Below are 113,141 nucleotides of genomic sequence, written 5' to 3' on the forward strand. Positions count from 1 at the left end.
GTTAACGCCTTGATCGGGCTTGCTTTGCCTTGCCACCGCCATATCGATAGGGTATCGCCGCCGCGACGTGGGGACGGGGTTTGGACGCGCGCGATCTGGCGCGCGCTCCCGGCCGGGCATGGGATTAGCTTAAGTGTCTGAATTATTTGACGAAGTCGACGAGGAAGTACGTCGCGAGCAGCTCAAAAAGCTGTGGGACAAATATTCGCTCTACTTCATCGCCCTGATGGTGCTGATCGTGGCGGCCGTCGGCGGCTGGCGCGGCTACCAGTACCTGGAGGCCAAGAAGGCCGCCGAGGCCGGCGCGGTCTTCGACAAGGCCGTCGAGCTGTCGGAGCAGGGCAAGCATGCGGAGGCCGAGACCGCCTTCGCCGATCTCGCCGCCAAGGCGCCGTCCGGCTATCGCACGCTGGCACGACTTCGCGCCGCGGCCGAAAGCGCGGCTCGCGATCCCAAGGCTGCGGCCAAGATGTATGACGACATCGCTGCCGACCGCAGCATCGGCAGCGAGTGGCAGGACCTGGCGAAGGTTCGCGCGGCCGGCCTGCTGGTGGACAGCGCCTCCTATGCCGACATGCAGCAGCGGCTGGAATCCTCCGCCGATCCCAAATCGACCTTCCGCCACACCGCCCGCGAATTGCTGGCGCTGTCGGCTTGGCGCAACAACGACATGACCGCGGCCCGCAAATGGCTCGACGCGATTGCCGAGGACGGCGAGACGCCGCCCGGCCTGCGCTCGCGCGCCGAGGCGCTTCAGGCCCTGCTGCCGCCCGTCGCCAAGAGCTGACGACGGCCCTCTGACTAAACGAGATCCAAGATGCGCCGCACGCCACGTTTGATCGCAGCTGCCGTCCTGATCGCCTTCACGGGCGTTCTGAGCGGTTGCTCCAGCTTCGATCCGAGTGATCTGCTCGACTTCCTCGACACCAAGAAGAAGCTGCCCGGCGAGCGCAAGCCTGTTTTCCCCGAGGGCGTGCCGGGTCTGGAGCAGGGTGTTCCCAAAGAGATGTACAAGGGCGCGCAGCAGCAGGACCCGAACGCGCCCGCCGTCGCTGCGCTTCCTGCCGAGCCACCGCCGGCCGAACCCGCGAAGCCGACCAAGTCCGCCAAGGGGAAGAAGACCAGGCAGACGACGCCCACCGCTGCCGCACCGGCTGAAGCGCCGGCCGGTGAGGTCGACGGCGAGGCCCAGCCCGAGGCGGCACCGGCGCCGGCCGCCCCGCCGCCGAAGCACAAGATCGTCCGCAAGCGCACCACCGCGCCGCCGCCGGACCAGCAACCCGCACAGCAGCCGGCGCAGTCGGCCCAGACCACCCAGCCACAGCCGGCGCAGCAGCCCCAGGGCGCTTTCCCCGCGCCGCTGCCGAGCGGCAGCTTCTCGCGCTAGTTTTCTCATTGCATTGACAGGCGCGGCCCCGGCAGCGCACGAATGACCGATGTCCTTTTCGATCGCCATCATCGGCCGACCCAATGTCGGCAAGTCGACGCTGTTCAACCGCCTGGTCGGACAGAAGCTCGCGCTCGTCGATGACCTGCCTGGCGTCACCCGCGACCGCCGCGAGGGCGAAGTTAGACTGGGCGACCTCGAGTTCACCATCATCGATACCGCCGGTCTCGACGAGGGCGCCAAGGGCTCGCTGACCGCACGCATGCAGGAACAGACCGAGGCCGCGATCGCGCAGGCCGATGCGCTGTTCTTCGTCATTGATGCCCGCATCGGTCTCACGCCGACCGATCGCGCCTTCGCCGATTTCGCGCGCAAGGCCAACAAGCCGGTGCTGCTGGTCGCCAACAAGAGCGAAGGCAAGCACGGCGACGCCGGCGCGATGGAGTCCTTTGCGCTTGGTCTCGGCGATCCCATCCAGATCTCGGCCGAGCATGGTGAGGGCATGGGCGAGCTTTACGACGCGCTCGCCAAGCTGATGCCGCCGCCTGTCGAGGAGGATGATGCAGAGGACGACGAGCCGCTCTCCGAGGAAGAGGCCGCGACGCGTCCGATCCGGGTCGCCATCGTCGGCCGGCCCAACGCCGGCAAGTCGACGCTGATCAACCATTTGCTCGGCGAGGAACGGCTGCTGACGAGCCCTGAGGCCGGCACCACGCGCGATTCCATCGCGGTCGAGATCAACTGGAAGGGCCGCGATTTCCGCGTGTTCGATACCGCCGGTCTTCGCCGCCGCTCGCGTATCGAGGAGAAGCTGGAGAAGCTCTCGGTTGCGGATGCGCTGCGCGCGGTGCGCTTTGCCGAAGTGGTCGTGCTGATGATGGACACGCAGAACCGCTTCGAGGAGCAGGATCTGCGTATCGCCGACCTGATCGAGCGCGAGGGCCGCGCGGTCGTGCTCGCCGTCAACAAATGGGACCTGATGGAGACCAAGGGCGGCGGCGCGATTTCCACTCTGCGTCGCGATGCCGACCATTGGCTGCCGCAGCTCAAGGGCGTGCCGATCGTCGCCGTCTCCGGCCTGATGGGCGAAGGCATCGATCGCCTCATGCAGGCGATCCAGGATGCCTACGCGATCTGGAACAGGCGCGTGCCGACATCCGCGCTCAATCGCTGGTTCGAGCAGGCGGTCCAGGCCAATCCGCCGCCCGCGGTATCCGGCCGCCGGCTGAAGCTGAATTACATCACGCAGACCAAGGCGCGTCCGCCGAGCTTCGTGCTGTTCTGCTCGCGCGCCGATGCCGTGCCGCAGTCCTACTTGCGCTACCTCGTCAACTCGATGCGCGAGACCTTCGAGCTGCCGGGCACGCCGGTGCGCATCACCTTGCGCGAGAAGGCCAACCCGTTCGCGCACAAGCGCAAGCGGCCGTCGTGAGCGGACGGGTCGGCTGCCTGAACGACTGAGGCGCGATTTTTCGCGTCGGCCATCTTCGCGTAAGTGCTCTTTGAGCAACAGTTCGAGAATCTTGGCGAGACCCGCTGGACTGCCGGCGTCGGCGAGCGCAACCTTAAATTTTCATATCGTGATTACGCAGCCGCGCTGATGTGCGCGGCTGAGCGGAGGCTATTGTGATAAAACGGAGCTTTTTCGCTGCCGTCGCAATCCTGTCTCTCCTGTCTACAGGTTGCGCGATCCATCCACTGCCGGAGAACGTGACGGGCGTATCGACCTATCATATCGTTCGCCAAATCCGATGCGAGAGCCGCGATACGCTTCGCCGGTTTGTCATCAAGTGGCTCCACCGGATCGGTCCGCAACTTCCAATGGCTGAAGATCTTGCTCTGCAGTACGAGCAAGAGCCGGCGTCCATAAGGAATTTCCACTACAACCTATTCAAGGGAGCTGCGCTTGTTCGTGTGCGCTCCGCTGCAAAGCTGTTTTACGACGCTGGGCTTGCCTACAGTTTCGATCTCACCATGACGGAGGACAATAATTTGTCCACCGACGTCAACTTTCTCAAGCCTCTTACCAACTCGCAATACACGCTCGGTCTGCACGGTTCAGCCAACAGGGCGCGGGTCAATCAGCGCACATTCACCGCGACGGATACTTTCAGCGGCCTGCTGACAAAGGTACCCGAAGGGTATTGTGAAGGAAAAGTCGTCGGGCCCAACTACATCTATCCGATCGCTGGGCGAATTGGCATCGATGCTGTGATCGAGGACTTTATCAATCTGACGCTGTTTGCCAACCTGGCAGGTGACGATGCCAAGCCGGGAGTTGGCGGCAGTCCTCCTACGATGGCCGACAAGCTCACCTTTACCACGACCGTGTCGGCCTCTGTGGTGCCAGGGGTGACATTTACTCCCGTGACGGATGCATTCCAATTGTCGAGTGCGACCGGAAACGGACTTGCCGATCGGACCGACGTGCATCAGGTGACAGTGGGAGTTGCGATTGCGCCCACGCGGATCGCCGAGTTGGATCCACTTCGCTCCTACCTTTTTTCCTCATCTCGCGGGGGAGTTGCGAGCGATCCGGCTGATCAGATTACGCGGAGTCCTCTTATTGTCGGTCGGCGCGTGATCGGAGGCGGCAGCCCGTCCGAACGGCTCGCGGTGCTGGCCGCGGACCAGGCCAAGAGTCCCGAAGTTGAAATCAGGCGGTTGCGATAACTAAGGAGGGTATTATGGCGAAAAAGGCTAAGAAGGCTAGCAAGGCTGCGAAAAAGTCGTCTTCGACAACGAAGATGCTCAGAGTTCCGCTGCACTCCGTCGTGCATTTTGTTCGAATGCTCCAGGACGAAAAGCATGCCGCCAACTTCGTGAAGGCAGCCCGGGATTCAAATGCGGTCGTGGCTCTCCATCCCGCAACGGTCGACTTCGTCAGGAATTTCGTTGCGGACAAGCAACTCCACCACGCAATGGTGACCAAGGTGGTTGATCCATGTCCGGGCGATCCTTTCGAGTGCCATTTTAGAGACTAGTTCGGCACGGCCTCCAAGAACGTGGATGCCCGGGACAAGCCCGGGCATGATGTCGTGGAGGCGTGCGCGACCGCTACGCGGTCACTTCTTCACCAGCGGGCACTCGCTGTCCTTGAGCGGCCTTGCCGCATCTTCCGCCGGGATATTCGCAACCAGCTTGTAATAGTCCCACGGTCCCTTCGATTCCTCCGGCTTCTTCACCTCGAACAGGTAGGCCGGGATGATGCGGCGACCGTCCTCGCGCAGCGGGCCCTTGCCGAACAGCGGATCGTCCGTCGGGATTTCCTTCATCTTGGCGACGACCTTGGCGCCGTCATGCGGATTGCCGCCGAGCGCCTCGAGCGCCTTGAGGTAATGGATCACGCCGGCATAGTTGCCGGCCTGGGTCATCGAGGGCATCGCGTGGTTGGCCACCTTCTCCTGGAAGCGCTTGGACCAGGCGCGGGTGTTGTCGTTCAGATCCCAATAGAAGGATTCGGTGAAGGTCAGGCCGTGCGCGGTCTTGAGGCCGAGCGAGTGGACGTCGTTGATGAAGAGCAGCAGCGCGGCGAGCTTCTGGCCGCCTTCGACGATGCCGAACTCGGCCGCCTGCTTGATCGAATTGGTGGTGTCGCCGCCGGCATTGGCAAGCCCGATGATCTTCGCCTTCGAGTTCTGCGCCTGGAGCAGGAACGACGAGAAGTCGGACGTGTTGAGCGGATGCTTGACGCCGCCGAGCACCTTGCCGCCGTTCGCGGTGACAACGGCACTCGTGTCGCGCTCGAGCGCGGCGCCGAAGGCGTAGTCGGCGGTCAGGAAGAACCAGCTATCGCCGCCGGCCTTGGTCAGCGCCTTGCCGGTGCCGTTGGCGAGCATGTAGGTGTCGTAGGTGTAGGAGATGGTGTTGGCGTTGCAGGCCTTGCCGGTGAGATCGGCGCTGGCGCCGCCATTGTTGAGCAGGACGACGTTCTTTTCCTTGGCGACGTTGCTGACCGCCAGGGCCACGCCGGAGTTCGGCGTGTCGGTGATCATGTCGACCTTCTGGGTGTCGATCCACTGCCGCGCGATGTTGACGCCGACATCAGGCTTGTTCTGGTGGTCGCCGCTGACCACTTCGATTTTCCAGCCCTTGGCAAGCAGGCCGGAATCCTCGACTGCCATCTTGACCGCCGCCACGGAGCCGGGGCCGCCGATATCCGCGTAGAGGCTGGACATGTCGTTGAGCACGCCGATCGTGACGGTCTTGTCCTGAGCGTAGGCGGATGATGCAAAACCGAAGGCAGCGCAGGCGAGAAGGGCCGCAGAGCGGCGCGCGAACGTCGTCGTCATAAAGGATTTCCTCCATTGTCAAATATGCGGACAGCTCTCTTGCGGAGCCTTGTTCCGGCTGTTGGCTCTACCGTGTCCCGCGGGCCCCGGCAATGCGCCTAAAGCCGGACGACGCTGCGCCGTCGCGTCATCCGTCGGTTAACTCTGGGGCAAAGATGCGTTGAGACGCTATTTCAGCGCGTCCGAGGCAGCTCGAGCGTCTGCATTATTGAGCCGATGGTCACGCCGGCGCGCGGAAGCTCATCAGGCTGCGCGTCTTGTAGTCGTAGAACTTGCCGGTCTCGGTCCAGTCGGGCGCGCACAGCGGCACGATGAGTTCGGCGACCTGCTCGGGCGTGTCGAGCGTCGCCGGGTCCTCGCCCGGCATCAGCGTGGCGCGCATGCGGGTGCGGACCGGGCCCGGATTGAACAGGTTGACGCGGATCTTCGTGTTCGCGGTCTCGTGCGCCCAGGCGCGGGCCAGCGTCTCCAGCGCGGCCTTGGAGGCGGCGTAGGGGCTGACATAGGCGGTCGCCTTGTTGGCGGCGCCCGAGGTGATGAACACGGCGCGGCCAGCGTCTGACTGCTTGAGCAGCGGCTCCATGCAGCGGATCAGCTGGAAGTTGGCGGAGACGTTGACGGCTATGACGTCGTTGAACGTCTTCAGCTCGATATGGCCGATCGGCGAGGAGGGACCGAGCACGCCGGCATTGCCGACGAGGATGTCGAGCTTGCCATAGCGCTCGTGCAAGCCTGCGCCGAGCCGCGCGATGCCGTCGGTATCCGTGAGGTTGAGTGGTACCAGCGTGGCGCTGCCGCCCACTTTGCGGATCTCGTCGTCCAGCTCCTCGAGCCCTCCTTGCGTGCGCGCGGTGGCGACGATATGCGCGCCGGCCTTCGCCAGCGCGAGCGCCGTGGCAAAGCCGATGCCGCGCGAGGCGCCGGTGACGAGAGCGATGCGGTTGGCGAGGGGTTTGGTCATATCCGTGTATCCACGTCTTCGCGACGGGTTTTACAGACATGGGTCACCGGGACAAGCCCGGTCTGACGCAATTATTGCCTTCACGCTCTAGCGGTCGCGGGTCAATTGCTTATTATCGTCGTTCGAGCCGCTTTCCGAGCTTTTGGGCGTGACCTTCATGCCCTGGACGAAGGCGAAGACGATGAAGCCGACCAAAAGCACCCCGCAAAGGATGGCGACGATCGTCTGCATCGGCGCCGCTGCGCCCTCAGCTCGCCTCGGCCAGCAGCGAGAGCTGCCGCGGCTGCGGCTCGGTCTGGGTCTGGTCGGTGAGGTGGGTCGGATAGGCGCCGGTGAAGCAGTGGTCCGCGAACTTCGGATTGGCGGGGTCGCGGCCGGGCTCGCCCATCGCGCGGTACATACCGTCGATCGACAGGAAGGCGAGCGAGTCGGCGCCGATGAGCTCGCGCATCTCCTCCAGCGAATGCGTCGCGGCCAGCAGGCCGCCGCGATCGGGCAGGTCGATGCCGTAATAATCGGGGTAGAGGATCGGCGGCGAGGCGAGGCGGAAATGCACTTCCTTGGCGCCGGCATCGCGCATCATGCGCACGATCTTCTTCGAGGTGGTGCCGCGCACCAGCGAGTCGTCGATCAGGATGATGCGCTTGCCTTCGATCGCGGCGCGGTTGGCCGAGTGCTTCATGCGCACGCCGGATTCGCGGATCGCCTGGGTCGGCTGGATGAAGGTGCGGCCGACATAGTGGTTGCGGATGATGCCGAGCTCGAAGGGCACGCCCGAATGCTGGCTGTAGCCGACCGCGGCGGGCACGCCGGAATCCGGCACCGGCACCACGACATCGACGGGCACATGGCTCTCGCGTGCGAGCTGCGCGCCGAATGCCTTGCGCACCTCGTAGACCGAGCGGCCGTGGACGATGGAATCCGGACGCGCGAAATAGATGTACTCGAAGATGCAGGGGCGCGGCGCCATCGGCGGGAACGGCTTGTGGATGTCCTGGCCGTTCTCGTCGAACACGATGACTTCGCCGGGTTCGATGTCGCGCACGAAGCGCGCGCCGATGATGTCGAGCGCACAGGTCTCCGACGTCAGGATCGGGCAACCGTCGAGCTCGCCGAGCACCAGCGGGCGGATGCCGCGCGGATCGCGCGAGCCGACCAGCTTCTTGTTGGTGAGCGAAACCAGGGCATAGGCGCCTTCGATCTCGCGCAGCGCGTCGATGTAGCGCTCGATGAAGCGGCTGCGTCTGGAGCGCGCCACCAGGTGCAGGATCACCTCGGTGTCGGACGTCGACTGCATCATCGCGCCGCTCTTGACGAGCTCGCGACGCAGCGTCAGGCCGTTGGAAAGGTTGCCGTTGTGAGCGACCGCGAGGCCGCCCGCGTTGAGCTCGGCGAACAGCGGCTGCACATTGCGCAGGATGGTGGCGCCGGTCGTGGCGTAGCGGACGTGGCCGACGGCCATGGTGCCGGGCAGGCGGTCGATCACCTCACGGCGGGAGAAGGTATCGCCGACGAGGCCGAGGCGGCGTTCACTGTGGAAGCGGCTGCCGTCGTAGGAGACGATGCCGGCGGCTTCCTGGCCGCGATGCTGGAGGGCGTGAAGGCCGAGCGCCGTGATGGCGGCGGCATCAGGGTGTCCGTAGATGCCGAATACACCGCACTCCTCGCGGACCGTATCTCCCTCCAGGTCGTCCTGAAGCTCTAGCGCGGCGGAGCCGGGATCGAGATCAGTATGGGCGTCCTGGTCAGGGTGTCGCATCTCGTCCGCGCCTCTCTCTAGGGCTCAATCAACGCGCCGCAGGTTTCTCGATCAGCTTCTTCAGGCTGTCACGAGCAGGCTTGCTGTACCCGTCGCCACTGCCCGAAGGCTGCTGCTCGGTATCAGCTTGATCATCGTCTGGTTTGTTTTTCTTGAATCTCTTCAAGATGGTGTTCTCGGGGTCGTCAGGCAAGAGGGACATCAGCCAATCCCCGGTTCCCTGGAGCACCACGCGGGATTTGGCCCCGGTGACCCAGTCCGGGCGCTGCTTGTCCGGCACCAGCCAGGTGAAGAACAGGAAGGCGACCACGACGATCAAAAGCCCGCGAGCGAGGCCAAACAGGAACCCGAGGGTGCGGTCCAGCGCGCCGATGCGCGAATCCAGGATCATGTCGGAGATTCGGACCGTGATCACGGAGACGACGATCAGGGTGCCCACGAACACGCCGGCGACCACGACCACGCTCGCGACCGTGTCGTTGTTGAAATAGGTCTTGGCGGTCGGCAGCAGCTTGGAGAAGGAGTACAGCGTCACGATCGCCGCGGTACCCCAGGCCGCGATCGAGAGGATTTCGCGCATGAAGCCGCGAACCATGGCAAGCAGGCCCGAGATCAGCATCACACCGAGCAGGATCAGGTCGAGGAGTGTTACTGGCATCGGCTGGTCTGGTCCGCTCGTACTCTCAAAAGGTGCTCAGCGAATCGGTGTTTGGCCGCCAGCCTAAAAGAAGGCCTGACGACGCTTCCGGCAAGGCCGCAACCACGCAATCCCATGCTGCTTTTGTGACGGCTGTATAGCGGCGGGGGCGCTTGACGTCACCTCCAGCTAACCCTCTCCACGGCGGAATCTTGCCGGTGTGGCATTTTTCTCCGCTGGAGCGCTCGACTCGCCCCGGCGCGAGCCACGGGCGGCGATTTCAGCGACCAGGGCCGTGAGGCTGTTGATCGCGTTCAGGGACAATCCGGCATCGCCACTCGCCTCACCACCCCGGGCCGATTCGGGCAGTACGGCGCGCTTGAAGCCGAGTTTTGCCGCTTCCTTGAGCCGCGCCGGGGTCTGCGCCACCGGGCGGATCACGCCGGAGAGCGAAATCTCGCCAAAATAGACCGCATCGGTGGGTAACTGCGCGTTAACCAGGGATGACACCAGTGCCGCCGCGGCGGCCATGTCGGCGGCCGGCTCGTGGATGCGCAGGCCGCCCGCGACGTTCAGATAGACGTCGTGGCCGGACAGCTTGACCCCGCAATGGGCCTCCAGCACCGCCAGCACCATCGAGAGCCGGCTCTGATCCCAGCCGACCACGGCCCGTCGCGGGGTGCCGAGCGAGGTCGGCGCCACCAGCGCCTGCAACTCGACCAGAACGGGCCGCGTGCCCTCGATCCCTGCGAACACAGCAGTGCCGGGCGTGCCGAGATCGCGCTCGGACAGGAACAGCTCGGAGGGGTTGGTGACCTCGCGCAGGCCGAGCCCGGTCATCTCGAACACGCCGATCTCGTCGGTCGGGCCGAAGCGGTTCTTGACCGCGCGAAGGATGCGGAATTGCTGCGAGCCTTCGCCCTCGAACGACATCACGGCATCGACCATGTGTTCGACGACGCGGGGTCCGGCGATCTGGCCGTCCTTGGTGACATGGCCGACCAGGATGATGGCCGCGCCGGTCTTCTTGGCGAAACGAATGAGCGCCTGTGCCGAAGCGCGCACCTGCGTCACCGTGCCGGGGGCCGACTCCACCGTGTCGGTCCACATGGTCTGGATCGAATCGATCACGATCAGCCGTGGCACCGTGCCTTCCGACAGCGTCGAGACGATATCCTCGACCGAGGTCTCGGCCGCCAGCTGCACCGGCGCATCCGACAGCCCGAGCCGCTCGGCGCGCAGCCTCACCTGGGCGATGGCCTCTTCGCCCGAGATGTAGACGATGCGGTGGCCGGCCCGAGCCATCATGCTGGTCGCCTGCGTCAACAGCGTCGACTTGCCGATTCCGGGGTCGCCGCCGACCAGCAGCACCGAGCCGCGGACGAAGCCGCCGCCGGTAACGCGATCGAGTTCGGTCAGCCCCGACGACATGCGCGGCGCATCCGGGCTCTTGCCGGCAAGGCTCTCCAGCGCGAACGTCCGCCCCTTGCGCTTGGAGCGGATCGAGACCGGCACGCTGCCGCTGGTGTCTTCCTCGGCGAGCGTATTCCACTCGCCGCAGGATTCGCACTTGCCCTGCCAGCGGTTATAGGCCGCGCCGCAGTTCTGGCAGACGAAGGAGAGCGTGTTCTTGGCCATCGGTATGGTGAGTCGGAGGTTTCAAAATGCGCTGATAGCACGGAACGGTGGGCTGCGCGGCTAGCCATCCGTGCTCCAGTTAAGGCAATTCCGTGCGGCCATACACTCTTTGTTAGCGCTATGCCGTCCCTCCGTGCCGGACTTTGCCAAATGTTAGCGGACGCAGGTCCAGTTTCGGAACCAGGATGGGGTGGCGAAACGGATGACGGTCCTCTTACGGATATTGCTCGCGGCGAGCATGGCCTTTGGCGTTCTCGTGCCGGCTGGCCGTGTCGTTGCCGCCGATGCAAAGCCGCTCAACATCGTCTTCGTGAACCCCGGCAAGACCGGCGAGGTCTACTGGGACATGGTCTCGCAGACCATGCAGGCTGCCGGCCGCAAGCTCGACGCCCATGTCGAGGTGCTGACCAGCGAGCGCAATTACCGCACCATGCAGGAGCTTGGCCTCGGCGTGGTCGCCCGTGCCGACAAGCCGGACTTCCTCATTCTCTCCAACGAGGAGTCCGCCGCCGTACCGATCCTCGAGGCGGCTGAGAAGGCGGGCATCAAGACGCTGCTGCTGTCGAACACGTTGATCGGCGAGGACGCTGTGCGGCTCGGGCCGCCGCGAGCCAAGCTCAAGAACTGGCTCGGCGACATCACGACCGATCTGACGACCGCAGGCGCGCGGATGGCGAATGCGCTGATCGGCGCAGCGCGCAACGAGAAATGGCAAAGCCCTGACGGCAAGATCCATCTGCTCGGGATCGGCGGTGACGAGATCACGCCGGCCTCGATTGCCCGCAATGCCGGTCTCCAGCTCGCGGTCGCGGCGGCGCCCGACGTGGTCGTGGACCGGATGCTGTTCGCGAACTGGACGCAGTCGGAAGCGGAGCAGGTGGCGGCCAATTACCTGGGCTGGGCGCAACGCAAGGGCATCCGCCCCGCCGGGATCTGGGCCGGTAACGATCCGATGGCGCTGGGGGCGCTCAAGGCCGTCGCGGCGGCCGGCATCACACCGGGACAGGATATCCAGATTGTCGGCCTCAACTGGTCGGAGGACGCGCTGCGTGAAATCAAGGCCGGTCGTTTGCTGCTGAGCGACGGCGGCCATTTCCTGCTCGGCGGCTGGTCGGTCGTGCTGTTGCGCGACTATGCCGACGGCTGCGACTTCGCAGCCAGCTCGCCGCATATCGAGGTCAAGACGTCGGCGATCACGCGCGACAATCTCGCCTCCGTCGCCACGCTGATCAAATCCCGGGCTTACGACCGGATCGACTTTGCGCGATTCAGGGCAAAGCAGGGACGTTGCGGCCAATACGACTTCTCCGTTGATATGCTGATTTCCTCGCTGTCACCCCCAAGCAGCGCTGGTGAATGATGCCGGACGCTGACGGGATGAACGGTCCAGCGAATCCTGCGCCATCGCGCTCGGTCGTCCGCGCGATGATTTGGGCCACCGTGCCCGTGCTGTTGCTGGTGCAATTGCTTGCGTCTGCCGGCGTCGAGGTGTCGAGCTTCTGGTCGCAGATCAGGCAGCTCGATGCCCGCATTGCCCGCGTTGCCGAGAGCCGCGCTGAACTGATCGCCGAGCCGCTCTGGAAGATGCGCTACGACCAGGTCACGGGTGTGCTCAACGAGATCATGCACGACGAGACCATCGCGGCCGCGGCCGTCTACGACGACACCGGCGTCGTGATCGCCCGGGTGGTGGCGCGGCCCACGGTCCAGGCTCTCACCGAGATCTCGCGTCCGATCGGCTACCGCAACGGCAACATCGCCGTTCAGGCCGGCCGCATCGTGATCGCCTATTCCTATGCGACGCTCTATGCGGACGCCGGCAGCAGGCTGGGGCTGCTACTCATCGTCGGCCTGCTCGGGACGCTTGCGACCATGATCGCAATGCGGATCTCCGCCAACATCTTCATCGGCAAGCCGCTGGCGGCGATGATGTCCGCGATCCAGCGCAGCAAGCAGGATGGCCGCGCCTATCCGGCGGATGTCAAATCGTCCAACGAATTCGGCCAGCTCGCGAGCGCCTTCAACGCGATGCAGCACACGACATCAGGCGCGCTTGACCGGCTCGGTCACATGGCATCGCACGATCCGCTCACGGGGCTGCCCAACCGCCGCTCGCTGTCCGAGCGTCTGGTGACCTTGAGCGGCGATGCCGGTTCGCCGGACGCGCTGATCGCGTTCTGCTTCATCGATCTCGACGATTTCAAGGGCATCAACGACACCTTCGGTCACGATGCCGGCGACAAGTTTCTGGTCCAGATCTCGGAGCGGCTTCGCGGCACGGTCGAGCCGGAAGATTGGGTCGCGCGGCTCGGCGGCGACGAGTTCGTGGTCATTCGCCCTGAGGTCGGCAATGAAGCGGCCGCAGAAGCCTTCGCGCGACAATTGCTGGAGGCGATCTCCGCGCCGATCCTGCTGCATGACAAGCAGGTCGTGCCGCGCGCCAGCATCGGCCTTGCCGTGCGCCGTGCCGGCGACCCCGAGCTGGCGCATTTGCCGGCGCTCGCCGACATTGCGCTCTACCACGCCAAGAGCAAGGCGCCCGGCACCGTGGCGGTGCTGGACGAAGCGCTGCAGCGTCACTACCGTCGCCGTCGGGATCTGGAGCTCGCGATTCCCGCAGGCTTTGCCGAGCAGCAATTCGAAGTCTGGTATCAGAGCCAGGTCGACATGATGACCGAGGAAGTCATCGGCCTGGAAGCACTCATTCGTTGGCGTCATTCCGAATATGGCGTGATCGGCCCCGGCGAATTCCTGCCGCTGATCGAACGCAGCGGAAATAACGCGCGGCTGACGCGCTACGTGCTGACCGACGCCTGCCGCGCGTTGCAGCAGCTGGCCGCTGCCGGCAAGTCGTCCATCCGGATCGCGATCAATCTGCCTCCCTCCGAATTGGCCGATCATTCGTTCGCGGCCGAATTGCGCGAGACCTGCGAGCGGTTCGGCGTCGCAGCTTCGTCGCTCGAGCTCGAGATCACGGAGGGATCGCTGATCAACAATATCGCCAGCGCGTCCGATACGCTGCGCCGGCTGCGGCGCCTGGGCGCGACCATCGCGCTCGACGATTTCGGCACGGGTTACAGCTCGCTCGCCCATCTCAGGCGCTTTCCGCTCGACAAGGTCAAGATCGACAAGGCGTTCATCCGCGAGATCCCCGAGAGCGCCGAAGACAAGGCGATCGTCGGCGTCATCGCCTCGCTCGCGGGCACGCTCGGGCTCACCCTGGTCGCCGAAGGCATCGAACGCGCCGAGCAGGCGCAGGCCATGCGCGAGATGGGCGTGAGGCTCGGCCAGGGCTTTCTGTACCACAAGCCGCAACCCCTCGATGCGGTGCTGCGCGGGCTTGCGGTGGCCGGGCGCGGTGAGGATCGCGTGCTCGCAGACAGCCCCTCGATCGCGCCGAATTCGCCGACTGAGCGCTACGGCCGTGTCGCGTTCCAGAGCATCGAGAGCCCGGCCGCGAGCATGATCGCATCCATCACCAGGCGGAACATCTCCGGTTTCAGGTGCAGTACGAATCGCTTGGCGACGAAGGCGCCCGACATCAGCGAGGAGCCCGCGATCAAGCCCTTGATGAAGACCTCGGGCGTCAGCGCGCCGAAGCGTTCGAACGTGACAGATTTCGCGAAGTAGAGGCCAAGGGAGGCGGCCGCCTCGGTCGCGAGGAAGGCGCCCTTGCTAAGACCGTAGAACAGGAACAGCGGCACGCTGAGCGGACCGGTCGAGACCACGATGCCGGTGAGATAGCCGATGATCGCGCCGCCGATCGCCAGATGCCAGAGATTGGCCCTGAGGTCGTGCCGTGCCAGCCAATGCCGTAGCGGCACCATGGCGATCAGGAAGACGCCGATGGCGAGATCGACGGCGTGCGAGGGCAGGGCGAGCAGCGTCCGCGCGCCGAGCGCCGCGGCCGGAATGCCCGTGACCGAATAGGCCGCGCAGGCCCGCCAGTCGACCTCGCGCCACCACGCGAGGATCCGCGAAAGATTCGCCATCACCGAGGCGACTGCCATGATCGGCACGGCCTCCTTCGGCCCATTGGCATAGACCAGCACCGGCATCAGCATGATCGACGAGCCCGTGCCGACGATGCCGGAGATGGTGCCCGCGACGAGGCCGACGGTGAGGACGAAGAGGAACGCCAACGACAGGGCTCCGGGAGATCGGGGAAATTGAGGATCCCCGCCTGGCTCTGCTCGCAGCGGACGGAGTTCGTTCATGGTGACATCCTGCCACTGCTGTGCATGGGGTTGTTTTCAGGATCTTGCTTGGGCGTCAGCGCTGCTGACAGCATGTTGGCAGCAGCGTCCGGCTACGACCATCTCCTGACAAGCGGGGAACGGATCATGCCGATCGAGGCAAGCTGCCATTGCGGTGAGACGGTGTTCGAGGTGACCGAGGCGCCTGCGAGCGTGACGCGCTGCACGTGCTCGCTCTGCGCCAAGCGTGGCGCGTTGCGGGCCTATTACACGCCCGCGCAATTTCGCCTGCTGTCACCTGTCGACAACGTTGCGACCTATCTCTGGGGCAGCCGCACCGTCAAACATCATTTCTGTGCGAGCTGCGGCTGCGGGACCTTCTCGGAATCGCCCGACTGGTCGACGGGAAAGCCTGACTTCGACAATCCCAGGGTCGGCGTCAACGCGCGTCTATTCGACGATTTCGATCTCGACGCGGTGCCGGTGAACGTGATCGACGGCAAGAATTTGTGGTGAGGACGCAGCGCCCCGCATATCTGCCCGCAGCGGCGTCCTCTTGAGGTGCTCTCGAAAAGCTGATTTGTTTCCGGCCCGAGAAAAACGGGAGGAAGCCATGATGCGTCTTTTTACGCGAGTGATGCTCGCGGCGATTGTGCTCGCTGCGGCCGGCTTCGATGCAGCGCAGGCGCAGACCAAGCCCAAGGTCACGACGCTGGGTCCGGACTTCCCCAAGGCCGCGCTGTTCGTCGGCAACAGCTTCTTCTACTACAACAACGGCATGCCGGGCCATCTGACGTTGATGGAGCGGGCAGCCGACGCTGCGAACAAGGCGACCTATCGCAACACCATGGTGACGATCGGCGGCTCCGGGCTCGACTGGCACGACATGGACAATCTGCTGCGGCCGGGCGGGCTCGGCGCTTATTCCTTCGACGAGCAGAACGTCGTGAAGTTCAACAAGCCAGGCCGGCAGTACGACGCGGTCGTGATGATGGACTGCAGCCAGTGCCCGATCCATCCGCAATTGAAAGACGCGTTCACGAGCTTTGCGAAGAAAGACAGCGAGATCGTTCGCGCCCACGGCATGCGTCCGGTGCTGTTCATGTCCTGGGCCTATGCCGACAAGCCGGAAATGACGGAAGAGCTCGCCGAGGCCTACACGCTCGCCGGCAACACCAATGACGCGCTCGTCATTCCCGCGGGCCTCGCCTTCGCGCGCGTCCGCAAGCTGCAGCCTGAGCTCAATCTCTATGCGCCGGACAAGCGCCATCCGAGTCCGGCAGGTACGTATCTGGCGGCCTGCGTGACGCTCGCTGCGCTGAGCGGCCGCTCGCCCATCGGCAATTCCTACATGACCGGGGTCGATCCGGAGACGGCGCAATTGCTACAGAAGGCGGCATGGGAGACGGTGCAGGACTATTACGGGCGCTGACCCGCGGCAGCGGCACTACTGCTTCAGCACCACCCACGCCGGCGCGTGGTCGCTGGCGCCGTCCTCGCCGCGAACCTTCCTGTCGACACCGGCCCTAGCGAGGCGCGAGGTGAGGGCAGGGCTCAACAGCAGATGGTCAAGCCGCAAGCCCGCATCGCGCGGCCAGCGGTTTCGCTTGTAGTCCCAGAACGTGTAAATGCGCTGGTCCGGGTGCAGCTCGCGGATCGCATCGCACCAGCCTTGTGCGACGAGCGAGGCAAACGCCGCGCGGCTCTTCGGCTGGATCAGCGCATCCTTGTCCCATGAACGCGTCGGATAGATGTCGATCTCATCGGGCGCGACGTTGTAGTCGCCGGCGAGCACCACGGGCAGGTCCTGCTTGATGAACGTCTTGGCGTGACGTTTCAGCCGTGCAAACCAGTCGAGCTTGTAATCGAATTTCGGCCCCGGCTGCGGATTGCCGTTGGGGAGGTAGATGCTCGTGACGATGATCCCGCGCACGGCGGCCTCGATGTAACGGGCTTCGAGATCCCCAGGCTTTCCCGGCAACCGGTCGCGCGTGAGGATAGGCTCCGTGCCACGGGCGAGGATGGCGACGCCGTTCCAGGTCTTTTGGCCACGCCAGACTGCGCCGTAACCGGCCTTTTCGATCGCTTCTGCCGGAAATTCGCCATCACTTGCCTTCAATTCCTGAAGCGCGACGACATCGGGCTTCGCCGCGCGCATCCATGCGAGCAGATTGGGCAGGCGACGGTTGATGTTGTTGATGTTGAATGTCGCAATCTTCATGTAGAGCTACCGGCTCCTGCCTTTCCTTACCGGAGATACAATGTCCAAATTGAGCTTTGCCGTTCTTGCGTTCGTCGTCGCGTTCTCCGGGACCGCTTCGGCACAATCGTCCGATACGCGCGGCGCGTGCAAGGCGGACTACGACAAATTCTGCGCCGGCATCGCTCCCGGCGGCGGCAAGATCATCGCCTGCCTGAACGCCAAGCGTGACCAGCTCAGCGCGACCTGCAAGGCGGCGCTGGACAGCCGGAAGAAGTAAGCGGCGAGGCGCTCAGCCCGGCAGCGGCGGCGGCGGCCCCGGCTGCTCGATCGGCGGCGGGGAGGGCGATTGTTCGGCCGTCTGCGCGGGCTCCGGCTTCGTCAGCGGTTCGACCACGTTGCCGCCCTTGTAGACGCGCGCGTAGCGGTGGCCGAGGCTGGTCAGCACCTCATAGCCGATCGTGCCAAAATGGTGCGCGAGTTCGTCAACGGTGATGCCTTCGCCGAGCAGGGTGACCATATGGCCGCGCCGTGCCGCATTCGGCGGCAGATCGGTGATGTCGATCGCGATCAGGTCCATGGAGATACGGCCTGCCACGGGACAGCGCTTGCCCGCGACGATGACCTCGGCGCCGCGTGTGCCGTCGTTGGAGCTGGCGGCGCGGAAATAACCGTCGGCATAGCCGACCGCGATGATCGCGAGCTTGGTCGGCCGCCGTGCGGTCCAGGTGCCGCCATAGCCGACGGTCTCGCCGCGCTCGACATTGCGGGTCTGCACGATGCGTGCCTTCAGGTCGATGACCTGCTGCATCGGATTGTCGGCCTCCGGCGTCGGATTGACGCCGTAGAGCGCGGCGCCCGGCCGCACCAGATCGAACTGGAACGGCGCACCGAGGAAAATGCCTGAGGAATTCGCAAGCGCCGCCGGTACGCCGGAGAATTCGCTGGCGATGCCGCGGAAGGCTGCAAGCTGCTTGGCGTTGACGGGGCTGTTGAGCTGCTCGGCCGAGACCAAATGGCTCATCACCAGCGTGATGCCGTGATCGCCGGCATTGATGCGGGGGATGATGGCCTGCGCCTCGGCAAGAGTCAGGCCGAGCCGGTTCATACCGGTGTCGATGTGGATCGCGGCGCCGCCCGACCAGCCGGTGCGGCGGCAGAACACGTCCCACTCGGCGAGCTCGTTGAGGTCGCCGATCACCGGACGGCAATTGATCTTCGCGTAGTGCTCGCCGCTGTTCTGGAAATAGCCGCCGAGCACGTAGATCACCGCGTCCGGTATCGCAGCGCGAGCGGTGCGCGCCTCCTCGATGGTGGCGACGAAGAAGGTCCTGCAGCCGGCCTTGTTCAGGGCCTGCGCGACCTGCGCGGCTCCGCATCCATAGGCGTCGGCCTTGATCACCGCCGAGCACTCGGCTGGCACTGCCGTCTTCTCGAGCTTGCGCCAGTTGGCGATGATGGCATCGAGATCGACGGTCAGCACGCCGCCGTAGGCAGCGAGTGCGGCAGCCTGATTGGCCTCCGCTGAGAGGAGGCCGGATTGCGGGATCATGTTCGGGTCGGACGCCATTGTCATGGCGTCGTTTTACGCAAGAGGCAGGCCGGGTTCAAGAAACTCAGTAGTCGTTGCCGCTGCGGGCCGGAAGCTGACTGTCCGGCGCGAGGTCGCCGAACCGGGTGACCGAGGCTTCGAACGCCAAATCGACGGTGCCTGTCGGGCCGTGGCGCTGCTTGCCGATGATGACCTCGGCCTTTCCGTGCGCAAGACTCATGTCAAGCTGCCACTTCTCGTGTTCGGGCGTGCCCGGGCGTGGCTCCTTCATGGCGAGGTAGTATTCCTCGCGATAGACGAACAGCACGACGTCGGCGTCCTGCTCGATCGATCCGGATTCACGCAAGTCGGAGAGCTGCGGCCGCTTGTCGTCGCGGGATTCAACCTGGCGTGAGAGCTGCGACAGCGCGATCACGGGGACGTTGAGCTCCTTCGCCAGCGCCTTCAGGCTGGTGGTGATTTCGGTGATTTCCTGCACGCGGCTGTCGCTGGCGCGCTTGCCCGAGCCGGAGAGCAGCTGGATGTAATCGATCACGAGCAGATCGAGGCCCTTCTGCCGTTTCAGCCGGCGGGCGCGGGCCATCAGCTGCGCGATCGACAGGCCGCCGGTTGCGTCGACATAGAACGGCAGCGATTGCAGCTCGATCGAGACCTCCCGGATCTTGTCGAAATCGGCTTCTGAGATGCCGCCGCGGCGGATGTGGGAGGAGGGGATTCCGGTCCGCTCGGCCACGATACGCGTGGCGAGCTGGTCGGCCGACATTTCGCAGGAGAAGAAGCCGATCACGCCGCCATTGGCGGCCTTCATGGTGCCGTCGGCCTGGATCTCGCCGACATAGGCCTTGGCGACGTTGTAGGCGATGTTGGTCGCCAGCGACGTCTTGCCCATGCCCGGGCGTCCCGCAACGATGATGAGATCGGAGTGCTGCAAGCCGCCCATCTTCGTGTCGAGGTCGCGCATACCGGTCGAGATGCCCGACAGTTTGCCGTCGCGCTGGAACGCCTTGGCCGCGAGATCGACCGCGACCGCCAGCGCCTGCGAGAATTTCTGGAAGCCGCCGTCGTAGCGGCCGGACTCGGCAAGCTCGTACAGCTTGCGCTCGGCATCCTCGATCTGCGCCCGTGGCTGGAAGTCGACGGGAGCGTCATAGGCGACATTGACCATGTCTTCGCCGATGCCGATCAGGTCGCGCCTGAGCGACAGGTCGTAGATGGTGCGGCCATAATCCTGGGCGTTGATGATAGTCGTCGCCTCGGCGGCGAGGCGCGCAAGATATTGCCCGATCGTCATGCCGCCGACATCGGTATCGGCGGGCAGGAAGGTCTTCAGCGTGACGGGCGTTGCGATCTTGCCCATCCGGATCAGGCTGCCGGCGGTTTCGAAAATGGTCTGGTGCAACGGCTCGAAGAAATGCTTCGCCTCCAGGAAGTCGGAGACGCGGTAAAAAGCATCGTTGTTGACCAGGATCGCGCCCAGAAGGCTCTGTTCCGCCTCGATATTGTGCGGCGCGCTCCGGTAGGCGGGAGTTCCGGCATCGGGCGCGAGTTTGAGAACGTTCGAATCAGTTAGGGCCATGGTCGGACGTGCTTAGCAATTTTCTTGGGCGGATGCGGGGCCGGGATAAAGCGCCGCCGCAGGCGAAAGCGGAAGCAAAAGCTGGTCGCTATCAACCGATCTTAAAAGCGGTGGATGATTAGCAGCCGCAGCATGCCCCGCGCTTGACGGATTTTCGCGGAACTTGGGTCGGACCGGAAGTCGCCGCGATCACGTCACGGAAAAATCCGGATACCGTGAACCTAATGATGGAGATGCAGACCTATTTAAGCGCGCGTTAGCGCGTCCTGTGCAGGTTCAGACCAACAGGAGGTAGACCAGCGCAACCAGGGCCGCGCCGACGCCGGTGGCGATCAGGGCGTAGTCGGTGCGGAGATCGTCCTGCACGTCGAATGAGGTTTGGGTCTCTTTGCTCATTGCCACGGTCTAAGGCAGCGCCGTCGAGAGGAATGTGAACCAGATCACATCTCCCCGGATTCTTTCGGGGATAGGAGAGGGAACAGGCGAGCGGGCCGGGGATTGTCTCCCGTAGACCCGCCATGGGAACGAGGCAGGAGATGCGGCCAGAACGGCAGCACCAGATTTGGCGAAACGAGACGGCCAGCCGGCTTTGGCTCTCGGGCCTGATCGCCGCCATGCAACACGCCGAGCGGCCCGAAATCCGGCGTCAGCCGGTCGCCCCCGAGGTTATCGTGGAACTGAGGGCGCAGTTGGCCTTAACGGCGCCTTACCGCGCCTCTCCGATCTCCACCCTTCGTCATTAGGACTCATTCACCGGCGAGCTTCAGCTTCGGTTTGGCGCCGCCCTCGAGAGCGCGCAGCCGGGCTTCTTCACGCGCGACATAGTCACGCGTCATGGGGACCACGCCCTGGCGTTTGGTGAGCTGGACCTGGAAATTCATCATCCCTTGCTTGCGGAACGTCATCTCGCAGGCCGCCAGATAAAATTCCCACATCAGCGCGAAGCGCTCGTCGTAAAGCTGTACGGCTTCCTCGCGTCGCGCCATGAAGCGCTCCCGCCAAGCCTTCAGCGTCTCGGCATAGTGCAGGCGCAGGATCTCGATGTCGCAGACCAGAAGGCCGGCGTCTTCGATCGCGGGCAGCACTTCCGACAGCGAGGGAATGTAGCCGCCCGGGAAGATGTATTTGGCGATCCAGGGATTGGTCGAATCCGGTCCCTGCGAGCGGCCGATCGAGTGCAGCAGCATGATGCCGTCGTCGCTCAGCAACTCAGCGCAGCGCCGGAAATAGGTGCTGTAGAACCTGGCTCCGACGTGCTCGAACATGCCGACCGAGACGATGCGATCGAATTGCCCGTCGATGTCGCGATAGTCCTGGAGCAGGAAGCGCGCGTGCTGCGTCAGCCCCTTTTCGGCGGCTCGCGCCTTCGCGATCTGCAACTGCTCCGTCGATAGCGTCACGCCGGTGACGTCGGCCCCCACGATCTCGGCGAGATAGAGTCCGAGCCCGCCCCAGCCCGAGCCGATGTCGAGCACGCGCTGACCGCGGTTGACCAACAGTTTTGCGGTGACGTGCCGCTTCTTGGCGAGCTGCGCATCGTCGAGCGTAGCGTCCGGAGTCTCGAAATAGGCGCAGCTATATTGCTTGTCGGCGTCAAGGAAAAGTGAATAGAGCCTCGCATCGAGATCGTAGTGATGCGCGACATTGCTGCGCGAACGCGTTCGCGGATTGAATTGTCTGAGGTGTCTGACCAGATAGCGCAGGTGCCACCAGGGTTTTGCCCAATGCGGCAACAGGTCAGGTTGATCGAGCAGGATCGCCAGGGCATCAGCTATGCTGCCGCGCTCGACGACGAACTCGCCGTTCATATAGGCCTCGCCAAGCCCCAGTTCGGGATTGATGAGGATCTTTCGTTGAGCATCGGCCGTGACGAAGCGCACTTCGACCGGCGTACCGGAGCCGTCACCGACGCTGAATTTCAATCCGCCCGCCGTGGTCACCGTCATCGACCCGCGGCGGATGAATTGAGTCAAAAACTTACGCAACAAGCGGTCCATCGACACCAACCTCTCGAGCGAACCCGAAAAGATGCCACTACCCGGCCGTCACATCGACGCTTGGAAAATCCGTTGGTTCCCATGCGTTCGCATGTAAATCTAAGCAGCCGATTACCGCCCCGCTATTGCATTGTGTTCAAAGCCGATATTCGAAAACTGCGTGCTCACATGTTCGATGAGTGCGCTTCCATTCGCGGCGCAATCGGCTAAAAGGTGACCGCTGCCGCGCCGGATACCGGCCTTATCTATCGGATTTCAATGGAGATGATGGGAATGTCGAGCCGAGCGCTCAGCCTCGCCACGGTGCTGTTTCTGGTCGGCTTCGGTGCTACCGATGCCGCTTTGGCGCAGGCGACGAACCTCGAGGCCGGCAAGGCCCCGTCCCAACTCTTCGCGCAGACCTGCAACGCCTGCCACAAGAGCCCGCGGGGGCTTTTGAAGACGGTCTCGCCGAGCTCGTTGCCGGGCTTCCTGCGCCAGCACTACACCACCAGCCCGGACATGGCCGGCGTGCTGGCCTCCTATCTGGTCTCCAATGGCGCCGCAGACGTCCGTTACCAGGCCAAGGACGGCAAGGAAGGCAGGGACAAGAAGGACGGCGCCAGGGAGAAGGACGCCAACACGAATCCTGGGCAGTCGCCAGAACATCAGGGGCGCCGCCAGCGTCCGCAAGAGGCCACCAAGGCGGAGGGCGAGGGTGCCGCACCGGCGCCTGAGGGGCGCCAGAAGCGCGCGGCGCGACCGAGCGAGGAAGGTGCCAAGGAAGGCGTGAAGCCCGAGGCCACGACCGAACAGCCGCCGGCGGGCCGTAAGGGCAAGCGCATGAGCAAGCGTGGCAAGCCGGAGAGCGAGGACGCTGTTGCGCCGAAGGTCGAACCCAAGATCGAACCGAAGAACGAGAGCACAAAGGTCGACTCCGGCCGTGAAGGGGCCAAGCCTGACAGCGCCAAACCGGCCGAGAAGCCCGCCGATGTAAAGCCGGAGAGCGCCAAGGTCGAGCCGAGCGGCAACGAGGCGCCGGCTCTGCGCCCCGACCCGGTCCCGCAGGTCACGCCGGCTCCGCCGACTGATGCCGCCAAGCCGACTGAGCCGTCGGCTCCCAAGCCTGCCGAAGCTGCCGCGTCCAAACCGACCGAGCCCAGCTCCGAGTCCGCAGCCAAGCCGGCAGAGCCGGCCCCGTCTGCGCCCGCCGCGGCTCCGTCGCCTGCGCCGTCGGAATCCTCCGGTCCGCCGGCTCCCCCGATCTCGCGATAGCCGATAATCCCGTCAACCTGCGAAGGCTGCGCTCAGCGCGGCCTTCGCGCCGTCTTGACGGCTATTAGAGCAATGCTCTAGAGCAATACTCTAGGAGGCGCCGATGTCATTCGGTATGCGCGAAAATCTCTTGGCGGCTGGGCTCGCGGTGTTCGACCGGTCGGGTTTCGAAGGCGCGACGGTGGCGGCGATCCGCGCCAAGGCCCGGGCTTCCAACGGCAGCTTCTTTCATGTCTTCGGCTCCAAACAGGAGCTCGCCGGCGCATTGCTGCTCGAGGTGCTGCGGCACTATCATGCCGCGGTGCTCGCCGCGCTTGATCCATCGCCCGATGCGAAGCAGGGCATCGATCGCTTGATCCGCGCCCATCTCGACTGGGTCGTGCTGAGCCGGCGAGAGGCGCGATACCTCTTCGAGATATCGCGCAACGAATGGAGCGAGGACGTTCGCGATGCCCAGCGTGCTCAGAATGCGCGGCTCGCTGAGGGCATCGATCGCTGGCGTGCGCCGCTCGTCAAAAGCGGCGAGCTTCTGCCTATGACTCCGGTGATGTTTGTCAGTCAGCTCATCGGGCCCGCACAGATCTTTTGCCGCGCTTTTCTCTCGGGGCGAGATCGCGCTGACCCGCGCACCGAGGCCGGCGCACTGATCGCCTGCGCGATCCGGGCGCTGGTACCGCCGGAGCACATCGACAGGGATGAGAGGCGTTATGCAAACGCAAGCTGATGCAGACTTCGCAGCCGTAGCCGCGCGTATTCACGCCAATGTGGGCCGGCAGGGCTTTATGAACCTGGTGGGTGCCGAACTTTCCGAGTTGTCGCGCGGCGCGTGCACGATTGCGGTGGAACGTCGGCCTGAGCTGTTGCAGCAGCACGGCTTTTTTCATGGCGGTGTTACTGCCTTTTTGGTCGACAATGCCACGACCATTGCGGCAGCGACTTCGCGGGGCCAGGCGGCATTGACGGCGGAATACAAGCTTAATCTGCTGTCGCCGGCGGTGGGCGAAAAACTGATCTGCCGGGCGAGGGTGATCAAGCCGGGTCGTCAGGTCTCCGTTGTCGCGGCGGACGTGTTCTGCGTGAACGACGGCGTGGAGAAGCACACCGCAACGGCGCTCGCCTCGATCGCGATGCTGAGCGAGGACATTGCCGTCGAAATGAAAAGCCCGGCCGCCTGAGGCGACCGGGCTTCGGTTCGCGTATGAACGCGAGGCTTACTTCTCTTCTGCAGCGGGGGCCGGCTCGACCTCGTCGTGCTGGGCTTCCGGATCGAAGAACTCGCCGGCCGCGGCGATCGCCTCGGCGGCTGCGTCGCGGTCCTCGTTGCGGGTCGAGATGTCCTCGCCGCGATTGATGCGCTCGGCCTCGTCCTGGCTGCGCGCGACCGTGACGGTGACTTCGACCTCGACCTCGGGATGAACGGCGACCGTGATCGAGTGCTTGCCGATGGTCTTGATCGGCGCATCGAGCTGAACCTGCGGACGGGCGAGCGTGACGCCGTCAGCCTCGAAGGCGAGAACCACGTCGCGCACGGTGACCGAGCCGAACAGCTGACCCGCTTCCGAAGCCTGGCGGATCACGATGATGTTCTTGCCCTCGATCTTCTCGGCGACCTTGGCTGCCTCGCCCTTCGAGGCAAGGTTGCGAGCTTCGAGTTCGGCCTTCATGCCGTCGTACTTGGCGCGGTTGTCGGCGGTGGCGCGCAGCGCCTTGCCGCGCTTGAGCAGGAAATTGCGGGCATAGCCGTCGCGAACCTTCACGACTTCGCCCATTTGACCGAGCTTGCTCACGCGTTCCAGCAAAATGACTTCCATATTCGTTCTCCTTTGAAGTGCTCTGGTTTCAGTTTTCGGGGTGGACTTAAGATGTCGGCAATGGCGGCGGTTGCCGGTTGCGCAGGAAGCGCTCCCGGAAGCCGAACACGGCATCCGCGAGCCCAAGGATGGTCAGCAGGACAAGGCTCACGCTGAACATGAAGATGATGACGTAGGCGGCGGCGAGCCAGAATGCGCGGCTGGCGAGGCCATGCGTAATGGTATGCAGAACAGCAAGGCCGACCAGCGCATAGGCCACCATCAAGACGGTCGTGACGACGATGGCGAGAATGCCGGTCATTCCGCCGAAGAAGCTGAAGGCCAGCGCAACGCAGAGTGCCACGAGGGTCATCGGCGGCAAGTTCGTGCGGCTAAGGTCCGGCCAGGGCCGATGCAGCCGTCCCGAAACAGCCGCGACCTTGGCGGCGAGCCAGAGGTTCAAAGTCAGCGTTGCCATCTGGGATGCTGCCACCAGAACCGGCGTGACCGCGACCATCAGGCCGACACGGGGATCATTCTCCGTGACGTTGGTCTCGCCCATCAGCGTGAGCACCCTGGCGAAGCCGCGGCGCATGGCGTCGCTGATCGTCGACGCATCGCTTCCCAGGGAAAACAATGATCCCGCAGTCAGAAGCGCGGCGAGCGCCGCAATCCAGAGCAGGACACGACCGAGCGGATACCACTCGACCTGCAGCGAAGCCGGATCCGGGTCCACGCTACCATCAGCCAACGGCCGTCCCAGCATGGCGAGATGGCCAAGCCACCAGGCCGGCAATGCGATCGCAAGACCGTAACCGAGGGCGAGGGGCGTGCTGAGTGCGACGCCGATGACGAGCGTTGCGGCAAGACCGCCAAGCGCGCCGCAAAGCGGGCCCCAGGCGATCGCGACAAGCATCAAAGGGAGAGGAGCAAGGCAGACCAGGACGAGCGAGATCAGCGCGCCCGAGACGATCGAAGCGAACATCAGGGCCGACGCAGCGCCGGCGATTAGGGCTATCAGTCCAAATGCCATCATCAGCTGTCCCGCTCCCTTCGAGCGGTTAGAGGCGCTTTGCCCCAACCATCGGCGACCGGACGACCCGGAAGCCTTATGAGTTCAGAAAGTCACGACCGGCGACGGCAATCGTCGCCGGTCGAAAGTGGTCGTGTCAGCGAATGACGTAGGGCAGCAGGCCCAGGAACCGTGCGCGCTTGATGGCGCGGGCGAGTTCACGCTGCTTCTTCGCGGACACCGCGGTGATGCGGCTCGGCACGATCTTGCCGCGCTCGGAGACGTAACGCATCAGGAGCTTGGAGTCCTTGTAGTCGATCTTCGGCGCATTGGCTCCCGTGAACGGGCAGCTCTTGCGGCGACGGAAAAACGGGCGGCGTGCACCAGCTTCAGCCATTGTTCTTACTCCCCATCCGTTTCAGCTTCGTCGCGCGGACGGCGCGGGCCACGATCACCGCGGAAGCCGCCGTCGCGATCGCCACGGAAGCCGCCTTCACGCTCGCCGCGGAAGCCACCGCCACGGTCGTCACGCTCGCGATCACGGTCGGCCTTGCGCATCATCGCGGACGGACCTTCCTCGAGCTCCTCGACGCGGACGCTGAGATAGCGGATCACGTCTTCGCTGATGCGCTCCTGGCGCTCGATCTCGGCAATCGCCGCGGACGGCGCGTCGATGTTGAGCAGCACGAAGTGCGCCTTGCGGTTCTTGTTCATGCGGTAGGTGAGGGAGCGAACGCCCCAATTCTCGGTCTTGGTGACCTTGCCGCCGAGACCCTCGACGATGCCGGTCATCTGCGCAGTCAGCTCTTCGACCTGCTGCGTGCTCGCGTCCTGGCGCGCGAGAAAAACATGCTCATAGAGAGCCATTGTCGTCCTTTCCTCGTGTTGGCGCATTGCCCGGCGTCAAGCCCTTAAGAGACCTTCGGAAAGGACTCTGGGATTAAGCTCAGAAGGCGGAAACACGGGACGACGGGCCGACTGGCCCTGCCACACCAAAATCACTGAGGATTTGCTGAGACCGTCCGTTCAGCTCCCGGCCGGGGTCTGCGGATGCGCGCGTTATACGGATTTTGGCCGGCTTGGCAAGGTTGAGCGCTTTGCTTTCGACCCGGATCGTCCCGGTGCGGGCGGACAAACGGTTCTTAAATACCATATCCAGCTTGATTTATTTGTTTGTATGTCATACAAATAATGCCGCGCGAGGATGAGATGGTGGAAAAGTCGGCCCAGGAGTCGTTGGAAGCGGTTGGCGACCCCAAACATGCCGCGCGGGCGACGCGCTCGGCTGGCCGCAAGATGCGGTCTCTGCTCTTGGATGCCGCGAGCCCCTTGTTTCGCGAGCGGGGCCTGTCGGGCACCGCGATCACCGACATCGCAGCCGCCGCGGACGCGTTCCCGAGCCAGATCACCTATTATTTCCGAACCAAGGAAGCGCTCTTCGTCGAATGCGCCTGCCGCGATCTGCTGTATTTGGCCCGCGCGACCGAGCAGGCGGCGCTGAAGGCGCGCACGCCGGGCGAATACACCCGCGCGTTGGCCGAGACCGTGACGGCGAGCGATTCGATTGCCTTCTTCGCCGAGGCGCTGACACTGACGCGCCGGCGCCAGGATTTGGCACCGCTGGTCGAGCGCACCATCGAGCGCCTGCATTCTGAAGGCGCGCGCGCCTATGCGGGCCAAGTGGCGCGCCATGGCTGGCGGTCGCTGCGCGCTCCCGACGATAGCTCGCGGCGGTTCTGGGCTGTCGCCATCGGAATCATTCTCGAAGGCTGTGCCATGGGCCGCTCGCCGGAGGCGCTGTGCGCCGAGATGCTGTGTGTGCTCGGCGAGCAGGCGAAATCCAGCAGCGACACTGGGCGGCTGCGTCTCGTCGACGAGCACAATGCGTCAAGCCATCAGAACGAGGGGGAAGGTCATGACAGCGCTTCGCATGCGGGCCCGTGATTTCTTGACCGACGATCAACTGGCCGACGTGCGACAGCGCGTGACCTGGAAGGGCGTTGCGATGATCGCGCACGCCTGGGCGCTGATATCAGGTGCGATCGCCCTGGTCGCATGGTGGCCCAATCCGATCACCTATATTCTCGCCGTCGCGATCATCGGCTCGCGCCAGCTGGGCCTGGCGATCCTCATGCATGACGGCGCCCATGGCTGTCTGTCTGCCGAAGAGAAGACCAATCTGGCATTGAGCCAATGGCTCTGCGCCTATCCGCTCTTTGCGGAGACACGCAGTTACCGGCGCTACCACCTTCAACACCACGCCCGCACCCAACAGGAGGACGATCCTGATCTGGTGCTGTCGGCGCCGTTTCCGATCACCAAGCTCAGCTATCGCCGCAAGTTCATTCGCGACATCACCGGGCAGACCGGCTACCAGCAGCGCAAGGCGCAACTGCTCAATGCGCTCGGACCGAGGGACTGGCCGTGGCGCCAGCGCGCCGCGCATTTCTGGGACAAGCTCGGCCCGCAATGCCTCGTCAACGCCGCGATGTTCGCTGGCCTTGCGGCGGCCGGCGTGTGGTGGGCCTATCCGCTTTTGTGGTTGGTGCCGCTGCTCACCTGGATGATGGTCATCACCCGCATCCGCAACATCGCCGAGCATGCTGTCGTGCCTGACAGCAGCGATCCCCTGCGCAACACCCGCACCACCCACGCCAATTTTTTCGAGCGGCTTTTCATCGCGCCGTACTACGTGAACTACCACCTCGAGCATCATCTTCTGTTCTACGTGCCCTGCTACAACCTGCCGAAGGTGCATCGTCTGCTGAGCGAGAGCCGGCATGGCGGCCGGATGGAGGTGCAGCCGAGCTACGCTGCGGTGCTCCGGCTTGCGACCGCCAAGCCCGATCGGGATGACCGTCCCGGCCAGCTCGTCAACAGCGCGCGCCGTGCGCAGGCAGGGGCGGTGGTTGATGCCAACCAGGCCAATGGCGGGTTCTAGGCGTCGCATCCCCAGGTGAATGCTGGCCGAAGTCCCTATCTTGGCTTGACATTCCAGCCCCGGACAGTGTCTACGGCCCCCTTTGGAGCATGATCCGGAACCATGGCCTAAGGCCGTGCGTCATCGGCTGCCGGTTCTCGAGAGGGATCACGCCCGACAAGCAGGGAGCGCCGATGACGGCAGCATTCACATTTCCTGGACAAGGTTCCCAGGCAGTCGGCATGGGCAAGGCCCTGGCCGACACCTTTCCGGTGGCGCGCGCCGTGTTCGACGAGGTCGATGCCGCGCTCGGGGAGAAGCTGACGGCGACTATCTGGGATGGCCCGGCTGAAACCCTTCAGCTCACCGAAAACGCCCAGCCGGCCCTGATGGCGATGTCCATGGCCACTCTGCGGGTGCTCGAGGCTGAGGCCGCATTTTCCGTCGGGCGGGATGCGGCCTTCGTGGCCGGCCACTCGCTCGGTGAATATTCGGCGCTGGCTGCGGCCGGGAGCCTGACCATCTCGGACACCGCGCGGCTGCTTCGTATTCGTGGTCTCGCAATGCAAAAAGCCGTGCCTGTTGGCGCCGGCGCCATGGCCGCGCTGCTCGGCCTCGATTATGACGCGGCCATGGAGGTCGCCAAGGAGGCGGCGCAGGGCCAGGTTTGCCAGGCCGCCAATGACAATGGTGGTGGGCAGGTGGTCGTCTCCGGCGACAAGGCGGCGGTCGATCGCGCGGTCGAGATTGCCAAGACCAAAGGCGCCAAGCGCGCGATGCTGCTGCCGGTGTCCGCGCCGTTCCATTGCAAACTGATGCAGCCCGCGGCCGACGCCATGGCGGAAGCGCTGTCCAAGGTGACGATCAAGGCGCCGGCTGCGCCGCTGGTGTCGAATGTGCTGGCCCGCGCCATCACCGATCCCGACGAAATCCGCCGCCGCCTGGTAGAGCAGGTCACCGGCACGGTGCGCTGGCGCGAGTCGGTTGCCTATATGGCTGGGCAGGGCGTCACCCGTTTCTTCGAGATCGGCGCGGGCAAGGTGCTGACGGGACTCGTGAAGCGCATTGCCGACGGCGCCGTCGGTGTTGCGGTCGGCGGTCCCAATGATATTGCCGCCGCCAAGGATGCATTGGCCGCTGCGAAGCAGGGCTAGAGGAGTTTTTCCATGTTCGATCTGACTGGCAAAAAGGCGCTCGTCACCGGCGCGACCGGCGGCATCGGCGGTGCGATCGCACAGGCGCTGCACGCGCAGGGCGCCACCGTCGCGATATCAGGAACGCGCAAGGAGGTGCTGGACGAGCTTGCAGCCAAGCTTGGCGAGCGCACCCATGTGCTGCCCTGCAATCTCTCCAAGGCCGACGAGGTCGAGGCGCTGGTGCCGGCTGCGGAAGCGGCGATGGGCCAGGTCGACATCCTCATCGCAAATGCCGGCATCACGCGCGACAATCTGTTCGTTCAGCTCCGTGACGAGGATTGGGACGAGGTCATCAACGTCAATCTGACGGCGACCTTCCGCCTGGCGCGCGCCGCCACCAAATTGATGATGCGCAAGCGCTTCGGCCGCATCGTCGCCATCACCTCGGTGGTCGGCGTCACCGGCAATCCCGGGCAGGGGAATTACACTGCCTCGAAGGCCGGCTTGATCGGTATGATCAAGACTCTTGGCGCCGAATACGCCAAACGCGGCGTCACCGCGAACTGCATCGCACCCGGCTTCATCAAGACGCCGATGACGGATGCGCTCAACGACAAGCAGCGCGAGATGATTCTGACCAAGGTTCCAGCCGCCCGTCTGGGCACGCCCGAGGACATCGCGGCAGCCGCTGTCTATCTCAGCTCAAACGAAGCAGCCTACGTCACCGGCCAAACCATCCACGTCAACGGCGGCATGGCCATGATCTGACGTTTCGCACTGCCCACATGGGCGGGGCGGGATGCGGCAAACGGCCGTTTCCGGAGCGAATTGAGGCGTGTAGTCAAGGCACTTGAAGTATGTTAACCGGACGCTCAACGGATGGGCAAAGAACGCCATTGCAGGTTTTTGAAACCCTGTATATTGGCGATGCGGAGCCTTGGCCGTCGTTCGCCGGGCCGCATCGGTTAAGATGGGGCCAAATCAAAGTTCGTAAGCGAAGGCAGTCAACGACCACGACGGCTCGTATCGTCCCGGGGGGTCGGGTCTACAGGGAACAACACGAGGTTATGCAATGAGTGACATTGGCGAGCGGGTTAAGAAGATCGTGGTCGAACACCTTGGTGTTGAACCCGAGAAGGTTGTCGACGCTGCGAGCTTCATCGACGACCTCGGCGCCGACAGTCTGGACACCGTCGAGCTGGTGATGGCGTTCGAAGAAGAATTCGGGTGCGAAATTCCGGACGACGCCGCGGAGACCATTCTCACCGTCGGCGACGCCACCAAGTTTCTCGAGAAGAACGCGAAGAGCTAAGGCTCTTCATTTTCGCGGGGACAACATTGAAACCGGACGGGCCGCTTCGCAGCGGTCAGCCGGTTTCTTGTTATTGGCCGTGAATCTTTCGATGCGGAGTTTTCGGATATGAGGCGGGTTGTCGTCACTGGTCTCGGCATGGTGTCGCCACTCGGCTGCGGCGTCGAGCCGACCTGGAAGCGCATTCTCAACGGCGAGAGCGGTGCGCGCAGGATCGAGAGCTTCGATGTCTCCGATCTGCAGACGAAGATCGCCTGTACGGTCGTGCGCGGCGACGGCAGCAATGGCAGCTTCAATCCGGACAAGTGGATGGAGCCGAAGGACCAGCGCAAGGTCGACGACTTCATCATCTTCGGCATGGCCGCGGCCGGCCAGGCGCTCGACGACGCCAATTGGCATCCCCAGACCGAAGAGGACAAATGCGCGACCGGCACCATGATCGGGTCCGGCATCGGCGGCCTCAACGGCATTGCTGACACTGCGATCCTCTTGAAGGAGCGAGGCCCGCGCCGGGTCTCGCCATTCTTCATTCCGGGCCGCCTGATCAATCTCGCTTCCGGTTATGTCTCGATCGCCCACGGCCTGAAGGGCCCGAACCACTCGGTGGTCACGGCCTGCTCGACTGGCGCGCATGCTGTCGGAGACGCCGCCCGCCTGATTGCGCTCGGCGATGCCGACGTCATGGTCGCCGGCGGCGCGGAGTCGCCGATCAGCCGGATCGGCATTGCCGGCTTCAACGCCGCGCGCGCGCTGTCGACCGGCTTCAACGAGACCCCCGAGAAGGCCTCACGCCCCTATGACAAGGACCGCGATGGCTTCGTGATGGGCGAGGGCGCCGGCGTCCTCGTCCTCGAAGAGCTCGGGCACGCCCAGCGCCGCGGCGCCAGGATTTATGCCGAGGTGATCGGCTACGGTCTGTCGGGTGACGCCTATCACATTACGTCGCCGTCACCCGATGGCGATGGCGGTTTCCGCAGCATGTCGGCCGCGCTCAAGCGCGCCGGCCTGACGGCGTCTGATCTCGATTACATTAACGCGCACGGCACCTCGACGCCGCTCGGCGACGAGATCGAACTTGGCGCAGTCGAGCGCCTGCTCGGCAATGCTGCTTCCAAGGTTGCGATGTCCTCGACCAAGTCCTCGACGGGCCATCTCCTCGGTGCGGCCGGCGCAATCGAGGCGATCTTCGCCATTCTGGCGATTCGCGATAATATCGTGCCGCCGACCATCAATCTGGATCATCCGTCGGTGGAGACCGCGATCGATCTCGTGCCGCACAAGGCGAAGCAGCGAGAGGTCAACGTCGCGTTGTCGAATTCTTTTGGTTTCGGCGGTACCAATGCGTCGGTGATCGTCCGGCGTCTGGCCCAATAGTTTGTGTTTGCGACGAATCCACCGTTTTGCCGTATTCGGCGATAGTCATATCTGTGGGCGCGTGCATTTGGCTCGGCAAGCGATTGTCAGGCTGCGATTGAACCGGCAGGATTCAGGTTGCTTCGATGAGTGAAAGGCCGCCCATTTCGCCCCGGAGTCCGCGGGCAGCGCTCGAGCCCGAGCAAGTCCCGCCGCCGCCGAGGCGTTCGGAGCGGGCGCGCAATCCGTTCGTTGTAGTCGGTAACGCCATCATCACCCTGCTTTTGATCGGTATGATTGGAGCGGGAGCTGCCTACTATTACGGCCGGCAGGTGCTCGAATCGCCCGGGCCTCTGAAGGAAGACAAGGTCGTCAACATTCCCCAGCGTGCAGGCAAGCGCGATATCGCCGAGACCCTGAACAGGGAAGGCGTGACTGACGTCAATCCCTGGGTGTTCATTGGCGCCGTGGCCGCGCTGAAGGCGAGCTCGGACCTCAAGCCGGGTGAATATTCGTTCCAGAAGAACGCGAGCTTGCGCGACGTGATCGCCACCATTGTCGAGGGCAAGGTGGTGCAGCATGCCGTCACCATTCCGGAGGGCCTGACCTCCGAGCAGATCGTGGCGCGTCTCTCCGACAACGACATCTTCACCGGCAGCGTACGCGAAGTGCCGCGCGAGGGCACCCTGCTGCCCGAGACCTACAAGTTCCCGCGCGGGACCCCGCGGGAGCAAGTGATCCAGCGCATGCAGCAAGCGCACAAGCGCGTGCTCGCGGAGATTTGGGAGCGCCGCAGCCCTGATCTTCCGGTCAAGACTCCTGAGCAGCTGGTGACACTCGCCTCGATCGTCGAGAAAGAGACCGGCAAGCCCGACGAGCGCAGCCGCGTCGCCGCGGTGTTCGTCAATCGTCTCAAGCAGAAGATCAAGCTGCAGTCCGATCCGACCATCATCTACGGCCTGGTCGGCGGCAAGGGCACGCTGGGACGCCCGATCAAGCGCAGCGAGATCACGCAGCCCTCGCCCTACAACACCTATGTGATCGAGGGCCTGCCGCCCGGTCCGATCTCCAATCCCGGCCGCGCCTCGCTGGAGGCCGCCGCCAACCCGGCCCGCACCCGCGATCTCTATTTCGTCGCCGACGGCTCGGGCGGGCATGCCTTCACCGAGACCTACGACGCGCATCAGAAGAACGTCGCGAAACTGCGCGCGATGGAGAAGCAGATCCAGAACGACACGGTTGAGCCGGCCGAGGACGCGCCGCCGCCTGCGGCTGCGGCACCCGCGGCCGCAGATACGGCGCCGACCGCGACAACGCCGGCCCCCCGGCCGCCCCAGCAGAGGAAGCCGCCCGCCCGGCCGGCGGCGCCCGCCCGCCAGGGCGCGGTGCAGCCATCGCCGCCGGTGATCCAGCGCTAGGGCTGCTCCAGCCTCGGGCCTTGCGCAGACCGGCCTGCGGACATTGCGGATTCCACTTTCGTGCAAAATAGTCTTAAGATTCCCGTGGCCTGATGGCCTCGCGAATCCCATGCTTGTTGGAGAATTTGACCTGATGGCGCTGTCGTCCATGACCGGCTTTGCGAGACGCCACGGCGCAAGCGGGCCGTATACGTTCGAGTGGGAGTTGAAGTCGGTCAACGCCAAGGGCTTTGACTTGCGGGTGCGGCTGCCGCAGGGGTTCGACGAGCTCGAGGCCCACGCCAAGAAGCGCGCCGGCGAGCTGCTCTCGCGCGGCACCGTCTACGCCAATCTGAACGTCAAGCGCGCCAATGCTGCTGCCACCGTTCGCGTCAACGAGGATGTGCTCAACGCCGTGCTGAAGGCCGCCGCAATGATCTCCGGCAAGGTCGACGCGGTGGCGCCGAGCATCGACGGCCTGCTCGCCATCAAGGGGGTCGTCGAGGTCGCCGAGCCCGAGGGCGACGAGGAGGAGGACAAGGCGGTGCGTGTCGCCGCAGCCGAAGCCTTCGACAAGGCGCTCGACGAGCTCGTCGCGATGCGCAAGCGGGAGGGGATCTCGCTCGGCCAGATTCTGACCCAGCGCATCGATGAGGTCGAGCAGCTGGCGAAGAAGGCGGAGATCGCGCCGGGCCGCAAGCCCGAGGCGATCAAGGCGAGGCTCGCCGAGCAGATCGCCGCGCTGCTGGACACCACCGACCGTTTCGATTCCGACCGCCTGATGCAGGAAGCGATCCTGATCGCGACCAAAGCCGACATCCGCGAGGAGCTCGACCGCATCACCTCCCACATCGCGCAGGCGCGCGAGCTGATCGGCAAGGGCGGCCCGATCGGCCGCAAGCTCGACTTCCTGGCGCAGGAGTTTCACCGCGAGGTCAACACCTGCTGCTCGAAGTCGAACGACATCGAACTGACCAATACCGGTCTCGCCATGAAGAACGTGGTCGAGCAGTTCCGCGAGCAGGTCCAGAATCTGGAGTGATCGATGACGACAAGCGGTCACGGAACTGACGGGGTCGAGCGCCGCGGATTGATGTTCGTGCTGTCCTCGCCTTCGGGCGCGGGCAAGACGACGCTGTCGCGCCTACTGATCGAGCGCATGTCGGGCCTGAAGATGTCGGTCTCCGCGACCACGCGGGCGATGCGGCCGGGCGAGGTCAACGGCAAGGACTATTCGTTCGTCGACAAGGCCACCTTCGAGGCGATGGTGAAGGCCGGCGAGCTGCTGGAATGGGCCACCGTATTCGACAACAGCTACGGCACGCCGCGTGGCCCGGTCGAGGCCGCACTGTCGGCCGGGCAGGACGTGCTGTTCGACATCGACTGGCAGGGCACGCAGCAGCTGCGCGAGAAGGCGCGCGCCGACGTCGTCAGCGTCTTCATCCTGCCGCCCTCAGCGGCTGACCTCGAGAAGCGGCTGCATTCGCGCGCACAGGATTCCGACGAGGTGATCCGCAAGCGCATGAGCCGCGCCAGCCACGAGATGAGCCACTGGGCCGAGTACGATTACATCGTCATCAATCACAATGTTGATGACGCCTTCGCCGAGGTGCAGTCGATCCTGAAGGCCGAACGCCTCAAGCGCGAGCGGCGGACTGGCCTCGTGAGCTTCGTGCGGGCGCTGCAAGGTCAGCTTCAAGGCTAGGTTCGAAGCCAGGCTGCGACAGCCGTGGCCCTTGCGCCGCCAGCCGCTCCAGCATCGACGTGATGATATCGATGTCGACGGCAGTTTCGTCGTGCGCATGGTCCTCGTGCGCACCCGCCTCGCGCACGTCCTCTTGGTGCGCATCCAGATCGTGATCGGCCAGGTCGTGATTGGCCAAGTCGTGATCGGTCACGTCGTGATCGGCCACATCGAGATCGATCACATCGGGGTTGGCCTCCTCTTCGGAGTGGCTGTCGGCCGCAAGCTGGGGCGCCGGTGTTTCGATCTCGAATTCGTCCTCGAAATAGTCGATCCCGGTGTCCTCAGGCTCTGCGACCGCAATTTCGGTGGAACGGCCCTGCGCGGCGATCCGGCCGATCGCGTCGCTGAACGCGGCGATCTGCGGCGCTTGCGGACGCACGGCGTCGAAATCTACCGGAAGCGGTCGCGTCGTGCGTGGCATGGGTGTCGGGGCTGCATTGAGCCACGGCGCGCGGCTGTCGTCGCGATCCTGCCGATTGTCCCAGTTCACGCGGCGATCGGACGTCTGCACGCGCACGCGGCCACCGGCGAAGCGGTAGATCAGGCTGGCGAGCAGGCCAGCGAGCGCCAGTGCGCCGCCGATGACGAGCAGCAGCATCTGGAGCGAGCCGGTCGACTTGTCGGCAGCGCTATCTGCAGCGGCGAGCGTGACCGGAGCAGGGGCTGCGGCCGGTTGCGCGCTTGGCTGCGAGGTCGTTGCAGGCGTGGAGGCGGGGGCAGATTGCGGCGCGGGCGAAGCGGTGGCGGGAGCGGCATCGGGCCACGGAGCGGCGACCGCGGGCTGAGGTGCATTGGCATCCGTGGTGGGGCCAAACGCCTGCTGCGGTGAGGTGGTGGCCGGCGCCGGTGCACTCGCTGCGGGGGTGGTTTGCGGCGCGACATATTCAGCGCGCGCATTCTGCACCGATGACGGCGCGGCCGGATTTGCATTCGGCGTGTCGGCCGCTGCCTGCGCGTTCTGCGTAGCCTTACTGCCTTCCGCGCGCAGATACCAGCATTGCCGCTTGGTCGCGCGTTCCACCCGATAGAACCAGTGCTGCCCCTGCGGCGCGACGCCCTTCGGCGAGGCGAGGCAGTCGCTCGCGGCATTCGTCGTGCTTGCCGCGCTGGTGGCTGCCGCCGTCGTGTTTGCCGTGCTGGGCGCAGTCGGCGCGTTCTGCGACACGGCGGCCAGAGGTGCGCCGGCAATGATGCTGCCAATCAGCGCGGACGTGAACTTTGCGGTGCGGTTGCCCATCCTGGTCTCCCGGTTACGCATGACGCAACTCGTTACCTTTCCTTTCTCTACAAAGAGTTAGGTGGCAATGAGCCGCAAATCCGGAGAGGATGTGGCCTGAATCGGGCCTGCGGCGCGTTTGTTCCATCCGTGATTGGGCCCTTTCCAAGGCGCCACGGCGATGCGCGGTTCCATCCGAAGGAGCTTGCGAAAGCCTACTTCCACACGCTCGCCAGCTTCAGCGCCAATATCCCCAGCACGCCGCTGATCGATCCCACCATCGCATACGATTGCGCAAAAACGCCGGTCTGGATGAAGATCTGGCACGCAATGGCAAAGCAGACGGCGGTGAGCAGCAGGCACGCGCCGCCGGCAATGATCGCGAGGTAGCGGATCGCGACGGCGACGGGTCTGGCGGAGGATGCGGGCTCGGTCATGCACGGACGGATATGCGGCGGACGCTTCTGCAGCGTCTCACACGGGTAACAGATTAGTTGCTTGCGCAGCAGTCGACCAGCGCGCGCCAGATGCGCTGGATCTCGACATTCCTCTGGAACTCGAGGACGTGATTCTCGGTCGCGTGGAAAGATCTGGCTGAGGAGTGATGTTCGCGTGGCGCGATCCAGCGTTCGGAAATCGGATCGTACCATTTGCCGGGAGTAACCAAGTTCGTATCTCCTTCTTCATCCCCCTGGTTTTCGCGCCTATCCCATGCGCCGGTTGCTGGTGTTCTGGGTGAGGTTGCCGTGCGCGGCCTGCTCACGGATGTTCTGCTTCTCGTCGTCGCGATGGCCTTTGGTGGTGTCGACGGGAATTGTCGGCGCGCTGCCGGCGCCCTTGTGGCACTGGTTCTCGTCGGGAACCGGTCGCACCGCTCTTGTCAGCGGCTTCGTCATGCGAGTCAGCCTCCATCGTTGCCCTTGATGAAAGGCCAACGCGTGGGACGCGCGGGGCGTTCCAGGCTCGGGTCCGACGCAATTGTGGCGGTGCGGCGCCCTAGTGCTTCGACTCGTGCTGCTCGCGGGGTGGCGATCCCACCGAGGACGTCTCCGTCTCCCCGGCACGGAGCTCCCTGAGATCGGTTTCAAGAGATCGTCCGTCGTCTTCGCCGGCGGCCTCGGCGCCTGGCCGCTGCGTGCGGTGCTTTCCGACCATCCGTTTGATCTCGTCGATGGCTTCGAGCAGCGGCGGGGTCAGGGAGAGCAGCACCCCCATCGCAATGGCGATGATGGTGTGGCGCAGCGAGATCTTCTCATCTTCATCGACAACATACGCGTTCTGGCCAATCGGGACAGGCGCGAGCCCGCTCGACGAGCGAGCCTGATCCGGCTGCCTCGGCTTGCGCGGCGGGATCATGATCACGACGAAAAGCACGTTGATCAGGAGCCAGATGCCCAGGATGACGAGAACGGTCTGCATTGGAAAACCAAAGGTAAAGAAATGTGCTGCCGCCTTAAGGAGCCATTGAACGGCCGTTCGCACCCCAATGCAAGTTGCAAGTTGTGCATTTTGATGGACGCAAGTTTCGAGCAGGTGGCTATCGGAATCCGGCAAGTCTGGACGCGGAGAGCGGACGCAAGCCGGAGGCCATCCTCGAGCGTTGCGGTTTCGATGCCGGCCACCATTTTGAGGTGCCGACATATGGGCCGGGAGATTTTCCCCGTTGCCCGCCTGCCACGCCTTGAACTCTGTTCTTGGCCGGAGAACTACGGAAGCTGGAAAATAGCGCGGCACTGTCGGGAGTGAACAGCGGGCAGTGGGTCCGACGGCATCGCCTGGCGCCGCTAGCCGAGGCGTACTTCGCGCGTCCTCGGCTGCCTGTTCAAGTTCCGGTAAGCGTCGATTGCTTTGTTGGCAAGCATCAGGGGCCGACGTTCGCCGGTCCTGAGCTGCGCTTCGATCGCGTCGAGAATGATGTTTGCGGAGATGTCAGGCGGGCCGAGTTCGCCGCTCTTCTCCAGGGAGCTCCAGGCGATGAAGAATGCGCTCTCGACGGTGCAACGAATGGACATGCGCTGCCAACGCGGTGCGGAGACAGCCGTTCCGTGAGCGGCGGCGAGAGGTGTATCCCGCCGCCGGTTGAAACTCAGTTCTTCAGCACGATGCGCCCGACCACCTTGCCGGCACGCAGCTCGTCGATCCATTTCTGGACGTCGCCCATCGGCTCCTCGCGCATTGGCGTCGGCTTGATCTTGCCGGCGCGGGCGAGCGCCATCAGCTCGTGGGCCTCCGCGAGCGTACCGACCATGAAGCCTTCGACGGTGAGGCGCTTGTAGACCCACTGCACCATCGGTAGCGTGAATTGGCCGCCCATCAGGCCGGAGACCACGACCTTGCCGCCGCGCGCGGCAACGGCGACCGCGAACGCCATCGACCTTTCATTGCCGGCGAAATCGACGACCTCGTCGAATCCCCCGTCGGTCTCCTTCAGAATGCGCTTTATCACATCCGGCTCGGACGGGTCGTAAGCATTGGCCGCACCGTTCTTCAGCGCGGTCTCGCGCGCGGCGCCGCTGAGATCGGCAACCGTGATCGGCTGCTTGAACATCGCCTGCGCGAACGACAGGCCCATCATGCCGACGCCGCCAAGGCCGATCAGCAAAAGGTTGCGCTGGCGGGGACGGTCGACCAGACGCTTGAGCGCGCCGTAGGCGGTGACGCCCGAGCACATCAAGGTCGCCGCCTGGTTGACGGGCAGGGGATCGTAGTCGAGCAGATATTTTGCGTCGGGCACCAGCACGTGGGTGGCGAAGCCGCCGTCGATGGAGACGCCGAGGAAGCGCTGCTTCGCGCACAGGTTCTCGTCGCCGTTCTTGCAATCGCGGCACTGGCCGCAGCCGATCCAGGGAAACACCGCCTTCTTGGCGCCGACGACGCTCGCCGGCACGTCCGGACCAACCTCGTCGACGACGCCAGCGATCTCGTGGCCGAGCGTGAAGGGCAGCGTCATGCCCCGCGTGGTGTCGAGCTTCTTTCCGCCGCCGAGATCGGCATAGCCGTCCTGGATGTGCAGGTCGGAATGGCACAGGCCGCAGCGCTCGATGCGCACCAGCACCTCAGGTCCCTGCGGTTTTGGCGTGTCGACGATGGTCTCGCACAGCGGCGCATCGAACTTGACGAGGGACTGCCGACGCATCAACGCCATTTTCTTTCCTCCGGAATTTAATTGTCAGGCTTCGCTGCGTATATCCGCCAATTCCCGGGCCATGGCAACAAAGCCGGAGATGGGAATGGTCTCGGCGCGCCGCGTCGCATCGACGCCGGCTGCCTGCGCGAGCCGTGCCGGATCGGCTTGAAGCGATTTAAGACTCTGGCGCAGCATCTTGCGGCGCTGGCCGAAGGCAGCGGCCGCGACCTGCTCGAGCAGCTTGCGATCGCAGGGCAGCGGCTCCGCGCGGGGCACGAGGCGCACGACTGACGAGGTGACTTTCGGCGGCGGCACGAAGGCGGATGGCGAAATGTCGAACAGGATCTTGGTCTCACAGCGCCAGTTGGCGAGCACGCCGAGCCGGCCGTAGGCGTCGTCGTCCTCGCGCGCGACGATGCGCTCGCCGACCTCGCGTTGAAACATCAGCACCATCATGTCGTACCAGGGCGGCCATGGCTCGATGGTGAGCCAGTTGATCAGGAGCTGGGTCGCGATGTTGTAGGGCAGATTGGCGACGATCTTGGCACGCTCGCCCGCGAGCAGCGGCCGCGGATCGAAGCTCATGGCATCGCCATGCACGATCTCGAGTCGTCCGGGGTAGCGTGCGGAAATGTCCTGAAGTGCGGGAATGGCGCGCTCGTCGTGCTCGATCGCAATGACGCGTCTGGCGCCGAGCGCGAGCAGGGCGCGCGTCAGTCCGCCCGGACCGGGACCGATCTCGACGATGGTACTCTCTTCGAGCGGCGCTGCCGCGCGCGCGATGCGTGCAGTGAGGTTGAGATCGAGCAGAAAGTTCTGGCCCAGCGATTTGCGCGCGGATAGCGCGTGCTGGCGAATGACCTCGCGCAGCGGCGGGAGGTCGTCGATCGCGCTCATCAGTTGTTTGCAGCCGCCATGCGGCTGGCAAGCTTCAGCGCGGCAATCAGGCTCGCAGGGTTGGCCTTGCCGGTGCCGGCGATATCGAAGGCGGTGCCATGATCGGGCGAGGTGCGGATGAAGGGCAGGCCGAGCGTGACGTTGACGGCGTCGTCGAACGCCACCGTCTTGATCGGAATCAGCGCCTGGTCGTGATACATGCAGACCGCGCAGTCATAGGTCTCGCGCGCGGCTTCGTGAAACATGGTGTCGGCAGGCAGCGGGCCTTTGGCGTCGATGCCTTCGTTGCGCAGAACCTTGAGCGCCGGCGCGATCACGGTCTGCTCCTCGTGGCCGAGTGAGCCGTCCTCGCCGGCGTGCGGATTGAGCCCTGAGATCGCGATGCGCGGCCGGGCAATGCCGAAGCGGGAATTGAGCTCGGCCGCGACGATGCGCACGGTCGAGACGATGAGATCGCTGCTCAGCTGGGCGAGGGCGTCGTGCAGGGAGACGTGGATCGTCACCGGCACCACAGCCAGCCGTGGTGACCACAGCATCATCACGGGCTGCGGGATATGGCTGTCCGAGCTTGCGAGCTCTGCCAGGAATTCGGTGTGGCCGGGATGGCGGAAGCCGGCGCGGTAGAGCACGCTCTTGGCGATCGGATTGGTGACGACGGCGCTGGCGAGCCCCGCCCGCACGTCGCCGACGGCACGGCGGATCGAGGCGAGCGCGGCCGGCGCGCTTGATGCGTCCGGCTTGCCGGGCGCGGCGGTGGCGTGCTCGCCGGTCGCAACCACGGGCAGCGCATCAGTGAAGGCCGCCTCAGCTTCGGCCGGGCTCACCGCGGCGACCCTGACGTCGGCGCCGAACGATCTTCCCAGCAGCCTGGCGCGCTGTGCAATCAGCGCTTCATCGCCGAGCAGGTAGAAGGCGGGCAGGGCGAGCTCGCGGCGCCTGAGCCAGGCTGCGATGGTGATGTCGGGACCGATGCCGGCGGGCTCTCCGAGCGTGAGCGCGAGGGGCTTTGCGGGAGCGGGTGCCATCAGCGGTTGCGATATTCGATCATCGCCGCCTTGCGGATCTCGTCGAGATAGGCCTTCTGGGTCTTCTCGTACTTCTCCTGATACATCTTCTCGCGGATCTCGCGCTTTTTCGGCGTGTCGATCAGGGTCGGCTTGCGCGCGCACAGCACCACCATCTCAATGCCTGCTTTGGTCACCTCCGGCGCGGTGAGATGGCCGATCGGGGTGTCGTCGAGCACCTTGCGCAGGGCCTCCGGCAGGTCCGCCGTGGTCTTGGTGACGCTCTCGCGGATGGTGGCATTCGGCGTCGAGCGAAACAGCGAATTGGCTTCATCGCAGCTCGTGACGCGCTGACGATAGCTCTCGGCTTCCTTCATGCGCGTCTCCTGGAACGCCGGGGAGGAGCCGCGCGGCACGATCAGCACGATGGGCTGCATCTTGTATTCTGTGCCCTCGATCTGGAGCTTCTCGCTGCCGCCTTCGCGCACCTTGTCGGCGACGTCCTTCTCGCCAACCATCAGCTTTTCCTTGTAGCGGCCGCGCACGAGGCTGGTCCAGACCATCTCGGCCTTCATGCGGCCCTTGAGGGTTTCGGGACGGACCCCCTTGGTTTCGAGCGACTTGGTGAGCTGATCGGACGAGATGCGCATGCGCTGCGCCATGCCCTCGTAGGACTGGTTGATGTCGGAGACACCGGGGTCGACGCCGTATTTCTTGCCTTCCTTGATCTTGATCTTGTCGTCGATCAGCTCGTTGATGACGTCCTGCCGGCTCGGGGTCTTTTGCGTGGTCAGCTGGTCGAGCTTGGAGCGCTGCTCGATGTCGAAATCGGTGATGGGGTCGCCGTTGACCATGACGACGATGTTCTGTGCCCGTGCCGGCGCGCCGGCGAGAACCAGCACGGCGGCGAGGACGAGAACGAGGTGGCGGAAAACAGGCAATGAGGTCGTCATGGTTGTCGCTCGCATGTCAGCCAAGATGATCCTGCAATCGGGTACAGGCGGCCGGCACTTCAAACGGGTTCACTGGAAGCCGGCGGAACTGCTGGACCCGGTCGAGGTCGCCAGCGTGCGCAGGCCGATCTGGAACATGAACGCGTGGCTCAGCACCGGCGGCGTGGTGCCCGCGGAATAGCTATACGAAGTTACGTAGTTCGCCGCCAGCACGAAGCAATCGTCGACATAGCCCGCGCCGAGCACATATTGGTTGATCTTGTTGGCCTCGAGGTCCCAGCGCGCCGAACCCGTCACCACCCAATTGGTGGCGACCTTGATCGAGCCCGAGGTCAGGATCCCCTCGCGGCGGGTCAGATAGCCGAGTTCCGGCTGCGGCGCGTAATTGCCGTACATCATGCTGACCGACCAGCGATTGAAGTTGGCGCGGCCTTCGGCCTCGAAGCGCTGGACGTTCCAGGTCTGCTCGTCCATGCGGGACCGGACGCTGAACGTGTAGGTGCTGTTCGGCGAGTAGGCGACGCTCGCGACGTAGTCGGAACGCGGCTTGTCGAGGCCGGAATCGAGGCCCGTGTTGATGGTATCCTGCACGGCGTAGGAGTTCATGCCGAACAGCTGGTAGGACTGCCCGAACAGCACCTTGACGGCGCCGCCCTTGTCGAACTGCGTGGTGGCCTGCACGCCGACATTGGCGCGGCCGCCGCCCTCGACGCGGTCGTAGCCGGAGAACTTGTCGACGCTGAACAGGTTCGTGGTGTCGAACACCATGCTCTGAGCGTCCTCGTTCGGAAGCTTGCCGGCATAGGTCTCGTTCGGCCGGATGATGACCTGCGCGATCGGTTCGATCGTGGTCGAGCCCCAGGGCTGAACGTTGATGAAGGGATAGCGGTATTCGAGGCCGACGGTCGGCATCAGGCGGAACGCCTGCGTGTTGCCGACCGGCAGGTAGTTCGACACGCCCGGCTGGTTGGAGACGTCCGAGTTGATCGCGTCGGCGCGCAGGATTGCGAACGGCGTCCAGATCTCGCCGAACGGATCGGTGTAGGACTTCCGCCACTGCGCTTCCGCGGTCAGGCGGGTGTAGGTGCCGGGGAAGCCGCGCAGCAGGCACTGCGAGGGCGTGCGCGCGAGCGGATCGGCCGACGTCGTCGTGCACAGGCTGTTGGTGTTGGCCGTCGTGGTGATCGGGTCGAACGCCGCGTCGTTCCGCGTCAGGTTGACGAAGTTGGTCTTGTACGAGACCTCGCCGCCGAAGATCGGATAGTTGAGCACGTTCGAGTAGTCGATCACGGGATAGACGACCGGAACCTGCTGCTGATTACCCGAGAAGCTCAGCCAGTACATCGTGCGCGCGTCGAAGAAACTGCGGTTGCCGACGCCGGTCAGATAGAGCTGCGAGAGCGCGTCCGTCGGCAGGTTCAGGAACGAGCCGAGCGGATCACGATAGGCCGACAGGCGGTAATCCGACATGAAGTAGTAATCGGAGAGCAGGACGCCGTCCCAGCCCCAGACCCATTTGTCGTTGAGCGCGAACTGGCCCTTGGTTTCGATGCCACCGCGGAACTGGCGGTCGCCCGGCTGGCCGGCGAAATTACCGGGATTGAGCTGGTCGATGCCATAGACGCGGACCTGGTAGGCGCCGTCCATCAGGCGCTGACGGAACTCAGCCTGGAACAGCACCCCCTGCTTGGAGGTGATGCGGGGGCTGAAGGTCGCGTCCATGTCGGGGGCGATCGCCCAGTAGAACGGAACTTCGACGCCGTAGCCGAACGCCGTGTAGGAGGTGAAGCCCGGCATCAGGAAGCCGGTCTTGCGTTTCACGGTGGGGTCGGGCGTCGAGAAGTAGGGCATGTAGGCGATCGGCACGCCGAAGAATTCGAGCTGCGCCGTCTCGAAATACAGCATCTTCTCCTGCTGGTCGTGGATGATGCGGGCACCCTTGACCTGCCAGAGCGGCGGCTTCTTCGGATCGTCCTTACACGGCGCGCAGGCCGTGTAGACGCCGTTCTCGAACACCGTGTAGTTGCCGCTGGAGCGATCGGCGCGGGTCGCGGCCATGCGGGTCTGGTCCGCGGTGTCCACGCGCAGCGAATCGACGAAGCCGTCCCGGTAGTCGTCGGAGAGATCCAGGATCTCGGCATAGGTGATCTTGCCCTCGGCATCCGTCATGCGGATGTTGCCTTCGGCATGCAGGCGCTTGGTCTTCTGGTCGTAGATGACCCGGTCGGCCTCGACGCTTGTGCCGTTGTAGAACAGCTGGACGTTGCCGACCGCCGAGACGCGCGAATTGTTGTAGTCGTAATCGACCTCGGTCGCCTGCACGAGCATCTGCCCGTCATTGGCGGCCTTCGGCGGCGCCGGGCGCGGCGGCCGCGGATTGTAGGTGAAGCTCTGGGCGCTCGCAGGCGCCACCGCGGCAAGATCCACCATGCCGGCCAGCGATACGGTCGCGACCAGCGCAAGCAGGGCTTTGCGGATAGACAAGCCGTATCCGTTCGCGCGCATGCGGGTGCGCGACGTCGATCCAGACACGGGTCCTCGATGGACGGCAGTCACTAACCGTCCTCCTGGTACAGCAAGGCCAAAAAGCCGGTGAGGCCGCCCACCACTACGGGCAACCACGCCGCAGCGATCGGATGCATCAACTCAGCCTTGCTCAAGTCTTCAGTCACTTTCGACAGCACGTAGAGCAGAAAGCCTGCGCCCACGCCACTCAAAACCATCTTCTGTACGCCGCCCATCCGGAAGAAGCGCAGCGACACGGAAGCCGCGAGCATCACCATGGCGGCGAGCAAGAACGGCTGTGCCAGCAGCTTGTGATACTGGAGTCGATATCCCGCTGTCGCGAACCCAGAGCTCTCGGACGAGCGGATGTAGCTCGGTAGTTGCCAAAAGGACACAGTCTCGGGTGTGGAAAAGCTGTTGCGAACCTGCGCCTCGGTCAGCGTCGTCGGAATCTCCAGCGTCGCCTGATCAACCGGCGGAGAATCGAGCGAGAAGCGACGGACGCCCTTGAAGAGCCAATGACCGGCCTCGAGCGTGGCCTCGCGCGCCTCGACCCGCTCCTTGAAGTGCTGCTCTGTGTCAAAGCGGAACAGGGTGAGTCCCGTCAGGCGGACGCCCTGCTGCTCGCTGCGAGCGGCGTTGATGATGGTCTGGCCGTCGCTGGTCACCTGGTTGAGCCAGAAGCCGGAGGCGTCCTGGATGCCGCCGCCGGGCGCCGAGCCGAACAGTTCAGCCTCCATGCGCTTGGAGAGTTCGCGCAGATTCGCCGACATGGGATTGTAGGCGACGGTTGCGATTACCCCGATCAGCAGCGCGCTGCCGAGTGCCGGCGAGATGAACTGCCAGGCCGAGATGCCGGCGGCGCGCGCGACCACGAGCTCGAGCCGGCGGGAGAGGGCGAGATAGCAGGTCATGGCGCCGATCAGCATGCAGAACGGCGTCAGTTTCTCCAAAAGCTGCGGGACCCGGAACAGCGAGGTCTCGGCCACCATCAGCGCGGAGGCGGAGGCGAGGCCCGAGGTCTTGCGCACCATCTCGATGTAATCGACCAGCACCAGCAGCAGGAAAATGCTCGCGAACACGCCGAGTGCGGCGACCACGAAGCGGCCCGCGAAATAGCGCCCGAGCGTGTTGGTGAGCATGCTCATGCGGCGGCCGGCCGTCCGAACAGCCGCGCGATGCGCGCATTCGATCTGTTGATGGCTTCCATCAGGCCCGGCGGCGGCTCGACTACGATGCCGCCGATGATCATCCACAAGCCGACGCCGATCGCCCCAAGGACCATCGCGTACTGGACCCACACCGGACTCGGCGATTTCACGGCCATCACCGAGCAGGCAAATCCCGCCATGCGCAGGCCGAACACGGCGAGCACCGAGCCACCGATCGAGAAGTTGCGGCTCTGTCGGGTCGTGCGCGGCGCGCCGAGAAAAGCGAAGGTCAGCGCGGCAAAGGCGAAGGGATAGAGCGGCGCAAGCAGGCTGTCATGCAGGGCCGAGCGGAACTGCCCGGGGATCTGCTTGTAGACCGGATCGTCCTCGGACGGCGAGAACAGCTCCCACAGATAGCGTTCGCGAATGCCCAGGGTGACGTCGTGGCCCTGGTTGCCGAACTTCGACATGTCGAAGCCGTAACGGCCGAACGCCACCAGCGCAGGGTCGCGCTTGCCGGCCTCAAAGCGCTGCAGATTGCCGTCCTTGAGCACCAGGAAGGATCCGTTCTCGTTCTTCACGACCTCTCCGTGCTCGGCGACGATCGAGACGCGCTCGTTCGGATCGCGGCGGTCGTCGATGAAGATTCCGGCGAGGATGCCGCCGGGCAGCCGCTCGCGAATCCGGATCGTCAGGTTCTTGTCGAGCTGGGCGAAGCGGCCGGGCTGCAGGATGTTGGTGAGCACGTCGGCGGTGATTTCGGCGTCCCACTGCTTGATGCGCCGCATGCCGTCGGGCGCGAGATAGGCGGCGATGAAGGCGACCAGCAGCGCCACCACGCAGGTGGCATAGAAGAACGGATAGAACAGCCGGAACGGCGAGAAGCCGGCGGCATTCATCACGATGATCTCGGAATCGGTCGCCAGCTTGTTCAGGGTGTGCGAGATCGCGATCATCAGCGCGATCGGCGAGATGATCAGCACCAGCGCCGGGATCACGAGGCTGGTGATGCCGAGGAAGGTCATGATGGTCTGACCCTGGCTCGTCATCAGGTCGATGCCGCGCAACGCCTGCGTAATCCAGATCACGCCGGTGAGGCTGACCAGGACGAGCGCAAACGACGCCAGCGTCGTGCGGAAAATATACCTGTCGATCGACCCCATGCGCTACCGCACGATTCCCACCAAGTCCCCAACGCGCACCGGAATTCGGACTCTCCGACCAATCCCCTGAGAGGGATCCCCAAGGCCGGCCGATCACCTCTTCCGGAGGCTTACTTTCTCACTACCATCCCTTTGATCCGTCAACAAAATGGCTGACCCATGGCGCCCTCATCATATGGTTAATATTTCGTCCAATGTGGCGTCCCTGCCACGGGCGGTGCTTGGCATCGACCGCGCCTCTGGCCCATAGTGGGGCGAGACGAGTGAATCGCCGTTCAGCTCCGGCCTGTGGCCGGAACGGTTGGCCGGCAAAAAGTCCCAAGTTTTCGAGGAGTTATCCATGTCCGATGCCATCAAGGTCGGCTTTGTCCCGTTGGCTTCTGCCGCCCGTGGCATTCTGGTCGTGTTCTGTGACGAGGCTCTGAAGGTCGGCCCGGCGACGGCCAAGGCACTCGGCGGCGCGAGCGAGCTCATGAAGCGAGCGGCGGCGGCCGCCTCATTCAAAGGCAAAAGCGGCGCCGTCCTGGACGTCCTCGCTCCCGAGGGTCTGAAGGCTCAGCGCCTGATCGTGATCGGGACCGGCAAGGCCTCCGGCCTGAAGGGGAACGATTTCCTTAAATTTGGCGGCCTGGCCGCCAGCAAGCTGAAGGCCGGCTCCGCGGCCATGACGATCGTGGCGGAACTCGCCACCGGCGCGATGAGCAGCGAACAGGCGGTCGCGATTGCCTCGGGTGTGCGCCTGCGCGCCTACAAGTTCGACCGCTACAAGACCAGGAAGAAGGACGGCGAGGAGGGCGCCTTGCGAGCCGATGTTTCGCTCGCGGTGGGCGATGCGGCCGCGGCGAAGAAGGCCTTTGCTTCGGCAGCAGCAGTCGTCGACGGTGTCATCATCGCGCGCGATCTCGTCAACGAGCCGCCGAACGTGCTGTACCCCGAGGAGTTCGCCCGCCGCGCAGGGCAGCTGCGCAAGCTCGGCGTTAGAATCGAGGTGCTCGACGTCAAGGCGATGCAGAAGCTCGGCATGGGTGCGCTGCTCGGCGTCGGCCAGGGCTCGGCTCGGCCGAGCCGCACCGTGATCATGCGCTGGGACGGCGGCAAGAAGGGCGAGGCGCCGGTCGCCTTCGTCGGCAAGGGGGTCTGCTTCGACACCGGCGGCATATCGATCAAGCCGGCCGGCAGCATGGAAGACATGAAGGGCGACATGGGGGGCGCGGCTTGCGTCGTCGGCCTGATGCACGCGCTTGCGGCACGCAAGGCAAAGGCCAATGTGGTCGGCGCCATTGGCCTCGTCGAGAACATGCCCGACGGCAACGCGCAGCGGCCCGGCGACATCGTGACCTCGATGTCGGGCCAGACCATCGAGATCATCAACACCGATGCGGAAGGCCGCCTCGTGCTGGCCGACGTGCTCTGGTACGTCGCCAAGAAGCTGAAGCCGAAATTCATGGTGGATCTGGCGACGCTGACCGGCGCGATCATGGTCGCGCTCGGCACCGAGCATGCCGGCATGTTCTCCAACAATGACGAACTCGCCGAGCGCCTGCTGACGGCCGGCATCGAGGTCGGCGAGAAGGTCTGGCGCATGCCGCTCGGCCCCGAATACGACAAGCTGATCGATTCCCAGTTCGCCGACATGAAGAACACCGGCGGTCGGCACGGCGGCTCGATTACCGCCGCACAGTTCCTGCAGCGCTTCGTCGACGGGACGCCCTGGGCGCATCTCGATATCGCCGGCACTGCGATGGGCGCACCGAAGACCGACATCAATCAGAGCTGGGGGTCCGGCTATGGCGTTCGTCTGCTGGATCGTCTGGTGGCAGATCACTACGAGCGCAAATGACGGAAGTGCTGTTTTACCACCTGCAAAACATGACGGTTGAGAACGTCTTGCCGCCGCTTCTCGAGAAATCGCTCGAGCGCGGCTGGCGCGTCGTGGTGCAGTCGTCCTCGCCGGAGCGCGCCGATGCGCTCGACGCGCATTTGTGGACCTATCGCGACGATTCCTTTCTGCCGCACGCGACGTGGCGAGTGACTGATGTGGCCGAGCAGCCCATCGTGCTGGCGATCGAGGCGGACAATCCGAACGGGGCCAACGTGCGTTTCCTGGTCGACAACGCCGCGTTGCCGGAGGACGCGGAAGCCTATGAGCGCATGGTGCTGCTGTTCAACGGCGACGATCCGGACGCGCTGGCGGTCGCCCGCAGCACCTGGACGGATTGCAAGACTCGCGGATTTGAGGTCACTTATTGGCAGGCCGACGACCGGGGCCGGTGGCAGCGCCGGAATTAGCGCCGCTTCGCAATTAATGATAATTTGGACTTTCTCGGGCAGATTGGTTTCGGCCACCTTCATGCCGCAAAGTGATGTTGGGACAATCGCTTAAGGGCGCTCCTTCATGCGGGGAATTTAGTTTATCGTGCGACATCAAAAGCTTCCAAAGTCGCTCATAGTTGCGTTGGCCGCCGTCGCGCCGCTGCTCGCCGGCTGCTCGGGCGCAACCGATATGCTGGCGTCCGCCAAAGACGCCGAATGGTTCAACAAGCCGAGCCGCCTGTTCATCAAGAACATCTCGATCGAGTCGCCGCCGCTGACCCCCGACAAGCCGGTGGCGCCTGACGATCTCGTCAGCGCCGACGGCGCTTGCCCTGGCATGGCACCGCCGCCGGGCCCTGCCGACGCCAATGCGTCGACGACGGCGCCGGCGCCTGTGGGCGGCACCGTCGCGCTCGGCCACACCGAATGCGACGTGGTGCGTGGCATCGGCGCGCCCTCGAACGTCAATCTCTCCAGCGATGCCGCCGGCCGGCGCGTCGCGGTGGTCACCTGGACCACTGGTCCGCGCGCGGGCATCTACACCTTCACCTCCGGTCGCCTGTCCGCGATCGAGGGCAATCCCGAGCCGCCCCCGGCGCCGAAGGCGGTAAAATCGAAGCCGAAGGCGAAGAAGAAGGCGGCAACGTAACGCGTCGCCGCCTTCGGAAATACCCTTGCCAGCTTCCTGGCACGGACCCTTGGAAGCGCGACGTGTCGAAGGGCGATCCGGCTCACCTATATTTTTTGTGAAGGCATGGCTCGCATCTATCGAGCCGCGCGCTCCAACGCTTACACTGACGACATTTGGACGTTGGCGGGGCGGGCATGAGGCGGCGTGAATTCATTGCAGGAATAGCCGCGGCTGCGGCCGCGCCCTCTATCGTGGGTGCCCAGCCACCGAAGCGGCTGCACCGCGTCGGCGTGCTCGTAGGTCTCGCGGCCGATATCGACGTGCCGGTGGCCCGGGCTTTCCTGAAGCCCTTCCGTGAGGCTATGGGCAGAGCCGGGTGGGTCGAGGACGGTAATGTTCACATCGACTATCGCTTTGGCGGCGCGCTGTCCGATCTGGCCAATACCAAAGCATCGGCGGCTGAGCTCGTCGCGCTCGCGCCGGAGGTCATCTACGCCCAGGGCCTGCCGGCGACGCTGGCGCTGCGCCAGCAGACCACGACGATTCCCATCGTGTTCACGCAGGTCATCGATCCCGTCGGTTTTAGACTCGCGGACAGCCTTGGGCATCCTGGCGGCAACGTGACGGGCTTCGTCACCTGGGATTTCGCCATCGGCGGCAAATGGATGGAGCTGTTGCGCGAGCTTGATCCAAAATTGGCCCGCGTTGCCATCCTCTTCAACCCGGAGACCGCGCCCTATGCGCCGGGCCTAGTCGTCGCTGCGAGGGATGCTGCATCTGGCGTCGAGGTCATCGAAATGCGGACGCACGATGACGCCGAGACCGAAGCTCAGCTCCAGGCATTCAGTCGCACGCCGAACAGCAGCCTGCTCGTCATTCCCGAACCGTTCACCAACGGGCATCGCGACCACATCGTCGCGCAATGCGCCCGCTTTCGCGTACCGGCGCTGAACTCGGTGCTGGGCGCCGTCGATAGCGGGGCGCTGATGTCCTACACCTTCGTTTGGGACGAACTCGTCAGCGCCCCCGTCGACTACATCGATCGCATTTTGAAGGGCGCTTCGCCGCGCGATCTGCCGATCCAGGCGCCGCGTCGTTATGAGCTCGTCATCAACCTGAAGATGGCCAAGGCGCTCGGCTTGGACATGCCGCCAGCATTACTCGCGCGTGCCGATCGCGTGATCGAATAGAAGCTGCTACCCCGCCGCCTCGTCGAACTGCGCGCTCGCCTCGAGCCATTGCTCCTCCGCGCGCGCCAGCGCATCCGCCGCATTGGCGCGGGCCTTCGACAGCTGCGCCGCCTGCTTGGGATCGCGCGTGAAGATGTCGGGCAGGGCAAGCGCCGTGTCGATCTTGGCGATGATCTCGGTGACGCGAGCGATCTCGGTCTCGGCTTCCGCGATGCGCTTCTTCAGCGAACCGCGATTGTCCGACTTCGGGCGCTGCGGCTTTTCGATTTGAGCGCTGCGCTCGCGCGGAGCGGGTTCGGCATTGCGCGAAGACAGCACCATGCGGCGGTAGTCGTCGAGGTCGCCGTCATAGTTGGTGACGGTGCGGTCGGCGACGATCCAGAGCCGGTCGGCGCAGGCCTCGATCAGATAGCGGTCGTGCGAGACCATGATGACAGCGCCCGGAAATTCGTTGATCGCTTCGGCCAGCGCGGCGCGGCTGTCGATGTCGAGATGGTTGGTCGGCTCGTCCAGGATGATCATGTTCGGGCCGAAAAAGGTGGCCAGCCCCAGCAGCAGCCGCGCCTTCTCGCCGCCCGAGAGCTGACCGGCCTTGGTATCGGCCGCCTTGCCGGAGAAGCCGATCGCGCCGGCGCGCGCCCGCACCTTGGCCTCAGGCGCATCGCCCATCAGCTTGCGGACGTGATCATAGGTTGAGGCATCCTCGTTCAGCTCATCGAGCTGATGCTGGGCGAAATAGGCGATCGACAGCTTGTCGGCGCGCGTCACCTTGCCGGAGAAGGGGGCGAGGCGTCCGGCGAGGAGCTTGACCAGCGTCGACTTGCCATTGCCGTTGGCGCCGAGCAGCGCGATGCGGTCGTCATTGTCGATGCGGAGCGTCACGCGGCTGAGCACCGGAGTCGCCGGATCGTAGCCGACGGAGGCGTTGTCGACCGCGATGATCGGCGGCGACAGCAGTTTTTCCGGCGCTGGAAAGCTGATCTCGCGCACGTCCTCCGTCACCAGTGCCGTGATCGGCTTCAGCCGCTCCAGCATCTTGACGCGGGACTGCGCCTGGCGCGCTTTCGAGGCCTTGGCCTTGAAGCGGTCGACGAAGGCTTGCAGGCGGGCGCGCTCGGCTTCCTGGCGCTTGACGGCCTTGGCGTCGAGCAGTTCGCGCGCGGCGCGCTGCTCCTCGAAGGAGGAGTAAGTGCCCTTGTAGAGTGTGAGCTTGCCGCGCTCCAGATGCAGGATCTGGTCGACCGAACTCTCCAACAGGTCGCGGTCGTGGCTGATCACGATCACGGTGCGTGGATAATGCGCAAGGTGATCCTCGAGCCACAGCGTTCCTTCGAGGTCGAGATAGTTGGTGGGCTCGTCGAGCAGCAGCAGGTCGGGCGCTGCGAACAGGGTCGCTGCCAGCGCGACGCGCATGCGCCAGCCGCCGGAGAATTCGGCGCAGGGACGCAGCTGGTCGGCGGCGGAAAAGCCGAGGCCGGACAGGATCGCGGCGGCACGGCTGGGCGCAGAATGCGCATCGATATCGACGAGGCGGGTCTGGATCTCGGCGATCCGGTGGGGATCGGTGGCGCTCTCGGCTTCAGCGAGCAGCGCGTCCCGCTCGAGGTCGGCCTTCAGTACAACTGAGATCAGGCTTTCCGGGCCGTTCGGGGCTTCCTGCGCCAGGCTGCCGACCCGCCAGCGCGGCGGCAGCGTCACCGAGCCGTGCTCGGCCGCGAGCTCACCGCGGATCACCTTGAACAGCGTCGATTTGCCGGTGCCGTTGCGCCCGACCATGCCGACGCGCGAGCCGGGCGTGATCTGCACGGAGCTGCTGTCGATCAGAAGGCGTCCGGCAAGGCGGACGGAGAGGTCGGTGATGGTGAGCATGCGGCCTTGTCACCGCAAGGCGCGGCGAACGCAACCGGTTTTTCTGTGAGCACCAGGTTAGTACGTATCGCGGTCGCGCTTCTGCAATTCGTTCAAGAGCTGCTCGAGATGCGTCGGCAGGCGCGGTTCGGGACGGAGACTCTGCTGCAGCCGCTCGCCTACGGCATCGCAAATCGAGCGGCTGGTGCGCCGGTCGATCTGTTCGCTGTCATTGGCAAAAAGGCCAGCCATTTGTGGGTTCCGTATTTGCAAAGTAACGACACGGTACCAAGTCACAGGCCCCCGAAATGGTTTCGCCGCCGTGGCGAATGCCTGGCATTCTAGTAAAAATTGTATGAATCCGTCGCCCTGCCTAAATACAAGGCCCCGGCGGGGGGATCGCCGGGGCCTCTCTTGGAAGGTGCCGCAGGGGGGGAACGACACCTCAGGAAGTTATTTGGGGGCTCAGTAGCAGCGGTTGATCAGCCGCCAGCGGGGTCCCCAGGGGGTCGGGACCAGCCGGCGCACATAGCAGCCGCCGTATCCGTAAGCGACGGGAGCAGCATAGAAGCGCGGTCCGCCCCAGCCGTAACCGTAGCCGTGATGCCAACCGCCCCAACCGCCGTGCCAGCCCCAGCCGCCATGCCAGTGAGCGGAGGCGGAGGTGGGAGCCAGCGCGGCACCCAGAGCGACCGCGGCGACTGCAGCGAGCGAAAGTTTCCTCAACATGGTGATCTCCTCAAGACTGCCGGCGCGGGCTATCGCGTCGATGGAAAGGCCTCCGAAACGGTCAGCCTCGGGGAGGAGGCTTTTGGTTTCGACAGGCCCCACATTACGCCGGTCAGGCTGAACCAAACCCTGACGAAGCTTTCAGATTGGGTTCATCTGGGTGAAATCGTTGTAATCCATGTTGGAATCACCACTTGGACCCTGCGGCGAAGCGCCCGTGAAGGCCGTTCCGGCGGTCGCTTGCCGGATCGCGAAGGCGCCGATATAAGCCCGGCAACTTCGAACCACCTTTTTTCTCTTCAAGGACACGATCATGGCCATCGAACGCACTTTCTCGATCATCAAGCCCGACGCGACCGCGCGCAACCTGACCGGCGCCGTGAACGCCGTGATCGAGAAGGCGGGCCTGCGCATCGTCGCGCAGAAGCGCATCCGCATGACCAAGGACCAGGCCGAGACCTTCTACGCCGTCCACAAGGCGCGTCCCTTCTTTGGCGAGCTCGTCGAGTTCATGACGTCCGGCCCGGTCGTGGTCCAGGTGCTGGAAGGCGAGAACGCCGTCGCCAAATATCGCGACGTCATGGGTGCGACCGATCCGTCCAAGGCGGCCGACGGCACCATCCGCAAGCTCTACGCCAAGTCGATCGGCGAGAACTCCGCGCACGGCTCGGACGCTCCGGAGACCGCCGCGATTGAGATCGCGCAGTTCTTCTCGGGCAACGAGATCGTCGGCTGATCCAGCCGGTGAATTAAGTCGACGGGGCGAAAGGACTTGTTGTGAACTGGCTCTGGCAGGCCTTCGATCCCGCCACGATCGGAGCATTCTTCACCCAGTTCCGCAATGAGATGGCCGAACCGACCTTCTGGATTGCGGTCGGTAAGATCATCTGGATCAACGTCCTTTTGTCCGGCGACAACGCGCTGGTGATCGCGCTCGCCTGCCGCGGCCTGAAGCCGCGGCACCGGCTGTGGGGCATGGTGCTCGGTGCGGGCGCCGCGGTGCTGCTGCGGATCATCTTCACCGGCATCGTCGCAAGCCTGATGGGGCTGCCTTACCTCAAGCTGATCGGCGGCCTCGCGCTGATCGTGATCGCTGCAAAACTGCTGGTGCCGGAAAACGAGGACGAGGACGACGTCGAGTCGGCCTCGCATCTGTGGCAGGCGGTGCAGATCGTCGTCGTCGCCGACATCATCATGAGCCTGGACAACGTCATTGCGGTGGCGGCCGCCGCCAATGGCAGCGTGCCGCTTCTGGTGCTCGGCCTTGCCATCAGCGTGCCGTTGATCGTCGCCGGTGCGGCGCTGATCATGGCTCTGCTCTCGAAACTGCCGATCCTGGTTTGGGCCGGTGCGGCGCTGCTCGGCTGGATCGCGGGCGAGGTGATCGCGACCGATCCCGGCATCGCACCGAGGCTGCATTTCCTGTCGGAGGGCTCGTTCGGCGCGTCACTGGACAAGATGCTCGGTAGCCTTCACATCCCGGCGCAATTCGCTCATGGCGGTGGCGCCGAATATCTCTGCGCCACACTCGGCGTCATCGTCGTGTTGTTTGTCGGCTCGGTCTGGCGCCGGCGCAGCCTCAGCGCGGCTGCACTCGAGGCCTCCGAACGGCACGCCAAGGCGTCGGCTGAAGGTTAGTCGTTCAGTCGATGATGCCGAAGTCCGTCACCGGCGTCGCCCAATAGACGAGTCTGGTTCCAGCAAACGAAACCCTGATCCGGTCGAGCAGGCGCGTCGAATCATCCTGCAGCACTATGACCTGCACCATGGCTTGATCGGCGTGGCCCTGGACGCGTTCGGCCGCCGTGTGCAGTCGGACTTCGCCGCCGTGGCCGGCGGCGTGCGAGGCCGTGAAGCCCGAGACAAGGTCGCTTTGTTCGGCGAGATAGTCGAACACCTCTTCCCTGAGCCGATGTGGCACAATCAGCGTGAGGCAGACCTTCTGGTCGGTCATTTGGCCACCTTCGACGTGCCGCCGTAGCGGCGGTACAGGATCGGCAGAAGGATCAGCGTCAGCACCGTCGAGGACAACAGGCCTCCGATCACGACGACGGCAAGCGGTCGCTGGACCTCGGACCCCGGACCCGAGGCAAACAGCAGCGGGATCAGACCAAGCGCCGTGATGCTCGCGGTCATCAGCACCGGCCGCAGCCTGCGCATGGCGCCTTCGACCACGATGCGATGTTCGCTCAGGCCGTGTGCGCGCAGTTGATTGAAGTAGGAGACCAGGACCACGCCATTGAGGACGGCGATCCCAAGCAGTGCGATGAACCCGACCGAGGCCGGCACCGAGAGATACTCGCCGGTGACGACCAGCGCGAAGACGCCGCCGATCAGGGCGAAGGGAATGTTCACGAGCACCAACAAAGCCTGGCGAATGGCGCCGAACGTGGTGAAGAGCAGGACGAAGATCAGGCCGATCGCGACGGGAACGACCACCGACAGGCGTGCCGAGGCACGTTGCTGGTTCTCGAACTGTCCGCCCCAGGTCAGCCGATAGCCGTCCGGCAGTTGCAGTTCCGCCGCAACCTTCTGGCGGGCCGCTTCGACAAAGCCCACCATGTCCCGGCCTCGGACATTGGCCCGAACCACGCTCATGCGAGCGCCGTCTTCGCGGTCGATCTTGACCGGGCCGTCCACGCGTTGAATGCGGGCAACCTGCGACAGCGCGACGTGCTGCCCCGATGCGAGCGTCAGCGGAAGGCTCGCGAGCAGCGTGGGCGCCTCCCTGGTCGTCTTGCTGCCACGGACGAGAATGGGTGTGCGGCGTCCTTCCTCGAGCGCGGTGCCGATCGTTCGCCCCTCGATTTGAGTGCGCAGCGAATTGGCGATGGCATCAACCGTGAGGCCGAGACGTCCGGCCTCCATTCGATTGACGGACACCGTATAATACTGCGCGCCTTCGTTGAGCGTCGTGTAGACGTCCTCTGCGCCATCGATGCTGGACAGGATGGCCGACAACTTTGCCGCGGCTTCGTTCAGCCTGGCGATGTCAGGGCCGAAGATCTTGACCGCGACGTCGCCACGCACGCCGCTGATCATCTCCTGGACGCGCATGTCGATGGGTTGGGTAAAGCTGAGCGAGATGCCGGGAAAGCCGGAGAGAACCTCACGCAAATTCTGCAGCAGGGCCTCTCGATCGTGGGTCTGTCTCTCGGCAGCCGGCTTCAGCACGAGGAACGTGTCGGTCTGATTGGGGCCCATGGGATCGAGGCCGAGCTCGTCGGATCCGGTCCGCGCGACAATGCCGGCAATGTCAGGCACTGTGAGGAGTGCGGCCTGCAGCCTTCGGTTCATCGCAAGCGACTCGTCGAGATTGACCGAAGGGAGCGTTTCCACGCTGACGATGACGTCGCCTTCGTCCATCGTCGGCATGAAGGTCTTGCCGAGCTTCGTATAGGCAAAGCCTGCGGCGAGCAGGGCGACCAGCGCCGCAGCCATCACCTTGCGCTCGTTGCGCAAGGCCCAGTCCAGTGCCGGCGCATAGACGCGCTGGGCGGCACGAACGATCAGGGGATCGCCATGCGAGGCCGACCTGAGCAGGAAGGACGTCGCGACCGGAATCACGGTGAGCGCAAGCAGCAGCGAGCCGGCAAGCGCGAAAATGATCGCGAGCGCGACCGGGATGAACAGCTTCCCCTCGAGGCCCTGGAGCGTCAGCAGGGGGACGAACACGATGATGATGATGAGGACGCCCGAAGCCACCGGCTCCAGCACCTCGCAAACCGAGCGGTAGATCAGGTGGATCAGCGGTGCCGTCTTGCCGGGTTCGTGCTTGCCGAGATTGCCGACAATGTTCTCGACCACGACGACGAGCGCGTCGATCAACATGCCGATCGCGATCGCAAGTCCGCCGAGGCTCATCAGGTTGGCGGACATCCCCACCAGCCGCATGACAATCAGCGCAATGACGATGGCGAGCGGCAGGCTGAGGGCAATCACCAGGGAGGCCCGCCAGTTGCCGAGGAAAAGCAGCAGAAGCACAATGACGAGGGCGGTGGCCTCGCCGAGCGCGCGCACGACGGTTCCCACAGCGCGATCGACCAGGCGGCTGCGGTCGTAGAATACGTTGATCGAAACGCTCTTCGGCAGCGAGGGTTGCAGCTCCGCAAGGCGGGCCCGCACGTCGCGGACGAGCTGGCCCGCGTTGGCGCCGCGCAAACCGAGCACGAGTCCCTCGACGGTTTCGCCGCGCCCGTTCGACGTGACCGCACCATAACGTGTCAGCGTCCCGACTTTGACGCTCGCGACGTCGTTGACGAGGATCGGCACCCCCTCGCGCGTGTCCACGACGATGCCCTTGATGTCCTCGATCGAGCGGATGCTGCCTTCGATCCGCACCAGGGCGCTGTCCTCGCCCTGGTTCACCCGCCCGGCGCCGTCGTTGCGGCTGTTGGCCTCGATCGCCCGGCGAAACAGGTCGTAGGAGATGCCACGGGCGGCCAGCGCGTCGTTGCGCGGAACGATCTCGAACGCGCGCACGTATCCGCCCAGCGCGTTGACGTCCGCAACGCCGGGGACCGTGCGCAGGGCCGGTCGGATCACCCAGTCGAGCAGGGTGCGGCGCTCGGCGAGCGAAAGCTCGTCGCTGTCGATCGTGAACATGAACATTTCGCCGAGAGGGCTGGTGATCGGGGCAAGGCCGCCGCTCACTCCGTCAGGAAAATCGCGCGAGATGTTCGACAGCCGTTCCGAGACCTGGTTCCGCGCCCAATAGATGTCGGTGCCGTCTTCGAAATCGACGGTGATATCGGCCAAAGCGTATTTCGTGGTCGAACGCAGGATCTTCTTGTTCGGCAATCCGAGCAGCTCGAGTTCGACGGGCACCGTGATGCGCTGCTCGACCTCTTCGGGAGTGAGGCCGGGCGCCTTCATGATGATCTTGACCTGGACTGGCGAAACGTCGGGGAACGCATCGATCGGCAGGCTGGGCAACAGGACGGCGCCGGCCCCGATCAACAGCAACACGCTCAGCAAGACGAACAGCCGCTGCGAAAGCGCGAATGCGACCAGGCGCCGGAGCATTTATTGCCCCAGCCCCGAGAGAATGCCGCGGAGCGCGGAGATGCCGCCGATCGCGATCTCGTCGCGCTCGGTGATCGGGCCGGATATCACGACATGGTCCTGGTCTTCGGCAAGGAGCGTGATCGGGACGAGCCGGAAGCCGCCATCAAAGGCGACGAAGACTGACGTCTGTTCACCACGACGGACGAGACCGGCGTAAGGAATCTCCCAGGCGCTTTCGCCGGCGGAGAGAAAACCGATGCGAGCCGCGGCCGTCTGGCCGGGATGCAGCTCGCCGTTATTGGGGACTTCCGCACGGACCAGGATGGTCTGGGTGGCGGGATCGATCGTCTCGGAGACCAGCACGACCTTTCCGGGCGTGGAATAGCCCTCGATCTCGACCCTCGCGCCGGCGCGGATCGCTCGAATGCTCGCCGCGGGAACCGCGATTTCGGCCCAGAGCGGCGACAGGCGGGCCAGCTTGACCAGCGGCGCGGATTGCTCGAGCCGCTGCCCCGGCGACACCACGAGGTCGACCACGGATGCGGTTTGCGGCGCATTGACCGTCAGCGTGGCGCTGATCGCGGTTTCCTCGACCAGCCGTGAAATGGCTTCGTCGGACATTCCGCTCAGGCGCAGCATCTGCCGGCGTTCGGCAACCACAAGGGTGGCCTGGCGGGCCTCGGCCTGGCTCGCCTCGAGCACGCGTTGCGGCACGGCCTTGCCGTCGAACAGATCCATGTTGCGTTTGAGCTGCTGGGTTGCCAGCTGCTCCTGCGCGATCGCGTGCAAATAGTCGCGCTGCTGGGAGACGAAGCTTGGACTTTCGAGGACGACCAGCGGCTGGCCGGCCGAGATGCGATCGCCGCGGCCGACGGGGAGGCTGGCGACCATGCCGGCCACGGGGGCGCTGACGACCCACAATTGCGGCGTAGGGATCACGATCTGGACGGGATAGGGCAGCGTCAGGTCGGTCCGGCTCGCGATGGGATGAGCGAGGCGTACGCCAAGATTTCTCGCCTGCGGCTCGGTCAGCTTGAGTTCGTCCTGCGCTCCAAGCATTGGGGACGAAAAGCCGAGGGCGAACGCGAACAGGACGCTGACAACCAGTTTCCGACCACGGATCGGGAAGCGAAGCTCATGTTGCATGATAGAGGTGGTCCCAAACAACGTGGCGGCACGTTAGTCCGGCACCATCCGGCCGAGTTGATCTGCATCAACCGGCGTCGGTTCTGCGACAGAATGCAGCGCTGGTCAGCGTCTGACGATCGAGCCGGATCGTCCGACCAGGCGGGCGAGCTGCTTGAAGCGGCTGCCGACCCGGTCGGCGACGAGATCGCCGAGCCGGTGCTCGAAGACCAGCGTCAGACTGCGGCCCCGGCTGCGAAAATGCGTGGCCGGCAGCACGCCCGGACGTGCGGCCGAGATCAGATGCGCGACGCGGAACGCAGCGCCGAGCAGGCGGGCGCGTTCGAGCTGCGCCGGCGTCAGCAATTCCTGCATCGTCAGCGGCGGCTGGTTCTCTTCGCTGAGACCCGCATAGCGATAGAACACCGACAGTCCGACGAAGGCGCGTTCGCGGTGATCGATCGCGCCGAAATTGGCGTTGACCACGAGACTCAGCGTCTGCTCGCCGCGATGATCGGGATGGACGCGCCAGCCGATGTCGGACAGCAGACAGGCCGTGTGGCGCAGACGGCGATCCTCCTCGGTCTCGCGCAGCTTCACGACGCGCGCCAGCCGGTCGGTCCAGGCGATCAGCTCGCGCGCGTGCTGCGCCGAGCGCGACAGAAGCTGGTTCAGCTCCTCGGCCGCGCAGATCAGGCCGTCCTTGTTGCGTTCGGACTCCGGCAACTTCTCGTGCAGCAGGCCCTCGCGCACGCCGAAGGTCGAGAACACGATGGTCTTGGGTTTTGCGACGCGGATGATGTGCTCGAGCACGAGCGCTGCATAGGTGAGGAGAGGGCGCCGCGCATCCGCGACGACCTCGATGTCGGCGAGCATGTCGGCGGCGGCGAGGCGCCGCAGCCGGCGGACAAAATCCAGCGCCTCGGCCGCTTGTATGGAATAGCCGTGCATCACCTGGAGAGGATAGCCGCTCTGGATGATGTGGATGCGCGCCAGCGCGCGCCAGGTGCCGCCGACGGCATAGAAGGTGCGGCCGCTGCCGGCCGTGAGCTGTGGGACCTCGTCGAGCGCCTCGCGCACGATGCGGTCGGCGCGCTTGAGCGATTTGTGGGCGAGGTCCTGGAGCGCGAGACCACCGAGCGGCAGCGTCACGCCGCTCCGTACCCGGTTCCTGCGCACGTCGATCAGTTCCAGCGAACCGCCGCCGAGATCGCCGACGATGCCGTCGGGATTGTGCACACCCGAGATCACGCCGAGCGCCGACAGCTTTGCTTCGCGCGGCCCCGACAGGATTTCGATGTTCACGGCGCAGATGCGCTCCGCCTTCGCGATGAAATCGGGGCCGTTGGAAGCGTCACGGCAGGCCGCAGTTGCGATCGCGAATACGCGGCCGACCTGCATGACGCGGCACAGCGCGCGGAAACGCTTCAGCGACGTCAGCGCCTTGTCGACGGCGTCGGGCGCAAGCAGGCCGGTGCTCTGCACCTCGCGTCCGAGGCCGCACAGCGTCTTCTCGTTGAAGATCGGAATCAGGCTCCGCGCCAGCGCCTCGTAGACGACGAGACGAACCGAATTGGAGCCGATGTCGATGACCGCGACGCTAGTGCCACGCTTGCGCGGGCGTTTCACGACAAGGATCTCCGGTCAGGACTGATGGCGTTCGTTCCGGCGTGTGAGACGCCGCGGCGAGGATTCCTTGAGCGACTTTCCACGGCCAGACAGACTCGGATTTGTCATGAAGTAGTTGTGCACGTTGAAGGGCTCCTCGCCCTTCGCGGCCTTCATACGCGTTGAAGACCCGTCCGGCAACAATTGCCAGCTCTGCTCATTGTCCTTCAGATTCGCGACCATGATCTGTTCGAGAACCTGCTGATGCACCGTGGGATTCTGCAGCGGACACAGCACCTCGACCCGGCGATCGAGGTTGCGCGGCATCATATCGGCCGACGAGATATACACAGCCGCTTTCGCGCTCGGCAGGCCCTGGCCCATGCCGAAGCAGTAGATTCGGCCGTGCTCCAGGAAGCGCCCGATGATCGACTTGACGCGGATGTTCTCCGACAGGCCAGGAATACCGGGGCGGAGGCAGCAGATCCCGCGTACCACGAGCTCGACTTGAACGCCGGCCTGCGAGGCCTCGTAGAGCGCGTCGATGATATCGGGGTCGACCAATGCATTCATCTTCATCCAGACCGCGCCGGGCTTGCCGTGACGCGCATGCTCGGTCTCGCCCTGGATGTGCTCGATGATGCGCTTGCGCAAGGTCAGCGGCGACACGGCCATCTTTTCCAGATCGCTCGGTGCTGCGTAGCCCGTAATGAAGTTGAACACGCGCGCGGCGTCGCGGCCGATGGTCGGTTCCGAGGTGAAGTAGGAGAGATCGGTGTAAATTCGCGCGGTCACCGGGTGGTAATTGCCGGTGCCGGTGTGGACGTAAGTGGCAAGGCTCCCGCCCTCGCGGCGCACCACCATCGAGAGCTTCGCGTGCGTCTTGAGTTCGAGGAAGCCGTAGACGACCTGGACGCCGGCGCGTTCGAGATCGCGCGCCCAGCGGATGTTGGCCTCTTCGTCGAAGCGCGCCTTCAATTCGATGAGCGCGGTGACGGACTTGCCGGCTTCGGCAGCTTCGGCCAGCGCGCGCACGATCGGCGAGTTGTTCGAGGTCCGGTAGAGCGTCTGCTTGATCGCGACGACATCGGGGTCGCGCGCCGCCTGTTGCAGGAACTGCACCACGACGTCGAAGGATTCGTAGGGGTGATGGACAATCAGGTCCTTCTGCCTGATAGCGGCGAAGATGTCGCCGCCATGCTCGCGCACGCGCTCGGGATGGCGCGGCACGTAGGGGGTGAATTCGAGGTCGGGCCGATCAAGCCGGGTGAGCTGCGACAGCTCGTTCATGGCCAGCACGCCGTCGACCAGGAACACCTCGTCATCGGCTGCGGACAGCGCGTGCTGCACGAAGCTGCGCAGCTCCTCCGGCATCTTGGCGTCGATCTCCAGCCGAATCACCGAGCCGCGGCGGCGGCGCTTCAGCGCGGTCTCGAACAGGCGGACGAGGTCTTCGGCCTCTTCCTCGATTTCGAGCTCGGAGTCGCGGATGATGCGGAAGGCGCCCTGGCCGTGGAGACTGTAGCCGGGGAACAGGCGGTTGATGAACAGGCTGGTTGCCTGCTCCAGCGAGATCAGGCGGACCTTGCCTTCGGCCGGCAGGCGGATGAAGCGGTCGATCTTGCCGGGCATACGGATCAGCGCGTTCATCGGCTTGCCGTCGGCCTCGCGCGTGAGCTGGAGCGCGATGGTGAAGCCGAGGCTCGGGATGAACGGGAAGGGGTGGGCAGGATCGATCGCCAGCGGTGTCAGCAGCGGGAAAACGTTGTTGAGGAAATAGTCCTCGAGCCAGGTCCGTTCCGCCTTGGTGACGTCCTTGCCGTCGACCAGCACGATGCCGACCTCGGCCAGCGTGCCGCGCAGGTCGCGCCAGATGGCCTGCTGATCGGAGGCGAGCTGGGAGACTGTGCGGTTGATCAGCGCGAGCTGCTCAGACGGGGTCAAGCCGTCAGGGGCGCGTTCGGCAATGCCCTCGCGCACCTGGGCTTTGATGCCGGCGACGCGGACCATGAAGAATTCGTCGAGATTGTTCGCCGAAATCGACAGGAAACGCACCCGCTCCAGCATGGGATGGCTGGGGTTGACCGATTCCTCCAGAACGCGCCGGTTGAAGTGCAGCCAGGACAGTTCGCGATTGATGAAGCGCTCGGGGCTTGTGGCGATCGCCGGCAGGCCCTGCGGCTCCGTGGCTTTCTCTTTTGTTTCAACGGCTTGCGCAGAGTCCATGAGAAGTCGGTCCATCAAAATTGCCCCTCTTTGCGACTTGAGCGCAAAACCGGCGGGAGCATGTGTTAGGGCGATGACGTTTCGATGACATTGATGTTCCGCCGCGGCATTGCGTCAAGCCGGCCTGAGGGAGCTGGCGGTCAGGCGTCCCGGAGCAGCTCGGCGGCGAGGGCCCGGGTGACGGGGCGACCGAGGCGCAGCGCCTCGCTGTCGAGCAGTTCCACGGCCCGCTGGGCGGCGGCCGAGGAGCGCTCCAGCCGGGCCGCGAGATAGCTCACGACGCTTTCGTCGATGGCAAGCTGGCGGTCGGCGCAGAATTTGACGATCAGGCCGCGGAACAGTTGGTCGTCGGGCGGCGACAGCGAAATCACCGGAATGGTCCGCAGGCGGGAGCGCAGGTCGCGGAGATCCACCTCCAATGCCGCCGGTGCCTCGCGAGCGGTGAACAGCACGAAAGCGCCATCCTCGCGGGCAAGGTTCATCAAATGGAAGAGGGCGCGCTCGTCGAAATCCCTGGCCTTGAGATCCTCCACCACCAGCGCGCCGGTCGCGAGCGCGCCGGGGACGCTGGCTGGGGTCAGCGCATTGGCCATGGTCGAGCGGGCACCTGATATCTCGGCCCAGATCGCAGCCAGATGGCTCTTGCCGGAGCCTTCGGGGCCGGCGAGCCACATGATCCGGCTCGGCCATTCCGGCCAGCTGTCGATCAGAGCGAGGCCAGCGGCATTGGCGGGGCCCTCGAGAAAATTGTCCCGGGTGAGGCTCTCGGCATGCGGAAGCGAAAACGCCAATTGCCGGGGATGAACGCGGGCTGCCACGCTTGCTTTGCTCCGTGCCGGCGCGCCGGCCTTGTCTGAAGGGATTTGTGTTAATCGATCGGGACTTGGCCTTTTACGGGGCCGCATCCCGTCTCATTTCGCCTCGATCGTGCTCATGTGCCGCAGCCATTCGACGAGGTAGAGCGACACTGAGGACAACGTGAACACCGTGACCAGCGCCAGCAGGATCATATCATAAGGCGCAGCCTTGAAGCCGAAGGCGAGGGCCGCCAGCACCAGGGCCGCATAGGCCACCTGGGCGGCGGTATTGAGCTTCGAGACTTTGGAGGGCCTCATCTCGACGGGTTTGTCGAACAACCAGGATACGATCACCGCAGCGACGATCATGATGTCGCGCGACACCACCAGGATCACGATCCAGCGTGGGATATCGCCCCAGATCCCGAGCGACAGGTAGATCGACACCAGCAAGGCCTTGTCGGCCAGGGGATCGAGCAGGGCGCCGAGCTCACTGGCCATGTTGAAGCGCTTGGCCAGGAAGCCATCCACGGCGTCGCTGATGCCCGCGATGAGGAAGACGGCGAACGCCACCTCCATTTGGCTCGACACGATGGCCCAGACGATGATGGGGACCAGCATGATGCGGCCCAGGGTAATGATGTTCGGAATACTCACACGGCGCTTCCCGGCACCCGACTGACCTTGAATCCCGGCTCTAAGAGGCTGAACCGGTTGATATCTCTACATAGTATAGGGCGGGGCGCCACGCTTGCCATTGCGCGTCCCCGGAATTCGACGTAACCAGCCGCAAACCCACTGGAAATCGGGCATGACCGACCGCAAAAACGGCCTTACTTACGCCGATTCAGGCGTCGATATCGACGCGGGCAACCGCTTGGTCGACCTGATCAAGCCGATGGTGCGCGCCACCGCCCGGCCCGGCGCAGATGCTGAGATCGGCGGATTCGGCGGCCTGTTCGACCTCAAGGCGGCCGGTTTTAGGGATCCCGTCCTGGTCGCGGCCACCGACGGCGTCGGCACCAAGGTCAAGATCGCAATCGAGACCGGCCTGCATGGCGGGATCGGCATCGATCTCGTCGCCATGAGCGTCAATGACCTCGTGGTCCAGGGCGCCGAGCCGCTGTTCTTCCTGGACTATTTTGCCTGCGGCAAGCTCGACCCCGAGGCCACGGCCGCGATCGTCGCCGGTGTTGCCGAGGGCTGCCGCGAATCCGGCTGCGCCCTGATCGGGGGCGAGACCGCCGAGATGCCCGGCCTCTACAAGGACGGCGACTATGATCTCGGCGGTTTTGCTGTTGGCGCCGCCGAGCGCGGCACGCTGTTGCCGCGCAAGGATATCGCCGTCGGCGATGCCGTGATCGGCCTTGCTTCGTCGGGCGTGCACTCCAACGGCTTCTCGCTGGTGCGCAAGATTGTGGAACAGTCCGGCCTTGGCTTCGAGGCACAGGCGCCATTTGCACCGGTCATGACCCTTGGCGGCGCGCTGCTGACGCCGACCCGCCTCTACGTCAAATCCTGCCTGCGAGCGATCCGCGAGACCGGCGCGGTGAAGGGGCTTGCCCATATCACCGGCGGCGGCTTCACCGACAACATCCCGCGCGTGTTGCCAGGCAATCTCGGTGTCGGTATCGACCTTGCGCGCCTGCCGGTGCTGCCCGTGTTCAAATGGCTGTCCGCGCAAGCCGGCATCGCCGAGCTCGAAATGCTCCGCACCTTCAACTGCGGCATTGGCATGATTGCCATCGTCGAGCCCGACAAGGTCGACCAGGTCACGCAGGTCTTCACCGATGCCGGCGAAACCGTGGCGCAGCTCGGCACCGTGATCCCGGCCGAGGGCGAGCACCGCGTGGTCTATAACGGCCATCTCGATCTGGCGCTGTGATGAAGCGCCGCGTCGCCATTCTGATCTCCGGTCGCGGTTCCAACATGGCCGCACTGATCAAGGCCGCAAGCGCGCCGGATTTTCCGGCAGAGATCTCGCTGGTGATCTCGAACAAGGCCGACGCGCTCGGGCTCGAACGGGCCAAGGCGGCCGGCGTGACGACGCTGGTGATCGAGAGCAAGCCGTTCGGCAAGGACCGCGCTGGTTTCGAGAAAGTGTTGCAGGCAGCTCTGGACCAGCACGGCATCGAGCTGATTTGCCTCGGCGGCTTCATGCGCCTGTTCACCGCCGAATTCACCAAGGCCTGGTACGGACGGATGCTCAACATCCATCCGTCGCTGCTGCCGTCATTCCCGGGCCTCGACCCGCACGGGCAGGCCCTGCGCGCCGGCGTCAAACTGTCCGGCGCGACGGTGCACTTCGTGATTCCCGAGACCGATGCGGGCCCGATCGTGATGCAGGGCGCCGTGCCCGTCAGCGACCACGACACGGCGGAGACGCTTTCGGAGCGCATCCTCGAAGTGGAGCACCGCATCTACCCTGCGGCGCTGAGCCTGCTCGCGACCGGCAAGGTCACGATCGAGGGTGACGTCTGCAAGACGGCGGGAAGCGCGGCGTCCGAGAATTTTCTGATTGCGCCGGTGGCGAACTGAAGCGCGTCCTGCGTTTCGTCACCCCAAATAAAATCCCCCGGCAGAGCCGGGGGCAACGTCATGATCTCTCGCGCTGAGCTTCGAGAGAAATCAGGAGACCTTGAGGTTCTCCGCGGACGATTTGCCGCGGTTCTCCACGAGGTCATATTCAACCACCTGGTTCTCGTTCAGGGTCGAGAGGCCAGCGCGCTCGACCGCGGAGATGTGGACGAACACGTCCTTATCGCCGCCGTTGGGCTTGATGAACCCGTAACCCTTGGTGGGGTTGAACCATTTGACGGTGCCCTTTTGTGGCATCGTTAGTCTCCTCCGCTAGGTACTAAAAAGACGCGGCCGCTTTTCGCGTGCCACGTCACAAACGGGCTTCCGGAAGTCTGTTCGAGTCTTGAGTCTGTCGCGAAACGCACAGCCGAGCGGCCAATTCCGATTGTGTGCGGTATTCCAACACGAAAACCGCGCGCTAGCAAGTCGCGCGCGAATTTCAAGGTCACGCGGAAGATCTCCCGCAGCAATTTGCGACCTGTGGCCGAGGAACCACAATCAGGGGCAATCACCCCGGCGATAGCCTGCCAAGCTGTTGACCCCTCGTGGCTGTTCAGCACAAATCGCCGCACCTGCTCGCCGTTCGTGTTGTATTTTTGCGGCCGCCATTTTGCTTCTGGGATTACCCGTCATGTGCCTCATTCGGCAGCCCAACAGGATACGGCAGACGATCGGATTGGACCGTGTCCGTCGGATCTTGCGGGCATTTGCCCTCGCCCTTTCGGTTGTCGTGATGCTGCCGGCGACATCAGGCTTCGCTCAGACCCCGACGCCTGCTGCATCTCCGACGCCGACGCCCACGCCGTCGTCGATCCCGACCCCAAGTGCGACATCGACCAATTACAATCAGTCGGCCGACAGCAGCACGCTCAATTTGGGCTCAAACTTCCTGGAGCGGCTCGGTAGCCAGGCGTCCGGCGGCGTCAACCGGGTGTCACGCACCAATCCCGGCGGCGGGGGTGCGTCGGAGAGCGCGGAGGATCCGCGCTACCGAACCTGGTTCGAGGGTTATGGGATGTCAGTCCGGACCGATGCCCAAGGGGATTTCGTCGGCGACAAGCGCAAGACGGTCGGCGGTGTCGCCGGCTTCGGTGCGCGGATCGCGGCCGGCGTCAACCTCGGCTTTTCCGTTGACCAAAGCCATACCGACATCGACGTGCCGCTCGCGCTCCAGTCGGCGACGCTCGACCTGACGCAGGTCGGCTTCAACGGCTCCGTCGACAAGGGCCCGTGGACCTGGGCCTTCGCAGTGGTGCACGGCTTCGGCAAGGTTCATTCCAGCCGCGACACCGGCCTTGGTCTCGCAACCGCGGGCTATCGCGCTGCTGTCGATGGCGCGCTGACCGAGATCAGCTATTACTGGACCCGGGACCAGATGCGCATCGTGCCAAAGGGCGCGCTCGAATATGTGCGGGCGACCGGCGCGGCGTTCCAGGAGACGGGCGGACTTGACCCGCTCAACGTCGGCTCGAGCGCGATCTCTCGCGCGCGCGTCATGGTCGGCGCCGAGATCGGGCGCTACTTCATCTTCGACAGGAAGATCCTGGACCTCTCAGCTTACGGCAAGTTCGTCGATAATTTCTATCAGGACCTGGGATCGGTACAGGTCAGCTTGGGGAGCCAGAACATCATCGTTCCCGGCATCGGCGAGAGCCGATACGGCATGGACGCCGGTGCCGCTGCCTCGCTCAGCCTGACCAACACCGCGCGGTTGTACGTCAATTACGACGGCAAATTCCGCAATGAGCTGGTGTCGCACCAGGGCACGGTCGGCTTCGAATATCGGTGGTGACGTGGGGTTCCCTGGCGCTTAAGCCGGTGTCACCGCGACGTAGCCGGTCAATCCAAAGGCTTCGCGGACCGACGTCATCATCGGCACCAGCGCGTCCGGATGGATGAACTCGTCTCGGAAGCAGGGATAGATTTTGGGATCGAAGATCTTTTTCAGCCAGTCGACGACGATCTTGTGCCGCTCGGAGGCGCGGAACTCTTTGTGATAAGTGAGCCAGAGGTCGACGTGATGGCTGACGCCGAGATCGACGGCGACGAGCGGTGCCCCCAGCGCGATCGCCACCGTCGGCAGGAAGCCGATGCCGGCGCCGCGCTCGACCGCATAGAGCACGCCGACCGAGGAGTTGGTCTTGATTCCGACGATGCCTTCCAGCGATTTCAACCCGAGCACGCGGGCATAGGCGCCGCCGTCGACCTGCGGCGCGCTCTGCTGGATGATGCGATGGCTCGGCAATTCGGCGAGCGTTGCCGGCAGGCCGTAGAGGTTCGCATAGTCGTTCGAGACGAACGGATAAATGTGCAGCCGGCCTAGCTTGGCCACGATGAGGTCGGGATTGGTCGGCGGCTCGAGCTGGATCGCGATGTCCGACTCCAGCCGCGCGACGTCCGCCTGCTCCATCGCACAACGCAGATCGACGGTGATCTTGCGATAGCTCTTCTGGAAGTCGATCAGCCGCGGCAGGATCCAGAAATTGCCCGGACCCTCCGTCACCGCGACGCGCACGGTGCCCGACAAGTCGTTGGACGTGCGCGAGGCGCGACGGAAGACGTTGAAGGCGTGACGCTCCATATGCGCGACGTCCGCGATCATAGCGGCGCCTTCGTCGCTGAGCGTGAGGCCGCTCTGGTCTCGCAGGAAAAGCTTGCAGTCGATGCTCTCTTCGAGCCGGTCGATCCTGCGCATCAACGTCGTGGAAGTGAGCCCGAGCTCTTCGGCGGCATTTCGGAAACTTTTAAATTTGGCGCAGGCTAAAAACAGCTTCAAATCATCCCACGACGCATTTAGCGGTTCTTCATGGTGCTGCATCATTGCAGCACCCCGGTGCAATACTTGCTGCATACTCCTGATCTCCAGCCGCTTAGCTTTTCCCCATAGCGGCGTACAAAACCCTGGAACGATAGAGGGACGACATGGGTATGGAAAGGGGCTCGCTTGCCCCGAGGCATGATTTCGACGCCTTGCCGTTGACCCCCGAGATCGACGTCCGTTGCGCGCAGCTTTCCGAAATCGCAGCGCTGTCGGAGATGGCGCACCGGCTGGTTCCTGGCGTAGAGATCGGGGCAGTGGAGCTTGCGAAATATTTCGCCTTTGATCCCCAGAGCATCCTGACCTTCACCCGAAAAGGCAGTTTGCTCGGCGGCATGGCCTTCCTGTTTCTCAACGATCATGGGCATGATGCATTGCTGCTCGACGAAATCTGTCTGACTGCGCCGGAGACGCGCTATCTCGCTTCCGCGAATGACGACGTCGCAGCCATCTACATCTGGGCGATCGCGGCGACCGGCCGCGGTATCGGGGGGCTTGGCAAGGCTGCTGCTCATCTGCGGCAGTTAAGGTTTCGCGGCGCGGATTGCTATGCCCAGCCGTCAACCGTGGCCGGACGCGAGATCATGGGGGCGACCGGATTCAAGCCCATAGCGAGCTTCCAGCCCGACCTCTGGTGTTACGAGCGCCCGTGGCACCGTCGCCCGATGCGCATGCCGGGTGCTTTCGTTCAATCAAGGAGTTTTGCAGATGCACGGCACTAGGATTCCTCTCGCCAAGCCCGACTCCCGCGCCATCACCGTCCGCCTAGCGCGCAATCCAAGCGACCTCATGCTGGTCACCGCCATTCGCTCCGCGGTCTATCTCGCCGAGCAGGATTGTCCGTTTGACGAGGAGTTCGACGGCAACGACATGGTGGCCGCACATTTCATCGGCTATGTCGGCAACGAGCCCGCGGGCTGCCTGCGCGTGCGTTTCTTCGGCGATTTCGCCAAGGTCGAGCGGCTCGCGGTGCGTCACCAATATCGGCGCTCGCGCCTTTCGTTCAAGCTGGTGCAGGCGAGCATCGACTTCGTAAAGCGCAAGGGGTTCCGCAAGATCTACGGTCAGGCTCAGGACCGGCTGGTGGATTTCTGGGCTCATTTCGGCGCCAAACCGCTCGGCCACAACAGAAAGATCACGTTCTCGGATTTCTCTTACACGGAGATGCTGCTGGAGATCGAGCCGGGTCCGGACGCCATCACGCTGGACAGCGATCCCTATGTGATCATCCGCCCGGAGGGTGACTGGGACCGGCCGGGCGTGCTCGATGCCTCGGCGGGGCGAGCGGTGACCTCGCCATTGCGGGACCTCGCGCTCGCCGGCCGTTGAAATGGGTGCAGCTCTGCGCAAGACGATGCGCTCTGCCGCGACCATCCGCGGGTCCTGCGCGAACATTCGAGTGGCTATCTGATCCCTGGGCGTCGCCACGTCATACTCGCTGGCGACGCCGCGACCATGCGCTCTTCGGAGCTGTTGTTGCTGTGGCGCAGCAATCGATCGCCAGCGATGCATTGAAATCATCGTACAAATGGCATGGCTCGATCCGTCACCTACGCTGACGGATTTACGGAAGACGAGGGTCCTCGGCCTGCGGCTCCTCACGTTTCGCGGACGACACGTACAGAAACCGTAATCTGCGTTCCCGATGTCGCCGCAGCCGTCCGCAAACAGTTGGTGGTGGATGTCACCACCAACTTTGCTACACTCCAAGCCAGCGCCGAAACTGATCAGAACCAGCCGGCGCCGTTGCGGTCCAGGCGGACGTGATCGGCGGATGCATGGGGTGGGACATTGTCGCGGAAGAACGACCTCAAGGAGCTGGCGAGCGATCTGTCACGGGCCGTCGAGACGGCGCGCCGGGTCGGTCTGCCCACGACCGTCTACCTGCTGTCGATGGCGCTGGTTGACGTGAAGGAAGCCGCTGCCGATCACGACGGGAGCGACGATAGCGCGGCCTGAGCGCTGCCCCCGTGTGCGGGTTTGTGCAACGCTGCTGAGCGCTTGTTGCCGATGAATTGACGTTGCAAGTTCTGCCTCGTCGCAATAGCCAAGTAACCAGCCGAGTAACTCGACAATCGCGTGCGACGTTGGCCGCGCCGCCGACGTCACGACTTAAGGGATCCCCGCAAATGTCCATGCTGCCCAATTCGCAAGAAGCCCGGGATGTGGCCTACCAGCTCCATGCCTACACCAATGCGCGCGCCCATCAGCAGGCGGGTCCCCTGGTGATCGAGCGCGGCGATGGGCCTTACGTGTTCGACGCGGCGGGCAAGCGCTATTTCGAGGCGATGGCGGGCCTGTGGAGCGTCGGGCTCGGCTTCAATGAGAAGCGGCTGGTCGAGGCGGCCTACAAGCAGATGCAGGCGCTGCCGTTCTATCACACCTTCTCGGCCAAATCGCACGGGCCTTCCATCGATCTCGCCGAAAAGCTGGTGGCGCTCGCGCCGGTGCCCATGAGCAAGGTGTTCTTCACCAATTCGGGCTCGGAGGCGAACGACACCGTTCTCAAGCTGATCGCCTATCGTTCCAATTCGCTCGGCCAGCCCCAGCGCAAGAAGATCATCAGCCGCATGCGCGCCTATCACGGCGTCACCATTGCGTCCGCGAGCCTCACGGGCCTGCCCAACAACCACCGCTCGTTCGACCTGCCGCTGCCGAACATCCTGCACACGGGCTCGCCTCATTTCTACAAGGACGGCGCCCCCGGCGAGAGCGAGGAGGCGTTCGCGACGCGACGGGCCGAGGAGCTCGATGCGCTGATCCAGAAGGAAGGACCCGATACGATCGCCGCCTTCTTCGGCGAGCCGGTCATGGGAGCAGGCGGCGTCGTCGTGCCGCCGGCGACCTATTGGGACAAGATCCAGGCGGTCTTGAAGAAGTACGATATCCTGCTGATCGCCGACGAGGTGATCTGCGGCTTCGGTCGCACCGGCAAGATGTTCGGCTGCGAGACCTATGGCATCAAGCCCGACGCGATGGTGGTCTCCAAGCAGATCACATCGAGCTATTTCCCGCTGTCGGCGATCATCATGAACGATCGCATGTTCGAGCCGATTGCCGACGAGAGCAACAAGATCGGCGTGCTCGGCCATGGCTTCACCGCGGGCGGCCATCCGGTCGGCTCGGCCGTGGCGCTCGAAAACCTCAAGATCATCGAGGAGCGGGGCCTGGTAGCGCATGCCGCCGAGCTCGGCGGCTACATGCAGGGCCGCTTGCGCGAACTCACTAGCCATCCGCTGGTCGGCGAGGTCCGCGGCGTCGGCATGATCGCAGCGCTTGAGCTCGTGCTCGACAAGGGCCGCAAGACCGCGGCCGCGGCCCCTGGCGCCGTCGGCGGCATGGCGAGCCGCATGCTCCAGGAGCGGGGCGTGATCTTGCGCAATATGCTCGACGCCATCGCCATCTGCCCGCCGTTGATCGTCACCAAGGCCCAGATCGACGAGCTGGTGGCGGCAATCACTGGCGTGCTCGATGATATGAAGGCCGAGGTGGCAAAGCTGCCGCAGGCCTAGGGCGAGCGTGTCAGTGTGGCTGGATGACCGGCCATCTCTACCGACGTCGTCCTGGCGAAAGCCGTGACGACGTCGGTGAGGCAGTTCGGTTAGCTACGCCCGCTGAACTCCGACCACGCGACCCTTCTCGATCGCCAGCGCCAGCTCGCCACGCTTCAGCTTCAGCGCGGCTTCGCCGAACAACTCGCGGCGCCAGCCGCGCAGGGCCGGCACGTCGGCATCATCGCTGGCTACAATCTCTTCGAGATCGTCGACGGTCGCGATCACCTTGCTCGCCACCGCGTGACGCTCGGCGGTCATGCGGAGCAGTACCTTCAACAGCTCGACCGTCGCAGCACCGTTGGAATTGTTGCGCGGCTTCTCCAGCTTCGGCAGCGTCGAGAAATCCCGCGCCAGGCCGCGCTCGACTGCGGCGACGATGTCGGCGCCCCATTTGGACTTCTCGAAACCCTTCGGCACCGAGCGCAGATGGGCGAGCTTCTCCAGCGTGTTCGGCGCATGGGTGGCGATGTCGGTGACGGCTTCGTCGCGCAGCACGCGCCCACGCGGCACGTCGCGGCTCTGCGCCTCCTGCTCGCGCCAGGCGGCGACCTCCATCAGGACGGCGAGATCCTTCGGCTTGCGCACCCGCGTCTTCAGCCGCTCCCAGGCACGCTCGGGGTGGAAATCGTAGGTCTTGGGCGAGGTCAGGACCTCCATCTCGATGGAGACCCATTCGCTGCGGCGGCGCTTCTTGAGGTCAGCGTCCAGCGCGGCGAAGACGTCGCGCAAATGCGTCACGTCGGAGACCGCATAATGCATCTGCTCCTTGGTCAGCGGCCGGCGCGACCAGTCGGTGAAGCGGTGGGTCTTGTCCGGCCGGTGGCCGGTCACCTTCTCGACGAGGGCGTCATAGGCAATGCTGTCGCCATAGCCGAGCACCATGGCGGCGACCTGGGTATCGAACACCGGATGCGGGATGATGTTGGCCTGGTGCCAGATGATCTCGATGTCCTGGCGCGCGGCGTGGAAGACCTTCAGCACGCTCTCGTTGGCCATCAGCGCGAAGAACGGCTTGAGGTCGATGCCCTCGGCCAGGGTGTCGATGACAACAGCTTCCTCGGGGCTGGCCATCTGCACCACGCACAACAGCGGGTAATAGGTGGTCTCGCGCAGGAACTCGGTATCGACGGTAATGACGGGATGCTTGGCCAGCCGGCTGCAGGCAGCTGTGAGGTCAGCGGTTGTGGTAATCAAATCCATGAACGGCCCATGACACTTGGTATCAGCCGTTCTGCCGAAAGCGCTGTGATGTCAAGGGGGTTGGCGCGAATTCGAGCCTTGCATTGCGACCAGAATCGCCGGAAGCGGCGAAAATTCCTATTCGTAGCGGATCCGGTGCGAGGATTTGCGGGCGCAGGGCAGCGCCACCACGACTAGGCACATGCCAACGAGGGCCAATCCCAGGAACTCGAAAACCAGCAGATCCACGGCGGAAATCTCCAGAAACATCGGTAGATTTGTCGGGGCTGCGTTGACGGTCTGTTAATTGCAATGGTTACCGGCGGCGGGCCGGGCGGGATGGTGGACGGGGGGTTAACGGCAGTAGCCGCCCAAACGCATCAGGCGCCCCGCGGGAAGGGAGCGCCGATCTTCGTTTGCCGGTGCGGCCCGCCTTACGGCAGCTTCAGCGACGTTTCGGCATTGTACGGCTTGAGCGTCTCATCGGCGGCCTTCTGAGCGGCGACGAGGGCGTCCTTCGGCTGCTTCTTGCCGTTGAGGACCAGCATGACCTCGTCCTCCAGGTTCTTGCGCACCGGCACGGTCTTGTAGGTCGCGAACCAAGGCTTGGCGACGTCGAGCTGCTCGACGGCGATCTTGGCGTCCGGGTTCTTGTTGAGGAAGTCGACCATGTCAGGCGTCTTGTAGGCGGCCATGTTCGGCGCGAAATAGCCCGTGGCGCGGCTCCACCAGGCGCTCTTCTCGGGCGAGGTCATCCACTTGATCAGTGTCCAGGCGGCCTTCTGCTTGTCGGCTTCGACGCCGGCCGGAATGATCAGCGAGGCGCCGCCGATCGGCACGGCGTTGCGGACGTTGCGCGGAATGAAGGCGACCTTGTAGTTGAACTTGGCGTTGTCGCGCACGTAAGTGAGTGAGCCCGTCGACAGCATCATCATGGCGGCGTTACCCGAGATGAAGGAGGTGCTGACGGCGGGGCCAGGCGTGGCGCCGGGCGGGTGGACCTTGAACTTGCTCACGAGGTCGTTCCACCAGGTCAGCGCACCTAACATCGACGGTGTGTCGTAGTAGACCTCGCCGCCGAACTCCTCGTTGTAGTAACGCCCGCCATTGCTCATGGTGAGCGTTTCCATCATCCAGCCGCAATAGTCGTAGGCGCAGGGGATTGCGATGCCCCATTGGGTGACCTTGTCGCCATCGCGCTTGGTGAGCTTCTTGGCCCAGTCGGTGAGCTCGGCCCAGGTCTGCGGCGGCTTGTTCGCATCAAGGCCGGCTTCCTTGGCCTTGTCGGCGTTGATGTAGAGCAGCGGCGTCGAATTGTGGAAGGGCACGCCATAGACCGAACGGTTGATCACCGCATTGCCTTGCAGCGCCGGGAAGAACTGGCCCAGGAACTGCTCCTTGGTGGTCCCGTCGGCCTTGATCAGGGCATCGAGATTGGTGAGTTCGTTCTCGATCTGCATGTCGAGCAGGAAGTTCGCCGACATGATCACGGCGGCCGGCGGCTTGCCGGCCTTGATCGAGGCGCGCGTCTTGATCAGCGTGTCGTCGTACGAGCCGGTGTAAACAGCGGTCGCCTTGATATCGGGGTGACCGTCGTTGAACTCCTTGATCAAGGTGCCCATGTCGCGGGCGAGCTTGCCGTCGACGGGGACAGGGAAGTACAGGTCGATCTCGGTCGGGCCTTCGCCGGCGAGCGCCGGGAAGGTGAGGGCGCTTGCCAAAGTGCCCGCCATAGCGAGGCCGAGCATGAGCCTGCGGGAGAACAGCATCGAAAATCTCCTATTTGATGCCTGAGGTGACGAAAGAGCTGATGAACCGCTTCTGGAAGATGAGGAAGGTGATGAGCAGCGGTGCGATCACCATCAGCGTGCCGGCGGCGATGGTGCCCCAGTCCTGCGTGCCTTCGGCGGTCTTGGTGAAGACCGAAAGCCCGACCGTGAGCGGCCGCTTGTCCGGCGAGTTGATCACCATCAGCGGCCACAGGAAGTCGTTCCAGTGGCTGGTAACCGAGATGATGGCAAAGGCCGAGAAGCTCGGCAGCGACAGCGGCACGTAGATGTGGCGGATGCGCTGGATCAGGCTGGCGCCATCGATCAGAGCGGCGTCCTCGAGCTCGGTCGGGATGGCCTCGAATGCCTGGCGCATCAGGAAGGTGCCGAAGGCCGAGGCGAAGAACGGCATCATCACGCCGGCGAGCGTGTCGTAGAGGCCGAGCTGCGCGACCAGGCTCAAATTCGGTACGATCAGCAGTACCGGTACGAGCATCAGCTGCATCAGGAACAGGTAGAAGATCAGCGTCTTACCGGCGAAGTCGAGCCGCGCAAAGGCGAAGCCAGCCAACGTGATCGTGACGAACTGCACCAGCAGGATGCCGGTGCAGATGATCGTGGTGTTGAGCAGGTAGCGCGGGAAATCGCCGATCTCCCAGGCATCCCTGACATTGTCGAGCGTCGGCTTCAAGCTCGGCATCAACTCCGCCATCAGGTTGATGCCGTCTGAGGCCGGACGCAGCGTTGCCACGCCCATCCACAGGAACGGGATCAGCCACGCGAACGCGAGCAGGATTGTGAGCAGGAAGCCCAGCTTCGGCGTGATCTCGTTGCGGGTGGCGAGCGGGGCGTCCTTGTAGAGACGATCGATCAGCTTCATGCGCCGCCCTCGCGATCGGCCATCGTGCGGAACGAGAGCGCGGTGAGGCCCATCAGGGCGGCTAGGGTGAGCAGCGTTGCCGCCGAAGCCTTGCCGACGTCGAAATGCTCGACCGCCTGCTGATAGATGTAGAACAGTACAAGATTGGTCGAATTGGATGGGCCGCCCTGGGTCAGGACGAAGACGTGGTCGACCTGCGTCACCGCATTGAGCGTGGCGATCACGATGACGAACAGGAAGGTGGGCTTGAGCTCCGGCAGGATGATGTAGCGCAGCCGCATGAATGGGCCGGCACCGTCGAGATGCGCGGCTTCCATGACGTCCTCCGGCACCGCCTGCAGGCCCGCGAGGAAGAACAGCATGTAGTAGCCGGCGTTCTTCCAGACCGTGATAATCATGATCGCGTAGAGCGCGATGTCGGGGTCGCCGAGCCAGTTCGGCAGCACCGGAAGCAGGCGGCCGATGTAATGATCGAGCAGGCCGACATTGGGCAGGAAGATGAACAGGAATAGCGCCGAGGCTGCCACCATCGGGATCAGCACCGGCAGGAACAGCGCGGCGCGGAGCGCGCTGGTGACGGCGTTGGTGCGCGCCAGCGCCAGCGCGAACAGCAGCGCGAGGCCGATGCTCGGGATCGCTGTGCCGACAGCATAGATGAGGTTGTTGATGACGGCGCCGGTGAAGGCGGGGTCGGCCAGCACCGCCCTGATATTGTCGAGGCCGACGAAGCGCAGCGGCGCCTTCGGCGTGGCGCGCTGATACAGCGCATCGATCAGCACGCGTCCCATCGCGCCATAGGTGAACAGCGCGAGGAAAACGAGCGAGGGCAGGAGCAGCAGATAGGCCGGCAGCGATGCTTTGAAGCGCGCGATGAATCGCCTCGCGAGGTGAAGGCGCGGCGGCGCTGAGGCCGCGACGGAGAGAGCCGCGGGTTCGGCGAGGCTCATCTCACCGCGCCGCGAAGCTGAGCGCATAGTCGCGGCCGTCCATTCCCTCGGGCGGGTCGAACGGGAAGCGGAGACTGGTGTCGAGGAAGTCGTGGCTGTGCACGACGAGGTTCTGATCGTCGATCAGCACCACGCCATAGGCCGGCGGTTCGTGGCTTGCCAGATGATCAGTGGCGGCGGGATCGAGCTCGAACCAGACCTGGTGGTTGGTGCCGCGCAGCGTCGAGAACGGGATCTTCCCGTAGCTGCCGAAGATCGGTCGGTGCACATGGCCGAAGAAGAGGTGGCGGATGCGCGAACGATAGGGCGCGATCACCTCGGCGAACTCCGCGCTCTGTCTCAGCGCGATCTCATCCATCGCATGCACGCCGACCGGGAAGGGCGGATGATGCATGAACACGACGAACTGCTGGTCGTCAGGCGCAGCGGCAAGCGTCTTGGCCAGCCAGTCGAAGCGTCTCGTGCACATCTCGCCGGCGTGGCTGGTCTCGTCGAGGGTGTCGAGGAAGACGAACAAGCCGTGCTCGGTGGTGCGGGTGCCTTGCACGAAGCCGTTGGGATCGCGGGGCGCGGCTTTCAGGCCATCGAGGCAGGCGACGCGCTTGTCGTGATTGCCGACCATGGCGATGTAGGGAATCTTCAGGGCCGACATCGCATCGGCGAAGTTGGCGTAGGATTCCGGCTCCCCCCAATGGGTGAGATCGCCGGTCACGACCGCGAAGGCGGCGTCCGACTGATGCTTGTTGATGTCGGCAACCGCCGCATCCAGCCGTGCGCGCGGATCGAGGCCGTAGAGCGTCAAGCCGGGATTCGCCAGATGCGTGTCGGTGAGGTGGATGAATTTGAATGGCATGGCGCGCTTTGTCGGACGGTTGGAGGATGGACGCCTCCGGCAAGACGACCTGCCAGCCCGTTAGAGCGCGTGTGTTTCAGTTTGATGACAGCGGTTCCCTGCGCTCGGAATTCCACAGGAGGCGCGGGCGAGAGAAGAAAATCGAAAACAACCCCATGCACAGTAGCCCACGGTTGCCGGATCGACGCTCTACGCGTGTTTCGATATCCGGTGATACGTCGCGCAAATCAGGGGCATATTGCCAATGTCGGAAAATCCGCAGATCGCCTGTTCGAAGGCAGCCCTGCAACGAAGTCCCATTTACCTCACGTTCCGCAGAACGTCTGCAACACCCGCTGATCCGGCAGTGGCGGATCGGCGTAGGCGGCGTACTCCGGCTGGTCCTGATAGGGCTTGGCCAGCACCTTCACCAATTCCTCGAACGGCGCATAGTTGTCGTCATTCACCGCGGCCTGGATCACCGCCTCGACGCGGTGGTTGCGTGGGATGAAGAGCGGATTGACGGCGTGCATCGCGGCTTGCCGCTCGGCTGCAGTCTGCGGCTCCGGCGCGATGCGCGCGCGCCAGCGGCCGGCCCATTCGTCGAACGCTGCGGGCTCCATGAACTGCGCGCGTACGTCGGTGCCGTCATCAACCGCGGCATCGCCGAGCTTGCGGAAGGTGAGGGTGAAGTCGGCCTGGTTCTTGGCCATGGCATCGAGCAGGTCCTGGATCAGAGCCTCGTCGCCGTCGCGCTCGGTGAACAAGCCGACCTTCTGCCGCAAGCCCGCCTGATAGGCGGCGCTGAACGTGTCGGAGAAGGCGCCGAGAATGTCCTGGGCTTCCGCGACCGCCTTTTCCTGGTCGTCGGAGAACAGCGGCAGCAGGCATTCGGCGAGGCGTGTCAGATTCCACAACGCGATGCGCGGCTGGTTGGCGTAGGCGTAGCGGCCCATCTCGTCGATCGACGAGAACACCTGTGAGGGGTTGTAGGCGTCCATGAAGGCGCAGGGGCCGTAGTCGATGGTCTCGCCTGATATGGACGAGTTGTCGGTGTTCATCACGCCGTGGATGAAGCCGACCAGCAGCCAGCGCGCGATGAGCTCGGCCTGCCGCGCGACGACAGCGGCGAGCAGGGCGTGATAGGGCCGCTCGGCGTGAAGCAGATCCGGATAGTGGCGGGTGATGACGTGGTCGGCGAGCCGGCGGATCGCGTCGGTGTCGCGGCGGACGGCAAAGAACTGGAAGGTACCGACCCGGATGTGGCTCGAGGCGACGCGCGTCAGCACCGCACCGGGCAGGACGGTCTCACGGATCACGGGCTCGCCGGTGATGACGGCCGCGAGCGAGCGCGTGGTCGGAATGCCCAGCGCATACATGGCTTCGCTGACGATGTATTCACGTAACACCGGCCCCAGCGCGGCGCGGCCGTCGCCACGGCGGGAGAACGGGGTGGGCCCCGAGCCCTTGAGCTGGATGTCGCGGCGGACGCCATTGATGTCGATGACCTCGCCGAGCAGGATGGCGCGGCCGTCGCCGAGCTGGGGCACGAAATGCCCGAATTGGTGGCCGGCATAGGCCATGGCGATGGGATCGGCGCCCGATGGAACCGTCTTGCCGGCCAGGATTTCGGCGCCCTCAGGGGTCTCCAGGACGTCAGGATCGAGCCCAAGCTGAGCCGCCAGCGGCCGGTTCAGCTTGATCAACCGGGGCGCGGCCACGGGGGTCGGCGCGACGCGGGCAAAGAAGCTGTCCGGCAGCGCCGAATACGAGTTCTGGAAGGGGAAATGAACGGTCATGGAGGTAAAGATAGGCGGGGAACGCGGATCGGCAAAGGCTTGGGGCCCAATCGGCCCAAAATGAGTGCTTCTGGCCCAAAACTGGCCGTTCCCTTGGTTGCCGCCTCCGGCCTCGTCGGGTAAACCCTGCCGCAACTTCGGACCGGTCGTTTCAGGCCGTCCGATTCGTATCCTCCGACATTGATTTTGGGACGACCATGCATCGCTACCGGTCACATACATGCGGCGCGCTCCGCGAGAGCAACATCGGCGAGACCATCCGCCTCTCGGGCTGGGTCCATCGCGTTCGCGACCATGGCGGCGTGCTGTTCATCGACCTGCGCGACCATTATGGACTGACCCAGTGCGTGGTCGATCCGGACTCGCCGGCGTTCTCGCTGGCCGAAAAGCTGCGCTCGGAATTCGTGGTCAAGATGGACGGCAAGGTCCGCCGCCGCCCCGAAGGCACCGACAATGACGATCTGCCGACCGGCAAGGTCGAAGTTTACGTCAGCGAGATCGAGGTGCTGGGCCCGGCCGGCGATTTGCCGCTGCCCGTGTTCGGCGACCAGGAATATCCAGAGGATATCCGCCTGAAATACCGCTTCCTCGATTTGCGTCGCGAGAAGCTGCACCAGAACATCATGACGCGCGTCGAGATCATCAAGTCGATGCGCCGGCGCATGGAGGGGCAGGGCTTCTTCGAGTTCAACACGCCGATCCTGACCGCGTCCTCGCCGGAAGGCGCGCGCGACTTCCTGGTGCCATCGCGCATTCATCCCGGCAAGTTCTACGCGCTGCCGCAGGCGCCGCAGCAGTACAAGCAGCTCTTGATGATGTCGGGCTTCGACCGCTACTTCCAGATCGCGCCCTGCTTCCGCGACGAGGACCCGCGCGCCGACCGTCTGCCGGGCGAGTTCTACCAGCTCGACGTCGAGATGAGTTTTGTCACGCAGGAAGACGTGTTTGCGGCGATGGAGCCGGTCATCACCGGCGTGTTCGAGGAGTTCGCGAGAGGCAAGCCCGTGACGAAGGGCTGGCGGCGGATTCCGTTCGCGGAAGCGCTGCGCAAATACGGCAGCGACAAGCCTGATCTGCGCAACCCGATCGAGATGCAGGACGTCTCCGAGCACTTCCGCGGCTCAGGCTTCAAGGTGTTCGCGCGCATGCTCGAAGATCCCAAGAACCAGGTGTGGGCGATTCCCGCGCCCGGCGGCGGCAGCCGCGCCTTCTGTGACCGCATGAACTCGTGGGCGCAGGGCGAAGGCCAGCCCGGCCTCGGCTACATCATGTGGCGCGAGGGCGGCGAGGGCGCTGGCCCGCTTGCGAACAACATCGGGCCCGAGCGCACCGCCGCGATCCGCGCGCAGCTCGGCGTCAAGGAGGGCGATGCCGCCTTCTTCGTCGCCGGCGACCCCGACAAGTTCTGGAAGTTCTCGGGCCTTGCCCGCAACAAGGTCGGCGAGGAATTGAATCTCACCGACAAGGAGCGGTTCGAGCTCGCCTGGATCGTCGACTTTCCGATGTACGAGTACAACGAGGAGGACAAGAAGGTCGACTTCTCGCACAACCCGTTCTCGATGCCGCAAGGCGGCCTCGAGGCGCTGAAGAGCCAGGACCCGCTGACCATCAAGGCGTTCCAGTACGACATCACCTGCAACGGCTACGAGATCGCCTCGGGCGGCATCCGCAACCACGTGCCTGAGGCGATGGTGAAGGCTTTCGAGATCGCGGGTTACGGCGAGCAGGAGGTGGTCGATCGCTTCGGCGGCATGTACCGCGCCTTCCAGTACGGCGCGCCGCCGCACGGCGGCATGGCCGCGGGCGTCGACCGCATCGTGATGCTGCTCTGTGGCACCACCAATCTGCGCGAGATCTCGCTGTTCCCGATGAATCAGCAGGCCATGGATCTCCTGATGGGCGCCCCGTCGGAAGCCACCACCAAGCAGCTGCGCGAGCTGCATGTGCGGGTGAACCTGCCGCAGAAGTGAGATTGTCTCCACACCGTCATTGCGAGCTACCGGGTCCGCGCGAAGCGCGGCCCGATGACAGGCTTCCGCGAAGCAATCCAGACTTTCTCCGCTGAAATATCCTGGATTGCTTCGTCGCAAGGGCTCCTCGCAATGACGAGGAGGAGAGAGTTGCGCGTCTCTCCTACAGCCCCGTCGACGCCTCGATCCTGAACTGCGCCAGCGCGCTCTCTGGATCGATCTTGATGAGCTGCATCATCTGCATCAACGGCACCTTGGCGCGGGGGGTGAGCTTGATGACGAGCGTCTGGCCTGGGGTCTCGACGAAGCTTGCGATGGCATCCACGGCTACGCCCGCATCCGGGTTGGCGGAAGCGATCTCTTCCCGATGCATCCTGACGTCGTCGGCGAGCGCCTGCCGTGCAGCGTTGCGGCTGACATTCTTGCCACGGGCGTACTGTGCCGCTGCGGCCTCGACCGCGCCATTGTCGCGCAGGGAGAGCTCGAGCGAGCCCGCTTCAATCCTGACAGCCTGACCCATGAGCTGGGCGGGATCTGACGAAAACACCTCGCGCGGCACGTTGTCGAGGGCAATGCGCAATTGCGCTCTCGCGATCCCGCCAATGTCGAGGGTCGCCGGCGTCAGGGCGAAGCTGTTGGACTGTTCGGTCCATGCCGCGCCGAGATCGAGGTCGATCGCGAGCTTGTCGATGCCGGCCGCGAGTAACGGAAGCTGCTTCGGATCGGACGGATCGGCGGGCGTGACAAATTTGGCAACCACATGCGCCTTGCTCGGGATCGAGCCCACCAGCTGCCCCCAGTCCAGGCTCAGCGTGTCGATCGTGACCAGCTTCTTCGTATTCTTGAAGGGCGCCGTCACGCCCTTGATCTCCGCGCCTGCCAGCACGCCGAACAGCCCGAGCATCTGATCCGGCGCGGGCGTCCGCCCTGGTGTAGTGAGATCGGCTGCCCAGCGCACCAGCTTCGCGACGCTGAAGGACTTCAGCGCGAAGCGCTCCATCTTGAACCGCCCTTGCGGGGACGGCGCGTCGACTCCTTCGACGGCGAATTCGCCGTCCTGGTATCTGACCACATTGATGCCGCCCGTGCCTTGCGGCGTTGCCATCGAGGTCTTGCCGATCTCGATCTTGCCGATGCGGAGGCCGTCATAGAAGCCGGCAACCTTCTCCATCATTTCACGCGCTTGTGCCGGCGTTGGAGGAGCCGATTTGTCCTGCGGCAGCGCCGCAAACATCTCTGCCAGCCGGAATTTCGACGGCTGCACGGCGATCTCGTTCATGCTGAAGCTGGCGATATCGACGCGCGTCCCTTGCGCCGACTTGAGCACATAGGGGCCTGCCGAGACCTGGCGGTAGGCCCGGTGGTAGCTGTCGTCACCCGCCATCTGCGGATCAAGCGTGGCGCGGATTGCGGTCGCATCGAAATCGTTGACGACGATGTTTGACAGCTCACCCGTCAGCTTGTCCGGTTTGCCTGGCTGCTTCACGTCGACCGAGATGGTTGCGCGGTCCGCTTTCATCACATCGATCTTGCCGTGCGTCAGATTCTGGATCGCCATTCCTGAATAGGTGATCTCTCCGCTGGCCGTGCTGTCGGACTCGAAAGTCATTGTCAGTGTCGGGGCAATGAGCGACGACGCCTTGATTCTGACGTATTGATCGAGGGCGTAGCGGTACATCTCGACCAGGGAATTGTCTGCCGGGACGGTCAAAACGTGAACGGGACCGGCATAGTCGCGCATAGTGAGCTGCGGAATCTTGTAGGACGCTTTCAGCTTTGCCGGGCCGGTCTGGTCCAGCGCGACTTCGAATCCGGTGATGTCGATGCTGTCGGCTGAAAACCCGGTCTCGTCGACCAGGCGAACGCCGGTGCCATTGATGCCCGCAATCTTGATCTGCGCCTGCGGCTCCTTGCCGGGATCGATGACGATGTTCTCGATCGAGAGTGTACGTGTCGGCAGGTCGAACCCGATCTTTCCGTGGCTCGCCTTGCCGCCGGCCTTGCGGATCTGCTCGAAGGCCCCCTCGATCTCGGCAGTGGCCCGATGCTTGGCATAGAGGTTGGCGCCGAACCATCCGCCCGCGGCGAGCACGGCTGCCACGATCAGGCCGATCAGGATCCGCTTCATTCCAAGCTCCAGTTGCTCGTTGTACGCTGCGCAACCTGCCATATTCGGGAAAGGTCGCTTCGTCCAGGGAAAGCTAGCCCTATCAGATATTTGACGGTGTGCCCTGTTGACGGGGGCGCAATCGGATGTTGCCACCGGGCGGTCGGCCGTGCTTCATCCCGTTTCCACGGCCCGGAAATATCGCCCGCTCGGGCGGCCGTTCCGGATGATGCATTTTGAGGCCGGTAACGCGAGGCAAGAGACCGCATGTCGTCCTATTCTGATGATCTCCACCAGGCGGCGCTGGCCTATCACCGTCTGCCGCGCCCCGGAAAGCTCGAGATCCAGGCGAGCAAGCCGCTCGCCAACCAGCGCGACCTCGCGCTTGCCTATTCCCCGGGCGTTGCGGCTGCCTGTACCGAAATCGCCAAGAACCCGGCGGAAGCCGCGACCCTGACGACCCGCGCCAATCTGGTCGCGGTGGTCTCGAACGGCACCGCGGTGCTCGGCCTCGGCAATATCGGCCCGCTGGCCTCCAAGCCTGTCATGGAGGGCAAGGCCGTCCTGTTCAAGAAATTCGCCGGTATCGACGTGTTCGACATCGAGATCGCCGCCGACACCATCGACCGGGTGGTCGAGACCGTGGCCGCGCTCGAGCCGACCTTCGGCGGCATCAATCTCGAGGACATCCGTGGACCGGAGTGCTTCGAGATCGAGGCGCGGCTGAAGGAGCGCATGAAGATCCCGGTCTTCCATGATGACCAGCACGGCACCGCGATCATCGTCGCCGCAGCCATCACCAACGGCCTGCGCCTGAACGGCAAGAAGCTGTCCGAGGTCAAGATCGTGCAATCAGGGGCGGGCGCGGCCGCGCTCGCGACCCTCAATCTCCTCGTCTCGATGGGCGCGCAGCGCAAGAACATCTGGGTCTGCGACATCGACGGTCTCGTGCATGAAGGCCGCAATACCTCAATGGACCGCTGGAAGGCGGTCTACGCGCAGAAGACCGACAAGCGCACGCTCGGCGACGTCATCGGCGGCGCGGACATCTTCATCGGACTTTCGGCGCCGGGCGTGCTGACGCCCGAGATGGCCAAGCAGATGGGCGACAAGCCCTTGATCATGGCGCTTGCCAACCCGACGCCGGAAATCATGCCCGAGGAAGCGCGGAAAGCGCGGCCCGATGCCATGATTTGCACCGGGCGCTCCGACTATCCGAACCAGGTCAACAATGTCCTGTGCTTCCCGTTCATCTTCCGTGGCGCGCTCGACGTCGGCGCCACCGCCATCAACGAGGAGATGAAGCACGCCGCGGTCGATGCGATCGCGCAGCTCGCGCGTGAGGCGCCGTCGGATGCGGTCTCGGCCGGCGGTTTCGACACGGGCGAGGCGGGCGGCTTCGGGCCCGGCTCGCTGATCCCGAGCCCGTTCGATCCGCGCCTGATCCTGCGCATCGCACCGGCTGTGGCCAAGGCTGCGATGGAATCGGGCGTGGCGACGCGGCCCATCACCAATTTCGAAGAATACGAGACGCAGCTCACGCGCTTTGCCTTCCGCTCCGGCCTCGTCATGAAGCCGATGTTCGCCAAGGCCAAGACCCAGCCGGTGCGTGTGATCTACGCCGAAGGCGAGGACGAGCGCGTGCTGCGCGCCACCCAAGTGGTGCTGGAAGAGAATCTGGCGCGGCCGATCCTGGTCGGTCGCCCGTCGGTGGTCGAGGCGCGCATCAAGCGCTTCGGCCTCTCCATCCGTGCCGGCAAGGATTTCGACCTCGTCAATCCCGAGGACGATCCGCGCTATCGCTCCTATGTGCAGTCCTATGTCGAGGTCGCCGGACGTCGCGGTGTGACGCCGGATGCGGCACGCACCGTGGTGCGCACCAACAACACGGTCATCGCGGCGCTGGCGGTGACGCGCGGGGAGGCGGATGCGATGCTTTGCGGCGTCGAGGGCCGCTACATGAGCCATCTGCGGCACGTCCGCGAGATCGTCGGCTTCTCGCCTGGGGTCAGCGATTATGCGGCACTGGCCTTGCTGATCACCAGCAAGGGCGCCTTCTTCATCGCCGACACGCAAGTGAGGCCCAATCCGAGCGCGGAAGAGCTTGCCGAGATCGCCTCGCTCGCGGCGGTCCATGTGCAACGGTTCAACATCAAGCCGAAGATCGCCTTCGTCTCGCATTCGGATTTCGGCAGCTACGACACCGAGTCCTCGCGCAAGATGCGGCGGGCGACCCAGCTCCTGAAGGAGAAGCATCCGGAGATCGAGGCCGACGGCGAGATGCAGGGCGACACCGCGCTGTCCGCCGCGGCGCGAAAAATGGTGCTGCCGCACTCCAAGCTGGAGGGCGAGGCCAACATCATGATCATGCCGAGCCTGGATACCGCCAACGTCGCCTATCAGATGATCAAGTCGCTGGCGGATGCGCTCCCCGTCGGGCCCATCCTGATCGGCCCGGCACGGCCCGCCCACATCCTCACGCCCTCGGTCACCGCGCGCGGCATCCTTAACATGACGGCGGTCGCCGTGGTCGAAGCGCAGGAACGCGCGGCCCGGCAGCAGCCGACGTTGTTTACGTAAGGGGGGCCGGAGCGCGGTCTTCGCCTCTCCCCGCGTGCGGGGAGAGGCCGGAGGTTGCGAGAGCAAACTCCGGGTGAGGGGGCGCCTCCGCGAATCCAATTCTCACCGTGATTGCGGAAGCAGCCCCTCACCCCAACCCTCTCCCCCTAAGAACGGGGAGAGGAGCAACTGCGACCGCTTTTGAATAACTCGCAGCTTTCCATTTCGTCGTTTGAAAACCGCAATCGGACTCTCCATAATCCGCGGGCGTCCCGCGTTTAGCGCTCTTGCCAAGAGGCCGACCATGCCAGCGTTCGTGACTTTCGGGCGAATCCTGTTCGCCGTGCTGTTCATCTACACGGGCGCGACCAAGTTCTTCCCGCTCCAGGCGACTGCCGACCTCATCGCCGGCAAGATCGTGGTGCCCGATGCGATCGCCCCCTATGCGAAGCAGGTGGAAACGGCGACTGCAATGACCACGCCGCAATTGTTGGCGATCGCGCTCGGCGGGCTCGAGATCCTTGCGGGACTGATGATCGCGCTGAATTTCGGCCCGCGCTTCTTCGCGATGCTGATGATCATCACCGTCGCGGTGTCGACCGTCCTGTTCTCAGATTTCTGGAATCAGACGGCGCCCGAGAACGCTGCGGTGGTGATCGACGCGCTGAAGAATCTCTCCATCATCGGCGCGCTGTTCATGATCATGGGTTATGGCCGCGTGACCCGTCCGGCCGAGGCCGCCTATGGCGACGTGTAGGACAGGCCGAACGAGTCGTGCCTGTGTCTTGCGGGCCACACCCGAAACCGGGAACGAATGGTATATGGGTCTGGCCAACCCATGCTGTCCGACACCGAACAACTCTCTGACCTGATCGCGGCGATCTACGACACCGCCTTCGACCATTCGCGCTGGCCGGATGCGCTGGAGCGGACGGCGCTCTTCATGAATGCGACGGGCGCGACGTTCGTCGCCCATGACGCGGCGCGCAAGGAAGGCAATCCGGTCTATACGTATGGCGGCGATGCCGCGCTCAACGAGCGCTATTTCTCCGAGACCGTGAAATTCAATCCGGCGTTGGTGCCGATCAGCCTCTATCGTGAGCCCGGCGAAGTCTTCCATCTCACCGAGCTCGTGCCGATCGAGGAGGTACGCCGCTCGCGCCTGTTCAAGGACTGGATGGAGCCGTCCGACTGGGGCGACTTCACCCATACCCTGGTCGAGAAGTCCGGCACGCGCTTCTCCACGTTCGGCGTCGCCCATCCGCTGAGCCGGTCGCCGGCGACGGACGCCGTGAAGGATCGCCTGCGGCTGCTGGTGCCGCATGTGCTGCGTGCGGCGCAGATCTCCAACACGATGCAGCTTCAGCGCGTCGAGGTCGACGGCATGACGGCCACGCTCGATGCGCTCGGCGCCGCGGCCTTTCTCGTCCGTGCCGAGGGCGACTACGTCTACGCCAATCCGAGCGGCCTGAAGTTTCTCGCCGAGGCGGGGCTGCTTGCCGAACTTGACGGCAAGCTGCGGCCGACCGGCGCGGATGCGGCGAAGCTGTTGCGCGCGGCGGTGCAGGCCTCTGCAACGGATCTCGCGCTGGCGAACCAGCCGGTTGCCATTCCGCTCGGCAGTTACGCCGGCGATGTCTGGATCGCCCACGTCGTGTCGCTGCGGCAGGGCTCGCGGCGGCAGGCCGGCCGCCGCTACGATGCGGTCGCCGCGATCTTCATCCATCGCGCCGAAGTGCGCCGCCCGAACTTGGTGCAGGTGATCACGGCGCAGTTCAAGCTGACGGCTGCCGAAGCGCGCGTGCTGTTTGCGATCCTTGCCGCGGAAGGCGTTGCAGAAACTGCGGGCGTGCTCGGCATCGCCGAGGAGACCGTGAAGACGCATTTGAAGCGGATCTACGCCAAGACCGGCGCCGGTGGTCAGGCCGAATTGTTCAAGCTGCTGCTGGCCTACGCCAACCCGATGGTCGGCTGAACGTCAACGCGGCCTCTGTGTCCTGATCGCAACATATGGTTCCAAACGCTTCGTCCATCCCTCGCGCGGGGGACGACCGGATGTCGCAGCCTCGCTAAGCCTCACCGTATTGCAAACAGGCGGCCAGCCGTGAGCGGGCCGGATGGGGGAATAGTGATGAAGCGAATTGGTCTGGTTGCCGCCGGCGTTGCGGTCTTCGGTTTCGCCGGTTCGGTCGAGGCGGCCGATCTGGCTGCCAAGGTTTACACGAAGGCACCGGCACCGATTGCGGCGATCTACGACTGGAGCGGCTTCTATCTCGGCCTCAACGGCGGCGGCGGCTGGAGCAGGAAGTGCTGGACCAATACCAGCACGCTCGGCGGTCCGACCGTCCCCGCCTTTGATGAAGGATGCCATGACGCCACTGGTGGTCTCGTTGGTGGCCAGGTCGGCTATCGCTGGCAGTCGGCGAATTGGGTGTTCGGCGTGGAAGGACAGGGCGACTGGGCCAATCTCAAGGGCTCGAACTTGAGCCTCGCCTCGGCGCCGATCTTCGGCTTCGCCGCCACAAACCAGAGCAAGATCGATGGCATCGGCCTGATCACCGGGCAGGTCGGTTACGCCTGGAGCAGCGTGCTTTGGTACGCCAAGGGCGGCGCTGCGGTCGCGCACGATACCTACACCGGCATTCTGACGGTGAGCTCGACCGCATTCGATCGCGGCAGCGAGACGCGCTGGGGCGGGACGATCGGCACCGGGCTGGACTTCGGCTTCGCGCCGAACTGGTCCGTTGGCGTCGAGTACGACCATCTCTTCCTCGGCCGCCGCGATCTGACTTTGACGTCGCTGCTTCCGCCCGCCGGCGGACCCTCCCGCACCGACAGCATCAGGCAGGACGTCGACATGGTCACGGTCCGGCTGAACTACCGGTTCGGTGGGCCGGTTGTGGCGAAGTACTGAGCCTGGGCGCGGGCCCTACGGTCGGCATCGTCCATCTCATTGAACTTTCGCAGGTACCATGACTTTCAGGATTGGTTTGCCCGTCGTGGCCGCGGGAATGCTCGGCTGCGCGTCCATGTGGCCTGGCGTTGCCGCGGCCCAATGCACCGCAGCGGCACCGGACCAGACGTGCACTAATTCCGGCAGCATCACTGGTCCGCTCCAGGCGCAAGGCCTTGTCGGGAGCGACGGCGGCCCGGGTGCTCCTGGAGGAGCTGGTGGCAACGCTTCCACGATCAATACCGGGACGATCTCGCTCTTTGGTGCGTCCGCGACTGCCGGCGCGGGAGGTCTTGGTGGGGATGGTTGGACAGGCGGCATCGGCGGGAATGGCGGCTCGGCGGCACTGAGCAATACCGGCGGCATCGCAGGCGCCGTCACAGTGATGGCAGGGCGCGGGGGCGACGGCGGCTATGGAGGCGCAGGCTTTGGCCAAGGAGCCGATGGCGGCCATGGCGGCGGTGCGGTTCTGATCAATTCCGGAAGTATTGGCGGGACCGTCACCGTGACCGCAGGCGGTGGCGGGGGCGGCAATGACCCCAGCTCTGCGTCCAACAACGGTGCCGGCGGCAACGGAGGTGTCGGTGGCTCCGCCGCGCTCACCAACGTCGGGAGTATTGGAGGCGCTGCCTTGGTGACCGGGGGCGCCGGCGGCTATGGCGGAAACTCGGATACCGATTCAGGCGGTGCCGGCAGCAACGGTGGCGCCGCCAGTCTGACCAACTCCGGCACGATCGCGGCGGGAGCCACGGTCACGGGCGGCGCGGGTGGTGGTGGAGGCGAAGGTTATCGCGGCGGCAGCGGCAGCGGCGGCGGCGACGCCATGCTCACCAACACCGGGAGTATCGGGGGAGCAGCCGTCGTGTGGGGAGGCTCCGGCGGCCGCGGCGCCGTCGGCGATTCCGACGATGGCGGCTGGGGCGGCAGCGGCGGTAATGCGGCTCTGGTCAACGCGGGCCATATCGGCGGCTCTGCGACGGTGACTGGCGGCGCGGGAGGCAATGCTGCCGATTACTCCTTCAACGACAGCGGCAGTGGTGGCAGCGGCGGCGACGCCACGTTGACCAATACTGGAAAGATCGGATCGGCGGCAACGGTGACCGGAGGTAAGGGCGGTTCGGGCGGCAGCGGCAGCGGCAACAGCGGCGATGGTGGCAACGGCGGCAACGCGACGCTGAGCAACTGGGGCGGCATCTTCGGCGGTGTCACGGTCGCGGGCGGCATGCACGGTACAGCCGGCAATGGCGGTGTCGACGGCACTGACGGCACCGCGACATTGAACGTCTATGCGGGCTCGCGCATTGCCGGCGCGATCACGCTGACCGGCTCGGCCAAATATCTGAACTTCTTCGGCGGCAATTACAGCTACACGCTCAATTCGCTCTCGGGTGTGAACATCTCTGTGGCGGGCGCGCCGTTCGTCGTGCTGGGCAACACCGTTGTGGTAGTCGATCCCCAGGTGAGTGCGTCGGTGCTGTCCACGAATGTCCGCGCTTTGGTCGACTTCTCGCGCACCGCCTCCGACGCCGTGCCGGTTTTCTCCGGCGACGCGCCCGGCAGCGGTGGTGCGCCGCTGGCGTTCGCCGGATCCGAGGCGCCCTCTCGCTTCGACGACGCCTTTGCCGCCGTCTCCGCTCTGTCGTCCGCCTATGCCGGTGATGCCGTGGTCTTCAAGGCGCCGACCGCGACTTACGCAGACGGCACGTCGGTGTGGGCGCGCGGCTTCGCCGGTCAGCGCGTGCAGCAGCAGGATGGGGCGCAGCTGCGCAACACCAACCTGTTCTACGGCGGCATGATGGGCGCGGACTTCGCCTTCCGGCCGGACCTGCGATTCGGTATCTATCTCGGTGGCGGTGACACGAAGAGCGCGATCGATCTCAACCAGGGCAGCAGCAATGCCGATCTGGTGTTCGGCGGCGCCTACGCGCGCTACGACAGCGGACAATCCTTCCTGCATGCGGCGGTGCAGGCCGGCGGCTCGCGCAACAATGTCAACCGCACCGTCAACAACAACCTCGCGCTCAACGGTATCGAGACGGCCAGCGCATCGTTTAACGGCTGGTATGTGAGCCCCGAAGCGACCCTCGGCCATCGCTGGGCACTCGGCAATCTTGGTGGCGCCGCCTACACGCTGACGCCCTCCCTGCGGCTTCGCTATCTCTACGGCGCCTATGACGGCTACACCGAGACCGGCACGGCTGCGCCATTGACGGTCGGAAGCCAGAGCGTGAGCGCTCTGGAAGAGCGTGGCGAGATGAAGCTGACTCGGAGCGTGAGCTTCACGGCAAGCGACATGCTGTCGGCCAGTATCAGCGCCGGCCTGCTCGGTACACAGCGAATGGGCGGCAACACCGTCAATGCAGCGCTGCTCGGGCAGGCCATCCCGTTCGCGACGACGGGGCAGGCCGATATCTGGGGCGGCTTCGGCGGTTTGGGGCTCGAATGGCGCAGCCGCAACGTGACGCTGTTCTCCGCGGCCGAATATCTTGCGCTGTCGGACAAGTCGAACGTCGTGAGTGGACGCGCGGGTGTGCGCGTGGCGTTCTGAGCCAGGACGGGTTCAATCGATGCAGGCAGCGCGTCTGCCTGTGCGTGCGCGCCTGATGATTGCTATCGCTCGCGCGGGTGACGACCGACCGTCGCACACGCGCTAGTTTCGATCGGATTTTTTTAGACGGTCGGCTGCGCTGCGCTGATTGTTTGCCGACCTTTGATTATTTTGTTTGGAGGCGTTCATGCTGACACGGCTGGGTGTTGCACTCCTGACGGCGTGCGTTGTTTCAATGACGGAAGCGAATGCGCAATCCATCGACATTCCTCTTCAGTACCAGGTGAGCTCGAATGGTGTTCAGCTGTTCATCTATGTCGGTGTCGGCAGCAATGGTGGACAAAAATATCTGTTCGACACCGGATCCAATTCCTTCAACCTGGAGGCGACCTCGGCGACCCTCGGCTCGCAACTGTCGAGCCTGTCGCAACAAGCCAATCTTCCGACAGATCTGCATTATTCCTATTCGAGCGGGCTCGCCCTCTACGGCAATCAGGTCGGCGTGCCATCGCTGACGTTCTACACGCCTGCCAGCCGGCCGGTAGGCACCATCACGGCGTCGAGTTCGACTGGAATTCTGGTGGATGCGCTTTACGCCTACAAGGATGGCTCGGCGGGCCAGACAACGACCTTCTCATCTCCGACACTGCTGCCGGGATTCAACGGCTATGGTGTCTTCGGGGCAGGCTACTTCACGGGCTCGACCGGAACCGGGAGCAACGGTGTTGCCTCGACCTATGCCTCGCCCCTTGGGCAGGCGGTCATACCCGGCACGACGGGAGGATATGTCGTCGCGGCAAACGGGCAATCGCTTCGCTCGCTCGATTCCCAGAATCTGCTGAACGCGGCCAATTACGGCAATGGACCCCAGGTCAATCAATCCATCACCTCGTGCAGCCCGTGTGTGATGCTGGGTCTTACGCCGGCGCTTCTTGCGCAATTCCCGGCGGCAAACCGACTGCCATGGAATTCGTCGAGTACCCCGTTCCCCAATTCCAACTATCCTGCAACGACCCAATATGGAATAAATCTGGACCTCACGGTGGTGTCGCCGACCGGGGGCACGACGGCCTACAACAACGTCGCGACGCAATTCGACAGCGGCAAGCCGACAAACATCATCTACGACTCCAATCTCAGTCAGCACTCACGCGCGCTTCCCGGCGGATCGACCCTCATCATCTCGCCTGCGGGATCGAACAACGCGGCAGAGACGCAAACCTCGGTGGCTGCTAGTTCGACGCCTCAGCCTTACACGCTCTCGCTCAGCAATCGCAGCGACACCAACCCGCAGCGGCCCCAACAGGGGCAGGGCATCGGCGTTTCATTCTTCCTCGGAAATTCGGTGCTCTACGATCTCTCCGGACAGGCGGTGGCGTACACGTCGAACTTCGTCACGGACCAAAATCTGACGACGACGGCCGCTCATCCGCTGATGATCGATGCCGCCTCTCCATCGCTCGGCCTGGCGGGTGTCATTGCCGGGAATGGCGGGGTGACAATCGGTCCCGGCGGCGCGGCCACGCTCAGCAACGCAAATACCTATTATGGGGCCACCAGCGTCGTCGGTGGGTACCTCGCGCTGGTCGGCCCTGGGACGATCAGCAATTCCAGCGGGGTCGGGATCGTCAACTCTGGGACGCTCGACATCTCCGGATCGTGGGCTCCCGCCGTCGCCCTGCAATCGCTTTCGGGCGATGCGACTGCGCAGCTGGTGCTCGGAGACCGCATGTTGACCGTTGTCAACGGAAGCGGAACATTCTCGGGGACGATCTCGGGCAGCGGGGGCGCCGTGACCGTCGCCGGCGGGTTCCTGAGGCTGAACGGTTCGAACAGCTATACCGGCGCGACGAACGTCCTGTCCGGCGTCCTTGAAGTCAATGGGTCAATCAGCTCATCGACCGTGACGTCGGTAGCGCCGGGCGCAACCCTTACCGGCTCAGGCACGGTTGGCAACTTGCTGATTTTCTCGCAGGGGACCTTCGCGCCGGGCTCTGCGACCGGCGGCGGCTCGATGTCGGTCTCGAGCGATTTGGCGCTCGGCGATGCCGCGCGCTATCTGGTTCGCGTCTCTTCGGCGGGCGCGAGTTTCGCCACGATCGGCGGAACGGCTTCGCTTGGTGGCGTCGTGCAGGTGGTACCGACAAATGGTGTCAAGTTCGGATCTATGACGATCCTTTCGTCCTCCGGACTGAATGGCACCACCTTCAACGCACTTTCGATCGGGCAGGCCGGCATCACGGGCGCATTGTCGTATACGCCAACGGCGGTTCAACTTTCTCTGACGTCGAGTCTCGGTCAGCTGTCGGGGGCGAGCGCCAACCAGAAGTCGGTGGGTCTGCTGTTCGATCATATCTTCAACTCGGCCGGCACAACCGGGGCATTTGGCGCCATTTTCTCGGGCAATGTTCTCTCCAATCTTCAGCAGGCCACTGGAGAGACGGCTGCGGGAGCGCAGCAGGCGACATTCAATGCGATGGGCCAGTTCGTCGGTCTGCTGACCGGACCGGATGGCAGCGGTGCGAACCCGAACATGGGTGCGCAGGCTTATGCGGAAGAAGACGGGGTGATCGCCGACGGGGCGACAGGCCGCATGCGTCTCGACGCCGAACGTACCGCTTACGCGATGTTCGCAAAGGCGCCGTTGCGAAAGGTCTATGAGCCACGCTGGAGCGTGTGGGCGTCGGGCTTCGGCGGCTCGCAATCGACCGACGGCAACGGGTCCGTCGGCTCGAGCAGCGCGACCAGCCGCATCTTCGGAACGGCCGTGGGCGCCGAGTACCTGCTCTCGCCACGGACGATCGCAGGCTTCGCGCTTGCCGGTGGCGGAACGAGCTTCAGCGTCAATGCTCTCGGCTCGGGCCGGTCGGATCTGTTCCAGGCCGGTGCCTATGTCCGGCATGCGAGCGGTCCCGCCTATGTGTCGGCGGCGCTCGCTTATGGCTGGCAGGATGTCACGACGGACCGCGCAGTCGCAGGGGCCGATCAGCTGCATGCCGAATTCAAGGCCAATGCGTGGAGCGGGCGTCTCGAGGGCGGATACCGAATGCTCATGCCCTGGCTGGGTGGCATCGGCATCACGCCCTACGGGGCTGGTCAGTTTACAACGTTCGATCTGCCTGCTTATGCCGAGCAGATCGTGTCGGGCACCGGCGCGTTCGCGCTGGCCTATGGTGCACGGAGCGTCACCGACACGCGCAGCGAACTCGGTGTGCGAACTGACAGGTCATTTGCAATGTCCAATGCTGTTCTTGCCCTGCGCGGTCGCCTCGCCTGGGCGCACGACTTCAATCCGGACCGGACCCTCGCCGCCACGTTCCAGTCCCTGCCGGGCGCCAGCTTCGTCGTCAACGGCGCAGCGCTGGCGCCCGATTCAGCCTTGGCGACGGTGTCGGCGGAGATGCGCTGGATGAACGGCTGGTCGGCGGCGGCGAGCATCGAGAGCGAGGTTTCGAAAGTCACACGATCCTATGCCGGCAAGGGCGTCGTCCGATATGCGTGGTAATCCCGGGGCATCGGGAGCGGTACCAAATTGCCGGTACTGTGCATGGGGTTGTTTTGGATATTATAGAGCTTGCCGCCGCCATGGCGTCACGGTCACGTCGTGCGCGGCATCGAGCATGTAAGGCTTACCCGGCGCCATCCCGTGCGAGGCTAGCACCTCGTGCGGCGTCCGCCGGGGCACGTCGACGAAGCAGCCTTCGCCGCCGGGCAAGGTGACATGCGGGGCTTCCGACAGCCAGAACGTGTCGTAACGGTCCATGAACATGTCGAACACGACGGGGCCGCCGATGATTGCGACCCGGCCCGCGGCGACATCGGCAAAGGCACAGGCCTCCTCGAAGCTCGCATGCTGCGGATTCCACAGCGTCGCGTTCGGCATCTCGGGATCGACGGTGAGAGCCTTGATCTTGCGGGTCAGGATCAGCCGCTTGCGCTTGGGCGAGTTCGGCTGCTGCTCATGCGAGTGGCGGCCGTGCACGATCAGCGCGGCGCCGTCGAGCGCCTGCTCGAAGAACAGCTTGTCGCCTTCGAACTTCAGACTGTCGGGCATGACACGGCCTGCGTCGGCGAGCATGCCTTCTGCCGAGACGATGACGTAGCCTTCGAACCGGAAAGACAAGTGACGACTATTCGGAAACGGTCGTCACCACGGAATTGACCGGGCGGGTGCTGACCGTTGGCAGCTTGACGTCCTTCATCAGCTCCTGGTCGTATTCGGGCAGCGAGGCGACCGGCGCCTTGGCGCGCATCGCCACGATCTTGTAGCCGCCTGCCTTGAGGCGGTTCAGCAGCTCGGGCAGGGCCTCTGCCGTGTGCTTCTGGAAGTCGTGCATCAGGATGATGCCTTTGCCCTTCTTCTCGAGCCCCTTCATCACGGTCTCGATCACCTTCTCGGGCTTGGAGGCCTTGAAGTCGAAGGAGTCGATATCGCAGGAGAAGATCGCGACGTTGCGGTTGCCGAGATAGGTGACCATCTCCGGCGGATGCTGCAGCGCCGGGAAGCGGAAGAACGCAGCGGGCGAGATTCCTCCAAGCGCCCATTTCACGGCGCTGATGCCTTTCTCGATCTCTTCCTTGCGTTGGTCTTCGCTCAGCTTCTTGTTGTTGAGGTTGGCATGCGACCAGGTGTGAGTGCCGACGGTGTGACCGGCCGCGTAGACCTGCTTCAGGATCTCCGGCTCGTAGGTGGCATGCTTGCCGATCGAGAAGAAGATGCCGGTGGTGCACTGGTCGGCGAGCGCCTTCAGCACGGCGGGCGTGTTGCGCGGCCAGGGACCGTCGTCGAAGGTCAGGACGACCTCCTTGTCGCGCAGGAAGTCGAGCTCCTTGAAATGCTCGAAGCCGAAGCCGGGACCGCCTGTCGTGTCGATCTCGACGGTGCGGGCGACGCCGAGCGCATCAGGATTCGTGCAGGCGGCGCGCGTCGGTTGCGGCGCTTGTTGCGGCGGCGGCGGAAAGGCGGCGGATTGTGCCGCGGCGGGCGCTGCGGGTGCCGGAGCCGCAGCTGCGGCCGGCGTTGCCGCCGGTGCGGCTGGCGTCGCGGCCACCGGTTTCGCTGCCGGGGTCTGCGACCATGCCGCGCCTGTCAGCGCAACAGACATCGCGCTTGCCAAAATTAGTCCTACCGCCACACGCATGGTGTTGTCCTCGAGATTGATCCCGTTGTTCCGCCGCGGCTTTTCGCCTCCGGCCGAACCCATCCTGCCCCAGATCATCCTAGCCTAGATGTTGGCCCGTCGCCATTGCAACGGCTGTTTGGCGCTTCGCCGCAATTGTGCCCAAGCCTGTTCGACGAACCGACTGAAGAGCCTACGCGTGCGGCGCATCAACTGTCCGCCAAGGCCCTCGCAATCGCTGTCTTGATGCGGGTGTCGGCAGGCTCAACGGCGGATGGAAATACCTCGGCGATATAGCCGTCGCGGCCAACAAGGTATTTGTGGAAGTTCCAGCGCGGAACCTCCTTCGGTCGTGCCTCAGCGGCCCATTTATAAAACGGATGCGCCTTCGGCCCGACCACGATGGCTTTGGCGGTGATAGGGAAGGTAACTCCGTATTGGTGGTGGGCGGTCTCCGAGATCTCGCTGGCGCCGCCAGGCTCCTGGCCGCCGAAATCGTTTGAGGGCACGCCGATGACGGTGAGACCGCGTTGGCGAAACTCGCTCCAGAGCTCTTGCAGCCCGGCATATTGCGGGGTGTAGCCGCACAGGGAAGCCGTGTTCACGACCAGCATCGGTTTGCCGGTAAAGGCGGCGAGGCGAATGTCGTCGCCGGACAAAGCGGGGAACGAGAAGGCGTAGGCGGAAACCCGGCTCATGCCGCCATCGGCTCGCGCAGACGTGGCCGAGCCGGTCGCCGCGAGAAACGCCGCGCTGAGCATGGTTCTGCGGTTCAGCATGGCGGTGTGCCCCGGATGTGATGGGCGGAGCTTACTCCGCGGACGCGGCCGTCCCGCTCAACACCGCGTTATCTGACGCCGTGATGAGTTCAGTAGAGGCGGACGATGAAATCGGTGCCTTCGCCGGTCTCGCCCTGGTTGATACCCTGATCGGAGACGATGACCGAGCCGCCTGACGTGAGCATCTCGTTGATCTTGGCCATGGCGTCGGCCGGGATGGTGATGCGATCCAGTGCCTCGGCGGGGCTGTCCGGCGTGATCACCGGCTTTGCGGCAACGGGGATCACGGCGGCGCCGCGCTGGCGGCGCACGACGTGGCCATCCTCGTCGCGCGCGGCGGCGCGAACCGAGACGGGCAGTGACACCACCGACCAGTGCAGCGCATTGGGATCGGCCTTGTCGACCTCGGCGGTGAAGACGTGGGTGCCGAGCGGCCGGTCGCTCGCTGCGATCGTCACGGGCACGTCGAACAGCGGCGCAAAGTTCTGCCGGACGTAGAGCTTGGAATCCTTGCGGCTGATGAACACGGCGATCTGGCCGCTCCGCTTCGGTAGATCCGGCTTCACGGACGGTGCGGGATCGGCGACACGGGTCTGGTCTTTCTTCGCGTCCGGCGAAGCCGCTTGCGCCGGGGCTGTTGCCGTCGCGTCGGGTTTCGTCTCGGTCGCCGTGTCAGCCTTGACTGGTTCGGATTTGGCAGGCTCTGAAACGGCGTCCGCCTTCGGTGCGTCGGCCTTCGGCGCATCGGTCGATTCCGGCTTCGCTTCGGTGCTCGCCGTGTCAGTGGCCTTGGTCACCTCGTCCGTCGTGGCCGCTTCCTCGTGGACCGGCGCATTGCCGGTGGTCACGTCCGACATCACGGTATGGCCGACGGTTGAGCGCAGCTCCAGCTCGCCGTCGGCGCTGGCGGTCTTGGTCCCAAGAGATTTGGTCTCGACCGGCTTGGCGTCGGGGGCCTTGGTCTCGGGCGCGCCCTTGTCCGCCTTCTCGCCGACGCTGGTCGTCGGCTCGAGGCTGGCAGCCGGCTGCGGCGGGACGCGCAGCGAGGCGAGCATCGGATGCGAGAAGCTCTGCGGCGTCATCTGGCCGGGCGCAACGATCACGCGTGCGCCCATCTTGGTCCAGTTCCACATCTTCACCGCGAATGCCATCGGCATGCGAATGCAGCCGTGCGAGGCGGGATAGCCCGGCAGCACGCCGGCATGCATGGCGACGCCGGACCAGGTGATCCGCTGCATGTACGGCATCGGCGCGCCGCTATAAATGTTGGAGTGGTGGAATTTGTGCTTCTGGATGACGCTGAACACGCCCATCGGCGTCGAGTGGCCCTTCATGCCGGTCGACACCGGCGATTCCGCGAACACTCCGTTGGCATCGTAGATCGTCACCTTTTGACGGTCGATCGAGACCACGATCACGAGCGGACCTTGCGGCTTGGCGCCGGTCTCCTTCTCGACGACAGCCTCTTTCTTGTTCCTGGCGGCCGCCGGGCCGCGCTTTTGGGGTTTCTGTCGCGGCTCCTCGGGATACCGCTCCTGGCGTCCATAGGATCCGTCGGAATAATCCGACCAATAATAGAAGGCGGCTTCCGCCTGGCTCGCCGTCCCCATCGCGCCTGCTGCAGCCAAAATTGCCACCTGCCACAGCCGTGCCGGCGCGGCAGCAAAACGGGACCCGTTCACGCTATTCATTCCTCGAATCCACAATCCAAATCAGACGTTAGTGTCGCAGAGGGGATACGCGTTCACCACCATGGCGGTTCTGCCATCAGCTACTTTTGTTCAAGACGTAGCAAAAAAGCCTCACGGAGCGGTAAACGGCAGCCGCGGCCTGCTTTTCGTCACCTTCCTGATCTGCCACCTCATGCCTACATTGCCAGGACTTGTTACCGGAGAACTTCATGTCATCTCGTTTCCCCGGTCTTTCCAGCATCCGCTTGAAAGGCCTTGCTTTATTCCTCCTGGCTCTGGTCGTCCCTGTGGCTTCCGCTTCGGCCGCCGATGAGCCCGATCTGATCTTTCGGCGCTCCACGGTTTTCAAATGGATGAGCCCGAATGACAAGCTCGCGACTTATGGGCTCGACGATCCCGAGGTCGAGGGTGTGGCCTGTCATTTCACGGTGCCGGAGAAGGGCGGCTTCAAGGGCTGGCTGGGTCTTGCCGAAGAAGTCTCGGACATCTCGCTCGCCTGCCGTCAGATCGGTCCAATCAAGTTCAAGGACAAGATGGAGCAGGGCGATGACATGTTCCGCAAGCGCCGCTCGATTTTCTTCAAGAAGATGCAGATCGTGCGCGGCTGCGACGCCAAGCGCAATGTGCTGGTCTATATGGTCTATTCGGACAAGCTGATCGAGGGGTCACCGAAGAACTCGACCTCGACGGTGCCGATCATGCCCTGGGGGCCGGCTGACGCGAATGTCCAGAAGTGCGGTGACTTCTTTACTCAGTGACTGGATCGCGGCTGATGCGCGGTTTCACGAGATGTGAGCCGCTCAGCCGCACCAACGCCTGCGGCGCAGCCTCGTAGCCGCGCCCCGATTGCAGCGCCATCGCGCCGGGCGAGGCGGTGCGGTGCCTGATCTGTCGATCGTTGCGGTCCGCAGGCTGCGCCGCGTCGCGCACCGTTGCGCGATCTTGCGCCGTCATGATGGCCGTCCCTCGAATCTGTGCCCGATCGATGGCGAGCCTGTCGGTTTCGCCCAGTCGATTCTGGCCGGCGTTTGCGGTTCTCTTCAGCAGAAAACCGTAAAATGCATGTGAAGCGCCGACGTCGGGGATGTGACGGCGCTGCTTCAACTGGCCTGAAAGGTTGTTCTCGAGCGAGTGCAATTGGTCTGGCGCTCCATCTGATATGATTGATGTTTTCCCGGAATTGTTTCGTCGTGTCGCGGCTGACGAAACAATTCTCACGGGGAACGAAACCATTTTGGGCTTTGTACGCATCACGGGAGAAACTGCTGATGGTTATCAGCGTCACAACGACGACGGCACACCGTCGGCCACGCGATTCGGAGACCCATCCATGCGCGCGCTCAGCTTCATCCTTGCTTTCAGCTTCGTGCTCGCCGGTTCCTCGCTCGCCGGTGCGCCGGACGGGGATCTGCCCGGTATTGGGACCTTCCAGTACAGCGGCTCACCGGTCACGACCGCCGGGCCGCAGCCCATCGTCCTCGCGGCGCACTTCTGATCACCAACAAGAAAATCAGCCGGCTAGGCCATCATGCATCTTCGTTTCTGCGCCGCAGCGTTCCTGTCCGTTCTGGCGATCAACTCCGTTCAGGCGCAGGTCCGCTCACCGAGTCGATTGCCGGACCCCCGTAGCGAATTCGTGCGGCAATGCGCGCCGCGCATGCTCGGGCGCTGGGAGCACCCGGAAGAGGTCTGTGGCTGTCTTCATGATCATGCCGCGGCCGTGGTCGAAGATCGCGACCTGCGCGAGGCGCTGCTGCGCGGCATCAGCGAGACCGGTGTGCCCACGATCGAGACCGATTGGGTGCCCGCGGCCAAGCAAAGCGAAATCGGCGCGACCTTCACCAAGATCGCCAAGCCGACCTTGCAGTGCATGTTCGACCCGGCAAAGTCTTAAGCCGTCACCTCGACTTGGGGCCGAACCGCGCCACGCAGGTGGCCGTTCGCACGACGCCCTGATCGGTCATCTTCGAACCGCGCACTTCCTTGATCTGTCCGGCCGGGCAGGTACCGTCATCCACCTGCACACGCTGGCCGAGCTTGAGGTCGACGATATCCTGTTCGCGTCCGACCGTCGTTGCGTCGGCCGCCGGCGCAAGCGCGGAGAAGAGCAGGAGCGCCAGGCAGGTTGCGCGGCCGAATGACGTGACATGTGACATGACGAAGATTCCCGGAGTCGATTGTCGCGATGTTAGGGACCGACCAGCGATTCTGATAGTCAACCTTCGTCACGCCCGCCGGGCGGATCTGCCCCTGCTGCGCAAGGCGGTCCGCGACGCGCGCGCCAGCCGTTCCGCGGCGGCGACCAGGCGCGGAACCGGGTGCCCCGAAAATCCCAGCACGAAACCGGGCAGCGGCCGCGCCCGCGCATAGGTCTCGGCAAGCAGCCAGCCTTCCGCGCCTGCGGCCTGTTTCGCCTCAGCCGCGACGGAAGGTGCAACCGACGGATCGAATTGCGCCACGAGGTGCAAGCCCTGTGACGGCATCGGAACCGACAGCGCGCCATCCGACGCCGCTTCCAGCGTCTCTGCCAGCGCATCGCGCGCCTCACGATAGAGCTTTCGCACGCGCTTCAAATTCGCTGCAAAGGCGCCGGCATTGAGCATGTCGGCGACTGCGCCTTCCATCAACGTGCCGGGAAAGCGGTCCAGCGCAGCACGCGCGGCCGTGACGTCGCCGATGAGGCGCTCGGGCAGGGCGCAATAGCCGATGCGCAGGCCTGGAAACAGCGTCTTGGCAAACGTGCCCATATAGATCACGCGCTGGAGGCGATCGATGCCTGCCAGCGACATCAGCGGCGCGCCGTCATAGCGAAACTCGCTATCGTAGTCATCCTCGAACACGAAGGCGCCGGCCTGCTTTGCCCAATCGAGCAGCTCCAGCCGGCGCGACATCGACATCTGCACGCCGAGCGGGAATTGGTGCGATGGGGTCACATAGGCCGCGCGCGCCGATGGTGCGGCGGCGCGGCCCAGAGCGACTTGCAGGCCATGCCGGTCGACTGGAGTGGGCACGGTGCGATAGCCGCATTGCGCGATGGTCCTGCGCGCGACGGGATAGCCGGGATCCTCACACCAGATCTGATCGTTAGCCTTCAGGATCGCGCCGAGCACGATGCGCAGCGTGTGCAGCGTGCCCGACGTGAGCATGATGTGGTCGGGGTCGCAGCGCAGTCCCCGCGCTGACAACAAATGATCGGCGATGGCGACCCGCAACTCGCGACTGCCGCGCGGGTCGCCGTAGTGCAGATGCTCGGCGCCGAACGCGCGCATGCGCCGGCCAACGAATGCGCGAAAGCGCTGCACCGCGCGCTCATCGATATGAGTGCAGCCGAGCGCGAGCGCGCCCTGCCTGGGCGCTTCGATAATGACCTTCGGCTTCTTCGGTGCGGTGGCGCGTGCCGGAATCTGCGCGGCCACGAAGGTGCCGGAGCCGACGGTGGCCTCCGCAAATCCGTCGGCGATCAGACGTTCATAGGCCGTGACGACGGCGTTACGCCGGAACCCGGTCTGCTTGGCCAGGATGCGCGACGGCGGCAGCGGCTCGCCTGACTTGACGAGGCCAGAGACAATCACCTCGCATAGCGCCTGGTACAACCGATGCGCCGAGGAGGCGCCGGCGGTGATGTGCGGCCCGGTGAAATCCAGTGGCAATTCGGCTTTGGCCGGCGAGGTGGAATTGGTCGGAATTTTTTGCATGGAATTGGCACTATCGCAGACCAAATGCACCGCTACAACTGCTGCGGACTTCTTCCAATCCCGACAGGAGCGGCCGTGAGCCAGACCGAAAACCAAACTGTCTATCCGACCTCAGCGCGCAACCAGGTCAAGCGCCGGCACGACCGCGGCTTCTACGATCACGCCACCGTTCACCGCATCCTGGATTCCTCGATGCTGTGCCACGTCTCCTACGTTATCGACGGCCAGCCCTATTGCACGCCGACCTTCTTCTGGCGCGAGGGGACCAGGCTCTATTGGCACGGCTCCAGCGCGAGCCGCATGCTGCGTAGCCAGACCAAAGGTGAGCGCGTCTGCCTGACGGTTGCCCATCTCGACAGCCTCGTGCTGGCGCGCTGCGGCTTCAATCATTCCGCCGACTACCGCGCGGTGATGGCGTTCGGCACTGCCTACCTCGTCACCGACCCCGCGGAGAAAGAACGCGCGGTGATCGCGATGGTCGATCGCTTCTTCCCGGCTCGCACAGCCACCCTGCGGGCGAGCAACACCCAGGAAATCAAGGCGACCTCGTTCATCGCGATGGAGATCGAGGAGGCCTCCGCAAAAATCCGCGCCAAGGGTGTCGCCGACGACGATGAGGATTACGAGTTGCCGATTTACGCCGAGCGCATTCCGGTCCGCACCGTCCTCGGCGCGCCGGAGCCGTGTCCGCGGCTGCTCGACGGCGTAAGCCGGCCGGCGACGCTGAATGGCTACTCGGAGGGCCGACTGCTCGAAGATGCATTGCGGGATGCTTATTTTGTGGAGTACCCGAACGGCTGAAATCGGTTAGCTTGCGGGCACCCTGATCATTTGGATGCCTGGAGTTGCCCGATGAATGCCGATACGCAACAGAGGATTCTTGACGCCGTCGATGCCGGCTTCGAAGCCCAGCTTGCGACCACCCGCGATTTCGTCGCGATTCCCTCGACCCGTGGCGCCGAGGGACCCTGCCAGGACATGATCGGCGACCTCCTGCGCGCGCGCGGTTACGAGGTCGACGACTGGCACATCAATGTTGACGATTTGAGGGAGCTGCGCGGCTTTGGGCCGATCGAGCATGATTTCTCCAAGGCGCGCACCGTGGTCGGCACCTATCGTCCGGCGACTGAAGCCGGCAAATCGCTGATCCTCCAGGGCCACTGCGACGTGGTGCCGGCAGGTCCCCTGGAATTGTGGGACACGCCGCCATTCTCGCCCGTCATCAAGGACGGAAAGATGTTCGGCCGCGGCGCCTGCGACATGAAGTCGGGCACCATTGGTGCGCTCTATGCAGTTGATGCGATCAAGGCCGCTGGCCTCAAGCCGACCGCGCGGATTCACTTCCAGTCGGTGATCGAGGAGGAGAGCACCGGCGTCGGCGCGCTCTCGACGCTGCAGCGCGGTTACAGGGCCGATGCCTGCTTCATCCCCGAGCCGACCTCCGGCAAGATGGTGCGCTCGCAGGTCGGCGTGATCTGGTTTCGGCTGCGCGTGAAGGGCCACCCGACTCATGTCGCCTTTGCCGGCTCGGGCTCCAATGCGATCATGGCGGCTTATCATCTCGTTCACGCGTTGCAGAAACTCGAGATCGAGTGGAACGAGCGTGCCAAGGCCGACCGTCACTTCAAGACGCTCAACCATCCCATCAACTTCAACCCCGGCATCATCAAGGGCGGCGACTGGGCCTCCAGCGTGCCGGCCTGGTGCGACGTCGACTGCCGTATCGCCATCCTGCCGGGCTGGTCCGTCGCCGATCACCAGAAGGAGATTTTGGCCTGCGTTGCAGCCGCCTCGCGCGACCACCGCTTCCTCGCCAACAATCCGCCCGAGGTCCAGTGGTCTGGCTTCCTGTCGGAAGGTTATGAACTGACCGACGCCGCCGCGCCGGAAGCTGCATTCGGCAAGGCTTTCAACAAGGTCTATGGCGGCGCGGTCGAGGATCTGGTCTTCACCGCGCTCACCGACACCCGCTTCTACGGTCTCAACCACGGCATTCCCAGCCTGTGCTTCGGCGCCAGCGGCGGCGAGATGCACGGCTTCAACGAGTTCGTCGATCTGGAGTCGCTGAAGAAGACTACCAAGGCAATGGCGCTGTTCATCGCGGAATGGTGCGGGGTGGAGAAGATGTAGCGGCTGCTTCGAGCGGTGCTGTAGGAGGGGCAAAGGCGCTCTTGCGCCGTGCCCAGCCTTTTTCTCCGACATGGCCAAAATCGTGGGCACGCTTCGCTTTGCCCACCCTAAAAAGCCCGGTTGGAGCTACCGCCGCCTGAAACATGGCATCCAGATGCTTTAAGCTTAAAAGAAAGGCTAGGATGCCACCCTCGGCGGTGGCAGACTGCCGCCCGGTTCGCCAGACGAGTCCTCGGGAGTCACCATGCGCGATTGGGATGATGCTTACGCCAATTCGGCCCATATCCCGGGCTCGGACAAGATGCCGGCGCAATGGGCGGAGCGGGCGGCGGCCTACCGTGCCGCTCTGAAGGGGTTTCGTGCGGACATCGCCTACGGCTCCGGGGAGCGTCAACGCTTCGATCTCGTGCTGCCCGAGGGCGACAGCAAGGGCCTCGTCGTGTTCGTGCACGGGGGCTACTGGATGCGCTTCGACAAATCGACCTGGACGGATATCGCCGAAGGCGCGCGTCGCCACGGATGGACGGTTTGCTTGCCGAGTTACACGCTGACGCCGGCTGCACGCATCCCTGATATCACCGCGGAAATATCATCCGCGATCGCGAAAGCGGCCTCGCTTGTCGCGGGACCGATCCGGCTCGCCGGGCATTCCGCCGGCGGTCATCTCGTCACGCGCATGCTGTGCGACGACAGCGGGCTCGAACCTTCCGTATTCAACCGCATTGCGGGTACGCTTTCGATCAGCGGTCTGCACGATCTGCGACCGCTGCTCAAGACGAAGATGAATGAGACGCTGCGGATGACCATGGAGGAGGCGAGCCTCGAAAGCGCGGCCTTGCATCTGCCGCGCGGGCATTCGCCGGTCACCGCCTGGGTCGGCGGCAGCGAGCGGCCGGAATTCATCCGCCAGTCCGATCTGCTGGCTAATGTCTGGACCAGTTTTGATGTGCCCACGCGCCTCGTCGTCGATCCCGGCCTCAACCATTTCACCGTGATCGACGGGCTGAAGGATCCGTCGTCGCCGATCACTGCGCGCCTGATCGGCCTCGATTGAGCCGGGGCAGGGATGATCGATCGGGAGGGACTGCTATGACGTCCAGCGATTACGATCCCACCAGCGAAGGCGCCGAGACCGATTTTTCCCGGCGCATGTCCTATGGCGACTATTTGGCACTCGATGCGATTCTCGGCGCGCAGCATCCATTGTCGGAAGCGCATGACGAGATGCTGTTCATCATCCAGCATCAGACCACCGAACTCTGGATGCGCCTTGCCATCCACGAGCTCAGCGCCGCGCGGCGCGCCATTGCCAAAGACGAGGTGCAGCCCGCGATGAAAATGCTGGCGCGCATGTCGCGCATCTTCGAGCAGCTCAATAATGCCTGGGACGTGCTGCGCACGATGACGCCGAGCGAATATACGCGCTTCCGCTCCCAGCTCGGTCAATCTTCCGGATTTCAGTCGCGTCAATACCGGCTGAATGAATATCTGCTCGGCAACCGCAATCACGCCATGCTGAAGCCGCACGCGCACGACGTGGAAACGACCAGGCTGCTCGAAGCCGAGCTCGCGACCCCGAGTCTCTATGACGAGGTGCTGCGGCTCGCCGATCGCCACGGGCTGACGATGCCGGCGGCGGTGCTGGCGCGCGACGTCCGCGAGACCCACAGCTTCAGTGAAGGCGTGCTGCAAGCCTGGCGGATCGTCTACGAGGCGCCGGAGACGCACTGGATGCTGTACGAGCTCGCCGAGAAGCTGGTCGATTTCGAGGATTACTTCCGGCGCTGGCGCTTCAACCACGTGACGACGGTTGAACGCGTCATTGGCTTCAAGCGCGGCACCGGCGGGACCGGCGGTGTCAGCTACCTCAAGCGCATGCTGGAGGTCGAGCTGTTCCCCGAACTCTGGCGCGTCCGTACCATTCTGTAGAATTGCTCATGACCAGATATCGCGTCTACGACGACACCAAAGCGCTATTTCATCTCCCCGAGGGGGTGATCTATCTCGACGGCAATTCGCTCGGCGCGCTGCCGCTGGGCGTTGCCGAGCGGGTTGGCCGTGTCATCACGACCGAGTGGGGCAACGAACTGATCCGCGCCTGGAACAGTGCGGGCTGGTATGCCCAGCCGCGCCACGTCGGCGATCGCATCGCGCGCCTGATCGGCGCCGAACCCGGCTCCGTGATGGTCGGCGACACGCTGTCGCTCAAGGTCTATCAGGCGCTCGCCGCAGCGCTCGATATGAACGCCTCGCGCAAGGTCGTTTTGTCCGACACCGGCAATTTCCCAACCGACCTTTACATGGCCGAGGGCCTGATCGCGACGCTCGAGCGCGGGCATCAATTGCGCCTAGTGGCGCCGGAGGAGATCGAGTCCGCGCTGTCGGAAGAGATTGCGGTGCTCTACGTCACCCAGGTCGACTACCGCACCGGCCGCCGCCACGACATGGCGAAGTTGACTGGGAAGGCCCATGCGCTCGGCATCGTCACAGTTTGGGATCTCGCCCATTCGGCCGGCGCGCTATCGGTTGATCTCGCCGGCTGTGGCGTCGATTTCGCCGCCGGCTGCACCTACAAATATCTCAACGCCGGCCCGGGCGCGCCGGCCTTCCTCTACGTCTCACCGCGCCATGCCGACGACGCGCGCGCTGCATTGTCCGGATGGATGGGCCATGCAAAGCCCTTCGCCTTCGAGCTTGCCTATGCGGCCGCCGGCGGCGTCGAGCGCATGCGCGTCGGCACGCCGCCGGTGCTGGCGATGGCAGCGCTGGAGGCATCGCTCGATATCTGGGATCGCGTCGACATCAATGAAGTCCGCACCCGCTCGCTGGCGCTTGGCGATCTGCTGATTGCGGAGGTTGAGCGTCGTTGCCGGTCGTTGAGGCTGGTGACCCCGCGTGCGCACGAACGTCGCGGCTCCCAGGTCTCCTTCGCCTTCGAGGGCGGTTACGCCGCCATGCAGGCGCTCATCGCCCGCGGCGTGATCGGCGATTTCCGCGCGCCTGATATCATGAGGTTCGGAATCACGCCGCTGTATATCGGTGAAAGCGAGATTGTTCGTGCCGCCGAGATCATCGAGGAGGTGATCGTGGGCGAGGTATGGCGCCGGCCGGAATATCAGATTGTGAATGCGGTGACGTGAGCAGGCGGCCTATCCAGCCGTCATTGCGAGGAGCTGTTGCGACGAAGCAATCTAGAGTCTCTCTGCGGAGGACTCTGGATTGCTTCGCTTCGCTCGCAATGACGGGTGGAGTGCAGGGCGCCCAATTCACGGTAACCATTATCTCGGACATCATTGCTTTGCCGCGCGAAGCCATTCACGCTGGGCCAACAAGGAATTGGGAGGACATCTGATGACGCCGCTCGAGAAACTTAAAGCGATGAAGATGCCGTTCGCCGAGCTCAAGGGCGTCGAGTTCATCGAGGCCGGGAAGGACCGCGTCGTCGCGCGGATGAGGGTCAGGCCCGATCTCTGCACCCTCAATCACACCATCCACGGCGGCGCGGTGATGGCGCTTGCGGATTCCGTCGGAGCTGCGGCGACCGTGATCAACCTGCCGGAGGACGCCAAGGGCACGACTACGCTCGAGAGCAAAACCAATTTCATCGGTGCGGCCAAGGAGGGAAACACCGTCATCGCGACCGCCACCCCGGTCCACCGCGGCCGCCGAACCCAGGTCTGGACCACCCGGCTTGAGACCGAGGACGGCAAGCTGGTCGCTATGGTGACCCAGACGCAGCTGGTCCTGTAAGACTACGGGGCCTTGATTTTGTTAACGAATTAGTCGTCTGCGCTGCCTCAAACTTGAGCGGGTTCCCATCTTGAAATTCTTGCTGCGACGCACAATATTGGAGGCCTAGGGATTCGAACGCCTCCTCGAGGGACACCAAGAGGAGTTTTGACGTGGTACTTGAAGACACCGTCCGCACCGCCCCGGGCTATGTGCGGACCCTGATCCAGCAGGAAGAATTGCCGCTGCTGCGCGATCACCTGCTCAGACTAGATGCCGAAAGCCGGCATGATCGTTTCAACGGGTTTCTCGACGATAGTTTCATCGAGCGTTACGCAGCCCGCTGCGCCGAGGACGGCACTGTGATCGTCGCCTACATCGTCGACGGCGTGGTCCGCGGTGCGGCTGAGCTGCATCCGCCGGAGGGCGATTCGCTGCCCGAAGTAGCTTTTAGCGTAGAGGCCTCCTCGCGGCGTCAGAACGTCGGCACGGTGCTGTTCAGCCGCCTGATCGCCGAAGCACGCTGGAAGGGCTACAAGAGCCTGCGCATCACCACGGGCGCGGAGAATCATGCCATGCGCGCGCTCGCCAGGAAGTTTGGCGCCCATCTGCAATTCCGCCATGGCGAATCCACCGGCACAATCGATCTTACCAAGACCGCCGAGGACGAGCTTGCCGATCTCGCCGCCGCGCCGTTCAAGGCTGGTCGCGCGCTTCTCAGCTTCAACTCCACCTGCTGGAAGTTGATCTCCAGCATGTACGGCAATCGCGCGGCTTGATCCCAAAGACTGAATCAAAAAGCGGACCGGCGCGAGGCCGGTCCGCATTTTGTTGATCCAAAGGAATGAGTGTTCAGGTTCCGGTGCGCTTGTCGTTGCCGAAGCGGCGGACGACACGGCGTTCGACCACGACCGAGCGCTGCGCACCCTGTTCGCCGGCGATCACGCGCGTGGCAGTGATGCGGCTGTTGGTGCGAGCCTGCTTCTTGACCTCGGCCTGAACGACGTCGAGCGGCATCCCCATCAGCGCGGCAGCGATCTCGGCCTGCTGCTCCTGGTCGTCGGTGATGCCGACGGCGGCGAAGATCGCCTCGTCCAGGGTGGGCGGATCATGGCGGACCCGCCGCGTGCCATATTTGGTATTCCAGTCTGCGCTCATAACGGCCTCGTTTTGATGCCGGGATACCTAGTGCTCCAAATGTTGCATTGCAATATGAAATTGGTGTGGCATCTCAGCTATGCACCGGTCAGGTGTCATGGCGGTGACGCGGCACCTCCACCGGCCTCACCCCGTTGCTGCGGCCAACGCTTCAGCGCCGCATGTCCCGCCTCGGTCAGCCCGTAGATGCCCCGGTCGGCACGCGCGAACCAGCCATACACATTGTTAAGCAAGATCTTGCCGGCGTCGGGACAGCGTTGGCGCAAATCGCGCACGCGCCGCGGACCGGCGGCGAGTTCTGATGCGCAGGCCAGCGCCTGCTGCCGGTAGGCCGTCATGATCGGTGCGCGGGTGCTGCCGCCGAGCACGGGATCGCCTTGGCGGCGCTGATGCTCGGCCACGAGCCGCGAGCGCGTTTTCGGCTCGCGGCGGGGAGCGGCCGTTGGCGGCTTCACCAGCACCTCGACCTGGCCGTTGTCGGTTACGCCGAGCATACCGAAGCCGAGTCGGCGGCAGAGATTGCGATATCGCGCATCGCTCTCGCGTCCCTTGCCGCGCGCCGATATTTTTGCCGCGATCCAGATCTCGTCGCCCGCCGGCGCGCGATCGACCGCTTGCAGGATCAGTTCGAGATTGAAGGCGAGCTTGAGCTCGCCGATGACGACCACGGGTGGATCGCCGGCGCTCAGGCCGACGAGATCGCAGCCACGAATCTCGCCCTTCACGTCGAAGCCGAGG

The 113,141-nt window shown here is 64.3% G+C and carries 107 protein-coding genes and 1 pseudogene (1 of these 108 only partly in view); 52 read left to right on the forward strand and 56 right to left on the reverse strand.

Going from position 1 to position 113,141, the window contains the following annotated elements; all coding sequences use genetic code 11:
• The first annotated feature begins 133 nt into the window (after positions 1-133).
• The 5 genes from X265_RS16780 to X265_RS16800 all read left to right on the forward strand — a co-directional run bounded on the left by X265_RS16780 (position 134) and on the right by X265_RS16800 (position 4,371).
• Positions 134-787, forward strand: coding sequence for a tetratricopeptide repeat protein (locus X265_RS16780; protein WP_128965806.1), 654 nt, complete (start codon positions 134-136; stop codon positions 785-787).
• A 30-nt stretch (positions 788-817) separates the two neighbouring features.
• Entirely contained in the window at positions 818-1,387 is a 570-nt protein-coding gene (locus tag X265_RS16785; RefSeq protein ID WP_128965807.1) for a hypothetical protein, read from the forward strand.
• Between the two features lie 49 nt (positions 1,388-1,436).
• Positions 1,437-2,819: a ribosome biogenesis GTPase Der gene (der, locus tag X265_RS16790; protein ID WP_128965808.1), complete on the forward strand. Its 1,383-nt coding sequence runs from the start codon at positions 1,437-1,439 to the stop codon at positions 2,817-2,819.
• Positions 2,820-3,013: 194 nt separating this feature from the next.
• Positions 3,014-4,060, forward strand: a complete 1,047-nt coding sequence (locus tag X265_RS16795) for a hypothetical protein (protein WP_128965809.1) — start codon at positions 3,014-3,016, stop codon at positions 4,058-4,060.
• A 14-nt stretch (positions 4,061-4,074) separates the two neighbouring features.
• Positions 4,075-4,371: a hypothetical protein gene (locus tag X265_RS16800; protein ID WP_128965810.1), complete on the forward strand. Its 297-nt coding sequence runs from the start codon at positions 4,075-4,077 to the stop codon at positions 4,369-4,371.
• A gap of 81 nt (positions 4,372-4,452) precedes the next feature.
• Here the strand turns inward: X265_RS16800 and X265_RS16805 are convergent, their stop codons facing one another.
• The 6 genes from X265_RS16805 to radA all read right to left on the reverse strand — a co-directional run bounded on the left by X265_RS16805 (position 4,453) and on the right by radA (position 10,674).
• A complete protein-coding gene (locus X265_RS16805) occupies positions 4,453-5,679 on the reverse strand; it encodes an ABC transporter substrate-binding protein (RefSeq protein WP_128965811.1) in 1,227 nt (408 codons plus the stop codon).
• Positions 5,680-5,899: 220 nt separating this feature from the next.
• Complete coding sequence (locus tag X265_RS16810) at positions 5,900-6,640, reverse strand: SDR family NAD(P)-dependent oxidoreductase (RefSeq protein WP_128965812.1); 741 nt, start codon at positions 6,638-6,640, stop codon at positions 5,900-5,902.
• 87 nt (positions 6,641-6,727) lie between these two features.
• The gene (locus tag X265_RS40510) at positions 6,728-6,871 is read right to left on the reverse strand and encodes a hypothetical protein (protein WP_164938626.1); all 144 of its coding nucleotides are present in this window, start codon (positions 6,869-6,871) and stop codon (positions 6,728-6,730) included.
• 16 nt (positions 6,872-6,887) lie between these two features.
• Entirely contained in the window at positions 6,888-8,399 is a 1,512-nt protein-coding gene (gene purF / locus X265_RS16815; RefSeq protein ID WP_128965813.1) for an amidophosphoribosyltransferase, read from the reverse strand.
• 28 nt (positions 8,400-8,427) lie between these two features.
• On the reverse strand, positions 8,428-9,057 hold the full coding sequence (locus tag X265_RS16820) for a CvpA family protein (RefSeq protein ID WP_092294521.1): 630 nt from the start codon (positions 9,055-9,057) through the stop codon (positions 8,428-8,430).
• A 168-nt stretch (positions 9,058-9,225) separates the two neighbouring features.
• Entirely contained in the window at positions 9,226-10,674 is a 1,449-nt protein-coding gene (gene radA / locus X265_RS16825) for a DNA repair protein RadA (RefSeq protein ID WP_128965814.1), read from the reverse strand.
• Between the two features lie 202 nt (positions 10,675-10,876).
• On the opposite strand from radA, the gene X265_RS16830 reads away from it, so the two are divergent.
• Together X265_RS16830 and X265_RS16835 are read left to right on the forward strand one after the other, a co-directional pair.
• Positions 10,877-12,034 carry an ABC transporter substrate-binding protein gene (locus X265_RS16830; RefSeq protein WP_164938627.1) on the forward strand — a complete coding sequence of 386 codons (1,158 nt, stop codon included), beginning with the start codon at positions 10,877-10,879 and terminating at the stop codon, positions 12,032-12,034.
• 17 nt (positions 12,035-12,051) lie between these two features.
• A pseudogene (locus X265_RS16835) lies at positions 12,052-14,073 on the forward strand (putative bifunctional diguanylate cyclase/phosphodiesterase); the annotation flags it as partial.
• Positions 14,074-14,090: 17 nt separating this feature from the next.
• Here X265_RS16835 and X265_RS16840 read toward each other — a convergent pair.
• The gene (locus tag X265_RS16840; RefSeq protein WP_128965816.1) at positions 14,091-14,816 is read right to left on the reverse strand and encodes a sulfite exporter TauE/SafE family protein; all 726 of its coding nucleotides are present in this window, start codon (positions 14,814-14,816) and stop codon (positions 14,091-14,093) included.
• A gap of 201 nt (positions 14,817-15,017) precedes the next feature.
• On the opposite strand from X265_RS16840, the gene X265_RS16845 reads away from it, so the two are divergent.
• Together X265_RS16845 and X265_RS16850 are read left to right on the forward strand one after the other, a co-directional pair.
• Positions 15,018-15,386, forward strand: a complete 369-nt coding sequence (locus X265_RS16845; protein WP_128965817.1) for a GFA family protein — start codon at positions 15,018-15,020, stop codon at positions 15,384-15,386.
• 97 nt (positions 15,387-15,483) lie between these two features.
• Positions 15,484-16,302 (forward strand): SGNH/GDSL hydrolase family protein, encoded by an 819-nt coding sequence (locus X265_RS16850; RefSeq protein WP_128965818.1) that lies wholly within the window; start codon positions 15,484-15,486, stop codon positions 16,300-16,302.
• A gap of 15 nt (positions 16,303-16,317) precedes the next feature.
• Here X265_RS16850 and X265_RS16855 read toward each other — a convergent pair whose 3' ends face one another.
• On the reverse strand, positions 16,318-17,091 hold the full coding sequence (locus tag X265_RS16855) for an exodeoxyribonuclease III (RefSeq protein WP_128965819.1): 774 nt from the start codon (positions 17,089-17,091) through the stop codon (positions 16,318-16,320).
• A gap of 40 nt (positions 17,092-17,131) precedes the next feature.
• On the opposite strand from X265_RS16855, the gene X265_RS16860 reads away from it, so the two are divergent.
• A complete protein-coding gene (locus tag X265_RS16860; protein ID WP_128965820.1) occupies positions 17,132-17,350 on the forward strand; it encodes a cysteine rich repeat-containing protein in 219 nt (72 codons plus the stop codon).
• Positions 17,351-17,362: 12 nt separating this feature from the next.
• Here X265_RS16860 and alr read toward each other — a convergent pair whose 3' ends face one another.
• The 3 genes from alr to X265_RS16880 form a co-directional block, all read right to left on the reverse strand.
• On the reverse strand, positions 17,363-18,646 hold the full coding sequence (gene alr, locus X265_RS16865; RefSeq protein ID WP_128965821.1) for an alanine racemase: 1,284 nt from the start codon (positions 18,644-18,646) through the stop codon (positions 17,363-17,365).
• A gap of 40 nt (positions 18,647-18,686) precedes the next feature.
• Positions 18,687-20,198, reverse strand: a complete 1,512-nt coding sequence (locus X265_RS16870; RefSeq protein ID WP_128965822.1) for a replicative DNA helicase — start codon at positions 20,196-20,198, stop codon at positions 18,687-18,689.
• 746 nt (positions 20,199-20,944) lie between these two features.
• Positions 20,945-22,195 carry a cyclopropane fatty acid synthase gene (locus tag X265_RS16880; protein WP_164938628.1) on the reverse strand — a complete coding sequence of 417 codons (1,251 nt, stop codon included), beginning with the start codon at positions 22,193-22,195 and terminating at the stop codon, positions 20,945-20,947.
• 273 nt (positions 22,196-22,468) lie between these two features.
• Here X265_RS16880 and X265_RS16885 point away from each other — a divergent pair, with 273 nt between their 5' ends.
• The 3 genes from X265_RS16885 to X265_RS16895 all read left to right on the forward strand — a co-directional run bounded on the left by X265_RS16885 (position 22,469) and on the right by X265_RS16895 (position 24,624).
• Positions 22,469-23,449, forward strand: coding sequence for a hypothetical protein (locus X265_RS16885; RefSeq protein ID WP_164938629.1), 981 nt, complete (start codon positions 22,469-22,471; stop codon positions 23,447-23,449).
• 103 nt (positions 23,450-23,552) lie between these two features.
• The gene (locus X265_RS16890; protein WP_128965826.1) at positions 23,553-24,173 is read left to right on the forward strand and encodes a TetR/AcrR family transcriptional regulator; all 621 of its coding nucleotides are present in this window, start codon (positions 23,553-23,555) and stop codon (positions 24,171-24,173) included.
• Entirely contained in the window at positions 24,157-24,624 is a 468-nt protein-coding gene (locus tag X265_RS16895) for a PaaI family thioesterase (RefSeq protein ID WP_128965827.1), read from the forward strand. Before X265_RS16890 ends, X265_RS16895 begins: the two co-directional genes overlap by 17 nt.
• A 36-nt stretch (positions 24,625-24,660) precedes the next feature.
• Here the strand turns inward: X265_RS16895 and rplI are convergent, their stop codons facing one another.
• The 4 genes from rplI to rpsF form a co-directional block, all read right to left on the reverse strand.
• On the reverse strand, positions 24,661-25,260 hold the full coding sequence (gene rplI / locus X265_RS16900) for a 50S ribosomal protein L9 (RefSeq protein WP_128965828.1): 600 nt from the start codon (positions 25,258-25,260) through the stop codon (positions 24,661-24,663).
• 46 nt (positions 25,261-25,306) lie between these two features.
• Positions 25,307-26,275 (reverse strand): DUF2232 domain-containing protein, encoded by a 969-nt coding sequence (locus tag X265_RS16905; RefSeq protein WP_128965829.1) that lies wholly within the window; start codon positions 26,273-26,275, stop codon positions 25,307-25,309.
• A 133-nt stretch (positions 26,276-26,408) separates the two neighbouring features.
• On the reverse strand, positions 26,409-26,648 hold the full coding sequence (rpsR, locus tag X265_RS16910; protein ID WP_007592020.1) for a 30S ribosomal protein S18: 240 nt from the start codon (positions 26,646-26,648) through the stop codon (positions 26,409-26,411).
• 5 nt (positions 26,649-26,653) lie between these two features.
• Positions 26,654-27,118, reverse strand: a complete 465-nt coding sequence (rpsF, locus tag X265_RS16915) for a 30S ribosomal protein S6 (RefSeq protein ID WP_128965830.1) — start codon at positions 27,116-27,118, stop codon at positions 26,654-26,656.
• A gap of 342 nt (positions 27,119-27,460) precedes the next feature.
• Here rpsF and X265_RS16920 point away from each other — a divergent pair, with 342 nt between their 5' ends.
• The 9 genes from X265_RS16920 to gmk all read left to right on the forward strand — a co-directional run bounded on the left by X265_RS16920 (position 27,461) and on the right by gmk (position 36,074).
• Positions 27,461-28,195: a TetR/AcrR family transcriptional regulator C-terminal domain-containing protein gene (locus X265_RS16920; protein ID WP_128965831.1), complete on the forward strand. Its 735-nt coding sequence runs from the start codon at positions 27,461-27,463 to the stop codon at positions 28,193-28,195.
• The gene (locus tag X265_RS16925; RefSeq protein ID WP_128965832.1) at positions 28,167-29,192 is read left to right on the forward strand and encodes a fatty acid desaturase family protein; all 1,026 of its coding nucleotides are present in this window, start codon (positions 28,167-28,169) and stop codon (positions 29,190-29,192) included. Before X265_RS16920 ends, X265_RS16925 begins: the two co-directional genes overlap by 29 nt.
• Before the next feature lie 173 nt (positions 29,193-29,365).
• A complete protein-coding gene (gene fabD, locus X265_RS16930; protein WP_128965833.1) occupies positions 29,366-30,325 on the forward strand; it encodes an ACP S-malonyltransferase in 960 nt (319 codons plus the stop codon).
• A gap of 12 nt (positions 30,326-30,337) precedes the next feature.
• Positions 30,338-31,075 (forward strand): 3-oxoacyl-[acyl-carrier-protein] reductase, encoded by a 738-nt coding sequence (gene fabG / locus X265_RS16935; RefSeq protein WP_128965834.1) that lies wholly within the window; start codon positions 30,338-30,340, stop codon positions 31,073-31,075.
• A 304-nt stretch (positions 31,076-31,379) separates the two neighbouring features.
• On the forward strand, positions 31,380-31,619 hold the full coding sequence (locus X265_RS16940) for an acyl carrier protein (RefSeq protein ID WP_008130699.1): 240 nt from the start codon (positions 31,380-31,382) through the stop codon (positions 31,617-31,619).
• A 108-nt stretch (positions 31,620-31,727) separates the two neighbouring features.
• Positions 31,728-32,993: a beta-ketoacyl-ACP synthase II gene (fabF, locus tag X265_RS16945; RefSeq protein WP_128965835.1), complete on the forward strand. Its 1,266-nt coding sequence runs from the start codon at positions 31,728-31,730 to the stop codon at positions 32,991-32,993.
• A gap of 125 nt (positions 32,994-33,118) precedes the next feature.
• Positions 33,119-34,390 carry an endolytic transglycosylase MltG gene (mltG, locus tag X265_RS16950; protein ID WP_128965836.1) on the forward strand — a complete coding sequence of 424 codons (1,272 nt, stop codon included), beginning with the start codon at positions 33,119-33,121 and terminating at the stop codon, positions 34,388-34,390.
• A 133-nt stretch (positions 34,391-34,523) separates the two neighbouring features.
• Complete coding sequence (locus X265_RS16955; RefSeq protein ID WP_128965837.1) at positions 34,524-35,411, forward strand: YicC/YloC family endoribonuclease; 888 nt, start codon at positions 34,524-34,526, stop codon at positions 35,409-35,411.
• Between the two features lie 3 nt (positions 35,412-35,414).
• Positions 35,415-36,074 carry a guanylate kinase gene (gmk, locus tag X265_RS16960; protein WP_092294557.1) on the forward strand — a complete coding sequence of 220 codons (660 nt, stop codon included), beginning with the start codon at positions 35,415-35,417 and terminating at the stop codon, positions 36,072-36,074.
• Here gmk and X265_RS16965 read toward each other — a convergent pair.
• The 12 genes from X265_RS16965 to lptF all read right to left on the reverse strand — a co-directional run bounded on the left by X265_RS16965 (position 36,007) and on the right by lptF (position 48,132).
• The gene (locus X265_RS16965; RefSeq protein ID WP_128965838.1) at positions 36,007-37,353 is read right to left on the reverse strand and encodes a hypothetical protein; all 1,347 of its coding nucleotides are present in this window, start codon (positions 37,351-37,353) and stop codon (positions 36,007-36,009) included. The two genes, gmk and X265_RS16965, sit on opposite strands and share 68 nt — an antisense overlap.
• A 194-nt stretch (positions 37,354-37,547) precedes the next feature.
• Positions 37,548-37,769 carry a hypothetical protein gene (locus tag X265_RS16970; protein WP_128965839.1) on the reverse strand — a complete coding sequence of 74 codons (222 nt, stop codon included), beginning with the start codon at positions 37,767-37,769 and terminating at the stop codon, positions 37,548-37,550.
• A 267-nt stretch (positions 37,770-38,036) separates the two neighbouring features.
• On the reverse strand, positions 38,037-38,228 hold the full coding sequence (locus X265_RS16975) for a hypothetical protein (protein ID WP_128965840.1): 192 nt from the start codon (positions 38,226-38,228) through the stop codon (positions 38,037-38,039).
• Positions 38,229-38,328: 100 nt separating this feature from the next.
• Positions 38,329-38,886 (reverse strand): phosphonate metabolism protein PhnM, encoded by a 558-nt coding sequence (locus X265_RS16980; protein WP_244659368.1) that lies wholly within the window; start codon positions 38,884-38,886, stop codon positions 38,329-38,331.
• A gap of 230 nt (positions 38,887-39,116) precedes the next feature.
• Complete coding sequence (locus tag X265_RS16985) at positions 39,117-39,344, reverse strand: hypothetical protein (RefSeq protein WP_128965841.1); 228 nt, start codon at positions 39,342-39,344, stop codon at positions 39,117-39,119.
• A 74-nt stretch (positions 39,345-39,418) separates the two neighbouring features.
• A complete protein-coding gene (locus X265_RS16990) occupies positions 39,419-40,477 on the reverse strand; it encodes an alcohol dehydrogenase (RefSeq protein WP_128965842.1) in 1,059 nt (352 codons plus the stop codon).
• A gap of 24 nt (positions 40,478-40,501) precedes the next feature.
• Positions 40,502-41,356 (reverse strand): 16S rRNA (adenine(1518)-N(6)/adenine(1519)-N(6))-dimethyltransferase RsmA, encoded by an 855-nt coding sequence (rsmA, locus tag X265_RS16995; RefSeq protein WP_128965843.1) that lies wholly within the window; start codon positions 41,354-41,356, stop codon positions 40,502-40,504.
• Positions 41,356-42,381, reverse strand: coding sequence for a 4-hydroxythreonine-4-phosphate dehydrogenase PdxA (gene pdxA, locus X265_RS17000; protein WP_128965844.1), 1,026 nt, complete (start codon positions 42,379-42,381; stop codon positions 41,356-41,358). Before pdxA ends, rsmA begins: the two co-directional genes overlap by 1 nt.
• Positions 42,381-43,313, reverse strand: coding sequence for a peptidylprolyl isomerase (locus X265_RS17005; protein ID WP_164938630.1), 933 nt, complete (start codon positions 43,311-43,313; stop codon positions 42,381-42,383). The genes pdxA and X265_RS17005 overlap by 1 nt, the downstream gene beginning before the upstream one ends.
• Positions 43,314-43,382: 69 nt before the next feature.
• Positions 43,383-45,818, reverse strand: a complete 2,436-nt coding sequence (locus X265_RS17010; RefSeq protein WP_244659375.1) for an LPS-assembly protein LptD — start codon at positions 45,816-45,818, stop codon at positions 43,383-43,385.
• A gap of 50 nt (positions 45,819-45,868) precedes the next feature.
• Positions 45,869-46,966 carry an LPS export ABC transporter permease LptG gene (lptG, locus tag X265_RS17015; RefSeq protein WP_128965847.1) on the reverse strand — a complete coding sequence of 366 codons (1,098 nt, stop codon included), beginning with the start codon at positions 46,964-46,966 and terminating at the stop codon, positions 45,869-45,871.
• On the reverse strand, positions 46,963-48,132 hold the full coding sequence (lptF, locus tag X265_RS17020; protein WP_128965848.1) for an LPS export ABC transporter permease LptF: 1,170 nt from the start codon (positions 48,130-48,132) through the stop codon (positions 46,963-46,965). The genes lptG and lptF overlap by 4 nt, the downstream gene beginning before the upstream one ends.
• A gap of 340 nt (positions 48,133-48,472) precedes the next feature.
• Here lptF and X265_RS17025 point away from each other — a divergent pair, with 340 nt between their 5' ends.
• The 4 genes from X265_RS17025 (at position 48,473) to X265_RS17040 (ending at position 52,266) form a co-directional block, all read left to right on the forward strand.
• Positions 48,473-49,972 carry a leucyl aminopeptidase gene (locus X265_RS17025; RefSeq protein WP_128965849.1) on the forward strand — a complete coding sequence of 500 codons (1,500 nt, stop codon included), beginning with the start codon at positions 48,473-48,475 and terminating at the stop codon, positions 49,970-49,972.
• Complete coding sequence (locus X265_RS17030) at positions 49,969-50,421, forward strand: DNA polymerase III subunit chi (protein WP_128965850.1); 453 nt, start codon at positions 49,969-49,971, stop codon at positions 50,419-50,421. Before X265_RS17025 ends, X265_RS17030 begins: the two co-directional genes overlap by 4 nt.
• A gap of 166 nt (positions 50,422-50,587) precedes the next feature.
• A complete protein-coding gene (locus X265_RS17035; RefSeq protein WP_164939013.1) occupies positions 50,588-51,094 on the forward strand; it encodes a hypothetical protein in 507 nt (168 codons plus the stop codon).
• A gap of 176 nt (positions 51,095-51,270) precedes the next feature.
• Positions 51,271-52,266: an ABC transporter substrate-binding protein gene (locus X265_RS17040; RefSeq protein ID WP_128965852.1), complete on the forward strand. Its 996-nt coding sequence runs from the start codon at positions 51,271-51,273 to the stop codon at positions 52,264-52,266.
• 6 nt (positions 52,267-52,272) lie between these two features.
• Here the strand turns inward: X265_RS17040 and X265_RS17045 are convergent, their stop codons facing one another.
• The 4 genes from X265_RS17045 to X265_RS17055 form a co-directional block, all read right to left on the reverse strand.
• On the reverse strand, positions 52,273-54,135 hold the full coding sequence (locus X265_RS17045) for an ABC-F family ATP-binding cassette domain-containing protein (RefSeq protein ID WP_128965853.1): 1,863 nt from the start codon (positions 54,133-54,135) through the stop codon (positions 52,273-52,275).
• Between the two features lie 57 nt (positions 54,136-54,192).
• On the reverse strand, positions 54,193-54,366 hold the full coding sequence (locus tag X265_RS40515) for a hypothetical protein (protein ID WP_164938632.1): 174 nt from the start codon (positions 54,364-54,366) through the stop codon (positions 54,193-54,195).
• A 213-nt stretch (positions 54,367-54,579) separates the two neighbouring features.
• The gene (locus tag X265_RS17050) at positions 54,580-54,843 is read right to left on the reverse strand and encodes a sulfur globule protein precursor (protein WP_128965854.1); all 264 of its coding nucleotides are present in this window, start codon (positions 54,841-54,843) and stop codon (positions 54,580-54,582) included.
• A 141-nt stretch (positions 54,844-54,984) separates the two neighbouring features.
• Positions 54,985-55,164, reverse strand: coding sequence for a hypothetical protein (locus X265_RS17055; RefSeq protein ID WP_128965855.1), 180 nt, complete (start codon positions 55,162-55,164; stop codon positions 54,985-54,987).
• Between X265_RS17055 and ndk the strand changes: the two genes are divergently transcribed.
• Positions 55,157-55,579: a nucleoside-diphosphate kinase gene (gene ndk, locus X265_RS17060; protein WP_128965856.1), complete on the forward strand. Its 423-nt coding sequence runs from the start codon at positions 55,157-55,159 to the stop codon at positions 55,577-55,579. The genes X265_RS17055 and ndk overlap by 8 nt on opposite strands.
• Before the next feature lie 41 nt (positions 55,580-55,620).
• Positions 55,621-56,481 carry a TerC family protein gene (locus X265_RS17065; RefSeq protein ID WP_128965857.1) on the forward strand — a complete coding sequence of 287 codons (861 nt, stop codon included), beginning with the start codon at positions 55,621-55,623 and terminating at the stop codon, positions 56,479-56,481.
• Between the two features lie 4 nt (positions 56,482-56,485).
• Here the strand turns inward: X265_RS17065 and X265_RS17070 are convergent, their stop codons facing one another.
• The 7 genes from X265_RS17070 to X265_RS17100 form a co-directional block, all read right to left on the reverse strand.
• Entirely contained in the window at positions 56,486-56,797 is a 312-nt protein-coding gene (locus tag X265_RS17070; RefSeq protein ID WP_128965858.1) for a DUF3240 family protein, read from the reverse strand.
• Entirely contained in the window at positions 56,794-59,868 is a 3,075-nt protein-coding gene (locus X265_RS17075; RefSeq protein ID WP_128965859.1) for an efflux RND transporter permease subunit, read from the reverse strand. Before X265_RS17075 ends, X265_RS17070 begins: the two co-directional genes overlap by 4 nt.
• Positions 59,869-60,909 carry an efflux RND transporter periplasmic adaptor subunit gene (locus X265_RS17080; RefSeq protein ID WP_128969309.1) on the reverse strand — a complete coding sequence of 347 codons (1,041 nt, stop codon included), beginning with the start codon at positions 60,907-60,909 and terminating at the stop codon, positions 59,869-59,871.
• A 192-nt stretch (positions 60,910-61,101) separates the two neighbouring features.
• Entirely contained in the window at positions 61,102-62,604 is a 1,503-nt protein-coding gene (ppx, locus tag X265_RS17085; protein WP_128965860.1) for an exopolyphosphatase, read from the reverse strand.
• Between the two features lie 15 nt (positions 62,605-62,619).
• Entirely contained in the window at positions 62,620-64,809 is a 2,190-nt protein-coding gene (locus X265_RS17090) for an RNA degradosome polyphosphate kinase (protein WP_164939014.1), read from the reverse strand.
• 140 nt (positions 64,810-64,949) lie between these two features.
• Positions 64,950-65,627 carry a P-loop NTPase family protein gene (locus tag X265_RS17095; RefSeq protein ID WP_128965861.1) on the reverse strand — a complete coding sequence of 226 codons (678 nt, stop codon included), beginning with the start codon at positions 65,625-65,627 and terminating at the stop codon, positions 64,950-64,952.
• 93 nt (positions 65,628-65,720) lie between these two features.
• Positions 65,721-66,263, reverse strand: a complete 543-nt coding sequence (locus X265_RS17100; RefSeq protein ID WP_128965862.1) for a CDP-alcohol phosphatidyltransferase family protein — start codon at positions 66,261-66,263, stop codon at positions 65,721-65,723.
• Between the two features lie 154 nt (positions 66,264-66,417).
• Here X265_RS17100 and purM point away from each other — a divergent pair, with 154 nt between their 5' ends.
• Together purM and purN are read left to right on the forward strand one after the other, a co-directional pair.
• A complete protein-coding gene (gene purM / locus X265_RS17105; RefSeq protein ID WP_128965863.1) occupies positions 66,418-67,491 on the forward strand; it encodes a phosphoribosylformylglycinamidine cyclo-ligase in 1,074 nt (357 codons plus the stop codon).
• Entirely contained in the window at positions 67,491-68,144 is a 654-nt protein-coding gene (gene purN / locus X265_RS17110) for a phosphoribosylglycinamide formyltransferase (RefSeq protein ID WP_164938633.1), read from the forward strand. Before purM ends, purN begins: the two co-directional genes overlap by 1 nt.
• 90 nt (positions 68,145-68,234) lie before the next feature.
• Here purN and X265_RS17115 read toward each other — a convergent pair whose 3' ends face one another.
• Positions 68,235-68,441, reverse strand: coding sequence for a cold-shock protein (locus tag X265_RS17115; RefSeq protein ID WP_008551638.1), 207 nt, complete (start codon positions 68,439-68,441; stop codon positions 68,235-68,237).
• Between the two features lie 376 nt (positions 68,442-68,817).
• On the opposite strand from X265_RS17115, the gene X265_RS17125 reads away from it, so the two are divergent.
• On the forward strand, positions 68,818-69,978 hold the full coding sequence (locus X265_RS17125) for an autotransporter outer membrane beta-barrel domain-containing protein (RefSeq protein ID WP_128965865.1): 1,161 nt from the start codon (positions 68,818-68,820) through the stop codon (positions 69,976-69,978).
• An 18-nt stretch (positions 69,979-69,996) separates the two neighbouring features.
• Here X265_RS17125 and X265_RS17130 read toward each other — a convergent pair whose 3' ends face one another.
• The gene (locus X265_RS17130) at positions 69,997-71,037 is read right to left on the reverse strand and encodes a LysR family transcriptional regulator (RefSeq protein WP_128965866.1); all 1,041 of its coding nucleotides are present in this window, start codon (positions 71,035-71,037) and stop codon (positions 69,997-69,999) included.
• A gap of 71 nt (positions 71,038-71,108) precedes the next feature.
• Here X265_RS17130 and X265_RS17135 point away from each other — a divergent pair, with 71 nt between their 5' ends.
• From X265_RS17135 to X265_RS17150, 4 genes are all read left to right on the forward strand, one after another.
• A complete protein-coding gene (locus X265_RS17135) occupies positions 71,109-71,726 on the forward strand; it encodes a hypothetical protein (RefSeq protein ID WP_164938634.1) in 618 nt (205 codons plus the stop codon).
• Positions 71,713-72,333 (forward strand): GNAT family N-acetyltransferase, encoded by a 621-nt coding sequence (locus X265_RS17140; protein ID WP_128965867.1) that lies wholly within the window; start codon positions 71,713-71,715, stop codon positions 72,331-72,333. Before X265_RS17135 ends, X265_RS17140 begins: the two co-directional genes overlap by 14 nt.
• Before the next feature lie 462 nt (positions 72,334-72,795).
• Entirely contained in the window at positions 72,796-72,963 is a 168-nt protein-coding gene (locus tag X265_RS40520; RefSeq protein ID WP_164938635.1) for a hypothetical protein, read from the forward strand.
• Positions 72,964-73,133: 170 nt separating this feature from the next.
• The gene (locus tag X265_RS17150; protein WP_128965868.1) at positions 73,134-74,516 is read left to right on the forward strand and encodes an aspartate aminotransferase family protein; all 1,383 of its coding nucleotides are present in this window, start codon (positions 73,134-73,136) and stop codon (positions 74,514-74,516) included.
• A 93-nt stretch (positions 74,517-74,609) separates the two neighbouring features.
• Here X265_RS17150 and rnd read toward each other — a convergent pair whose 3' ends face one another.
• From rnd to X265_RS17180, 6 genes are all read right to left on the reverse strand, one after another.
• Positions 74,610-75,758 (reverse strand): ribonuclease D, encoded by a 1,149-nt coding sequence (gene rnd / locus X265_RS17155; protein ID WP_128965869.1) that lies wholly within the window; start codon positions 75,756-75,758, stop codon positions 74,610-74,612.
• A gap of 413 nt (positions 75,759-76,171) precedes the next feature.
• The gene (locus X265_RS17160; RefSeq protein WP_128965870.1) at positions 76,172-77,506 is read right to left on the reverse strand and encodes an ABC transporter substrate-binding protein; all 1,335 of its coding nucleotides are present in this window, start codon (positions 77,504-77,506) and stop codon (positions 76,172-76,174) included.
• A 10-nt stretch (positions 77,507-77,516) separates the two neighbouring features.
• Positions 77,517-78,386, reverse strand: coding sequence for a carbohydrate ABC transporter permease (locus X265_RS17165; protein ID WP_128965871.1), 870 nt, complete (start codon positions 78,384-78,386; stop codon positions 77,517-77,519).
• The gene (locus tag X265_RS17170) at positions 78,383-79,333 is read right to left on the reverse strand and encodes a carbohydrate ABC transporter permease (protein ID WP_164938636.1); all 951 of its coding nucleotides are present in this window, start codon (positions 79,331-79,333) and stop codon (positions 78,383-78,385) included. The genes X265_RS17165 and X265_RS17170 overlap by 4 nt, the downstream gene beginning before the upstream one ends.
• Before the next feature lies 1 nt (position 79,334).
• The gene (locus X265_RS17175; RefSeq protein WP_128965873.1) at positions 79,335-80,186 is read right to left on the reverse strand and encodes a phosphodiesterase; all 852 of its coding nucleotides are present in this window, start codon (positions 80,184-80,186) and stop codon (positions 79,335-79,337) included.
• A 305-nt stretch (positions 80,187-80,491) separates the two neighbouring features.
• Positions 80,492-81,964, reverse strand: a complete 1,473-nt coding sequence (locus X265_RS17180) for a protein adenylyltransferase SelO (protein ID WP_128965874.1) — start codon at positions 81,962-81,964, stop codon at positions 80,492-80,494.
• A gap of 197 nt (positions 81,965-82,161) precedes the next feature.
• On the opposite strand from X265_RS17180, the gene aspS reads away from it, so the two are divergent.
• The gene (gene aspS, locus X265_RS17185; protein ID WP_128965875.1) at positions 82,162-83,934 is read left to right on the forward strand and encodes an aspartate--tRNA ligase; all 1,773 of its coding nucleotides are present in this window, start codon (positions 82,162-82,164) and stop codon (positions 83,932-83,934) included.
• Between the two features lie 163 nt (positions 83,935-84,097).
• On the opposite strand, the gene X265_RS17190 is transcribed toward aspS, so the two are convergent.
• Positions 84,098-86,062: a hypothetical protein gene (locus X265_RS17190; RefSeq protein ID WP_128965876.1), complete on the reverse strand. Its 1,965-nt coding sequence runs from the start codon at positions 86,060-86,062 to the stop codon at positions 84,098-84,100.
• A gap of 246 nt (positions 86,063-86,308) precedes the next feature.
• Here X265_RS17190 and X265_RS17195 point away from each other — a divergent pair, with 246 nt between their 5' ends.
• From X265_RS17195 to X265_RS17220, 6 genes are all read left to right on the forward strand, one after another.
• A complete protein-coding gene (locus X265_RS17195) occupies positions 86,309-88,621 on the forward strand; it encodes an NADP-dependent malic enzyme (RefSeq protein ID WP_128965877.1) in 2,313 nt (770 codons plus the stop codon).
• Between the two features lie 283 nt (positions 88,622-88,904).
• Positions 88,905-89,357 (forward strand): DoxX family protein, encoded by a 453-nt coding sequence (locus tag X265_RS17200; protein WP_128965878.1) that lies wholly within the window; start codon positions 88,905-88,907, stop codon positions 89,355-89,357.
• A gap of 81 nt (positions 89,358-89,438) precedes the next feature.
• Complete coding sequence (locus X265_RS17205) at positions 89,439-90,575, forward strand: helix-turn-helix transcriptional regulator (protein WP_164938637.1); 1,137 nt, start codon at positions 89,439-89,441, stop codon at positions 90,573-90,575.
• Between the two features lie 156 nt (positions 90,576-90,731).
• Entirely contained in the window at positions 90,732-91,514 is a 783-nt protein-coding gene (locus X265_RS17210; RefSeq protein WP_128965880.1) for an outer membrane protein, read from the forward strand.
• Between the two features lie 58 nt (positions 91,515-91,572).
• The gene (locus X265_RS17215; protein WP_128965881.1) at positions 91,573-94,101 is read left to right on the forward strand and encodes an autotransporter family protein; all 2,529 of its coding nucleotides are present in this window, start codon (positions 91,573-91,575) and stop codon (positions 94,099-94,101) included.
• Positions 94,102-94,288: 187 nt separating this feature from the next.
• Complete coding sequence (locus tag X265_RS17220) at positions 94,289-97,606, forward strand: autotransporter family protein (RefSeq protein ID WP_128965882.1); 3,318 nt, start codon at positions 94,289-94,291, stop codon at positions 97,604-97,606.
• Positions 97,607-97,666: 60 nt separating this feature from the next.
• Here X265_RS17220 and X265_RS17225 read toward each other — a convergent pair whose 3' ends face one another.
• The 4 genes from X265_RS17225 to X265_RS17240 form a co-directional block, all read right to left on the reverse strand.
• Complete coding sequence (locus X265_RS17225) at positions 97,667-98,224, reverse strand: dihydrofolate reductase family protein (RefSeq protein WP_164938638.1); 558 nt, start codon at positions 98,222-98,224, stop codon at positions 97,667-97,669.
• Positions 98,225-98,231: 7 nt separating this feature from the next.
• The gene (locus X265_RS17230) at positions 98,232-99,242 is read right to left on the reverse strand and encodes a polysaccharide deacetylase family protein (RefSeq protein WP_128969312.1); all 1,011 of its coding nucleotides are present in this window, start codon (positions 99,240-99,242) and stop codon (positions 98,232-98,234) included.
• A gap of 188 nt (positions 99,243-99,430) precedes the next feature.
• Complete coding sequence (locus X265_RS17235; protein ID WP_128965883.1) at positions 99,431-100,000, reverse strand: glutathione peroxidase; 570 nt, start codon at positions 99,998-100,000, stop codon at positions 99,431-99,433.
• 89 nt (positions 100,001-100,089) lie between these two features.
• Positions 100,090-101,691 (reverse strand): L,D-transpeptidase, encoded by a 1,602-nt coding sequence (locus X265_RS17240; protein WP_128965884.1) that lies wholly within the window; start codon positions 101,689-101,691, stop codon positions 100,090-100,092.
• A 209-nt stretch (positions 101,692-101,900) separates the two neighbouring features.
• Between X265_RS17240 and X265_RS17245 the strand changes: the two genes are divergently transcribed.
• Positions 101,901-102,449, forward strand: a complete 549-nt coding sequence (locus tag X265_RS17245; RefSeq protein ID WP_128965885.1) for a CreA family protein — start codon at positions 101,901-101,903, stop codon at positions 102,447-102,449.
• On the opposite strand, the gene X265_RS17250 is transcribed toward X265_RS17245, so the two are convergent.
• Entirely contained in the window at positions 102,439-102,645 is a 207-nt protein-coding gene (locus X265_RS17250; protein ID WP_128969313.1) for a hypothetical protein, read from the reverse strand. The genes X265_RS17245 and X265_RS17250 overlap by 11 nt on opposite strands.
• Positions 102,646-102,850: 205 nt before the next feature.
• On the opposite strand from X265_RS17250, the gene X265_RS17255 reads away from it, so the two are divergent.
• Both X265_RS17255 and X265_RS17260 read left to right on the forward strand, forming a co-directional pair.
• On the forward strand, positions 102,851-103,186 hold the full coding sequence (locus tag X265_RS17255; RefSeq protein WP_128965886.1) for a hypothetical protein: 336 nt from the start codon (positions 102,851-102,853) through the stop codon (positions 103,184-103,186).
• Positions 103,187-103,219: 33 nt separating this feature from the next.
• Complete coding sequence (locus X265_RS17260; protein ID WP_128965887.1) at positions 103,220-103,585, forward strand: hypothetical protein; 366 nt, start codon at positions 103,220-103,222, stop codon at positions 103,583-103,585.
• A gap of 4 nt (positions 103,586-103,589) precedes the next feature.
• Here the strand turns inward: X265_RS17260 and X265_RS17265 are convergent, their stop codons facing one another.
• A complete protein-coding gene (locus X265_RS17265; RefSeq protein WP_128965888.1) occupies positions 103,590-103,847 on the reverse strand; it encodes a DUF6719 family protein in 258 nt (85 codons plus the stop codon).
• 69 nt (positions 103,848-103,916) lie between these two features.
• Complete coding sequence (gene pdxR, locus X265_RS17270; RefSeq protein WP_128965889.1) at positions 103,917-105,386, reverse strand: MocR-like pyridoxine biosynthesis transcription factor PdxR; 1,470 nt, start codon at positions 105,384-105,386, stop codon at positions 103,917-103,919.
• A gap of 75 nt (positions 105,387-105,461) precedes the next feature.
• Here pdxR and X265_RS17275 point away from each other — a divergent pair, with 75 nt between their 5' ends.
• The 7 genes from X265_RS17275 to X265_RS17310 all read left to right on the forward strand — a co-directional run bounded on the left by X265_RS17275 (position 105,462) and on the right by X265_RS17310 (position 112,024).
• On the forward strand, positions 105,462-106,187 hold the full coding sequence (locus X265_RS17275) for a pyridoxamine 5'-phosphate oxidase family protein (RefSeq protein ID WP_128965890.1): 726 nt from the start codon (positions 105,462-105,464) through the stop codon (positions 106,185-106,187).
• 51 nt (positions 106,188-106,238) lie between these two features.
• Positions 106,239-107,516, forward strand: a complete 1,278-nt coding sequence (locus X265_RS17280; protein WP_128965891.1) for an ArgE/DapE family deacylase — start codon at positions 106,239-106,241, stop codon at positions 107,514-107,516.
• Positions 107,517-107,760: 244 nt separating this feature from the next.
• Positions 107,761-108,570: an alpha/beta hydrolase gene (locus X265_RS17285; RefSeq protein ID WP_128965892.1), complete on the forward strand. Its 810-nt coding sequence runs from the start codon at positions 107,761-107,763 to the stop codon at positions 108,568-108,570.
• Positions 108,571-108,605: 35 nt separating this feature from the next.
• Positions 108,606-109,445 carry a tryptophan 2,3-dioxygenase gene (gene kynA, locus X265_RS17290; RefSeq protein ID WP_128965893.1) on the forward strand — a complete coding sequence of 280 codons (840 nt, stop codon included), beginning with the start codon at positions 108,606-108,608 and terminating at the stop codon, positions 109,443-109,445.
• A gap of 8 nt (positions 109,446-109,453) precedes the next feature.
• On the forward strand, positions 109,454-110,656 hold the full coding sequence (gene kynU, locus X265_RS17295) for a kynureninase (RefSeq protein ID WP_128965894.1): 1,203 nt from the start codon (positions 109,454-109,456) through the stop codon (positions 110,654-110,656).
• 211 nt (positions 110,657-110,867) lie between these two features.
• Positions 110,868-111,266 (forward strand): PaaI family thioesterase, encoded by a 399-nt coding sequence (locus tag X265_RS17305; protein ID WP_128965896.1) that lies wholly within the window; start codon positions 110,868-110,870, stop codon positions 111,264-111,266.
• A gap of 152 nt (positions 111,267-111,418) precedes the next feature.
• Entirely contained in the window at positions 111,419-112,024 is a 606-nt protein-coding gene (locus X265_RS17310) for a GNAT family N-acetyltransferase (protein ID WP_128965897.1), read from the forward strand.
• Between the two features lie 73 nt (positions 112,025-112,097).
• Here X265_RS17310 and X265_RS17315 read toward each other — a convergent pair whose 3' ends face one another.
• Together X265_RS17315 and X265_RS17320 are read right to left on the reverse strand one after the other, a co-directional pair.
• Positions 112,098-112,403: a hypothetical protein gene (locus X265_RS17315; RefSeq protein ID WP_015686575.1), complete on the reverse strand. Its 306-nt coding sequence runs from the start codon at positions 112,401-112,403 to the stop codon at positions 112,098-112,100.
• A gap of 95 nt (positions 112,404-112,498) precedes the next feature.
• Positions 112,499-113,141, reverse strand: partial view of a DUF2161 domain-containing phosphodiesterase gene (locus X265_RS17320; RefSeq protein WP_128965898.1) — the 3' portion only. Its footprint extends 44 nt past the window's final position; 643 of the gene's 687 nt are visible here — the last part of the coding sequence; its start codon lies beyond the right edge, outside the window; the stop codon is at positions 112,499-112,501.

This window comes from Bradyrhizobium guangdongense, from assembly GCF_004114975.1.
Lineage (GTDB): Bacteria > Pseudomonadota > Alphaproteobacteria > Rhizobiales > Xanthobacteraceae > Bradyrhizobium > Bradyrhizobium guangdongense.

Excerpts from the sequence above, each read along its gene's own strand:
- X265_RS17240 (WP_128965884.1), bottom strand. The coding sequence starts at position 101,691 with ATGAATAGCGTGAACGGGTCCCGTTTTGCTGCCGCGCCGGCACGGCTG.
- fabG (WP_128965834.1), top strand. The coding sequence starts at position 30,338 with ATGTTCGATCTGACTGGCAAAAAGGCGCTCGTCACCGGCGCGACCGGC.
- X265_RS17190 (WP_128965876.1), bottom strand. The coding sequence starts at position 86,062 with ATGAAGCGGATCCTGATCGGCCTGATCGTGGCAGCCGTGCTCGCCGCG.
- X265_RS16895 (WP_128965827.1), top strand. The coding sequence starts at position 24,157 with ATGCAAACGCAAGCTGATGCAGACTTCGCAGCCGTAGCCGCGCGTATT.
- X265_RS17115 (WP_008551638.1), bottom strand. The coding sequence starts at position 68,441 with ATGCCACAAAAGGGCACCGTCAAATGGTTCAACCCCACCAAGGGTTAC.
- X265_RS17090 (WP_164939014.1), bottom strand. The coding sequence starts at position 64,809 with ATGGACTCTGCGCAAGCCGTTGAAACAAAAGAGAAAGCCACGGAGCCG.
- X265_RS17160 (WP_128965870.1), bottom strand. The coding sequence starts at position 77,506 with ATGCTGTTCTCCCGCAGGCTCATGCTCGGCCTCGCTATGGCGGGCACT.
- rpsR (WP_007592020.1), bottom strand. The coding sequence starts at position 26,648 with ATGGCTGAAGCTGGTGCACGCCGCCCGTTTTTCCGTCGCCGCAAGAGC.
- X265_RS16805 (WP_128965811.1), bottom strand. The coding sequence starts at position 5,679 with ATGACGACGACGTTCGCGCGCCGCTCTGCGGCCCTTCTCGCCTGCGCT.
- mltG (WP_128965836.1), top strand. The coding sequence starts at position 33,119 with ATGAGTGAAAGGCCGCCCATTTCGCCCCGGAGTCCGCGGGCAGCGCTC.
- X265_RS17245 (WP_128965885.1), top strand. The coding sequence starts at position 101,901 with ATGTCATCTCGTTTCCCCGGTCTTTCCAGCATCCGCTTGAAAGGCCTT.
- X265_RS17260 (WP_128965887.1), top strand. The coding sequence starts at position 103,220 with ATGCATCTTCGTTTCTGCGCCGCAGCGTTCCTGTCCGTTCTGGCGATC.
- X265_RS16990 (WP_128965842.1), bottom strand. The coding sequence starts at position 40,477 with ATGGCGTTGATGCGTCGGCAGTCCCTCGTCAAGTTCGATGCGCCGCTG.
- X265_RS17200 (WP_128965878.1), top strand. The coding sequence starts at position 88,905 with ATGCCAGCGTTCGTGACTTTCGGGCGAATCCTGTTCGCCGTGCTGTTC.
- X265_RS17210 (WP_128965880.1), top strand. The coding sequence starts at position 90,732 with ATGAAGCGAATTGGTCTGGTTGCCGCCGGCGTTGCGGTCTTCGGTTTC.
- X265_RS17175 (WP_128965873.1), bottom strand. The coding sequence starts at position 80,186 with ATGCCATTCAAATTCATCCACCTCACCGACACGCATCTGGCGAATCCC.
- X265_RS16985 (WP_128965841.1), bottom strand. The coding sequence starts at position 39,344 with ATGTCCATTCGTTGCACCGTCGAGAGCGCATTCTTCATCGCCTGGAGC.
- X265_RS17220 (WP_128965882.1), top strand. The coding sequence starts at position 94,289 with ATGCTGACACGGCTGGGTGTTGCACTCCTGACGGCGTGCGTTGTTTCA.
- kynA (WP_128965893.1), top strand. The coding sequence starts at position 108,606 with ATGACGTCCAGCGATTACGATCCCACCAGCGAAGGCGCCGAGACCGAT.
- X265_RS17165 (WP_128965871.1), bottom strand. The coding sequence starts at position 78,386 with ATGAAGCTGATCGATCGTCTCTACAAGGACGCCCCGCTCGCCACCCGC.
- X265_RS16920 (WP_128965831.1), top strand. The coding sequence starts at position 27,461 with ATGGTGGAAAAGTCGGCCCAGGAGTCGTTGGAAGCGGTTGGCGACCCC.
- ndk (WP_128965856.1), top strand. The coding sequence starts at position 55,157 with ATGGCCATCGAACGCACTTTCTCGATCATCAAGCCCGACGCGACCGCG.
- X265_RS17075 (WP_128965859.1), bottom strand. The coding sequence starts at position 59,868 with ATGCTCCGGCGCCTGGTCGCATTCGCGCTTTCGCAGCGGCTGTTCGTC.
- X265_RS17135 (WP_164938634.1), top strand. The coding sequence starts at position 71,109 with ATGGGTATGGAAAGGGGCTCGCTTGCCCCGAGGCATGATTTCGACGCC.
- rplI (WP_128965828.1), bottom strand. The coding sequence starts at position 25,260 with ATGGAAGTCATTTTGCTGGAACGCGTGAGCAAGCTCGGTCAAATGGGC.
- X265_RS17010 (WP_244659375.1), bottom strand. The coding sequence starts at position 45,818 with ATGCGCGCGAACGGATACGGCTTGTCTATCCGCAAAGCCCTGCTTGCG.
- aspS (WP_128965875.1), top strand. The coding sequence starts at position 82,162 with ATGCATCGCTACCGGTCACATACATGCGGCGCGCTCCGCGAGAGCAAC.
- X265_RS17255 (WP_128965886.1), top strand. The coding sequence starts at position 102,851 with ATGATTGATGTTTTCCCGGAATTGTTTCGTCGTGTCGCGGCTGACGAA.
- X265_RS40515 (WP_164938632.1), bottom strand. The coding sequence starts at position 54,366 with ATGGCTGGCCTTTTTGCCAATGACAGCGAACAGATCGACCGGCGCACC.
- X265_RS17140 (WP_128965867.1), top strand. The coding sequence starts at position 71,713 with ATGCACGGCACTAGGATTCCTCTCGCCAAGCCCGACTCCCGCGCCATC.
- X265_RS17280 (WP_128965891.1), top strand. The coding sequence starts at position 106,239 with ATGAATGCCGATACGCAACAGAGGATTCTTGACGCCGTCGATGCCGGC.
- X265_RS17215 (WP_128965881.1), top strand. The coding sequence starts at position 91,573 with ATGACTTTCAGGATTGGTTTGCCCGTCGTGGCCGCGGGAATGCTCGGC.
- X265_RS17045 (WP_128965853.1), bottom strand. The coding sequence starts at position 54,135 with ATGCTCACCATCACCGACCTCTCCGTCCGCCTTGCCGGACGCCTTCTG.
- rsmA (WP_128965843.1), bottom strand. The coding sequence starts at position 41,356 with ATGAGCGCGATCGACGACCTCCCGCCGCTGCGCGAGGTCATTCGCCAG.
- X265_RS40510 (WP_164938626.1), bottom strand. The coding sequence starts at position 6,871 with ATGCAGACGATCGTCGCCATCCTTTGCGGGGTGCTTTTGGTCGGCTTC.
- pdxA (WP_128965844.1), bottom strand. The coding sequence starts at position 42,381 with ATGGCACCCGCTCCCGCAAAGCCCCTCGCGCTCACGCTCGGAGAGCCC.
- X265_RS16965 (WP_128965838.1), bottom strand. The coding sequence starts at position 37,353 with ATGGGCAACCGCACCGCAAAGTTCACGTCCGCGCTGATTGGCAGCATC.
- X265_RS16885 (WP_164938629.1), top strand. The coding sequence starts at position 22,469 with ATGTCGAGCCGAGCGCTCAGCCTCGCCACGGTGCTGTTTCTGGTCGGC.
- X265_RS17180 (WP_128965874.1), bottom strand. The coding sequence starts at position 81,964 with ATGACCGTTCATTTCCCCTTCCAGAACTCGTATTCGGCGCTGCCGGAC.
- radA (WP_128965814.1), bottom strand. The coding sequence starts at position 10,674 with ATGGCCAAGAACACGCTCTCCTTCGTCTGCCAGAACTGCGGCGCGGCC.
- X265_RS17130 (WP_128965866.1), bottom strand. The coding sequence starts at position 71,037 with ATGCAGCAAGTATTGCACCGGGGTGCTGCAATGATGCAGCACCATGAA.
- X265_RS16800 (WP_128965810.1), top strand. The coding sequence starts at position 4,075 with ATGGCGAAAAAGGCTAAGAAGGCTAGCAAGGCTGCGAAAAAGTCGTCT.
- X265_RS16940 (WP_008130699.1), top strand. The coding sequence starts at position 31,380 with ATGAGTGACATTGGCGAGCGGGTTAAGAAGATCGTGGTCGAACACCTT.
- X265_RS16880 (WP_164938628.1), bottom strand. The coding sequence starts at position 22,195 with ATGGACCGCTTGTTGCGTAAGTTTTTGACTCAATTCATCCGCCGCGGG.
- X265_RS16785 (WP_128965807.1), top strand. The coding sequence starts at position 818 with ATGCGCCGCACGCCACGTTTGATCGCAGCTGCCGTCCTGATCGCCTTC.
- X265_RS17265 (WP_128965888.1), bottom strand. The coding sequence starts at position 103,847 with ATGTCACATGTCACGTCATTCGGCCGCGCAACCTGCCTGGCGCTCCTG.
- X265_RS17080 (WP_128969309.1), bottom strand. The coding sequence starts at position 60,909 with ATGCTTGGAGCGCAGGACGAACTCAAGCTGACCGAGCCGCAGGCGAGA.
- X265_RS17040 (WP_128965852.1), top strand. The coding sequence starts at position 51,271 with ATGAGGCGGCGTGAATTCATTGCAGGAATAGCCGCGGCTGCGGCCGCG.
- X265_RS17005 (WP_164938630.1), bottom strand. The coding sequence starts at position 43,313 with ATGACGACCTCATTGCCTGTTTTCCGCCACCTCGTTCTCGTCCTCGCC.
- X265_RS17305 (WP_128965896.1), top strand. The coding sequence starts at position 110,868 with ATGACGCCGCTCGAGAAACTTAAAGCGATGAAGATGCCGTTCGCCGAG.
- X265_RS17285 (WP_128965892.1), top strand. The coding sequence starts at position 107,761 with ATGCGCGATTGGGATGATGCTTACGCCAATTCGGCCCATATCCCGGGC.
- X265_RS17025 (WP_128965849.1), top strand. The coding sequence starts at position 48,473 with ATGTCCGATGCCATCAAGGTCGGCTTTGTCCCGTTGGCTTCTGCCGCC.
- rpsF (WP_128965830.1), bottom strand. The coding sequence starts at position 27,118 with ATGGCTCTCTATGAGCATGTTTTTCTCGCGCGCCAGGACGCGAGCACG.
- X265_RS16955 (WP_128965837.1), top strand. The coding sequence starts at position 34,524 with ATGGCGCTGTCGTCCATGACCGGCTTTGCGAGACGCCACGGCGCAAGC.
- der (WP_128965808.1), top strand. The coding sequence starts at position 1,437 with ATGTCCTTTTCGATCGCCATCATCGGCCGACCCAATGTCGGCAAGTCG.
- X265_RS16890 (WP_128965826.1), top strand. The coding sequence starts at position 23,553 with ATGTCATTCGGTATGCGCGAAAATCTCTTGGCGGCTGGGCTCGCGGTG.
- purM (WP_128965863.1), top strand. The coding sequence starts at position 66,418 with ATGACCGACCGCAAAAACGGCCTTACTTACGCCGATTCAGGCGTCGAT.
- X265_RS16820 (WP_092294521.1), bottom strand. The coding sequence starts at position 9,057 with ATGCCAGTAACACTCCTCGACCTGATCCTGCTCGGTGTGATGCTGATC.
- X265_RS16860 (WP_128965820.1), top strand. The coding sequence starts at position 17,132 with ATGTCCAAATTGAGCTTTGCCGTTCTTGCGTTCGTCGTCGCGTTCTCC.
- X265_RS16830 (WP_164938627.1), top strand. The coding sequence starts at position 10,877 with ATGACGGTCCTCTTACGGATATTGCTCGCGGCGAGCATGGCCTTTGGC.
- rnd (WP_128965869.1), bottom strand. The coding sequence starts at position 75,758 with ATGGATTTGATTACCACAACCGCTGACCTCACAGCTGCCTGCAGCCGG.
- X265_RS16855 (WP_128965819.1), bottom strand. The coding sequence starts at position 17,091 with ATGAAGATTGCGACATTCAACATCAACAACATCAACCGTCGCCTGCCC.
- X265_RS16870 (WP_128965822.1), bottom strand. The coding sequence starts at position 20,198 with ATGGCCCTAACTGATTCGAACGTTCTCAAACTCGCGCCCGATGCCGGA.
- fabF (WP_128965835.1), top strand. The coding sequence starts at position 31,728 with ATGAGGCGGGTTGTCGTCACTGGTCTCGGCATGGTGTCGCCACTCGGC.
- alr (WP_128965821.1), bottom strand. The coding sequence starts at position 18,646 with ATGACAATGGCGTCCGACCCGAACATGATCCCGCAATCCGGCCTCCTC.
- X265_RS17315 (WP_015686575.1), bottom strand. The coding sequence starts at position 112,403 with ATGAGCGCAGACTGGAATACCAAATATGGCACGCGGCGGGTCCGCCAT.
- gmk (WP_092294557.1), top strand. The coding sequence starts at position 35,415 with ATGACGACAAGCGGTCACGGAACTGACGGGGTCGAGCGCCGCGGATTG.
- X265_RS17055 (WP_128965855.1), bottom strand. The coding sequence starts at position 55,164 with ATGGCCATGATCGTGTCCTTGAAGAGAAAAAAGGTGGTTCGAAGTTGC.
- lptG (WP_128965847.1), bottom strand. The coding sequence starts at position 46,966 with ATGAGCATGCTCACCAACACGCTCGGGCGCTATTTCGCGGGCCGCTTC.
- fabD (WP_128965833.1), top strand. The coding sequence starts at position 29,366 with ATGACGGCAGCATTCACATTTCCTGGACAAGGTTCCCAGGCAGTCGGC.
- X265_RS17150 (WP_128965868.1), top strand. The coding sequence starts at position 73,134 with ATGTCCATGCTGCCCAATTCGCAAGAAGCCCGGGATGTGGCCTACCAG.
- X265_RS17170 (WP_164938636.1), bottom strand. The coding sequence starts at position 79,333 with ATGAGCCTCGCCGAACCCGCGGCTCTCTCCGTCGCGGCCTCAGCGCCG.
- X265_RS17230 (WP_128969312.1), bottom strand. The coding sequence starts at position 99,242 with ATGCGTGTGGCGGTAGGACTAATTTTGGCAAGCGCGATGTCTGTTGCG.
- X265_RS16845 (WP_128965817.1), top strand. The coding sequence starts at position 15,018 with ATGCCGATCGAGGCAAGCTGCCATTGCGGTGAGACGGTGTTCGAGGTG.
- X265_RS17030 (WP_128965850.1), top strand. The coding sequence starts at position 49,969 with ATGACGGAAGTGCTGTTTTACCACCTGCAAAACATGACGGTTGAGAAC.
- X265_RS16975 (WP_128965840.1), bottom strand. The coding sequence starts at position 38,228 with ATGACGAAGCCGCTGACAAGAGCGGTGCGACCGGTTCCCGACGAGAAC.
- X265_RS16850 (WP_128965818.1), top strand. The coding sequence starts at position 15,484 with ATGATGCGTCTTTTTACGCGAGTGATGCTCGCGGCGATTGTGCTCGCT.
- pdxR (WP_128965889.1), bottom strand. The coding sequence starts at position 105,386 with ATGCAAAAAATTCCGACCAATTCCACCTCGCCGGCCAAAGCCGAATTG.
- purN (WP_164938633.1), top strand. The coding sequence starts at position 67,491 with ATGAAGCGCCGCGTCGCCATTCTGATCTCCGGTCGCGGTTCCAACATG.
- X265_RS17070 (WP_128965858.1), bottom strand. The coding sequence starts at position 56,797 with ATGACCGACCAGAAGGTCTGCCTCACGCTGATTGTGCCACATCGGCTC.
- X265_RS16970 (WP_128965839.1), bottom strand. The coding sequence starts at position 37,769 with ATGACCGAGCCCGCATCCTCCGCCAGACCCGTCGCCGTCGCGATCCGC.
- X265_RS17250 (WP_128969313.1), bottom strand. The coding sequence starts at position 102,645 with ATGACGGCGCAAGATCGCGCAACGGTGCGCGACGCGGCGCAGCCTGCG.
- X265_RS17235 (WP_128965883.1), bottom strand. The coding sequence starts at position 100,000 with ATGCTGAACCGCAGAACCATGCTCAGCGCGGCGTTTCTCGCGGCGACC.
- purF (WP_128965813.1), bottom strand. The coding sequence starts at position 8,399 with ATGCGACACCCTGACCAGGACGCCCATACTGATCTCGATCCCGGCTCC.
- X265_RS17195 (WP_128965877.1), top strand. The coding sequence starts at position 86,309 with ATGTCGTCCTATTCTGATGATCTCCACCAGGCGGCGCTGGCCTATCAC.
- X265_RS16905 (WP_128965829.1), bottom strand. The coding sequence starts at position 26,275 with ATGATGGCATTTGGACTGATAGCCCTAATCGCCGGCGCTGCGTCGGCC.
- X265_RS16810 (WP_128965812.1), bottom strand. The coding sequence starts at position 6,640 with ATGACCAAACCCCTCGCCAACCGCATCGCTCTCGTCACCGGCGCCTCG.
- X265_RS17125 (WP_128965865.1), top strand. The coding sequence starts at position 68,818 with ATGTGCCTCATTCGGCAGCCCAACAGGATACGGCAGACGATCGGATTG.
- X265_RS17050 (WP_128965854.1), bottom strand. The coding sequence starts at position 54,843 with ATGTTGAGGAAACTTTCGCTCGCTGCAGTCGCCGCGGTCGCTCTGGGT.
- X265_RS16925 (WP_128965832.1), top strand. The coding sequence starts at position 28,167 with ATGACAGCGCTTCGCATGCGGGCCCGTGATTTCTTGACCGACGATCAA.
- lptF (WP_128965848.1), bottom strand. The coding sequence starts at position 48,132 with ATGGGGTCGATCGACAGGTATATTTTCCGCACGACGCTGGCGTCGTTT.
- kynU (WP_128965894.1), top strand. The coding sequence starts at position 109,454 with ATGACCAGATATCGCGTCTACGACGACACCAAAGCGCTATTTCATCTC.
- X265_RS17205 (WP_164938637.1), top strand. The coding sequence starts at position 89,439 with ATGCTGTCCGACACCGAACAACTCTCTGACCTGATCGCGGCGATCTAC.